The 115,343-nt window shown below is 55.2% G+C and carries 98 protein-coding genes, 4 tRNA genes, 3 rRNA genes and 2 riboswitches (1 of these 107 running past the window's edge); of the genes, 63 read left to right on the top strand and 42 right to left on the bottom strand.

Annotation, left to right across the window (positions count from 1 at the left end; genetic code table 11):
• From tpiA to fpr, 3 genes are all read right to left on the bottom strand, one after another.
• On the bottom strand, positions 1–485 hold the 5' portion of the coding sequence (gene tpiA, locus ACXI0A_RS00790) for a triose-phosphate isomerase (RefSeq protein ID WP_224934986.1). Its footprint begins 283 nt before the window's first position; only the first 485 of its 768 coding nucleotides appear in the window; it begins with the start codon at positions 483–485; the stop codon falls past the left edge of the window.
• Between the two features lie 120 nt (positions 486–605).
• On the bottom strand, positions 606–1,196 hold the full coding sequence (locus tag ACXI0A_RS00785; protein WP_224934984.1) for a YiiQ family protein: 591 nt from the start codon (positions 1,194–1,196) through the stop codon (positions 606–608).
• Positions 1,197–1,302: 106 nt separating this feature from the next.
• Positions 1,303–2,049, bottom strand: a complete 747-nt coding sequence (gene fpr, locus ACXI0A_RS00780; RefSeq protein WP_476150700.1) for a ferredoxin--NADP(+) reductase — start codon at positions 2,047–2,049, stop codon at positions 1,303–1,305.
• Positions 2,050–2,339: 290 nt separating this feature from the next.
• Between fpr and emrD the strand changes: the two genes are divergently transcribed.
• The gene (gene emrD, locus ACXI0A_RS00775) at positions 2,340–3,536 is read left to right on the top strand and encodes a multidrug efflux MFS transporter EmrD (protein WP_476150701.1); all 1,197 of its coding nucleotides are present in this window, start codon (positions 2,340–2,342) and stop codon (positions 3,534–3,536) included.
• Here emrD and glpX read toward each other — a convergent pair.
• The 3 genes from glpX to ACXI0A_RS00760 form a co-directional block, all read right to left on the bottom strand.
• Complete coding sequence (gene glpX / locus ACXI0A_RS00770; RefSeq protein ID WP_200577738.1) at positions 3,526–4,536, bottom strand: class II fructose-bisphosphatase; 1,011 nt, start codon at positions 4,534–4,536, stop codon at positions 3,526–3,528. The genes emrD and glpX overlap by 11 nt on opposite strands.
• A gap of 97 nt (positions 4,537–4,633) precedes the next feature.
• Positions 4,634–6,145: a glycerol kinase GlpK gene (gene glpK, locus ACXI0A_RS00765; protein WP_224934976.1), complete on the bottom strand. Its 1,512-nt coding sequence runs from the start codon at positions 6,143–6,145 to the stop codon at positions 4,634–4,636.
• Positions 6,146–6,174: 29 nt separating this feature from the next.
• A complete protein-coding gene (locus tag ACXI0A_RS00760) occupies positions 6,175–7,023 on the bottom strand; it encodes an MIP/aquaporin family protein (protein WP_224934974.1) in 849 nt (282 codons plus the stop codon).
• A gap of 421 nt (positions 7,024–7,444) precedes the next feature.
• Here ACXI0A_RS00760 and zapB point away from each other — a divergent pair, with 421 nt between their 5' ends.
• Complete coding sequence (gene zapB, locus ACXI0A_RS00755) at positions 7,445–7,684, top strand: cell division protein ZapB (RefSeq protein ID WP_034823745.1); 240 nt, start codon at positions 7,445–7,447, stop codon at positions 7,682–7,684.
• A gap of 53 nt (positions 7,685–7,737) precedes the next feature.
• Here zapB and rraA read toward each other — a convergent pair whose 3' ends face one another.
• The 6 genes from rraA to priA all read right to left on the bottom strand — a co-directional run bounded on the left by rraA (position 7,738) and on the right by priA (position 14,927).
• Positions 7,738–8,223, bottom strand: a complete 486-nt coding sequence (gene rraA, locus ACXI0A_RS00750) for a ribonuclease E activity regulator RraA (protein WP_034823742.1) — start codon at positions 8,221–8,223, stop codon at positions 7,738–7,740.
• 151 nt (positions 8,224–8,374) lie between these two features.
• Positions 8,375–9,712 (bottom strand): HslU--HslV peptidase ATPase subunit, encoded by a 1,338-nt coding sequence (gene hslU, locus ACXI0A_RS00745; RefSeq protein WP_476150702.1) that lies wholly within the window; start codon positions 9,710–9,712, stop codon positions 8,375–8,377.
• Positions 9,713–9,717: 5 nt separating this feature from the next.
• The gene (gene hslV, locus ACXI0A_RS00740) at positions 9,718–10,254 is read right to left on the bottom strand and encodes an ATP-dependent protease subunit HslV (protein ID WP_100701986.1); all 537 of its coding nucleotides are present in this window, start codon (positions 10,252–10,254) and stop codon (positions 9,718–9,720) included.
• Between the two features lie 205 nt (positions 10,255–10,459).
• Positions 10,460–11,353 carry a cell division protein FtsN gene (gene ftsN / locus ACXI0A_RS00735; RefSeq protein WP_476150703.1) on the bottom strand — a complete coding sequence of 298 codons (894 nt, stop codon included), beginning with the start codon at positions 11,351–11,353 and terminating at the stop codon, positions 10,460–10,462.
• Positions 11,354–11,523: 170 nt separating this feature from the next.
• Positions 11,524–12,561, bottom strand: a complete 1,038-nt coding sequence (cytR, locus tag ACXI0A_RS00730; RefSeq protein ID WP_224934967.1) for a DNA-binding transcriptional regulator CytR — start codon at positions 12,559–12,561, stop codon at positions 11,524–11,526.
• A 167-nt stretch (positions 12,562–12,728) separates the two neighbouring features.
• Positions 12,729–14,927: a primosomal protein N' gene (gene priA, locus ACXI0A_RS00725; RefSeq protein ID WP_476150704.1), complete on the bottom strand. Its 2,199-nt coding sequence runs from the start codon at positions 14,925–14,927 to the stop codon at positions 12,729–12,731.
• A 221-nt stretch (positions 14,928–15,148) separates the two neighbouring features.
• Between priA and rpmE the strand changes: the two genes are divergently transcribed.
• Positions 15,149–15,364, top strand: coding sequence for a 50S ribosomal protein L31 (rpmE, locus tag ACXI0A_RS00720; RefSeq protein WP_084935629.1), 216 nt, complete (start codon positions 15,149–15,151; stop codon positions 15,362–15,364).
• Positions 15,365–15,440: 76 nt separating this feature from the next.
• Here the strand turns inward: rpmE and metJ are convergent, their stop codons facing one another.
• Positions 15,441–15,758 (bottom strand): met regulon transcriptional regulator MetJ, encoded by a 318-nt coding sequence (gene metJ, locus ACXI0A_RS00715; protein ID WP_007885403.1) that lies wholly within the window; start codon positions 15,756–15,758, stop codon positions 15,441–15,443.
• A gap of 277 nt (positions 15,759–16,035) precedes the next feature.
• Between metJ and metB the strand changes: the two genes are divergently transcribed.
• From metB to metF, 3 genes are all read left to right on the top strand, one after another.
• The gene (gene metB / locus ACXI0A_RS00710; protein WP_476150705.1) at positions 16,036–17,196 is read left to right on the top strand and encodes a cystathionine gamma-synthase; all 1,161 of its coding nucleotides are present in this window, start codon (positions 16,036–16,038) and stop codon (positions 17,194–17,196) included.
• Positions 17,197–17,198: 2 nt separating this feature from the next.
• Positions 17,199–19,631, top strand: coding sequence for a bifunctional aspartate kinase/homoserine dehydrogenase II (locus tag ACXI0A_RS00705; RefSeq protein ID WP_476150706.1), 2,433 nt, complete (start codon positions 17,199–17,201; stop codon positions 19,629–19,631).
• A 216-nt stretch (positions 19,632–19,847) separates the two neighbouring features.
• Complete coding sequence (gene metF / locus ACXI0A_RS00700; RefSeq protein WP_224934959.1) at positions 19,848–20,744, top strand: methylenetetrahydrofolate reductase; 897 nt, start codon at positions 19,848–19,850, stop codon at positions 20,742–20,744.
• Positions 20,745–20,980: 236 nt separating this feature from the next.
• Here the strand turns inward: metF and ppc are convergent, their stop codons facing one another.
• Together ppc and argE are read right to left on the bottom strand one after the other, a co-directional pair.
• Positions 20,981–23,632 carry a phosphoenolpyruvate carboxylase gene (ppc, locus tag ACXI0A_RS00695; protein ID WP_224934957.1) on the bottom strand — a complete coding sequence of 884 codons (2,652 nt, stop codon included), beginning with the start codon at positions 23,630–23,632 and terminating at the stop codon, positions 20,981–20,983.
• Positions 23,633–23,878: 246 nt separating this feature from the next.
• A complete protein-coding gene (argE, locus tag ACXI0A_RS00690) occupies positions 23,879–25,027 on the bottom strand; it encodes an acetylornithine deacetylase (protein WP_224934955.1) in 1,149 nt (382 codons plus the stop codon).
• A gap of 170 nt (positions 25,028–25,197) precedes the next feature.
• On the opposite strand from argE, the gene argC reads away from it, so the two are divergent.
• The 5 genes from argC to oxyR all read left to right on the top strand — a co-directional run bounded on the left by argC (position 25,198) and on the right by oxyR (position 30,857).
• A complete protein-coding gene (gene argC / locus ACXI0A_RS00685; RefSeq protein WP_200577840.1) occupies positions 25,198–26,202 on the top strand; it encodes an N-acetyl-gamma-glutamyl-phosphate reductase in 1,005 nt (334 codons plus the stop codon).
• A 15-nt stretch (positions 26,203–26,217) separates the two neighbouring features.
• On the top strand, positions 26,218–26,991 hold the full coding sequence (gene argB, locus ACXI0A_RS00680; protein WP_038644108.1) for an acetylglutamate kinase: 774 nt from the start codon (positions 26,218–26,220) through the stop codon (positions 26,989–26,991).
• 15 nt (positions 26,992–27,006) lie between these two features.
• Positions 27,007–28,224: an argininosuccinate synthase gene (locus tag ACXI0A_RS00675; protein WP_476150707.1), complete on the top strand. Its 1,218-nt coding sequence runs from the start codon at positions 27,007–27,009 to the stop codon at positions 28,222–28,224.
• A gap of 76 nt (positions 28,225–28,300) precedes the next feature.
• Positions 28,301–29,674 carry an argininosuccinate lyase gene (gene argH, locus ACXI0A_RS00670; RefSeq protein WP_224934949.1) on the top strand — a complete coding sequence of 458 codons (1,374 nt, stop codon included), beginning with the start codon at positions 28,301–28,303 and terminating at the stop codon, positions 29,672–29,674.
• Positions 29,675–29,939: 265 nt separating this feature from the next.
• Positions 29,940–30,857 carry a DNA-binding transcriptional regulator OxyR gene (gene oxyR / locus ACXI0A_RS00665; protein WP_224934947.1) on the top strand — a complete coding sequence of 306 codons (918 nt, stop codon included), beginning with the start codon at positions 29,940–29,942 and terminating at the stop codon, positions 30,855–30,857.
• Here the strand turns inward: oxyR and sthA are convergent.
• Complete coding sequence (sthA, locus tag ACXI0A_RS00660) at positions 30,840–32,240, bottom strand: Si-specific NAD(P)(+) transhydrogenase (RefSeq protein ID WP_021506825.1); 1,401 nt, start codon at positions 32,238–32,240, stop codon at positions 30,840–30,842. The genes oxyR and sthA overlap by 18 nt on opposite strands.
• Before the next feature lie 195 nt (positions 32,241–32,435).
• On the opposite strand from sthA, the gene fabR reads away from it, so the two are divergent.
• Together fabR and ACXI0A_RS00650 are read left to right on the top strand one after the other, a co-directional pair.
• Positions 32,436–33,080 carry an HTH-type transcriptional repressor FabR gene (fabR, locus tag ACXI0A_RS00655; protein WP_034823706.1) on the top strand — a complete coding sequence of 215 codons (645 nt, stop codon included), beginning with the start codon at positions 32,436–32,438 and terminating at the stop codon, positions 33,078–33,080.
• An 18-nt stretch (positions 33,081–33,098) separates the two neighbouring features.
• Positions 33,099–33,455, top strand: a complete 357-nt coding sequence (locus ACXI0A_RS00650) for a YijD family membrane protein (protein ID WP_034823705.1) — start codon at positions 33,099–33,101, stop codon at positions 33,453–33,455.
• Positions 33,456–33,491: 36 nt separating this feature from the next.
• On the opposite strand, the gene trmA is transcribed toward ACXI0A_RS00650, so the two are convergent.
• A complete protein-coding gene (gene trmA, locus ACXI0A_RS00645) occupies positions 33,492–34,595 on the bottom strand; it encodes a tRNA (uridine(54)-C5)-methyltransferase TrmA (protein ID WP_476150708.1) in 1,104 nt (367 codons plus the stop codon).
• Positions 34,596–34,694: 99 nt separating this feature from the next.
• Positions 34,695–34,877, top strand: a riboswitch (cobalamin riboswitch).
• Positions 34,878–34,946: 69 nt separating this feature from the next.
• On the opposite strand from trmA, the gene btuB reads away from it, so the two are divergent.
• From btuB to ACXI0A_RS00600, 9 genes are all read left to right on the top strand, one after another.
• On the top strand, positions 34,947–36,824 hold the full coding sequence (gene btuB, locus ACXI0A_RS00640; RefSeq protein WP_476150709.1) for a TonB-dependent vitamin B12 receptor BtuB: 1,878 nt from the start codon (positions 34,947–34,949) through the stop codon (positions 36,822–36,824).
• On the top strand, positions 36,769–37,620 hold the full coding sequence (gene murI / locus ACXI0A_RS00635; protein WP_476150710.1) for a glutamate racemase: 852 nt from the start codon (positions 36,769–36,771) through the stop codon (positions 37,618–37,620). The genes btuB and murI overlap by 56 nt, the downstream gene beginning before the upstream one ends.
• A 395-nt stretch (positions 37,621–38,015) precedes the next feature.
• A 16S ribosomal RNA gene (locus ACXI0A_RS00630) occupies positions 38,016–39,556 on the top strand.
• Positions 39,557–39,630: 74 nt separating this feature from the next.
• Positions 39,631–39,707, top strand: a tRNA-Ile gene (locus ACXI0A_RS00625).
• Positions 39,708–39,851: 144 nt separating this feature from the next.
• Positions 39,852–39,927: transfer RNA gene (locus ACXI0A_RS00620), tRNA-Ala, on the top strand.
• A 201-nt stretch (positions 39,928–40,128) separates the two neighbouring features.
• Positions 40,129–43,035 (top strand): 23S ribosomal RNA (locus ACXI0A_RS00615).
• A gap of 206 nt (positions 43,036–43,241) precedes the next feature.
• A 5S ribosomal RNA gene (rrf, locus tag ACXI0A_RS00610) occupies positions 43,242–43,357 on the top strand.
• Together the 16S, 23S and 5S rRNA genes with 4 tRNA genes alongside form the textbook arrangement of a ribosomal RNA operon.
• Positions 43,358–43,459: 102 nt before the next feature.
• A tRNA-Asp gene (locus tag ACXI0A_RS00605) sits at positions 43,460–43,536 on the top strand.
• A gap of 8 nt (positions 43,537–43,544) precedes the next feature.
• A tRNA-Trp gene (locus ACXI0A_RS00600) sits at positions 43,545–43,620 on the top strand.
• 127 nt (positions 43,621–43,747) lie between these two features.
• Here the strand turns inward: ACXI0A_RS00600 and hdfR are convergent.
• On the bottom strand, positions 43,748–44,569 hold the full coding sequence (hdfR, locus tag ACXI0A_RS00595) for an HTH-type transcriptional regulator HdfR (protein WP_034820037.1): 822 nt from the start codon (positions 44,567–44,569) through the stop codon (positions 43,748–43,750).
• 121 nt (positions 44,570–44,690) lie between these two features.
• Between hdfR and ACXI0A_RS00590 the strand changes: the two genes are divergently transcribed.
• The gene (locus tag ACXI0A_RS00590) at positions 44,691–45,029 is read left to right on the top strand and encodes a MaoP family protein (RefSeq protein WP_007888811.1); all 339 of its coding nucleotides are present in this window, start codon (positions 44,691–44,693) and stop codon (positions 45,027–45,029) included.
• A 31-nt stretch (positions 45,030–45,060) separates the two neighbouring features.
• On the opposite strand, the gene ACXI0A_RS00585 is transcribed toward ACXI0A_RS00590, so the two are convergent.
• Positions 45,061–46,581, bottom strand: coding sequence for a YifB family Mg chelatase-like AAA ATPase (locus tag ACXI0A_RS00585; RefSeq protein ID WP_224934257.1), 1,521 nt, complete (start codon positions 46,579–46,581; stop codon positions 45,061–45,063).
• A gap of 327 nt (positions 46,582–46,908) precedes the next feature.
• Here ACXI0A_RS00585 and ilvL point away from each other — a divergent pair, with 327 nt between their 5' ends.
• The 6 genes from ilvL (at position 46,909) to ilvA (ending at position 53,471) form a co-directional block, all read left to right on the top strand.
• Positions 46,909–47,007, top strand: coding sequence for an ilv operon leader peptide (gene ilvL, locus ACXI0A_RS00580; RefSeq protein ID WP_071531048.1), 99 nt, complete (start codon positions 46,909–46,911; stop codon positions 47,005–47,007).
• 149 nt (positions 47,008–47,156) lie between these two features.
• A complete protein-coding gene (gene ilvG / locus ACXI0A_RS00575) occupies positions 47,157–48,803 on the top strand; it encodes an acetolactate synthase 2 catalytic subunit (protein ID WP_476150711.1) in 1,647 nt (548 codons plus the stop codon).
• On the top strand, positions 48,800–49,057 hold the full coding sequence (ilvM, locus tag ACXI0A_RS00570) for an acetolactate synthase 2 small subunit (protein WP_224934259.1): 258 nt from the start codon (positions 48,800–48,802) through the stop codon (positions 49,055–49,057). Before ilvG ends, ilvM begins: the two co-directional genes overlap by 4 nt.
• A gap of 18 nt (positions 49,058–49,075) precedes the next feature.
• On the top strand, positions 49,076–50,005 hold the full coding sequence (locus ACXI0A_RS00565) for a branched-chain amino acid transaminase (RefSeq protein ID WP_084938265.1): 930 nt from the start codon (positions 49,076–49,078) through the stop codon (positions 50,003–50,005).
• 61 nt (positions 50,006–50,066) lie between these two features.
• Entirely contained in the window at positions 50,067–51,917 is a 1,851-nt protein-coding gene (gene ilvD, locus ACXI0A_RS00560) for a dihydroxy-acid dehydratase (RefSeq protein ID WP_224934261.1), read from the top strand.
• 6 nt (positions 51,918–51,923) lie between these two features.
• A complete protein-coding gene (gene ilvA, locus ACXI0A_RS00555) occupies positions 51,924–53,471 on the top strand; it encodes a threonine ammonia-lyase, biosynthetic (RefSeq protein WP_224934262.1) in 1,548 nt (515 codons plus the stop codon).
• Here ilvA and ilvY read toward each other — a convergent pair whose 3' ends face one another.
• Positions 53,472–54,353, bottom strand: coding sequence for an HTH-type transcriptional activator IlvY (gene ilvY, locus ACXI0A_RS00550; RefSeq protein WP_160869936.1), 882 nt, complete (start codon positions 54,351–54,353; stop codon positions 53,472–53,474).
• 161 nt (positions 54,354–54,514) lie between these two features.
• Here ilvY and ilvC point away from each other — a divergent pair, with 161 nt between their 5' ends.
• Positions 54,515–55,990, top strand: coding sequence for a ketol-acid reductoisomerase (gene ilvC, locus ACXI0A_RS00545; protein ID WP_100701946.1), 1,476 nt, complete (start codon positions 54,515–54,517; stop codon positions 55,988–55,990).
• 263 nt (positions 55,991–56,253) lie between these two features.
• Here the strand turns inward: ilvC and ACXI0A_RS00540 are convergent, their stop codons facing one another.
• From ACXI0A_RS00540 to ACXI0A_RS00530, 3 genes are all read right to left on the bottom strand, one after another.
• The gene (locus ACXI0A_RS00540) at positions 56,254–57,588 is read right to left on the bottom strand and encodes an MFS transporter (protein ID WP_224934263.1); all 1,335 of its coding nucleotides are present in this window, start codon (positions 57,586–57,588) and stop codon (positions 56,254–56,256) included.
• Positions 57,589–57,877: 289 nt separating this feature from the next.
• The gene (gene yhjD / locus ACXI0A_RS00535) at positions 57,878–58,879 is read right to left on the bottom strand and encodes an inner membrane protein YhjD (RefSeq protein ID WP_476150712.1); all 1,002 of its coding nucleotides are present in this window, start codon (positions 58,877–58,879) and stop codon (positions 57,878–57,880) included.
• A 45-nt stretch (positions 58,880–58,924) separates the two neighbouring features.
• Complete coding sequence (locus tag ACXI0A_RS00530) at positions 58,925–59,824, bottom strand: LysR family transcriptional regulator (RefSeq protein ID WP_034820092.1); 900 nt, start codon at positions 59,822–59,824, stop codon at positions 58,925–58,927.
• Between the two features lie 115 nt (positions 59,825–59,939).
• Here ACXI0A_RS00530 and ACXI0A_RS00525 point away from each other — a divergent pair, with 115 nt between their 5' ends.
• A complete protein-coding gene (locus ACXI0A_RS00525) occupies positions 59,940–60,698 on the top strand; it encodes an SDR family oxidoreductase (protein WP_476150713.1) in 759 nt (252 codons plus the stop codon).
• 179 nt (positions 60,699–60,877) lie between these two features.
• Here ACXI0A_RS00525 and ACXI0A_RS00520 read toward each other — a convergent pair whose 3' ends face one another.
• Complete coding sequence (locus tag ACXI0A_RS00520; RefSeq protein WP_476150714.1) at positions 60,878–61,726, bottom strand: PhzF family phenazine biosynthesis isomerase; 849 nt, start codon at positions 61,724–61,726, stop codon at positions 60,878–60,880.
• Positions 61,727–61,839: 113 nt separating this feature from the next.
• Here ACXI0A_RS00520 and ACXI0A_RS00515 point away from each other — a divergent pair, with 113 nt between their 5' ends.
• Complete coding sequence (locus ACXI0A_RS00515) at positions 61,840–62,463, top strand: glutathione S-transferase family protein (RefSeq protein WP_224934267.1); 624 nt, start codon at positions 61,840–61,842, stop codon at positions 62,461–62,463.
• Here ACXI0A_RS00515 and ACXI0A_RS00510 read toward each other — a convergent pair.
• Positions 62,430–63,920 (bottom strand): aminotransferase-like domain-containing protein, encoded by a 1,491-nt coding sequence (locus ACXI0A_RS00510; protein ID WP_034819992.1) that lies wholly within the window; start codon positions 63,918–63,920, stop codon positions 62,430–62,432. The two genes, ACXI0A_RS00515 and ACXI0A_RS00510, sit on opposite strands and share 34 nt — an antisense overlap.
• Before the next feature lie 136 nt (positions 63,921–64,056).
• On the opposite strand from ACXI0A_RS00510, the gene ACXI0A_RS00505 reads away from it, so the two are divergent.
• Positions 64,057–64,644, top strand: a complete 588-nt coding sequence (locus ACXI0A_RS00505) for a LysE family translocator (protein WP_224934268.1) — start codon at positions 64,057–64,059, stop codon at positions 64,642–64,644.
• 72 nt (positions 64,645–64,716) lie between these two features.
• Here the strand turns inward: ACXI0A_RS00505 and mqo are convergent, their stop codons facing one another.
• Complete coding sequence (mqo, locus tag ACXI0A_RS00500; RefSeq protein ID WP_476150715.1) at positions 64,717–66,327, bottom strand: malate dehydrogenase (quinone); 1,611 nt, start codon at positions 66,325–66,327, stop codon at positions 64,717–64,719.
• A gap of 532 nt (positions 66,328–66,859) precedes the next feature.
• Positions 66,860–67,102 (bottom strand): DUF1158 family protein, encoded by a 243-nt coding sequence (locus ACXI0A_RS00495; RefSeq protein WP_200576115.1) that lies wholly within the window; start codon positions 67,100–67,102, stop codon positions 66,860–66,862.
• A 283-nt stretch (positions 67,103–67,385) separates the two neighbouring features.
• Between ACXI0A_RS00495 and mntP the strand changes: the two genes are divergently transcribed.
• From mntP to ACXI0A_RS00445, 10 genes are all read left to right on the top strand, one after another.
• The gene (gene mntP, locus ACXI0A_RS00490) at positions 67,386–67,958 is read left to right on the top strand and encodes a manganese efflux pump MntP (protein ID WP_436360401.1); all 573 of its coding nucleotides are present in this window, start codon (positions 67,386–67,388) and stop codon (positions 67,956–67,958) included.
• Between the two features lie 444 nt (positions 67,959–68,402).
• Positions 68,403–69,410 carry an N-acetyltransferase DgcN gene (gene dgcN / locus ACXI0A_RS00485; RefSeq protein ID WP_476150716.1) on the top strand — a complete coding sequence of 336 codons (1,008 nt, stop codon included), beginning with the start codon at positions 68,403–68,405 and terminating at the stop codon, positions 69,408–69,410.
• 1 nt (position 69,411) lies between these two features.
• Entirely contained in the window at positions 69,412–70,377 is a 966-nt protein-coding gene (gene dgcA / locus ACXI0A_RS00480) for an N-acetyl-D-Glu racemase DgcA (RefSeq protein WP_476150717.1), read from the top strand.
• 15 nt (positions 70,378–70,392) lie between these two features.
• The gene (locus ACXI0A_RS00475; RefSeq protein ID WP_476150718.1) at positions 70,393–72,258 is read left to right on the top strand and encodes a dipeptide ABC transporter ATP-binding protein; all 1,866 of its coding nucleotides are present in this window, start codon (positions 70,393–70,395) and stop codon (positions 72,256–72,258) included.
• A 21-nt stretch (positions 72,259–72,279) separates the two neighbouring features.
• Positions 72,280–73,821: an ABC transporter substrate-binding protein gene (locus ACXI0A_RS00470; RefSeq protein WP_476150719.1), complete on the top strand. Its 1,542-nt coding sequence runs from the start codon at positions 72,280–72,282 to the stop codon at positions 73,819–73,821.
• Positions 73,822–73,910: 89 nt separating this feature from the next.
• Complete coding sequence (locus tag ACXI0A_RS00465) at positions 73,911–74,840, top strand: ABC transporter permease subunit (protein ID WP_476150720.1); 930 nt, start codon at positions 73,911–73,913, stop codon at positions 74,838–74,840.
• Complete coding sequence (locus ACXI0A_RS00460) at positions 74,840–75,724, top strand: ABC transporter permease subunit (RefSeq protein ID WP_224934276.1); 885 nt, start codon at positions 74,840–74,842, stop codon at positions 75,722–75,724. Before ACXI0A_RS00465 ends, ACXI0A_RS00460 begins: the two co-directional genes overlap by 1 nt.
• Positions 75,725–75,726: 2 nt before the next feature.
• Positions 75,727–76,773 (top strand): P1 family peptidase, encoded by a 1,047-nt coding sequence (locus ACXI0A_RS00455; RefSeq protein ID WP_476150721.1) that lies wholly within the window; start codon positions 75,727–75,729, stop codon positions 76,771–76,773.
• 238 nt (positions 76,774–77,011) lie between these two features.
• Complete coding sequence (locus ACXI0A_RS00450; protein WP_476150722.1) at positions 77,012–77,833, top strand: M55 family metallopeptidase; 822 nt, start codon at positions 77,012–77,014, stop codon at positions 77,831–77,833.
• 245 nt (positions 77,834–78,078) lie between these two features.
• Positions 78,079–78,915, top strand: coding sequence for a fumarylacetoacetate hydrolase family protein (locus tag ACXI0A_RS00445; protein WP_476150723.1), 837 nt, complete (start codon positions 78,079–78,081; stop codon positions 78,913–78,915).
• Positions 78,916–79,052: 137 nt separating this feature from the next.
• On the opposite strand, the gene ACXI0A_RS00440 is transcribed toward ACXI0A_RS00445, so the two are convergent.
• Genes ACXI0A_RS00440 through ACXI0A_RS00415 form a run of 6 tightly spaced genes read right to left on the bottom strand, consistent with a single transcriptional unit; the run spans position 79,053 to position 85,634 of the window.
• Positions 79,053–80,564 carry a serine hydrolase gene (locus tag ACXI0A_RS00440; RefSeq protein ID WP_476150724.1) on the bottom strand — a complete coding sequence of 504 codons (1,512 nt, stop codon included), beginning with the start codon at positions 80,562–80,564 and terminating at the stop codon, positions 79,053–79,055.
• Positions 80,561–81,301 (bottom strand): ATP-binding cassette domain-containing protein, encoded by a 741-nt coding sequence (locus ACXI0A_RS00435; RefSeq protein WP_476150725.1) that lies wholly within the window; start codon positions 81,299–81,301, stop codon positions 80,561–80,563. Before ACXI0A_RS00435 ends, ACXI0A_RS00440 begins: the two co-directional genes overlap by 4 nt.
• 3 nt (positions 81,302–81,304) lie before the next feature.
• Positions 81,305–82,132, bottom strand: coding sequence for an ABC transporter ATP-binding protein (locus ACXI0A_RS00430; protein WP_100701922.1), 828 nt, complete (start codon positions 82,130–82,132; stop codon positions 81,305–81,307).
• Positions 82,133–83,032 carry an ABC transporter permease gene (locus ACXI0A_RS00425; RefSeq protein ID WP_224934282.1) on the bottom strand — a complete coding sequence of 300 codons (900 nt, stop codon included), beginning with the start codon at positions 83,030–83,032 and terminating at the stop codon, positions 82,133–82,135.
• Entirely contained in the window at positions 83,029–84,039 is a 1,011-nt protein-coding gene (locus ACXI0A_RS00420) for an ABC transporter permease (protein WP_224934283.1), read from the bottom strand. The genes ACXI0A_RS00425 and ACXI0A_RS00420 overlap by 4 nt, the downstream gene beginning before the upstream one ends.
• Positions 84,039–85,634, bottom strand: coding sequence for an ABC transporter substrate-binding protein (locus ACXI0A_RS00415; protein ID WP_476150726.1), 1,596 nt, complete (start codon positions 85,632–85,634; stop codon positions 84,039–84,041). The genes ACXI0A_RS00420 and ACXI0A_RS00415 overlap by 1 nt, the downstream gene beginning before the upstream one ends.
• A gap of 199 nt (positions 85,635–85,833) precedes the next feature.
• Between ACXI0A_RS00415 and ACXI0A_RS00410 the strand changes: the two genes are divergently transcribed.
• Entirely contained in the window at positions 85,834–86,883 is a 1,050-nt protein-coding gene (locus tag ACXI0A_RS00410) for a membrane dipeptidase (RefSeq protein ID WP_476150727.1), read from the top strand.
• 2 nt (positions 86,884–86,885) lie between these two features.
• The gene (locus ACXI0A_RS00405) at positions 86,886–87,800 is read left to right on the top strand and encodes a LysR family transcriptional regulator (RefSeq protein ID WP_224934286.1); all 915 of its coding nucleotides are present in this window, start codon (positions 86,886–86,888) and stop codon (positions 87,798–87,800) included.
• Positions 87,801–87,910: 110 nt separating this feature from the next.
• On the opposite strand, the gene ACXI0A_RS00400 is transcribed toward ACXI0A_RS00405, so the two are convergent.
• Complete coding sequence (locus ACXI0A_RS00400; protein ID WP_476150728.1) at positions 87,911–89,263, bottom strand: MFS transporter; 1,353 nt, start codon at positions 89,261–89,263, stop codon at positions 87,911–87,913.
• Positions 89,264–89,435: 172 nt separating this feature from the next.
• Positions 89,436–90,338, bottom strand: coding sequence for a GntR family transcriptional regulator (locus ACXI0A_RS00395; protein WP_224934288.1), 903 nt, complete (start codon positions 90,336–90,338; stop codon positions 89,436–89,438).
• Positions 90,339–90,473: 135 nt separating this feature from the next.
• On the opposite strand from ACXI0A_RS00395, the gene ACXI0A_RS00390 reads away from it, so the two are divergent.
• Positions 90,474–91,502, top strand: a complete 1,029-nt coding sequence (locus ACXI0A_RS00390) for an alcohol dehydrogenase catalytic domain-containing protein (RefSeq protein WP_476150729.1) — start codon at positions 90,474–90,476, stop codon at positions 91,500–91,502.
• A gap of 401 nt (positions 91,503–91,903) precedes the next feature.
• Positions 91,904–92,218 (top strand): hypothetical protein, encoded by a 315-nt coding sequence (locus tag ACXI0A_RS00385; protein ID WP_476150730.1) that lies wholly within the window; start codon positions 91,904–91,906, stop codon positions 92,216–92,218.
• Here the strand turns inward: ACXI0A_RS00385 and ACXI0A_RS00380 are convergent.
• Together ACXI0A_RS00380 and ACXI0A_RS00375 are read right to left on the bottom strand one after the other, a co-directional pair.
• On the bottom strand, positions 92,215–93,036 hold the full coding sequence (locus ACXI0A_RS00380; protein WP_476150731.1) for a DUF4225 domain-containing protein: 822 nt from the start codon (positions 93,034–93,036) through the stop codon (positions 92,215–92,217). The two genes, ACXI0A_RS00385 and ACXI0A_RS00380, sit on opposite strands and share 4 nt — an antisense overlap.
• Positions 93,037–93,232: 196 nt before the next feature.
• Positions 93,233–94,150: a nucleoside hydrolase gene (locus ACXI0A_RS00375; RefSeq protein WP_476150732.1), complete on the bottom strand. Its 918-nt coding sequence runs from the start codon at positions 94,148–94,150 to the stop codon at positions 93,233–93,235.
• Positions 94,151–94,257: 107 nt separating this feature from the next.
• A riboswitch (Fluoride riboswitch) is annotated at positions 94,258–94,333 on the top strand.
• Between the two features lie 90 nt (positions 94,334–94,423).
• Here ACXI0A_RS00375 and crcB point away from each other — a divergent pair.
• Together crcB and ACXI0A_RS00365 are read left to right on the top strand one after the other, a co-directional pair.
• Positions 94,424–94,801: a fluoride efflux transporter CrcB gene (crcB, locus tag ACXI0A_RS00370; protein ID WP_100701912.1), complete on the top strand. Its 378-nt coding sequence runs from the start codon at positions 94,424–94,426 to the stop codon at positions 94,799–94,801.
• Between the two features lie 119 nt (positions 94,802–94,920).
• Complete coding sequence (locus ACXI0A_RS00365; protein ID WP_476150733.1) at positions 94,921–95,718, top strand: TIM barrel protein; 798 nt, start codon at positions 94,921–94,923, stop codon at positions 95,716–95,718.
• Here ACXI0A_RS00365 and ACXI0A_RS00360 read toward each other — a convergent pair.
• From ACXI0A_RS00360 to ACXI0A_RS00350, 3 genes are all read right to left on the bottom strand, one after another.
• Positions 95,715–96,320: a prolyl oligopeptidase family serine peptidase gene (locus tag ACXI0A_RS00360; RefSeq protein ID WP_476151194.1), complete on the bottom strand. Its 606-nt coding sequence runs from the start codon at positions 96,318–96,320 to the stop codon at positions 95,715–95,717. The genes ACXI0A_RS00365 and ACXI0A_RS00360 overlap by 4 nt on opposite strands.
• Positions 96,321–96,331: 11 nt before the next feature.
• Positions 96,332–97,273, bottom strand: coding sequence for a glutathione S-transferase C-terminal domain-containing protein (locus tag ACXI0A_RS00355; RefSeq protein ID WP_476150734.1), 942 nt, complete (start codon positions 97,271–97,273; stop codon positions 96,332–96,334).
• A gap of 99 nt (positions 97,274–97,372) precedes the next feature.
• Positions 97,373–98,272, bottom strand: a complete 900-nt coding sequence (locus tag ACXI0A_RS00350) for a LysR substrate-binding domain-containing protein (RefSeq protein ID WP_476150735.1) — start codon at positions 98,270–98,272, stop codon at positions 97,373–97,375.
• Positions 98,273–98,464: 192 nt separating this feature from the next.
• On the opposite strand from ACXI0A_RS00350, the gene ACXI0A_RS00345 reads away from it, so the two are divergent.
• From ACXI0A_RS00345 to ACXI0A_RS00335, 3 genes are all read left to right on the top strand, one after another.
• The gene (locus ACXI0A_RS00345; protein ID WP_034819879.1) at positions 98,465–98,701 is read left to right on the top strand and encodes a ParD-like family protein; all 237 of its coding nucleotides are present in this window, start codon (positions 98,465–98,467) and stop codon (positions 98,699–98,701) included.
• Positions 98,670–98,999: a type II toxin-antitoxin system RelE/ParE family toxin gene (locus tag ACXI0A_RS00340; RefSeq protein WP_476150736.1), complete on the top strand. Its 330-nt coding sequence runs from the start codon at positions 98,670–98,672 to the stop codon at positions 98,997–98,999. Before ACXI0A_RS00345 ends, ACXI0A_RS00340 begins: the two co-directional genes overlap by 32 nt.
• A gap of 165 nt (positions 99,000–99,164) precedes the next feature.
• Positions 99,165–100,289 carry a GNAT family N-acetyltransferase gene (locus ACXI0A_RS00335; protein WP_476150737.1) on the top strand — a complete coding sequence of 375 codons (1,125 nt, stop codon included), beginning with the start codon at positions 99,165–99,167 and terminating at the stop codon, positions 100,287–100,289.
• Here ACXI0A_RS00335 and ACXI0A_RS00330 read toward each other — a convergent pair.
• On the bottom strand, positions 100,286–102,118 hold the full coding sequence (locus tag ACXI0A_RS00330) for an ATP-binding cassette domain-containing protein (RefSeq protein ID WP_476150738.1): 1,833 nt from the start codon (positions 102,116–102,118) through the stop codon (positions 100,286–100,288). The genes ACXI0A_RS00335 and ACXI0A_RS00330 overlap by 4 nt on opposite strands.
• A 62-nt stretch (positions 102,119–102,180) precedes the next feature.
• Here ACXI0A_RS00330 and ACXI0A_RS00325 point away from each other — a divergent pair, with 62 nt between their 5' ends.
• The gene (locus tag ACXI0A_RS00325; protein WP_224934299.1) at positions 102,181–102,675 is read left to right on the top strand and encodes a GNAT family N-acetyltransferase; all 495 of its coding nucleotides are present in this window, start codon (positions 102,181–102,183) and stop codon (positions 102,673–102,675) included.
• Positions 102,676–102,800: 125 nt separating this feature from the next.
• Here ACXI0A_RS00325 and ACXI0A_RS00320 read toward each other — a convergent pair whose 3' ends face one another.
• Positions 102,801–103,715: a substrate-binding domain-containing protein gene (locus tag ACXI0A_RS00320; protein WP_476150739.1), complete on the bottom strand. Its 915-nt coding sequence runs from the start codon at positions 103,713–103,715 to the stop codon at positions 102,801–102,803.
• Between the two features lie 504 nt (positions 103,716–104,219).
• On the opposite strand from ACXI0A_RS00320, the gene ACXI0A_RS00315 reads away from it, so the two are divergent.
• From ACXI0A_RS00315 to kdpD, 10 genes are all read left to right on the top strand, one after another.
• The gene (locus tag ACXI0A_RS00315) at positions 104,220–105,614 is read left to right on the top strand and encodes an MFS transporter (RefSeq protein ID WP_476150740.1); all 1,395 of its coding nucleotides are present in this window, start codon (positions 104,220–104,222) and stop codon (positions 105,612–105,614) included.
• The gene (locus ACXI0A_RS00310) at positions 105,595–106,554 is read left to right on the top strand and encodes an NAD(P)-dependent oxidoreductase (RefSeq protein ID WP_476151196.1); all 960 of its coding nucleotides are present in this window, start codon (positions 105,595–105,597) and stop codon (positions 106,552–106,554) included. The genes ACXI0A_RS00315 and ACXI0A_RS00310 overlap by 20 nt, the downstream gene beginning before the upstream one ends.
• 189 nt (positions 106,555–106,743) lie before the next feature.
• On the top strand, positions 106,744–107,052 hold the full coding sequence (locus ACXI0A_RS00305; protein WP_182056595.1) for a type II toxin-antitoxin system RelE/ParE family toxin: 309 nt from the start codon (positions 106,744–106,746) through the stop codon (positions 107,050–107,052).
• Between the two features lie 42 nt (positions 107,053–107,094).
• Positions 107,095–107,427: a HigA family addiction module antitoxin gene (locus tag ACXI0A_RS00300; RefSeq protein WP_224934437.1), complete on the top strand. Its 333-nt coding sequence runs from the start codon at positions 107,095–107,097 to the stop codon at positions 107,425–107,427.
• Between the two features lie 187 nt (positions 107,428–107,614).
• Positions 107,615–108,778, top strand: coding sequence for an HD domain-containing phosphohydrolase (locus tag ACXI0A_RS00295; protein WP_476150741.1), 1,164 nt, complete (start codon positions 107,615–107,617; stop codon positions 108,776–108,778).
• A 108-nt stretch (positions 108,779–108,886) separates the two neighbouring features.
• Positions 108,887–108,976, top strand: a complete 90-nt coding sequence (gene kdpF, locus ACXI0A_RS00290) for a K(+)-transporting ATPase subunit F (RefSeq protein WP_100701897.1) — start codon at positions 108,887–108,889, stop codon at positions 108,974–108,976.
• Positions 108,976–110,655, top strand: a complete 1,680-nt coding sequence (gene kdpA / locus ACXI0A_RS00285; RefSeq protein WP_224934304.1) for a potassium-transporting ATPase subunit KdpA — start codon at positions 108,976–108,978, stop codon at positions 110,653–110,655. Before kdpF ends, kdpA begins: the two co-directional genes overlap by 1 nt.
• A 7-nt stretch (positions 110,656–110,662) precedes the next feature.
• A complete protein-coding gene (gene kdpB / locus ACXI0A_RS00280) occupies positions 110,663–112,711 on the top strand; it encodes a potassium-transporting ATPase subunit KdpB (RefSeq protein ID WP_476150742.1) in 2,049 nt (682 codons plus the stop codon).
• 11 nt (positions 112,712–112,722) lie between these two features.
• The gene (gene kdpC / locus ACXI0A_RS00275; protein ID WP_476150743.1) at positions 112,723–113,295 is read left to right on the top strand and encodes a potassium-transporting ATPase subunit KdpC; all 573 of its coding nucleotides are present in this window, start codon (positions 112,723–112,725) and stop codon (positions 113,293–113,295) included.
• Between the two features lie 45 nt (positions 113,296–113,340).
• The coding region (kdpD, locus tag ACXI0A_RS00270; protein WP_479485182.1) for a two-component system sensor histidine kinase KdpD at positions 113,341–115,343 on the top strand (2,003 nt) is incomplete at its 3' end.

Below are 115,343 nucleotides of genomic sequence, written 5' to 3'. Positions count from 1 at the left end.
ACGCCTTCGAACGCGGCAGCACCCTGAGTTTCCAGCACGGCGTCGATCTGGCGTGCGCACACTTCTTCAGTTTTGCCCGCTTCGTTCTCTGCATCGGTTTCACCGATGCAGAGCACTGGTACCAGGCCAGCGGCTTTCAGCACAGCAAATTTCTTAGCGATGAACTCGTCGCTTTCGTTGTGGTAGGTACGACGCTCAGAATGGCCGATGATGATGTATTTCGCGCCAACGTCTTTCAGCATTTCTGCGGAGGTTTCACCGGTGAACGCACCAGACAGGTTAACGTCTACGTTCTGCGCGCCCAGGGCAATGTGGCTGCCGGAGACGGCGTGTTTTGCCAGGTCAAGATAGATAGTTGGTGGAGCGATTGCTACGCCACAACCTTCAACACCAGACAGCTCTTTGCGCAGACCTTCAATCAGCTCGCCTGCCATGTGCTTGCTGCCATTCAGTTTCCAGTTACCCATAACCAGTGGATGTCGCATTCTTTCCTCCGCATAACGCGATTCATGAAATAGCGCTGCCATCGGGCAGCGATGTCTGCCAAACAGTATAGAGATCAAACGAGTCGCTGGCTTTGCTTTTCGTCATTTTTGCCGCTGTGATCAAGGGGTCGCGAGCGCTAGTTTTATCGGCTCGACCGCGAAGGTTAACCCCTTGTCACCGTTGTCCGCGACCACGAAACGCAAAGCGCCTTCGGTACTGGCAAAATAGCGTGCGCCTTTGCCCGCGCTGAGCAGCGCATCAAGCTTTTTCCGCCCATCTGCAGGCGACAAGCCGGGGACGAAAAATCGCAGTAATGCTGTCATATAATCCATCGCGCGTGCTTGTGCGGTTTTCATATCCGGGCCGGGAACCGGCAGCCAGGTAATTTGCAGCGTCTTGATTTTCCCGGTGCCCTGTTCCAGCGCAGTAGAGGCATAAAGCGTTTCGTTGATCTTGCTGGCAGCGCGCGTCAGGTTGCTTTTATCGTCTCGATTATCTATCGCGCGATACTCAAGCAACGGCAGGTCTGGATTCGTCGCGTTGTACTTCTCGCGGAATTGCGCGATGGTCATATCAAAGGTGGGCGCACCCGCCAGCAAATAGGGTGCAGCAGGCAGATGATCGCTGCGATCCTGCGAAGGTGCATCCTCCGCCCAGGCGGGAAATGTCAGTGCGAGGCTAAACAGCAGCGCGACTGGCAGGTTCTTCATTGCTTCGGCCCTAAATCATTCACTTAGCCCACGATTAGAACGGTTTTTACCGATCAATGTCAAAACCCGCACTGGGAAAAGTCTGACATTCTTCACAGCATACGTATTACCAGTAATGCTCGCTGGTCATATGCCCGGGTTTGCGTTTGAAATGTTTACGCATCTCACGCGTATCTTTCAGCAATTGCTGGGTATCACGCACCATTTGCGGGTTGCCACACAGCATCACGTGGCTGGTGTCAGCGGTCATCGGCAAACCCACTGCACGTTCAAGCTCACCGCTCTCTATCAGCTGCGGAACACGACCGTGTAGTGAACCGGCGATCTGTTCGCGACTCACCACCGTCTGGATATGTAATTTGCCCTTATAACGCTGTTGCAGCTGCTGCATTAACGGCAGGAAGCTCAGGTCATCGGCGAAACGTGCCGCATGCACCAGCACAATGTTATCGAACCTATCTAAATCTTCGCCCTGTTGCAGAATCGATAAATAAGGACCGATTGCCGTGCCGGTAGCCAGCATCCACAGCGTGCTGCAGTCGGGAATTTCATCAAGTACAAAGAAACCGGCGGCTTCTTTGGTTACCATCACCTGATCGCCGGGCTGCAATGCCTGCAAACGTGGACTGAGTTTACCCTCAGGCACCGTGACCAGATAGAACTCCAGTAAGGGATCGCGCGGTGCATTCACATACGAATAGGCGCGTTGCACGCGCTCACCATCAATTTCCAGCGCCAGTTTGGCAAACTGCCCGGCGGTAAAGGTATCAATCGGCGCGGTAACGCGCAGGCTGAACAGTGCATCGGTCCAGTTTTTCACTTCTTTCACTTCCGCATTGATCCACTCTGCCATGGTCGCTCCTTATTGTTGATTATTCAGGCATGTGATTATCATCGCCAGCCATCCAACAGATTTCCAGTCCTGCGATGGGTAAAGGGCTCTCAGCGACAAATGGTGCGCACTCCCTATCAACTGTAGCGGTCGGGTTACGACCCGGTACGTAATCTTGACACCCCCGACGCACTCGCTTTGCGCTCGCCTCTCGATTTGTCACTGAATCCTGATATTTTTGCCGCCATAAATCCCCGGCAGCCTTTTTTAGTGCTGCTTTTATTTTGTTTCTCAGGCAGACATTTTGTTCCATGTTGACGAATAAAACGCAAAACCGCTTCCTGTTATTCATGCTGATCGTGCTGGTGGCGGTCGGGCAGATGGCGCAAACCATTTATGTGCCGGCGATGACAGACATGGCGGAAGCACTCAATGTGCGCAGTGGCTCCATCCAGCAGGTGATGGCCGCTTATCTGATGACCTATGGCGGATCGCAGCTGATCTACGGTCCGCTGTCGGACAGTTTTGGTCGCCGTCCGGTGATCCTTATCGGTATGTCGATCTTTGCCGTGGGGGCAGTGATCGCTATGTTCGCGCCATCACTGCATATTTTGGTACTGGGCACTGCGGTACAGGGTTTGGGTACTGGCGTCGCGGGGGTTATGGCTCGCACTATGCCGCGCGATCTCTATTCCGGTATCGCCTTGCGTCAGGCCAATAGCCTGCTGAATATGGGGATTCTGGTGAGCCCGCTGCTGGCACCGGTGATTGGTGCACTGCTGACCCATCTGTTTGGCTGGCACGCCTGTTTTGCTTTTCTGCTACTGCTGTGTGTGGGCGTGACCGCTTCGATGGCGCGCTGGCTGCCGGAAACACGCCCGGTGGATACGCCCGTTACGCCGTTCCTGCGTCGTTATACCACCTTGCTGAGCGACGGCAATTTTGTGCGTTATCTCTTCCTGCTGATAGGCGCACTGGCGGGTATTGCGGTATTTGAAGCCAGCTGTGGCGTGCTGATGGGCGGCGTGCTTGGTCTGGATGGTTTGACCGTCAGCATCCTGTTTATCTTGCCGATTCCTGCAGCGTTCTTTGGTGCGTGGTTTGCCGGGCGCGAGCAGAAATCCTGGCAGACGCTGATGTGGTACGGCGTGAACAGCTGCTTGCTGGCGGGTCTGCTGATGTGGATTCCGGCATGGTTCGGCGTGATGAATATCTGGACGTTGCTGGTGCCTGCCGCGCTATTCTTCTTTGGTGCTGGCATGCTGTTCCCACTGGCGACGTCCGGTGCGATGGAGCCGTATGCATGGTTAGCGGGAAGTGCGGGTGCGCTGATTGGTGGCATACAGAATTTGGGTTCTGGCGTGATTGCCTGGCTGTCGGCGCTGATGCCGCAGCACGATCAGTCGAGCCTTGGCATGCTGATGTTTGTCACGTCACTGGTGATGCTGCTGTGCTGGTGGCCGCTCTCACGTCATCCCGAGAGCGGCAAGCAGGCGATTACAGGATAAACTGATGCAGCGCCGCGTCTTTACGATCCAGATAGTGGATCGACTGGATGCGGCGAATGGTGCGTGATTTACCGCGTACCAGCAGGGTTTCGCTGGTGGCGATGTTGCCTTTGCGCGTAATGCCTTTCAGCAGGTCACCGGTAGTGATGCCAGTGGCGGCGAAAATCACATTATCGTTACGCGCCATCTCTTCCAGCTTCAGGATTTCCCCGGCCTTGATGCCCATCTCAGCACAGCGTTGCAACTCCTGCTCGCCCAGACGACGGTTCTCTTCGCTGTCACCTTTGACGTGGTGACGTGCCAATAGGCGCGCCTGCATGTCGCCATCCATCGCGCGGATCACTGCTGCTGACACCACGCCTTCTGGCGCACCGCCGATGCCGTAAAGCACATCCACTTCGCTGTCAGGCATGCAGGTCAAAATCGAGGCGGCCACGTCACCATCCGGGAAGGAAAATACGCGCACGCCGAGCTGCTGAAGCTGAGCAATCACCGCATCGTGACGCGGCTTGGCCAGTATCGACACGGTCAACTGGCTGAGCGGTTTATCCAGGGCGATGGCGATGTTTTTCAGGTTGGCTTCAAGCGGCAGGTTGAGATCGATGGCACCGCGTGCGCCCGGCCCGACAATCAGTTTTTCCATGTACATATCAGGTGCGTGCAGGAAACTGCCTTTATCGCCCACGGCTAATACTGCCAGTGCGTTGGCCTGGCCCATCGCCGTCATGCGCGTGCCTTCAATAGGATCCACGGCAATATCCACCGCATCACCACGGCCGGTACCGACTTTTTCACCGATATAGAGCATCGGCGCTTCGTCGATCTCACCTTCGCCAATCACAATCTGACCGTCGATATCGATGGTATTGAGCATAATGCGCATAGCGTGGACGGCTGCGCCGTCGGCGGCATTTTTATCGCCGCGTCCTAACCAGTGATAGCCCGCTAACGCAGCGGCTTCGGTCACACGGGAAAATTCAATCGCGAGTTCTCGTTTCATGGTTGCACCTGATAAAAAACAGGCAGGCAGTGTAGCACGGAGGGGGAAAGTAGGGCGGGGAGAAAAACCCGCGGCAGGGCGCCGCGGGTCTAAAGTATTACTCTGCGTCTTCCCATGCCTGAGCACGCGCCACCGCTTTTTTCCAGCCGGCGTAACGCACGTTACGCTCGGTGGTTTCAATGCTTGGACGGAATTCACGCTCAATCACGGCTTTAGCACGCACCTCTTCCAGATCGCTCCAGAAGCCCACGGCTAAACCAGCAAGGTAAGCTGCACCCAGCGCCGTGACTTCACGCACTTCCGGACGCTCAACGCGCGTACCGAGAATGTCTGACTGGAACTGCATCAGGAAGTTGTTGGCGACGGCACCGCCATCCACGCGCAGGGATTGCAGACGGGTGCCCGCATCGTTCTGCATCGCTTCCAGTACGTCACGCGTCTGGTAAGCAATCGACTCCAGGGTGGCGCGGATGATGTGGTTGGCGTTAGCACCACGGGTCAGGCCGAAAATAGCACCACGCGCATACGGATCCCAGTAAGGCGCACCCAGACCGGTAAACGCAGGCACCATGTAGACGCCATTGGAGTCTTTCACTTTCAGCGCAAAGTATTCAGAGTCGGTTGAATCATTGATCAACTTCATCTCGTCACGCAGCCACTGAATGGATGCACCGCCAATGAACACCGCGCCTTCCAGTGCGTAGTTCACTTCGCCACGTGGGCCGCAAGCGATGGTGGTCAGCAGGCCGTGCGTTGAGGTCACAGCTTCGGTGCCGGTGTTCATCAACATGAAGCAGCCGGTGCCGTAAGTGTTTTTCGCCATACCCGGTTGTACGCACAGCTGGCCATACAGCGCCGCCTGCTGATCACCCGCAATACCGGCGATCGGAATACGCGTCCCGCCTTTACCACCGATGTTGGTCTGGCCGTAAATTTCAGAAGAGCCTTTCACTTCCGGCAGCATTTCGCGCGGAATATCAAGGATCTCCAGCATGCGCTGATCCCACTCCAGTTTGTGGATGTTATACATCATGGTGCGAGAGGCGTTGGTGTGGTCGGTGATGTGCACACGCCCTTGCGTCATTTTCCACACCAGCCAGGTATCAACGGTACCGAACAGCAGCTCGCCACGTTTTGCACGCTCACGCGCGCCTTCAACGTTGTCGAGGATCCACTTCACTTTGGTGCCTGAGAAGTACGGGTTAATTACCAGACCGGTGGTGTGCTGGATGTACTCTTCCAGACCCTCTTTCTTCAACTTGTTACAGTAGTCCGCAGTACGTGGATCCTGCCAGACGATGGCGTTGTAGATCGGCTTACCGGTCTCTTTATCCCATACGATGGCGGTTTCACGCTGGTTGGTGATACCAATCGCGGCAATCTCATCAGAACGGATGTCAGCATGGGCCAGTACTTCGACCAGCGTTGAGCTTTGTGACGCCCAGATATCCATTGGGTCATGTTCTACCCAGCCCGCTTTCGGGTAGATCTGGGTGAATTCGCGCTGCGAGACGGCGACGATGTTCGCGTCATGATCGAGTACCACAGCACGTGAGCTGGTCGTGCCCTGATCGAGCGCGAGAATGTATTTTTTATCAGTCGTAGTCATTTTATTTTCCTGATGATTAACGATGAAACTTACGCTTTACGCTGCTCAGCGCGTGCGACCGGTTTTTCTGTTTTGCTGGCTTCCGCCACGTTGGCCGGCAGATTACGGCCAATCAGTGAACGGTAACCAAAGGCTCCGAGGCAAGCACCCACCAGTGGGCCAAAAATCGGAACCAGGAAATAAGGAATATCTTTGCCACCGGTAAACGCCACCTCACCCCAACCTGCGATGAAGGCAAACAGTTTAGGACCAAAGTCACGCGCCGGGTTGAGTGCGAAGCCGGTGAGCGGGCCCATCGAACCACCGATCACGGCAACCAGCAGACCAATCAACAGCGGAGCCAGTGGACCACGTGGTACACCGTTGCCGTCATCGGTCAGCGCCATGATCACCGCCATCAATACCGCCGTAATCACCATCTCAACCAGGAATGCCTGACCGACACTGATGTGTGGGTTTGGATAGGTAGAGAAGATGCCGGCCAAATCGAGGCTCTGAACGCTGCCACGCACCATCTGATGGCTTGCTTCGAAATCAAAGAACAAATTGTAGTAGAGACCATAAACCAGCGCCGCCGCACAGAAGGCACCGGCAACCTGCGCCAGGATGTACGGCAGAACTTTGCGACCTTCAAAGTTAGCAAACAGGCACAGCGCGACTGTTACCGCTGGATTCAGATGCGCGCCGGATACGCCAGCACTGAGATACACCGCCATGGAGACGGCGAGACCCCAGATAATACAGATTTCCCACTGTCCGAATGCAGCACCGGCCAGTTTAAGCGCAGCCACACAGCCTGCACCAAAAAAGATGATCAAACCGGTGCCGAGAAACTCGGCGATGCACTGACCTTTTAGTGTGTTCGTTGTCTGACTCATAATGGTATTCCTGAAGCGAGGTTAAATTTTATCAGTTTTTGTTCTCAATCCATGAGTCACCCAGCTCTTATGTAGGGCTGATGTGAATTTATCGTTAACGAGCATAAACGAGAAATAGCGAAATCGAAATATGTGTACTCCGTCATAAAAATGCGCGTTTTCGCGTCTTTTACCTTTCTTTAAGGCCCATTAACCCTGCTTTACCTAAGTCCAATACCGTGACCGCGCGCAAAAATGCGCGATCGTGAGCGTTTTTTTAAGCATTAACTGAAAAGTGTTACAGACTGCCCTTGCAGGCCTTGTGCCGCTGGACTTGCGGGGTGTGGCTACATACAATCGGGACATCGTGGCTGGACGCACCATAACAAGGCAGTCCCAGCACCATCAACGCCTTGCAAGAGATTTAGGAGAGGTCATAAAGATGTCATTTGAAGTGTTCGAGAAACTGGAAGCGAAAGTACAGCAGGCGATTGATACCATCACCCTGCTGCAGATGGAAATCGAAGAGCTGAAAGATCAGAATAATACGCTGCGCAATGAAGCCAGCCAGGCTTCCGGCAACCAGGATGCACTGGTGCGTGAAAACCAGCATCTGAAAGAAGAACAGCACGTGTGGCAGGAGCGTCTGCGTGCACTGTTGGGAAAAATGGAAGAGGTTTAAGCGTCTTTGCTTAAACCCATGACGGGTGCTGCGGCACCCGTTTTTGTTATGGTTTACTCGATATCGAGGGCGTCTTCCGACAGAATGATGCCGGTGTTATCCGCATAAAGGTGGTCTCCCGAGAAGAAGGTCACACCGCCAAAGTTTACGCGCACGTCACTTTCGCCAATACCTTCACCCGCAGCACCTACTGGAATTGCCGCAATCGCCTGAATACCAATTTCCAGCTCTTCCAGATCGTCAACCTGACGAACGGAGCCGTAAATCACCAGGCCTTCCCACTCGTTTTGCGCCGCCAGCCGTGCCAGTTGCGCATCGACCAGTGCACGACGCACTGAGCCACCGCCATCAATCACTAACACGCGACCCCGGCCATTCTCTTCCAGCAGATCGTAAAGCAGGCCGTTGTCTTCGAAACATTTCACTGTGGTGATTTGCCCACCGAATGAGGTGCGTCCGCCAAAATTGGAAAAAAGCGGTTCAACCACGTTCACTTCTTCATGGTAGATGTCACAGAGTTCGGAAGTATCGTATTTCATGAGGGTATCGTCTGTTTGCCACAGGAGCGGTAAGTATATCGCTATCTGACGATTGTTGGCAAAATCATCACCCGCTAAAAAAAGCGCTGCATCAATATCCTGCGTAAAAAAATGCCCGGCAGTGGCCGGGCAGCGGATAACGATGGAACCTTTACAGAATAAAGCGGCTGAGATCTTCGTCGGCCACCAATTCATCCAGATGCTTGCCAACGTATTCAGCATCAATGGTGATGGAATCGCCGTTGCGATCGCTGGCGTCATAAGAGATATCTTCCATCAGACGCTCAAGCACGGTGTGCAGACGACGTGCGCCGATGTTCTCGGTAGTTTCGTTCACCTGCCATGCGGCTTCAGCAATGCGACGGATAGCGTCTTCAGTGAAATCAATATTCACCCCTTCGGTGCCCATCAGCGCTTTGTACTGTACGGTCACAGACGCGTTTGGCTCAGTCAGGATACGTTCAAAGTCATTCACGGTCAGCGCCTGCAGCTCAACACGAATCGGCAAACGGCCCTGCAGTTCTGGAATCAGATCTGACGGGCTCGCCACCTGGAACGCGCCAGAAGCGATAAACAGAATGTGGTCGGTTTTCACCATGCCGTGCTTGGTGGACACGGTGCAGCCTTCCACCAGTGGCAGCAGGTCACGCTGTACACCTTCGCGTGACACATCCGGGCCGCCGGCATTCTGGCCGCCGCGCTTACAGATTTTGTCGATTTCATCGATAAACACGATACCGTGCTGCTCAACGGCTTCGATGGCGTCTTGCTTCAGCTCTTCCGGATTCACCAGTTTTGCCGCTTCCTCTTCGATAAGCAGCTTCATGGCTTCTTTGATCTTCAGCTTGCGCGCTTTCTGCTTCTGACCGCCGAGGTTCTGGAACATCGACTGCAGCTGGCTGGTCATTTCTTCCATGCCTGGAGGGGCCATAATTTCAACACCGGCCGATGATGCCGCCAGATCGATCTCAATCTCTTTATCGTCCAGCTGGCCTTCACGCAGTTTCTTGCGGAATGACTGACGGGCAGCAGAGGGTTCTGCATTCTGTTCAGCCTGACCCCAGTTGTTTTTGGCTGGTGGGATCAGCACATCAAGAATGCGCTCTTCCGCCATCTCTTCGGCGCGGTATTTATTCTTCTCGATAGCCTGGCTGCGCACCATCTTGATGGCGGAGTCGGTCAGGTCACGAATAATCGAGTCGACTTCTTTACCGACGTAACCCACTTCGGTGAATTTCGTGGCTTCAACTTTAATGAACGGTGCGTTGGCCAGCTTTGCCAGACGGCGAGCGATTTCGGTTTTACCGACACCGGTCGGACCAATCATCAAAATGTTTTTTGGCGTGACTTCATGGCGCAGCTCTTCATCGAGCTGCATGCGACGCCAGCGGTTACGCAGGGCAATCGCCACGGCCTTCTTAGCGCCGTCCTGGCCAATGATAAAGCGGTTAAGCTCGCTGACAATCTCGCGGGGAGTCATCTCAGACATGATGTTTAGTCCTTAGCCTTAGACGGTAATTCTTCGAAGTTGATGTTGTGGTTGGTGTAGATGCAGATATCGCCGGCGATGTTCAGCGCCTTCTCAACGATATCGCGGGCACCAATGTCGGTGTTCTCGAGCAGGGCGCGCGCCGCTGCCTGGGCGTAAGGACCGCCAGAACCAATAGCAATCAGGTCATTTTCAGGCTGGATAACGTCACCATTACCGCTGATGATCAGCGAGGAGTTTTCATCAGCAACGGCCAGCAATGCCTCAAGACGACGCAGCATGCGATCGGTGCGCCAGTCTTTAGCCAGCTCGACCGCTGCTTTCACCAGGTGGCCCTGGTGCATCTCTAACTTGCGCTCGAACAATTCAAACAGGGTGAAGGCATCTGCGGTGCCGCCGGCAAAACCAGCGATCACTTTATCGTTGTAGAGACGACGCACTTTCTTCACGTTGCCTTTCATCACGGTATTGCCGAGCGTAGCCTGGCCATCACCGCCAATCACGACACGGCCGTTGCGTCGTACACTTACTATTGTTGTCACGGGCAGACCCCTTGTTGCAGTGGAAAAGGAACTTCGTGCACAGAGCACGAAGTATCATGCAACCAGATATGGGGTAGGTTTGGAGGGTTTCAACCCCGAGATTTGTCTTACTTGATATTGCAGATTCGTTAGCGAGGTGCGCTCACCCCTGTCACTTACTGATGTAAGCTCAGGGGATTCACGCACTTGCCGCGAGGCGAATGACTTAAGGTAAAGCGAGAGGAATGCAGCTTCCGTGTCCGGAGCTGTGTAAGCGTTTGACAGTGCTGTCAGCGCTGCTGCGGTCTTTGAACGGCCCGATAACTACGCGATTCCAGCCACCGCCGGTGGTAATGCGACTCTCAAAACCTTCAAAGGCCAGGCCAGCACGCACAGACTCTGCCTGATCGGTTCCTTTGAACGATCCGCACTGCACCATCCAGCGCTGCGAAGCGGCTTTCTCTTCCGGTTTCGCTTTTGCCGTTTCCTGCGGTTTCGGCTGTTGCACCGGTTCACGCGTTATTGGTGCAGGCTGCTGCTGACGCGTTGCCTGCTGTTGCTGCAACTGCTGTTGGCGCTGCTGCTGTTGTAACTGTTGTTGCTGGCGCTGTTGCTGTTGTTGCTGTACCTGCACCTGCACCTGCTGCTGACGTTGCAGAGTTTGCTGGCGCTGCGCCGGAGTTTGCTCGTTCCACGGCACTTCGTTCAGCTGCGTCGGTTGCTGGCGCATATCCGCCTGCATCTGCTCAAGCAGTTGGCGCTGCTCATCCGTCAGCTGTGCTTGTGATTGCACGCCACCACCTGCAGAAGGCTCCGTCGGCGTCGGCACGGTTATCTGGCGATTTTCCAGCTCTTTGATGTACTTCCAGCGCTCTTCCGGCTTAGGCGGAAGGCCGTTGCCGTTGGCTTTATGATTCGGAATGACCTCAGTCTCTTCTTTTTTATGATGAGAGATGAACCATAAACCACCGGCAAAGGTGACCAGCACGGCCACGGCCAGTACTATCATCAACTTTGAAGTGCCGGAGCCGCCTTTGCTTTTCTTGCTGCGGCCCGCTGCGGGTTTTTTGCGACGCGTCCCTGTTGAACGCCCGCGGCCTACATAATCTCTCTGTGCCACTTTCGTTCTGATACCCTTCAAAAAAATGCCAATGGGCGAAACCCTAATTGAGACGGGTGTAAATGTTCTGTTAATTGCCCGGCAATGAATGCGTCATGTTACTCAAGGGCTGGAACTTTGACCAGCACAGTCTGCCTTCAGAATCCGCTGAAAATGCACTGAAGCCTAGACTATTTTTCCCGTTTTGTGGCGGGAGCGGTGCTTCCACGCACGCGTAATTCCGCGTCGAGTAAACGTGAGCCGTTGTTGACACGTTTGCCCTGCAGTTCATCCAGCAACAGCAACATCGCCTCGCGACCAATGGCAAATCGCGGCTGTGCCACGGTGGTGAGTGGAGGATCGTAATACTGCGCCAGTTCGATATCGTCAAACCCCACCACGGAAAGATCCTGTGGAATGCGCATGCCCAGTTTTCGTGCCTGATTCATCGCACCCAATGCCATCAAATCGCTGTGACAGAAAATGGCTTTCGGTGGCTGCGGTAAGCTCATCAGCTGTTTCAGCGCATTGGCACCAGCTTCAAAGGTGAAATCACCGTGCACAATCATCGTGGGATCAATGGCGATACTGCTGCGGCGCAGAGCCTGAATGTAGCCTTGTAAACGATACTGGCTGAGCGGGATATGTTCTGGCCCGGTAATGCAGGCAATCTGGCGATGACCGAGTTGCAGCAGATGATTGACCGCTTCAAATGCCGCTGTCAGGTTATCAATGTGAACGGTAGGCAGGGCCATTTCCGGGGCGAATTCGTTGCCCATCACCATTGGCGGCAGGTTACGCTGATCTTCAATTCCCGCATCGAAAGGCAGTTGTGAACCCAGAAGCACCATGCCATCGATTTGGCGCGTCAGCATCAGGTTGAGAAAGGTTTTTTCCTGCTGATCCTGATGTGCGCAGTCGCCAATCAGCACCAGATAGCCCTCCTGCGCCGCTGTGACTTCGACGCCACGGATGATTTCGCTAAAGAAGGGATCGCAGATGTCCGGCACTATCACCAATATGGTTTGCGTTTCGCCGCGTTTGGCATTGCGCGCCAGCCCGTGTGGCGCATAGCCGACATCAATAACCGCTTGTTCTACTTTCTGCCGGGTGGCAGCCGAGACTTTTTCCGGGTTCATCAGCGCGCGAGAAACCGTGGCGGTAGACACGCCAGCTTTCTCGGCCACATCTTTCATAGTGGCAGCGGATGAAGGTTGCTTCTGGTCCAACGTATAACTCCTGACGCGGTACAGCGCATTGATTTTCAGACATTGCCGGGCTTCAGCCGGGATGGGCACTATTGATAACCCAACGTCGGGTGAGGTTGTTACTTAATTTGCATAAAAATTGTGACTTGTGCGACTTTTTTCGATCTGGCTCGCAGATGTCATGCGGCCTAACTCTCGGTGGGATCGATATCCAGCGTCCATTTGATTTTGCGCGCGGCGGGCAGGGTGGAGATCAGCGGGAGAGAACTGCTCAGCAGCTGTTGCAGGCGTTTGCGCGAGGGATGCTGGAGCAGCAGTTGCCAGCGCCAGCGTCCACTGCGTTTCGGTGCCAGCGCCGGAACCGGGCCCATCAACCACATGGCCTCATCTTTGAGCGGGCTGGCTTCCAGTAAATTGCGCAGCTGCGTGAGGAATTCGGCTGCCTGCGTATTATCCATGTCCTCCGCACGGAACAGCGCATGGCTGGTCCACGGCGGCAGCTGCACCGATTGGCGTTCCAGCAAGGTTTCTTCAGCAAAGGCGAAATAGCCGCGATGCAGCAGCGTCTGCAATAGCGGATGCTCGGGATGGTGCGTCTGCAATAGCACTTCACCCTGTTTGCCGGCTCGCCCGGCGCGGCCCGCTACCTGGGTATAGAGTTGAGCAAAGCGTTCGGCGGCGCGGAAATCGGCAGAGAATAAGGCACCATCGACATCCAGCAGAGAAACCAGCGTCACGTCGGGGAAATGGTGTCCTTTGGCCAGCATCTGTGTACCTACCAGAATGCGCGCACCGCCGCGATGTACATCCGCCAGATGCTGTTCCAGTGCGCCTTTGCGGCTGGTGGTATCGCGGTCAATGCGCGACACCGGCACGCCGGGAAAGAGCGTGCTGAGCTGTTGCTCCAGCTGTTCTGTGCCGACACCGACCGGCATCAGGTGCGTGGAACCACAACCTGGGCACTGGTTAGGCAGCGGGCGCTGGCTATCACAGTGGTGACAGCGCAGCTGGCGATGATGTTGATGCAGCGTGTAATAGCTGTCGCAGCGTTGACACTCCGCTAGCCAGCCGCAGTCATGGCACATCAATGCAGGCGAGAATCCGCGGCGGTTGAGGAATAGCAATACCTGATTATCGGCCTGCAGGTGCTGGCGCATTTTGCCCAGCAATGCGGGTGCAAGTCCGCCTTTAAGCTGCTGGCCTTTAAGGTCGATCAGCTGCTGTAACGCCGGTTTAGCATTGCCAGCGCGTTTAGTGAGATTGAGCTGTCTATACTTGCCGACGCGTACGTTGTGCAGGGTTTCCAGCGCCGGTGTCGCTGAACCCATCACAATCGGAATATCTTCTTCGTGGGCGCGGAACACCGCCAGATCGCGTGCCTGATAGCGCCAGCCTTCCTGCTGTTTGTAGGAGCTGTCGTGTTCTTCATCAATAATGATCACGCCTGGGCGAGCCAGCGGTGTGAACAGCGCAGAACGTGTACCGATGATAATCGCGGTTTCGCCACTGCGCGCCCGCAGCCACACCGCAAGACGTTCGCTGTCGTTGAGTGCCGAGTGCAGCACATCAATCGGCGCATCGAAGCGTTCACGGAAGCGAGCAATGGTTTGCGGTGTCAGACCGATTTCCGGCACCAGCACCAGCGCCTGTTTGCCGCGTGCCAGTACATTCTCTAACACGCTGAGATAGACTTCGGTTTTGCCCGAACCGGTAATGCCCGCCAGCAACCACGCTGCATAATGATCGTCTTCGCTGCGCATCGCGCCTACCGCCATCGCCTGATCGGTATTAAGACGCAGGCGATCGCCTTTGACGGCAAAGGTGGTGCGCCAGTCGTGCATCTGCGGCGCGTTTTCGCGCAGATCGCACAGCCCTTTGGCGCGCAGTGATTGCAGCGCTGCATCAGTGAGATCCTGTTCGCTGACCTGATGGCGATACAGAGGCTGCTGGCGCAGTGCCGCCAGCGCCTGCTGCTGTTTCGGTGCACGTTTCAGGCTCTCCATCGCCACTTCACGGCCAGCGTCGTTGACCACCCATTGCCAAAGCGGTGCTTCCTGAGCGGGTTTGCCCTGGCGCAGCAGTACGGGTAACGCATGACTGAGCACTTCGCCCAGTGGAGAGTGGTAGTAGCTTGCCGCCCAATGGAGGATGCGCCACAGCGCCGGAGAGAACAGGCTCTGATCGTCCAGCACGCTTTCCAGCGGTTTGAGCTGAGTCAGAGGCAGATCGCTGCTCTCTTTTATTGCCACCACAATGCCGATCATTTTGCGATTGCCAAACGGCACGCTGACGCGCACGCCCACCACCGGCTGCGGCGCATCGGCGGGCAGCAGGTAGTCAAACAGGCGAGGCAGCGGAACGGGCAGGGCAACCTGAACAACGGGCATGTCGATCTCTATCCGGTTCTGTAATAAGGAGAAGTAGTGTACACGCTGATACAACCAGCGGGTATCTGTCGTGACGATTTGCCTGATTCGGTTATTTTCTGTATACTATGCCGCCTTTGATGAGATCGCTCGTCAAAGATACACTTAATTATTAACCGCGTGTGGTGCTGTGCAGGTTCGCCTGGCATAGAGAGCGACACGGCCTTTTATGAGGTTCTCCCATGAAACAAGGTATTCACCCGAAATACGAAGCAGTGACCATCAACTGCTCTTGCGGTAACGTGATCAACACCCGTTCAACCATGACCGGCAGCCTGAACCTGGACGTGTGCGGCAAATGCCACCCGTTCTACACTGGCAAGCAGCGTGTTGTTGATTCTGGTGGCCGTGTAGATCGCTTCAACAAGCGTTTCAGCGTTCCAACCAGCAAGAAATAAGATTATTTGCCGTCGAATCTCCGGATTCGGAAGCAAGAAAAAACCCAGCCTTGGCTGGGTTTTTTTATTTCTGGACTCAATATTCCCAGCTATCGGGATCAATGCCCATCTCACGCATAATCTGTTTGGCTTCTTCTGGAATCTCATCGCTGCGTTCTTTGCGCAAATCGACATCATTCGGCAGAGGCTGCCCGGTGAAAGCATGCAAAAAGGCTTCGCACAGCAATTCGCTATTCGTGGCATGACGCAGGTTGTTCACCTGACGGCGCGTGCGTTCATCCGTTAAAATTTTCAGCACTTTCAGCGGGATAGAAACTGTAATCTTCTTAACCTGCTCGCTCTTCTTACCGTGTTCAGCGTAAGGGCTGATATATTCGCCGTTCCACTCAGCCATGGGTTACCTTAATCAATAAAAGTTGAATATGGGGAAATCCGTTGATTATGCCCGATTTTTCTGTGCCTGACCGCTTAAACTGCCGGTTTTATGCTTACGCATCGCTTTTCACAGGAAAGCGCGCTGAACACCAGGCGATGACGCGTAATTTTAGCGGGTATTGATGATTTGCTCAATCTATACGCAAAGACATTTAGATGTCCAGATGTATTGACGTCTATGCGCTGAATGTTATCCTGTTGCCACTTCTTATTACTCTTCAGGAACAGTAAGCACCATGACGCGTAAACAGGCAACCATCGCAGTACGCAGCGGTTTGAATGATGACGAGCAATATGGCTGCGTTGTCCCACCAATTCATCTCTCCAGCACCTACAACTTCCTCGACTTCAATGAGCCGCGTGCGCATGACTACTCACGTCGCGGTAACCCGACGCGTGATGTAGTACAACGCGCGCTGGCAGAACTGGAAGGCGGTGCGGGCGCGGTATTAACCAATACCGGGATGTCAGCGATTCATCTGGTGACAACCGTGTTCCTGAAGCCGGGCGATCTGCTGGTTGCCCCACATGACTGCTATGGCGGCAGCTATCGCCTGTTCGATAGCCTGAGCAAACGCGGTGCCTATCGCGTGAAGTTTGTCGATCAGGGTGACAAGGCTGCTTTGGCCGCCGCGCTGGCCGAGAAACCAAAACTGGTGCTGGTGGAAAGCCCAAGCAATCCGCTGCTACGCGTGGTGGATATCGCCGGCATTTGTCAGGCGGCGCGTGAAGCGGGGGCGATCAGCGTAGTTGATAACACCTTCCTTAGCCCGGCATTGCAGAACCCGCTGGCGCTGGGCGCCGATCTGGTGATCCACTCCTGTACCAAGTATTTGAATGGTCACTCCGATGTGGTCGCCGGTGCGGTGATTTCCAAAGATCCAGCCATGGCCACTGACCTTGCCTGGTGGGCGAATAATATTGGTGTAACCGGCGCAGCGTTTGATAGCTACCTGTTGCTGCGCGGACTGCGCACGCTGGCGCCGCGTATGGCCGCAGCACAACGTAATGCACTGGCGATTGTTGATTACCTGAAGCAACAACCGCTGGTGAAAAAATTGTATCATCCGTCTCTGCCGGAAAATGCCGGCCATGAGTATGCGGTACGTCAACAGCGTGGCTTTGGCGCGATGTTAAGTTTTGAAATTGACGCCGACGAAACGCGTCTGCGCCGTTTCCTCAAGGCGTTGGAACTGTTCACGCTGGCGGAGTCGCTCGGTGGTGTAGAGAGTTTGATTTCGCACACCGCGACCATGACGCATGCAGGGATGTCTGCGGAAGCGCGCGCGGCAGCGGGTATTTCGGAAACGCTGTTACGTATTTCTGTCGGAATTGAAGATCACGAAGATTTAATCGCCGATCTGGATAATGCATTCAGGATCGCAGCCGAGGGGTAAGCATGACGAGTTCAGCAGGCGCGGGAACGCCGACCAGGCAGTTGCACAAATTTGGTGGCAGTAGCCTGGCCGACGCGCGTTGTTATCAGCGTGTCGCCAGTATCATGGCGGATTACAGTCAATCAGGCGACTTAATGGTGGTCTCTGCCGCGGGCAGTACCACCAATCAGCTGATTAGCTGGCTTAAATTGAGCCAAAGCGATCGCTTATCCGCCCACCAGGTGCAACAGGCATTACGGCGTTATCACAGTGAGCTGATTGCTGCGCTGTTGCCTGCTGAATATGCTGAAACCCTGACCGCTGCGTTTATTCGCGATTTGGAACGTCTGGCGGCACTACTTGACGGCTCTATCACCGATGCGGTGTATGCCGAAGTGGTGGGGCACGGTGAAATCTGGTCGGCGCGGCTGATGGCCGCCGTGCTGAGCCAGCGCGATATTGAAGCTGCGTGGTTAGATGCGCGTGACTTCCTTCGTGCGGAGCGTGCGGCGCAGCCACAGGTCGATGAAGGCAAATCCTGGCCATTGCTGCAGGCGTTGCTGGCTCAACATCCGCACAAACGCCTGGTGGTGACCGGCTTTATCAGCCGCAGTGATGCGGGTGAAACGGTGCTGCTGGGCCGTAATGGTTCGGATTACTCGGCGACGCAGATTGGGGCGCTGGCGGGTGCCAGTCGCGTGACCATCTGGAGTGATGTGGCGGGGGTTTACAGCGCGGATCCGCGCAAAGTCTCGGACGCCTGTTTACTGCCACTGCTGCGCTTAGACGAAGCCAGCGAACTGGCGCGTCTGGCGGCACCGGTGCTGCATACGCGTACCTTGCAGCCGGTTTCTAACAGCGATATCGATTTGCAACTGCGCTGCAGTTATCAACCGGAGCAAGGCTCAACGCGTATTGAGCGCGTACTGGCTTCCGGCACCGGCGCACGTATCGTCACCAGCCACGACGATGTGTGCCTGGTGGAGATTCACATTCCCGAAAACCATGATTTTAAAACGCAGCAGAAAGAGATCGATCTGCTGCTTAAGCGCGCGCAGCTGCGTCCGCTGGCAATGGGTGTCCATCCCGATCGCCGTCTGCTGCAACTCTGCTATACCTCGGAAGTGGTCAATAGCGCTTTTAATCTGCTGCAGGATGCTGCACTGCCGGGCCATCTGCAGTTGCGCGATGGTTTAGCGCTGGTGGCATTAGTGGGTGCAGGCGTAACGCGGAACCCGCTGCACAGCCATCGCTTCTGGCAGCAAATCAAAGACCAGCCGGTCGAATTCGTCTGGCAGTCGGAAGATCACATCAGTATTGTCGCCGTATTGCGTGTGGGGCCGACGCAGCACTTGATCCAGGGTCTGCATCAGTCACTGTTCCGTGCGGAAAAACGCATCGGTCTGATGCTGTTTGGCAAAGGCAACATTGGTTCACGCTGGCTGGAACTGTTTGCGCGTGAGCAGGAAGGCTTATCGGCGCGCACTGGCTTTGAATATGTGCTGGCGGGTGTGGCGGATAGCAGCCGCAGTCTGTTGAGCTACGAAGGTTTGGAAGCCAGCCGTGCGCTCGCCTTTTTTGATGACGAAGCGGAAGAGCGTGATGAAGAGTCGCTGTTCCTGTGGATGCGCGCCCATCCGTTCGATGATTTGGTGGTACTGGATGTCACCGCCAGCGCGCCACTGGCACAGCAGTATCTCGATTTCGCCAGCCACGGTTTCCACGTCATTAGCGCGAATAAAGTCGCGGGCGCATCAAGCAGCCAAACCTGGCGGCAGATTCGTGATGCGTTCGCCAAAACCGGTCGTCACTGGTTGTATAACGCCACCGTCGGCGCTGGTTTACCGGTGAACCACACAGTGCGCGACCTGCGTGAAAGCGGCGACAGCATACTGTCTATCAGCGGTATCTTCTCCGGCACGCTATCCTGGCTGTTCCTGCAGTTTGATGGCACGGTGCCGTTCAGTGAGCTAGTGGATCAGGCGTGGCAGCAAGGCCTCACTGAGCCCGATCCACGTGTGGATTTGTCGGGTCAGGATGTGATGCGCAAGCTGGTGATTCTGGCGCGTGAAGCCGGTTATGACATCGAACCTGATCAGGTGCGTGTTGAATCGCTGGTGCCAGCGGATTGCGAAGACGAATCCATCGACCATTTCTTCGAGAATGCCGATGAGCTGAACGACCAAATGCTGCAACGTTTCGAAGCGGCACAGGAGATGGGTCTGGTGCTGCGCTATGTGGCGCGTTTTGATGCCAACGGTAAAGCCCGCGTCGGTGTGGAAGCAGTCCGTCCGGAACATCCGCTGGCCGCACTGCTGCCGTGCGATAACGTGTTTGCCATTGAGAGCCGCTGGTATCGCGACAACCCGCTGGTGATCCGCGGGCCGGGTGCCGGTCGTGATGTCACGGCCGGCGCACTGCAATCGGATATTAATCGCCTCGCACAGCTGCTGTAACCTGCCTTGTAACGCAGACGGTGCCCGCCGTCTGCGTTTTTTATCCCTTCGATTTACATGAAACTCTTTCAACCTGGTTGAATATTTGTCACGCCTGTACATTAATTTTAAGTTGACGCATACGCGTGAATAGTTCATTTTGAGCATCTGGACGTCTAAACGTATGGATGTTCGAAGGCCGCAAGTTAATCAATATGTGACGACGAGGTAATCTGGATGAGTTTCTTTCACGCCAATCAGCGCGAAGCGTTGAACCAAAGCCTGGCTGAGCTGAACGGGCAAATTAATGTCTCTTTTGAATTTTTCCCGCCTCGCACCAGTGAAATGGAAGAAACCCTGTGGAGCTCAATCGATCGACTGAGCATCCTGAAACCGAAATTCCTCTCCGTGACATACGGTGCTAACTCCGGCGAACGCGACCGTACGCACAGCATCATCAAAGGCATCAAAGAGCGCACCGGTCTGGAAGCGGCTCCGCATCTGACCTGCATCGATGCCACGCGCGATGAACTGCGCGGCATTGCCCGTGACTACTGGGAAAACGGCATTCGCCACATTGTGGCGCTGCGCGGTGATTTGCCACCAGGCAGCGGCAAGCCTGAGATGTACGGCGCTGATTTGGTGGAATTGCTGAAAGAGGTAGGCGATTTTGATATCTCGGTAGCCGCTTATCCGGAAGTGCATCCTGAAGCGAAAAGCGCCCAGGCGGATTTGATCAACCTGAAGCGTAAGGTTGATGCCGGTGCTAACCGCGCTATCACGCAGTTCTTCTTTGATGTCGAAAGTTATCTGCGATTCCGCGATCGCTGCGTCTCGACCGGCATCGACGTGGAAATTGTGCCGGGCATTTTGCCGGTATCAAACTTCAAACAGTTACAGCGCTTTGCCACCATGACCAATGTGCGTGTGCCGGGTTGGATGAATGCGATGTTTGCCGGACTGGATGACGATCCAGAAACCCGCAAAATGGTCGGCGCTAACATCGCCATGGACATGGTGAAAATCCTGTCGCGTGAAGGGGTGAAAGATTTCCATTTCTATACGCTGAACCGAGCAGAGCTAAGCTACGCCATCTGTCACACTCTGGGTGTGCGTCCGGCTGCCTCGGCCTGATTATCTAAGATGGAATCACGATGAAGAGGGCCATGCGCCCTCTTTTATGTTGGGCAGTGCGTGTCGCGGAAAGAAGCGGCAATTACGTAAAGTCGCTGTCTCGTCCCTGATCGCTCGGCGTGCGCCATCCATGGCGCCCAACGCTTTACTCCATTTGCCGCTTCTTCCCGCTTTGCAATATTGTGCCCATAAAAAAAGGGCCAGATTGGCCCCTTCATGATTAGCGCATACCGCAACTAGCCGGTATTACGCATACCCGCTGCCACACCCGCAATCGTCACCATCAGCGCTTGTTCAACACGCGCATCCGGCTCGTCACCACGCTCTTCCTGCGCACGTGCACGATGCAGCAGTTCAGCCTGCAGCACGTTGAGGGGATCGGTGTAGACATTACGCAGCGCAATAGACTCGGCAATCCACGGCTGGTCGGCCATCAAATGCGCATCGTTGGCGATGGTCAACACGGCTTTGATGTCCGCAGCCAGCTGATCGCGCAGCTGCTGGCCCAGTGGCCACAGTGATTTATCCACCAGACGCTGATCGTAGTATTCCGCCAGCCACAGGTCGGCTTTCGAGAACACCATCTCCAGCATGCCCAGACGGGTGGCGAAGAACGGCCACTCGCTGCACATCGCTTCCAGCTGATCCTGATGACCTTCATCCATTGCTTTCTGCAACGCCGCGCCAGCACCCAGCCAGGCGGGCAGCATCAAGCGGTTCTGCGTCCAGGCGAAGATCCATGGGATGGCACGCAGCGATTCCACGCCGCCGGTAGGACGACGCTTAGCCGGACGTGAACCGAGCGGCAATTTACCCAACTCCTGCTCTGGCGTGGCCGAGCGGAAGTACGGCACGAAGTCCGGATTTTCACGCACATAACCGCGGTACATGGCGCAGGAGTGGGCTGACAAACCGTTCATGATCTCTTTCCACTCGCGCTTAGGCTCTGGTGGTGGCATCAGGTTGGCTTCCAGAATCGCACCGGTATACAGCGACAGGCTGGCGATGGTGACTTCTGGCAGACCGTATTTAAAGCGAATCATCTCGCCCTGTTCGGTGACACGCAGGCCGCCTTTCAGGCTGCCCGGCGGTTGCGACAGCAGTGCTGCGTGCGCAGGTGCGCCGCCACGGCCGATGGAACCGCCGCGTCCGTGGAACAGCGTCAGCGTGATGCCGGCTTTCTCACAGGTTTTAATCAACGCATCCTGTGCTTCGTACTGCGCCCAGCTGGCGGCCATCACGCCGGCATCTTTCGCCGAGTCGGAATAACCAATCATCACCATCTGTTTGCCGTTGATGAAGCCGCGATACCAATCGATGCTCAGCAATTGCGTCATCACGTCATTGGCGTTGTTCAAATCGTCGAGGGTTTCGAACAGTGGCGCCACCGGCATCGCGTAAGGAATGCCGGCTTCCTTCAGCAGCAAATGCACCGCCAGCACGTCCGACGGCGTTTTCGCCATGGAAATCACGTAAGAGGCGATGGAGCCTTGCGGTGCTTCGGCCACCACTTTACAGGTATCCAGCACTTCGCGGGTGTTGTCACCTGGCTCCCATTGATGCGGCAGCAGCGGACGTTTGGAATTCAGTTCGCGGATCAGGAACGCCTGTTTGTCGGCTTCTGACCAGCTTTCATAATCGCCCAGACCCAGATAGCGGGTGACTTCGGCAATGGCTTCGGTATGACGGGTGCTCTCCTGGCGGATATCGATGCGCACCAGCGGCACGCCAAAGCACTTCACGCGACGCAGCGTATCCAGCAACTGCCCGTTGGCGATGATGCCCATGCCACACTGCTGCAGTGATTGATAAATCGCGTACAGCGGTTGCCACAGCTGATCGTTGGACACCAGCAGGTCGGCAGGGCGCGGCAGGCGTTCGCCTTTCAAGCGACGGCCTAAATACGCTTGCGTGGTCATCAGCTGGCCACGAATACGCTTCAGGATCATGCGGTACGGTTCCAGCGCTTCTGGATCGCCGCACAGTTCGCGCACTTCATCGCTGCATTCTGACATCGACAGCTCTGAGATCAGCACGCCCACGTCGCGCAGGAACAGGTCGGCGGCTTTCCAGCGGCTCAGCTGCATCGCATGGCGCGTGATAGGCGCAGTGACGTTCGGGTTGCCGTCGCGATCGCCGCCCATCCACGAAGTGAATTTAATCGGCACGAAATCCACCGGCAGTTTAATGCCGAAGGTCTCTTCAACCTGCTCGTTCAGCTCGCGCAGGAAAGCTGGCACGCCTTGCCACAGGCTGTTTTCGACGACCGCAAAGCCCCATTTGGCTTCATCGATCGGCGTTGGGCGATACTTACGGATTTCATCGGTATGCCAGGCTTGCGCGACTAATTGGCGCAAACGACGCATCACCTGCGTGCGTTCGTAATCAGAGATGTCGCTGTGGTCGAGTTGCTGCAGGCAGCTGTTCACTTCGCCCAGCATGTGGATCAGCGTGCGGCGGGTGATTTCGGTTGGGTGAGCGGTCAGCACCAGCTCCAGCGACAGTTCTTCGATCGCCTGGCGAATCGAACTTTCGCTGATGTCGTTCTGCTGCTTCAGACGTTCAAAGGTCTTCTTCAGGATTTCAGGATTGTTCGCGCCATCGCCGCTGCGGGAAATGGTCTGATACTGCTCTGCCACGTTGGTCAGGTTGAGGAACTGACTAAACGCACGTGCGACGGGCAGCAGCTCGTCATTAGAGAGATTTTGCAGCGTGTTCAGCAGTTCCTTACGATCGGTGTCATTGCCTGCGCGGGAGGACTTAGAGAGTTTGCGGATGGTTTCCACCCGATCGAGGATGTTCTCTCCCAGTGCATCCTTTATCGTATCCCCGAGCAGTTTGCCGAGCATACTGACATTACTTCGCATTGCGGAATATTGTTCGTTCATTTGACCCTGACACCCTTATCGTCTTGAAAGTACCCTTACACCCAACGGGCATAACATCGTCTTTTATCTAGCCACGGTTCTTCCTGTTCGTCAATTGACTTAAATTGACGATAATTCGCTGCTAACTACCGGAAATTCATAGAATTAAAGTGAGGGGAAGCGAGATAAGTTATTCTTATTATTAAATCCCGAACAATGACCGGGCAATTTACTGTTTTAACAGTGAATTGCCCCATCTATTGTTAATCAGTGACAAAAATGCTGCACAACCTGCGTGATAAGCGCATGAGTTGGCTTAATAAATGCGGTATCGATAAACTCATCCGGTTGATGCGCCTGATTGATCGATCCTGGGCCTAAAACCAGCGTTGGACACAATTGCTGGATAAAAGGCGCTTCGGTGCAATAGTTCACCACTTCGGTCGGCACGCCCAGCAATTTCTCTACCACTTTCACCAGCTCATGATCGGCTGGACATTCGTAGCCAGGGATCGGCGGATGCAGTTCGCCCACGGTTAAACGGCCCGGCCAACGTTCGCTCACCGGCGCCAGTGCTTCATTCAGCAAACCATCCAGATCGCTCAGGGTTAAGCCCGGCAGTGGACGAATATCCATGTGTAATTCACAGCAAGCGCAGATACGGTTTGCGGCATCACCACCGTTAATGTGACCCAGGTTCATGGTTGGATAAGGGATAGCGAAACCGTCGTGGTTATAACGATTTTTCAGGGTATTGCGCAGTTGCATCAGTTGGGTGATGGACTCATGCATCAGCTCAATGGCATTCACGCCGCGTGAGGGATCGCTGGAGTGACCTGACTGGCCCTGAATACGAATCACGTTCGACAGATGACCTTTGTGCGCACGCACCGGCTTCAGCGAGGTCGGCTCACCGATGATGGCGCAATCCGGACGCAGCTGAGTGGTTTCAGAGAAATACTTCGCCCCGGCCATGGTGGTTTCTTCATCGGCGGTGGCAAGGATGTACAGCGGCTTACTCAGTTTGGTCACGTCAACGTCACGCAGCGCATCCAGAATAAAGGCAAAGAAGCCTTTCATATCTGCCGTACCCAAACCGTACAGCTTGTTGTCGTGCTCGGTCAGCGTGAAGGGATCGCGTGTCCAGCGGCCATCATCATAGGGAACGGTGTCAGTATGGCCCGCCAGCAGCAGGCCGCCAGCACCCAATCCGCTTCGTGCCAGCATATTGAATTTATGGCGTGTGCCCGGCACTGGCTGAACTTCAACACTGAAGCCTAAATCGCGGAACCAGCCCGCCAGCAAATTGATTAAAGTTTCATTGCTCTGATCCAGCGCGCTGTCGGTGGCGCTGATTGATGGTGTGGCAATCAACTGGCGGTAGAGTTCGATAAAAGGTGGTAATTTTGTCTTCACTGTTGACGGTCCTTGGGTTAGGATGTATCAATATTCATGCATTAATAGTGAATAAAAATACAATAACGTCGCTTGCATGTGAAGGGTAAAATCATCTGCAAACGGCATCGTGGGCAACGGGGCAAAGCCGCGACCCGGAATGAGTGACTGTAAATAAGGGTTACAGCCTGATGTTGAATACGCTGATCGTTGGTGCCAGTGGTTATGCTGGCGTAGAGCTTGCCACTTACCTGAATCGCCATCCGCATATGAACATAACCGCTTTGGCGGTTTCAGCGCAAAGCCCGGATGCCGGAAAATTACTGTCTGATCTGCATCCGCAGCTGAAAGGCATTGTCGATTTGCCACTGCAGCCGCTGAGTGATGCCGCAGAATGGGCCGATAAAGTCGATGTGGTGTTCCTCGCGACTGCGCACGAAGTCAGCCACGATCTGGCGCCCGAATTCCTCAAAGCAGGCTGCGTGGTGTTCGACCTTTCCGGTGCATTCCGTGTCAACGACGATGCTTTCTATACCCAATATTATGGTTTCAGCCATCAGCATCAGGATTGGCTGGATAAAGCTGTCTACGGCCTGGCCGAATGGCAGCATGATAAAATTAAAGATGCGCAGCTGGTGGCAGTACCCGGTTGCTATCCCACGGCGGCGCAGCTGTCATTGAAACCGCTGGTCGAAGCGGGATTGCTTAACGATGCACAATGGCCGGTGATCAATGCCACCAGTGGTGTGAGCGGAGCAGGGCGTAAAGCCAACGTCGGCACCAGCTTCTGTGAAGTCAGCCTGCAGCCATATGGCCTGTTCAATCATCGTCATCATCCTGAAATCGTGGCGCATCTCGGTACGCCTGTGATTTTCACCCCGCATCTGGGCAGCTTCCCGCGCGGAATTCTTTCTACTACCACCTGCCGCCTGAAAGCGGGCGTGACGCAGCAAGACGTGGCGGATGCCTTCCACAAGGCTTACCACGACAAACCGCTGGTGCGTGTGTATGACAAAGGTGTGCCGGCGCTGAAAGCGGTCGTCGGTTTGCCGTTCTGCGATATCGGTTTTGCCATGCAGGGTGAACACCTGATCGTGGTCGCTGCCGAAGATAACCTGTTGAAAGGTGCCTCTTCGCAGGCGGTTCAATGCTTAAACATTCGTTTCGGCTTCCCCGAAACGCTGTCACTGATTTAACGGACGGAAACTGCCATGAATCCATTAATCATTAAACTGGGTGGCGTGCTGCTGGATAGCGAAGAAGCGCTGGCCCGCTTGTTTGATGCGCTGCTGGCCTACCGCAATGAACATCAGCGCCCGCTGATCATTGTGCACGGCGGCGGCTGCCTGGTTGACGAGCTAATGAAGAAGCTCGCGCTGCCGGTGAAAAAGAAGAACGGTTTGCGCGTGACGCCAGCCGATCAGATTGACATTATTACCGGTGCTTTAGCGGGTACAGCGAATAAGACCTTGCTGGCCTGGGCGAAGAAGTACGGCATTGGTGCTGTGGGCTTGTGCCTCGGCGATGCGGGCCTGGTAAACGTGGCGCAGTTCGATGAAGAACTCGGCCATGTAGGCAACGCCACGCCGGGTAATCCGGCGCTGGTCAACACCTTGCTGAGTGCGGGCTATATGCCGGTGATCAGCTCAATCGGTATTACCGATGGCGGCGACCTGATGAACGTCAACGCTGACCAGGCGGCGACCGCGCTGGCGGCGACCATCGGTGCAGATTTAGTGCTGCTGTCAGATGTCAGCGGTATTCTCGATGGCAAAGGTCAGCGCATCGAAGAGATGACGGCCGAGAAAGCCCAGCAGCTGATTGACCAGGGCATTATCACTGATGGCATGATCGTTAAAGTTAACGCGGCACTCGATGCTGCGCGCACGTTAGGTCGCCCGGTCGATATCGCCAGCTGGCGCCATGCTGAACAGCTGCCAACCCTTTTCAACGGCGTGTCGATTGGCACCCGGATTCTCGCATAATCAAGGATTTAAGATATGAGCACGCAAAACATCAAAAAAATCGTTCTGGCCTACTCCGGCGGTCTTGATACTTCAGCCATCATTCCATGGTTGAAAGAGAACTACGGTGGCTGTGAAGTAGTGGCATTCGTGGCCAACATTGGTCAGGACCCAGCCGATCTGGAAGGCGTTGAGAAGAAGGCACTGCAGTCTGGTGCTTCTGAGTGCCACGTTGCGGATCTGCGTGAAGAGTTCATCAGCGAATACGTTTATCCGGTGCTGCAAACCGGTGCGCTGTACGAAGGCACCTACCTGCTGGGTACCTCAATGGCACGTCCAATCATCGCGAAAGCGCAGGTTGAGCTGGCGCTGAAAGTGGGTGCGGATGCACTGTGCCACGGTGCGACCGGTAAGGGTAACGATCAGGTGCGTTTCGAAACCACCTATACCGCACTGGCTCCACAGCTGAAAGTCGTTGCGCCATGGCGTGAGTGGGATCTGCGTTCACGTGAAGCACTGCTGGATTACCTGAAAGAGCGCAACATTCCGACCACCGCATCGCTGGAAAAAATCTACAGCCGTGATGAGAACGCATGGCACATCTCGACTGAAGGTGGCGTACTGGAAAGCCCAGCGAACGCACCGAACAAAGATTGCTGGGTGTGGACCGTTGATCCACTGGAAGCGCCAGATCAGCCTGAAAACGTCACCGTGACCGTTGAGAAAGGTCGCGTGGTGGCGGTCAATGGCGAGAAGCTGAGCCCGTTCAAGTGTCTGGAAAAGCTGAACGTGCTGGGCGCAAAACACGGTGTGGGTCGTATCGACATCGTGGAAAACCGTCTGGTCGGTATCAAATCTCGCGGCTGCTATGAAACCCCCGGCGGCACCATCATGGTCAACGCGCTGCGTGCGGTTGAGCAGTTAGTACTGGATCGTGATAGCTTCAAATGGCGTGAGCAGCTGGGCCATGAAATGTCTTACGTGGTTTATGACGGTCGCTGGTTCGCGCCGCTGCGTAAATCCATCCAGGCCGCTGCCGAATCACTGGCAGAAGAGGTAAACGGCGAAGTGGTACTGCAGCTGTACAAAGGCCACGCCACTGCAACGCAGAAAACCTCGGCCAACAGCCTGTACTCTGAAGAGTTCGCGACCTTCGGCGAAGACGAAGTTTACGACCACAGCCACGCGGGCGGCTTTATCCGTCTGTTCTCTCTCTCTTCACGCATTCGTGCACTGAACGAGCAGAAGAAGTAACACCGCAGCAGATAACACATTTTGCAAGGGCGGCTTCGGGCCGCCCTTTCTATAACAGCATTCAGGAGTAAAGCAGATGGCACTTTGGGGCGGACGTTTTTCGCAGGCAGCAGACCAACGGTTCAAACAGTTCAACGACTCACTGCGTTTTGACTATCGTCTGGCAGAGCAGGACATCACCGGTTCGATAGCCTGGTCTAAAGCGCTGGTTACCGTGAACGTGCTGAGCAGCGATGAGCAGCAGCAACTGGAAGCCGCATTGAATGAACTGCTGGCAGAAGTGCGCGCCAATCCCGAGCAGATTCTGCAAAGCGATGCCGAAGATATCCATAGCTGGGTCGAGGGCAAGCTGATCGACAAAGTGGGTGCCCTGGGCAAAAAACTGCACACTGGCCGTAGCCGTAACGACCAGGTCGCTACCGATCTAAAACTGTGGTGCAAAGAGCAGGTCGCGGTGCTGCTGGACGCCACGCGCGAACTGCAATCAGCCCTCGTTGCTACTGCAGAAGCTAATCAGGATGCAGTGATGCCGGGTTACACGCACCTGCAACGCGCGCAGCCGGTGACCTTCGCGCACTGGTGTCTGGCGTACGTAGAAATGCTGGCGCGTGATGAAAGCCGTCTGCAGGATACGCTGAAGCGTCTGGATGTCAGTCCGCTGGGCTGTGGCGCACTGGCTGGCACCGCGTATGAAATAGATCGTCAGCAGCTGGCGGGCTGGTTAGGCTTCGCGTCTGCCACGCGCAACAGCCTCGATACCGTGTCTGATCGTGACCACGTGCTGGAGCTGCTGTCCGATGCCTCTATCGGCATGATTCATCTCTCACGCTTCGCCGAAGATCTGATCTTCTTCAACACCGGCGAAGCAGGCTTCCTTGAGCTGTCTGACAAAGTGACGTCAGGTTCTTCATTAATGCCACAGAAGAAAAACCCGGATGCGTTAGAACTGATTCGCGGCAAATGTGGCCGTGTACAGGGCGCGCTGACCGGCATGATGATGACGCTGAAAGGTTTGCCGCTGGCCTACAACAAAGACATGCAGGAAGACAAAGAAGGCCTGTTCGATGCGCTTGATACCTGGGTGGATTGTCTGCACATGTCGGTACTGGTACTGGACGGCATTCAGGTAAAACGCCCACGCTGTCAGGAAGCGGCCGAGCAGGGTTACGCCAACTCCACCGAACTGGCGGATTATCTGGTGGCCAAAGGTGTACCGTTCCGTGAAGCGCACCACATTGTCGGTGAAACCGTAGTTGAAGCGATCAAGCAGGGCGTGGCGCTGGAAGCGTTAAGCCTGGCGCAGTTGAAGCAGTTCAGTGCGGTGATTGAGGATGACGTTTATCCGATTCTGTCGCTGCAATCCTGCCTCGACAAGCGTAATGCGCAAGGTGGCGTGTCACCACAGCAGGTGGCGTTTGCCATCGCTGAAGCGAAAAAGCGTCTGGCGTAAAAAAAAGAGCGGGCTCCTTTTCGGTAGCCCGCCAACCTCTAGCTTCAGAAATACATATTGTTATAGGCACATCATCAAGGGCTGCCACTCCCGGCCAACACTATGATTTTTCGAGCTCATTGCAGGTGATGCTCGATGTCATCTCTACTTCGTTTTCAACATTGCTTGCTATGGCCGGTATTATTCCTGTTCATCGCTTGATAGGGCTAATCGTTCATTGCTATTCTATCTATCGCCACGGGCTATCGTGGTTTGGAGGAAATCAATGAACATTCGTGATCTGGAGTATCTGGTTTCGCTTGCGGAGCATCGCCATTTCCGGCGTGCAGCTGATGCGTGTCATGTCAGCCAACCTACCTTAAGCGGGCAGATTCGTAAGCTGGAAGATGAGCTCGGTGTGATGCTGCTGGAGCGTACCAGCCGTAAGGTGTTATTTACCCAGGCTGGACTGTTGCTGGTGGATCAGGCGCGAACTGTGCTGCGTGAAGTCAAAGTGCTGAAGGAGATGGCGAGCCAACAGGGCGAAGCGATGTCCGGACCGCTGCATATTGGTCTGATTCCAACCACTGGCCCGTATTTGCTGCCGCAGATCATTCCCATGCTGCATCAAACTTTCCCTAAACTCGAAATGTACCTGCACGAAGCGCAAACGCAGCAACTGCTGGCACAGCTCGACAGCGGTAAACTGGATTGTGCGATTCTGGCGCTGGTCAAAGAGAGCGAGGCCTTTATTGAGGTGCCGCTGTTTGATGAACCAATGAAGCTGGCGATCTACAAGGATCACCCATGGCACGATCGTGATCGTGTGCCAATGTCGGATCTGGCCGGTGAAAAGCTGTTGATGCTGGAAGATGGCCACTGCTTGCGCGATCAGGCCATGGGATTCTGCTTCGAAGCGGGCGCAGATGAAGACACGCATTTCCGTGCAACCAGCCTTGAAACGCTGCGCAACATGGTCGCGGCAGGAAGCGGTATTACCTTGCTGCCATCACTGGCGGTACCGAAGGAACGTGTGCGTGATGGCGTGTGTTATCTGCCATGTTATAAGCCGGTTCCACAGCGCACGATTGCTCTGGTGTATCGCCCAGGATCACCTCTGCGCAGCCGCTATGAGCAGCTGGCAGAAGCAATCAAAACCCACATGCAGGGTTATCTGGACACGTCGTTAAAACAGGCGGTTTAAGCCATTTAGCGCCGCGACGCGATAGGCCTCGGCCATGGTCGGATAGTTGAAGGTGGTATTCACGAAGTACTCAATCGTGTTGCCGCCGTTCTTCTGCTCCATGATGGCCTGGCCAATGTGAATAATCTCCGCCGCACGTTCGCCAAAGCAGTGAATCCCCAAAATCTCTTTGGTTTCGCGATGGAACAGGATTTTCAGACTGCCCACGTGCATCCCCACAATCTGCGCACGCGCCAGATGTTTGAACTGCGCACGACCCACTTCGTAAGGCACTTTCATCGCGGTCAGCTGCTGCTCGGTTTTACCCACTGAGCTGATCTCCGGAATAGTGTAAATCCCGGTTGGAATATCTTCGATCAGATGGGCAGTGGCTTCACCTTTAATGATCGCCTGTGCGGCAATACGGCCCTGATCGTAGGCCGCTGAAGCCAGACTCGGATAACCAATCACATCGCCAACCGCATAGATGTGCGGCTGCGCAGTCTGGTACATGCTGTTCACTTTCAACAAGCCACGACCATCGGCTTCCAGCCCAACATTTTCCAGCGCCAGTGAATCGGTGTTACCGGTACGGCCGTTGGCGTACAGCAGGCAATCCGCTTTCACTTTTTTGCCCGACTTCAGGTGCATAATCACACCATCACTCACACCTTCAATCTTCTCAAACTCTTCGTTGTGACGAATCACCACGCCGCTGTTCCAGAAGTGATAAGAGAGCGAATCTGACATTTCCTGATCGAGGAAGGCCAGCAAACGATCGCGGGTGTTAATTAAATCCACCTTGACGTTCAGGCCACGGAAAATCGACGCGTATTCGCAACCAATCACACCGGCGCCGTAGATGATCACATGGCCAGGTTCATGATGCAGGTTAAGGATAGAGTCGGAGTCATAAATGCGTGGGTGCGTAAAGTCGACGTCTGCAGGATGGTAAGGACGTGAACCGCACGCAATCACGAATTTTTCTGCGGTTAAGCGTTCGCGGGTGCCATCGGGCTGTTCAACTTCGATGGTGTTGGCATCAACAAAATGGGCATCGCCCTGATAAAGCTCACAACGGTTGCGCTCGTAAAATCCCTGACGCATTGCCGTTTGCTGACTGATAACGTTTTCGGTGTGATTCAGAATGTCAGCAAATGAGGAGCGCAGGAGTCGGGTGTGATCGCTATAAAGGGGGTTTTGATTGAACTCGATAATACGGCTGACAGCGTGACGTAAAGCTTTGGAGGGGATGGTCCCCCAGTGAGTACAACCGCCGCCGATATTATGGTAGCGTTCGATCACTGCAATGCGCGCTCCCTGCTTCACCAGGCCCATTGCCGCACCTTCGCCGCCTGGACCGGAGCCAATCACAATGGCATCGTAATCGTAAGACTTTTGCATACCAGTACGTCCTATTTTTTCTATCACATTTTTACAACGAGATTCTAACATCTCACCGCGCACTTCTGAATTCTAACAGCGAAAAATCCCCAGTTTTGACAAAGCGTGAGGTACACAGGCGGTCACAAACTTTGCGCCACTGTACGCTGAAAAGTTTGTTATAGTGCCTTCCAGATCACTCAAAAGGCCGGGAAAATGGGCGTCAGGGCGCAACAGAAAGAACGTACAAGACGTACGCTGATTGAAGCAGCCTTCAGTCAGTTAAGTGCAGAAAGGAGTTTTGCCAGCCTGAGTTTGCGTGAAGTTGCGCGTGAAGCCGGGATTGCACCTACCTCGTTTTATCGTCACTTTAAAGATGTGGATGAACTGGGTCTGACCATGGTTGACGAAAGTGGACTGATGTTACGCCAGCTGATGCGTCAAGCACGCCAGCGCATTGCCAAGGGCGGCAGCATCATCAAGACCTCCGTTTCCACATTTATGGAATTTATCGGGAACAATCCCAACGCTTTTCGCCTCTTACTACGCGAGCGCTCCGGAACATCGGCCGCGTTCCGTGCCGCAGTCGCGCGTGAAATTCAGCACTTTATCGCTGAGCTTGCGGATTACCTTGAGCTGGAAAATCGTATGCCGCGCAGTTTTACCGAAGCGCAGGCCGAAGCCATGGTGACCATCGTGTTCAGCGCCGGTGCGGAAGCACTGGATGTGGATATCGAACAGCGTCGCAAGCTGGAAGATCGCCTGGTGCTGCAATTGCGCATGATCGCCAAAGGCGCTTATTACTGGTATCGCCGGGAGCAGGAACGTCTGGCGGTTACCCTGGAAAAACCCGAAGAGTAATGTGATAAGGATAATGAAATGATTGAGCAAAACCCTCGCGATAAAGGAACCCTGTTACTGGCTTTTATCACCGGTTTAGCGATCAACGGCTCCTTTTCGGTGCTGTTCAGTACGTTTGTGCCATTTTCGATATTCCCGCTGATCGCCCTTGGCCTCGCGGCCTGGTGTCTTCATCAGCGTTATCTCAACCGCAATATGCCCGATGGCATGCCTTCACTGGCCGCGGCGTTTTTCCTTTTGGGTATTCTGGTGTATAGCGCGCTGGTACGTGCTGAATATCCGGATATCGGTTCCAACTTCATCCCCACCATTTTGATGGTGGCGCTGGTGTTCTGGATTGCTACTCGCTTCCGCCGCGCCAGGAACAAGAGCTAAATACAATAACGGGAACCGCAGGGTTCCCGTTTTGTTTTACGCTTTGCGTGTCAGCCAGACGCCGCATTCCATGTGATGGGTATACGGGAACTGGTCGAACAGTGCCAGCCGCGACACCTCATGGGTTTCACCTAGTGTGGCAAGGTTATCGCACAGGGTTTGCGGGTTGCAGGAGATATACAGGATGCGCGGATACGCCTGCACCATCTTCACGGTTTCCTCATCCAACCCGCTACGTGGTGGATCGACAAAGATGGTTTCGCATTGATAGCTCTTCAGGTCGATGCCTTCCAAACGATTAAAGCTGCGTACACCATTCATCGCTTGCGTAAACTCTTCCGCCGCCATGCGTATAATCTGCACGTTATCAATTTGGTTGGCTGCAATGTTGTACTGCGCTGATGCTACTGAAGGTTTCGCAATTTCCGTCGCCAGTACGCGATGGAAGTTACGTGCCAGCGCCAGCGAGAAATTGCCGTTGCCGCAGTACAGCTCCAGCAAATCGCCACGCGAACCTTGGGTGACATCCAGCGCCCATTCCAGCATCTGAATATTCATCGCCGCATTAGGCTGTGTGAAGCTGTTCTCTACCTGACGGTAAATCATCTCTTTGCCCGCGACCGGCAGGCGCTCATCGACGTAATCGCGATCGAGGCAGATTTTGGTTTTGGTCGCACGGCCAATCAACTGTACATCGACGCCTTCAGCGCGCAGTGTGTCGCGCAGTGCAGTGGCCGCTTCGGTCCAATCGGCTTCCAACTTGCGATGATACAACAGCGAAATCACAATCTGATTGCTCATCGTCGACAGGTAGTCGATCTGGAACAGTTTGAAACGCAGCGCTTTGTTATCACGGATCGCATCGATCAATTTTGGCATCAACTGGTTGATCAATTCACTGGCGGCGGGGAATTGATCCACACGGATACGCTGCTTGGTCTCTTGATCAAAGATGATGTGATACAGATCGTCGCCATCGTGCCAGATGCGAAATTCTGCGCGCATACGATAGTGGCTGACCGGTGAGCGGAACACCTCCACGTCAGGCGCGGCAAAGGGCACCATCATCGCCTGTAAGCGGCTGACTTTTTCCGCCAGTTGCGCGTCGTATTGTTCAATCGGGAGCTGTTCGGGTGTCATCTTTAATCCTGGTAATAAGCTAGCTTGCCGGGCGATTGTAGGCATTCACCTGCTGATGTCCAGTACTGTGAAGGTAAGATGGCTTTCCAGCCTTCCTGGCCTTAGACTGCGACAGCCGGCCTCTTTGAGTTAAAAGGGAATCCAGTGTGAATCTGGAGCTGACGCGCAGCGGTAAAAGAATGTCGTGGTGAGTGCATCTACAAACACTGTCCTGCGGGATGGGAAGTTTTTCACCATTTATGATTCTCAGCCCGAAGACCTGCCGGTGTGACGTCGCAATTACTACGACCATCGCGTGCTATCGGTCGCAGGCCTGCGGCATCCTGCTTCGTCTTTTGGATGCTTACAACAATGAATAAAAGCAACACTACGCTGTGTGCCTTCAGTGCAACGGCGCTTTCACTCTGGGCTGCGTATGGCTACGCTCAGGATGATGATACGCAAATCGTTACCGCTAACCGTTTCGCTCAGCCGGTTTCATCGGTGCTGGCCTCAACTTCAGTTGTCACACGTGAAGATATTGATCAGTGGCAGTCAAAGAATCTGCTGGAAGTTCTTCGCCGTTTGCCGGGCGTAGATATTGCTCAGACTGGCGGTATTGGCCAAAGCGCTTCTATGTACGTGCGAGGATCTGAAGCACGGCATACATTGATTTTGGTCGATGGTGTGCCTTTCGCTAAACCAGGTATCACGGGAGTCGCCGATTTTAACCAAATCCCAGTATCCATTATTCAGCGTGTAGAGTTTATACGTGGGCCTCGCTCAGCTGTTTATGGTGCCGATGCCATTGGTGGTGTCGTTAACGTAATTACGCAAAACCCAAATAATCAGAACACGCTTGCCGCAGGTTTCGGTTCTAAGGGATATCAGGAGTATAGCGGCAGCATAAATCAAAATGTTACCGATCAGACGCGCCTTACTGTGGCAGGTTCATATCAAGCTACCAACGGCTACAACGTCCAGCCTGACTCTACTTCTCCAGTTGATCGCGACCGTGATGGTTGGCGTAACAAAGCGTTCTGGGCAGGTGTGGATCACAAGTTTAATGAAGAATTTTCCGGCTTCTTCCGTGGCTACGGATATGCCGCTAACTCTGATTATGATGCAGGGTATGAAGGTGGTCAGGATGAACAGCAGATTTATAATCATTCTTTTGATACGGGTCTGCGTTTCAACAAAGATGATTATTCATCGCAGCTAATCGCGAGCTATCAGAAGTACAAAATCTACAATTATGTCAGTACTGATGGACGATATGAGGATTCCAACAGTCTTGACGATATGGAACAGCGTAATCTGCAGTGGGGGAATACTTTCGCGGTTGGTCATGGCATGGTCAGCGCAGGTCTGGACTGGCAGCAGCAGAAACTGACTTCCGTTGGGCAATACCTTACTCCACGTGATCGGGATAGCTATAAGCAGGACAACACGGGGGCGTATCTTACAGCGCAACAGCAATTTGGTACGGTGACCCTCGAAGGTTCTGCCCGTGGTGATGACAATGAAGATTTTGGCCGCCACGGTACATGGCAAACGGCTGCTGGCTGGGAGTTCATCCCGGGTTATAAAGCTTCTCTGTCATATGGCACAGGTTTCCAGGCTCCTACATTGGGGCAGTTGTATGGCTTAAAACGTTACGGCATCAGTTCTAACCCCGATTTATCACCGGAAAAATCCAAACAATGGGAAGCGGCGTTAGAGGGATTAACGGGGTCAGTCAATTGGCGTGTTGCTGCTTATCACAATAAAGTTAGTAATCTGATCACTTATGCTTCTGACCCAGTTACGTTTGAGGGCGGCTATTACAATGAAAAAGCCGTTACGCTTAAAGGTATTGAAGCCACAGCTGATTTTGATACTAGTTTTATCCATCATCAGATCACACTTGGTTATCTTGATGCCCGTCGTGACTCCGATGGTGAAACATTAGCGCGTCGTGCGCGTGAGCAAGCTAAATATCAGCTTGGATTGACGGTATACGATTTCGACATTGATGTTATCTACCAATATTACGGGAAGCGTTACGATAACAACACCAGTGAATATTCAAGTGTCCAGCGTCGTTTGCCTGGCTATAGCACGGTAGATCTCGCTGTCTCGTATCCGGTCACATCACAGCTCACCGTTCGTGGTAGAATTGCCAACCTGTTCGATAAAGATTATGAGACAGCGTATGGCTATCCAACTCCAGGAACGGAGTATTACCTCAGCGCCAGCTACAGCTTCTGATCTGCGTCCCACCGTGCTGGTATTTGACTCTGGCGTCGGTGGGCTCTCGGTCCATGATGAGGTCCGGCAGTTATTGCCGGATCTCCACTATCTTTATGCCTTCGATAATGAAGGTTTTCCATATGGCGAAAAATCCGAAGACTATATTGTCGAGCGAGTGGTTGCCGTCGTTGAAGCAATTACCCAACGCTATCCACTGGCATTAGTGATTATCGCCTGTAACTCTGCCAGCACCGTTTCTTTACCTGCACTGCGTGAGCGCTTTGAGTTTCCTGTTGTCGGTGTTGTGCCGGCGATCAAACCTGCTGCGCGCCTCACGCGTAATGGTGTCGTGGGATTGTTAGCAACACGTGGCACGGTAAAACGTCCTTATACTCATGAGCTGGTGGCGCAATTCGCGCGCGAATGCAAAATCGAAATGCTGGGTTCTGCTGAACTGGTAGAGCTGGCGGAAGCGAAGCTGCATGGCGAGGAAGTTGAGCTGGCTGACGTGCGCCGTGCTGTGCAACCCTGGCTGCGCATGAAAGAGCCACCAGACACAGTGGTATTAGGATGCACGCATTTCCCGCTATTGCGTGACGAGCTTCAAATGGTGTTGCCCGAAGGAACAAGGCTAGTCGATTCAGGTGCGGCCATTGCACGCCGAACGGTATGGCTATTAGAGCATGAAGCACCCCATGCAGTTTCTTCAGATCAAAATGTGGCTTTTTGCACCCGCATGGATGATGAGGTGATGCAATTATCATCGGTTCTTCAGCGTTATGGCTTCCCGTTGCTGGAAAAACTGGCGATTTAGTGGGGTTTCGACGAAAAAAACAACACTCAGAATTTAATTTGTAATTAGCACTTGTCAGCCCAAAAGAAATCCCTATACTGCGCCTCCACTGACACGGAACAACGGCTTACGAAGCGAAGTGTTCAGGAGGTGGTCTTCAAGGCAACCTTCAGAAAAGCAAAAATAAATGCTTGACTGAGAATGCGGAAAGCGTAATATACGCATCCCGCGCCGCTTGAGAAATCGCGGCACTGCTCTTTAACAATTTATCAGACAATCTGTGTGGGCACTCGCAGGATTGATATCAACGTCTCCGGACGTAAAAAATATCAAGTCTCACGAGTGAACACATAATGAAATTCATTATGACGTTTTACAGATGAGCATCGCTGAACTTGTTTCAGCAAATCAAACTTAAATTGAAGAGTTTGATCATGGCTCAGATTGAACGCTGGCGGCAGGCCTAACACATGCAAGTCGAACGGTAGCACAGAGAGCTTGCTCTTGGGTGACGAGTGGCGGACGGGTGAGTAATGTCTGGGAAACTGCCCGATGGAGGGGGATAACTACTGGAAACGGTAGCTAATACCGCATAACGTCTTCGGACCAAAGTGGGGGACCTTCGGGCCTCACACCATCGGATGTGCCCAGATGGGATTAGCTAGTAGGTGGGGTAATGGCTCACCTAGGCGACGATCCCTAGCTGGTCTGAGAGGATGACCAGCCACACTGGAACTGAGACACGGTCCAGACTCCTACGGGAGGCAGCAGTGGGGAATATTGCACAATGGGCGCAAGCCTGATGCAGCCATGCCGCGTGTATGAAGAAGGCCTTCGGGTTGTAAAGTACTTTCAGTGGGGAGGAAGGCGTTAAGGTTAATAACCTTGGCGATTGACGTTACCCGCAGAAGAAGCACCGGCTAACTCCGTGCCAGCAGCCGCGGTAATACGGAGGGTGCAAGCGTTAATCGGAATTACTGGGCGTAAAGCGCACGCAGGCGGTCTGTCAAGTCGGATGTGAAATCCCCGGGCTCAACCTGGGAACTGCATTCGAAACTGGCAGGCTAGAGTCTTGTAGAGGGGGGTAGAATTCCAGGTGTAGCGGTGAAATGCGTAGAGATCTGGAGGAATACCGGTGGCGAAGGCGGCCCCCTGGACAAAGACTGACGCTCAGGTGCGAAAGCGTGGGGAGCAAACAGGATTAGATACCCTGGTAGTCCACGCCGTAAACGATGTCGACTTGGAGGTTGTTCCCTTGAGGAGTGGCTTCCGGAGCTAACGCGTTAAGTCGACCGCCTGGGGAGTACGGCCGCAAGGTTAAAACTCAAATGAATTGACGGGGGCCCGCACAAGCGGTGGAGCATGTGGTTTAATTCGATGCAACGCGAAGAACCTTACCTACTCTTGACATCCAGAGAACTTAGCAGAGATGCTTTGGTGCCTTCGGGAACTCTGAGACAGGTGCTGCATGGCTGTCGTCAGCTCGTGTTGTGAAATGTTGGGTTAAGTCCCGCAACGAGCGCAACCCTTATCCTTTGTTGCCAGCGGGTTATGCCGGGAACTCAAAGGAGACTGCCAGTGATAAACTGGAGGAAGGTGGGGATGACGTCAAGTCATCATGGCCCTTACGAGTAGGGCTACACACGTGCTACAATGGCGCATACAAAGAGAAGCGACCTCGCGAGAGCAAGCGGACCTCATAAAGTGCGTCGTAGTCCGGATCGGAGTCTGCAACTCGACTCCGTGAAGTCGGAATCGCTAGTAATCGTAGATCAGAATGCTACGGTGAATACGTTCCCGGGCCTTGTACACACCGCCCGTCACACCATGGGAGTGGGTTGCAAAAGAAGTAGGTAGCTTAACCTTCGGGAGGGCGCTTACCACTTTGTGATTCATGACTGGGGTGAAGTCGTAACAAGGTAACCGTAGGGGAACCTGCGGTTGGATCACCTCCTTACCTGAAGATACTTTCCCGCGTAGTGCTCACACAGATTGTCTGATAGAAAAGTAACGAGCAGAAAAAACCTCTACAGGCTTGTAGCTCAGGTGGTTAGAGCGCACCCCTGATAAGGGTGAGGTCGGTGGTTCAAGTCCACTCAGGCCTACCAAATTTCTTCTCATGCTGCGTTAAAGCGCCGCTCGTATAGTGAACTATACGTCGCGACCCTTTGCCCTGCCTGAAAAGAAATGACCGTTTGTCAAAAAACGGGACTCCTGGTGAGTGGTAGTAGTGGTCTCTGCAGTAACTGTATGGGGCTATAGCTCAGCTGGGAGAGCGCCTGCCTTGCACGCAGGAGGTCAGCGGTTCGATCCCGCTTAGCTCCACCATTACAGTGACTCAAAACAATACTTCAGAGCAGACCGGCAACGGTAGGCTGCGAAGTATTATGCTCTTTAACAATCCGGAACAAGCTGAAAATTGAAACGACGTGTCGGTTCATTTCTCCGTAATAAGAAATGAATGATGACATGTTCGAGTCTCTCAAATGCTTGCAGTCTGCAGCGTTGTAAAACGCCTGTGGGTTGTGAGGTTAAGCGACTAAGCGTACACGGTGGATGCCCTGGCAGTCAGAGGCGATGAAGGACGTGCTAATCTGCGTAAAGCGTCGGTAAGGTGATATGAACCGCTACAGCCGACGATGTCCGAATGGGGAAACCCGGTGCACTCTGTGCATCATCGCAACATGAATACATAGTGTTGCGAGGCGAACCTGGGGAACTGAAACATCTAAGTACCCAGAGGAAAAGAAATCAACCGAGATTCCCCCAGTAGCGGCGAGCGAACGGGGAACAGCCCAGAACCTGAATCAGTTTGTGCATTAGTGGAAGCGTCTGGAAAGTCGCAGGGTACAGGGTGATACTCCCGTACACAAAAATGCACTTACTGTGAGTTCGAAGAGTAGGGCGGGACACGTGGTATCCTGTCTGAATATGGGGGGACCATCCTCCAAGGCTAAATACTCCTGACTGACCGATAGTGAACCAGTACCGTGAGGGAAAGGCGAAAAGAACCCCGGCGAGGGGAGTGAAACAGAACCTGAAACCGTGTACGTACAAGCAGTGGGAGCCTCTTTTATGGGGTGACTGCGTACCTTTTGTATAATGGGTCAGCGACTTATATTCTGTAGCAAGGTTAACCGTATAGGGGAGCCGCAGGGAAACCGAGTCTTAACTGGGCGTTAAGTTGCAGGGTATAGACCCGAAACCCGGTGATCTAGCCATGGGCAGGTTGAAGGTTGGGTAACACTAACTGGAGGACCGAACCGACTAATGTTGAAAAATTAGCGGATGACTTGTGGCTGGGGGTGAAAGGCCAATCAAACCGGGAGATAGCTGGTTCTCCCCGAAAGCTATTTAGGTAGCGCCTCGTGAACTCATCTTCGGGGGTAGAGCACTGTTTCGGCTAGGGGGCCATCCCGGCTTACCAACCCGATGCAAACTGCGAATACCGAAGAATGTTATCACGGGAGACACACGGCGGGTGCTAACGTCCGTCGTGAAGAGGGAAACAACCCAGACCGCCAGCTAAGGTCCCAAAGTCATGGTTAAGTGGGAAACGATGTGGGAAGGCACAGACAGCCAGGATGTTGGCTTAGAAGCAGCCATCATTTAAAGAAAGCGTAATAGCTCACTGGTCGAGTCGGCCTGCGCGGAAGATGTAACGGGGCTAAACCATGCACCGAAGCTGCGGCAGCGACACTATGTGTTGTTGGGTAGGGGAGCGTTCTGTAAGCCGTTGAAGGTGTGCTGTGAGGCATGCTGGAGGTATCAGAAGTGCGAATGCTGACATAAGTAACGATAAAGCGGGTGAAAAGCCCGCTCGCCGGAAGACCAAGGGTTCCTGTTCAACGTTAATCGGAGCAGGGTGAGTCGACCCCTAAGGCGAGGCTGAAAAGCGTAGTCGATGGGAAGCAGGTTAATATTCCTGCACTTGGTGTTACTGCGAAGGGGGGACGGAGAAGGCTAGGTTATCCGGGCGACGGTTGTCCCGGTTTAAGCATGTAGGCGGAGAGTTTAGGTAAATCCGGACTCTTATTAACGCTGAGGTGTGATGACGAGCCACTACGGTGGTGAAGTAACTGATGCCCTGCTTCCAGGAAAAGCCTCTAAGCTCCAGGTAACACGAAATCGTACCCCAAACCGACACAGGTGGTCAGGTAGAGAATACCAAGGCGCTTGAGAGAACTCGGGTGAAGGAACTAGGCAAAATGGTGCCGTAACTTCGGGAGAAGGCACGCTGGCGCGTAGGTGAAGGGACTTGCTCCCCGAGCTGAAGCCAGTCGAAGATACCAGCTGGCTGCAACTGTTTATTAAAAACACAGCACTGTGCAAACACGAAAGTGGACGTATACGGTGTGACGCCTGCCCGGTGCCGGAAGGTTAATTGATGGGGTTATCCGCAAGGAGAAGCTCTTGATCGAAGCCCCGGTAAACGGCGGCCGTAACTATAACGGTCCTAAGGTAGCGAAATTCCTTGTCGGGTAAGTTCCGACCTGCACGAATGGCGTAATGATGGCCAGGCTGTCTCCACCCGAGACTCAGTGAAATTGAAATCGCTGTGAAGATGCAGTGTACCCGCGGCAAGACGGAAAGACCCCGTGAACCTTTACTATAGCTTGACACTGAACATTGAGCCTTGATGTGTAGGATAGGTGGGAGGCTTTGAAGCGTGGACGCCAGTCTGCGTGGAGCCAACCTTGAAATACCACCCTTTAATGTTTGATGTTCTAACGTAGGCCCGTGATCCGGGCTGCGGACAGTGTCTGGTGGGTAGTTTGACTGGGGCGGTCTCCTCCTAAAGAGTAACGGAGGAGCACGAAGGTTGGCTAATCCTGGTCGGACATCAGGAGGTTAGTGCAATGGCATAAGCCAGCTTGACTGCGAGAGTGACGGCTCGAGCAGGTGCGAAAGCAGGTCATAGTGATCCGGTGGTTCTGAATGGAAGGGCCATCGCTCAACGGATAAAAGGTACTCCGGGGATAACAGGCTGATACCGCCCAAGAGTTCATATCGACGGCGGTGTTTGGCACCTCGATGTCGGCTCATCACATCCTGGGGCTGAAGTAGGTCCCAAGGGTACGGCTGTTCGCCGTTTAAAGTGGTACGCGAGCTGGGTTTAGAACGTCGTGAGACAGTTCGGTCCCTATCTGCCGTGGGCGCTGGAGAATTGAGGGGGGTTGCTCCTAGTACGAGAGGACCGGAGTGAACGCACCACTGGTGTTCGGGTTGTCATGCCAATGGCATTGCCCGGTAGCTAAGTGCGGAAAAGATAAGTGCTGAAAGCATCTAAGCACGAAACTTGCCCCGAGATGAGTTCTCCCTGACTCCTTGAGAGTCCTGAAGGGACGTTGAAGACTACGACGTTGATAGGCCGGATGTGTAAGTGCAGCGATGCATTGAGCTAACCGGTACTAATGACCCGTGAGGCTTAACCTTACAACGCCAGAGGCGTTTTTGAGAGACGCAGTAGATTTTCAGCTTGATTCATCCGGATAAGATTTAGCGGAAACGAAAGATTTTGCGCAGGGGCAAGGCGCCGACCGAGACGATGAGAGGGAGCATACTGAAGTATGTGACCGAACAGCGCGAGGGAGAGCAACGCAGCCACGGCGTAAAAGATTCGTTTCGTGCACCAAGATTTGCCTGGCGGCTTTAGCGCGGTGGTCCCACCTGACCCCATGCCGAACTCAGAAGTGAAACGCCGTAGCGCCGATGGTAGTGTGGGGTCTCCCCATGCGAGAGTAGGGAACTGCCAGGCATCAATTTAAGACTCATTCGTGAGTCGTGACCTTTCAAGTGACGCTGAAAGGGCGAAACACCCGAATTCAGAACGATTTTCTGATTTTGGTACAGTATCGGTGGAGCGGTAGTTCAGTTGGTTAGAATACCTGCCTGTCACGCAGGGGGTCGCGGGTTCGAGCCCCGTCCGTTCCGCCACCCTATTTAGGGGCGTAGTTCAATTGGTAGAGCACCGGTCTCCAAAACCGGGTGTTGGGGGTTCGAGTCCCTCCGCCCCTGCCAGAAAACAATCCTTTGCTTCGGCAAAGGATTTTTTTTGTCCAAAATTTGGCATTTACCTCATAAATTCGTCAGTGAAAAGGGTTTGAGTTTCACTGCGCGACACTCAAACCCCTCTCAATTTTCTGCTTTATTGCGTCAACACTGGAAATTTAAGCAGCTGACGAATATGTGCTTGTTGATCGCTATTCTGCAGCCACACCGCATAGAGTGGCCGAACGGCAACGGGTGTATCTGGAATAACCATCAAATCACTATAAATGCTGTGCCATGAATCGGGTAAAAACGCACAAGCACCGGTAGTGTGGAGTAATTCACGCGTCACATGCGCTGAAGTTGTGGTCAATACTGGCACGTCATCACTGGACAAATAACTTTCGTGTTGATGAAAATCCGCACCCCATTCCAGTTTAATGTAATCATATTTTTCACGCTTCTCGGTCTTACGTGCACGGAAGAGTGCGAGTGAAATATGACCAATCTGTTGGCTGGTTAATTCATCCATTTTTGGCGCTTCGGTGGTGATCAAAAGATCCAACTGACGCTCATGTAACTGCTTTACCAACAAATGCCGTTGTGCGATACGTGCTTCAAGGTGAAGGCTTTCACGATTCTCATAAAGCGTTTTTAACCAAGGGGTTAGATAAGCTTCCCACAACGATGCGCTCGCGCCTATCGATAGCTCATGATGCTGTTGTGTATGCGAAACTTCCTTTTTAGCCATCAGCCAGGTACTCATCAAACTCTCTGCATAGGGTAATAAACGCTCACCCGCAGAAGTCAGACGAATATTATTACGATGGCGAGTAAAAAGGTTAACGCCCAGCTGATTTTCCAGCTGGCGAATGCGAAAACTAACGGCAGATTGCGTGAGGTAAAGCGCTTCAGCAGCACGCCCGAAATGGCGTGTTCTGCTCACTTCGAGGAAAGTTTTCAGTAATTCCGTATCCACAGCATTCTCCCAAAATTTGTTTGTCGTACTGATTTAAATGTTTTGTTTTACACTCTGTCAAGCCTATCTAATACTCCGCGCCATAAATAGCACGGCCATAAGAGAGTCGGGAGCGTGTAAAATGGCGGATAGCTTCGCAACAACAAATCGTTTCTTTGATAACAAACATTACCCTCGTGGTTTTTCACGTCATGGTGACTTCACCATTAAAGAAGCTCAGCTTCTGGAACGCCACGGTTATGCCTTCAATGAACTGGACCTCGCCAAGCGTGAACCCACGACAGAAGAAGAGCGTTCGTTTTTAGAAGTATGTCGTGGTCTGCGTGAGCCGCAAACGGAAGCAGAACGTGTCTGGTCGAAATACACCGCACGTATTAAGCGTCCTAAGCGTTTCCACACATTGTCTGGCGGTAAGCCGCAGATGGACACTGTGGAAGACTTTAGCGACAGCGATGATTAAAAAATAGCGGGGCTTCTAAAGCCCCGTTTTTTTATTCAAGATTTTTATGCAGATAGATTAGCAATCGGTCAATGCTGCGATACCCCACCGCCTCCTGCAAATGCTGTCGCGAAATCCTCTGTTCCTCCGCCAAATCGGCAATTGTCCTGGCCACTTTCAAGATACGTTGCCACGCGCGCACGGAAAGACCCAAAGAGTTCAATACCGCTTCCAGCCATACAGCATCCTCCTGCTTCAACTCACAGCACTGGGCAATCTCCAGATTGGATAAATGAGCGTTTACTTTGCCAGATCGCTGGATCTGCCGCTGACGCGCGGCAAGGACGCGCTTAAGTACGCTCTCGCTACTCTCACTGGCTTCCTGTTTATGGCTTAAGGTTCCACTGGGTAGCAGCGGGATTTCCAATGACAAATCAAAGCGATCAAGAAACGGGCCTGAGAGCCGGCTCAAATAGCGCAGCACCTGTTGCGGTGTGCATCGGTTGTGACTGCCTTGATAATGCCCCGTAGGGCTAGGGTTCATGGCGCCAATTAACTGAAAGCGGGCAGGATAAGTGACTTTGGCGCGTGTACGGGAAATCGCGATCTCTCCGGATTCAATGGGCTCTCGTAATGCATCCAGTACTTTGCGGTCAAACTCCGGGAGTTCATCCAGAAACAGGACGCCATTATGCGCCAGTGATATCTCACCAGGCCGCGGGAGTGCTCCACCCCCAACTAATGCATAGAGCGACGCACTGTGATGAGGTGCTCTGAATGGCCTTCTGCGCCACTGATGATGGAGATTTCGGCTGCTGACCAGGCTATTAATCGCTGCGCACTCCAGCGCTTCCTGGTCGTCTAATGGAGGCATAATGCCAGGCAGGCGAGTCGCCAGCATGGTTTTGCCCGTGCCGGGCGGTCCGAGCAGTAACAGGTTATGTCCGCCAGCGGCGGTGATCTCCAGTGCACGTCTTCCTTGTTCCTGCCCAATAATCTCAGAGAGATCCTGCTTTTCCTGCTGCAGCGGCTCAGGTTGATAATGCGCAACGGTGAGAGGTGATTGATTGTGGAGAAAGGCGCAAATCTCGAGCAAATGTTTACCGACAAGGGTCTCACCTTGTTGAATCAATCCTACATCCTGTTGATTCTCTTCAGCTAACACCATCTGTCTGCCGGCCTGCAAGGCAGCCATCGCTGCAGGAATAGAGGCCTGAACGCCACAGAGCGCGCCGTTAAGTGCTAACTCCCCCAGGAACTCATAGTGCGCCAGTTTCGCGTCAGGAAGCTGCTCTGAGGCCGCGAGAATCGCAATGGCGATGGGAAGGTCGTAGCGGCCTCCCTCTTTTGGCAGGTCAGCAGGGGCCAAATTGATGGTGACGCGTTTCGCCGGGAAGGTAAACCCACTATTGATAATGGCACTGCGCACCCGTTCCCGGGCCTCCTTCACCGTGGTTTCAGGCAGGCCAACCAGCGTTAAAGCGGGCAAGCCCTTACTAATATGAACTTCTACTGTCACCAATGGCGCCTGCACACCGAGCGCCGCGCGTGTTAAAACCTTTGATAAAGACATAACGACTCCTTGTTGTCTTCATCATGCGGGGGGCAAATTCAGAATACGAATGCGATTAAAAAATATCTGTGCCTGATTCCAGCGAATCAGCGGTTTTTACAGGATGTTCACTGCAATTGAGGGCAATATCGCAAAATTAACAGGGCGATTACGCCGCGTACGTAATGAAAAATTTTCACAACTAAAAATAACCTTTAACTTACAACGCGATAACCCACGCCGATTGCTTGCGTCATAAAAAAACATTATGAAAATAATTGTCAATACGTGGATAACTATGGTAACTCTGTAGGTATTACTTCGAACAATCGAAAAAACAGACAACACATGAAAGCCCTTCTACAAGTGATTAGCCTAGTCGTGATTAGCGTGGTGGTGATTATTATCCCACCGTGCGGGGCATCGCTTGGAGAAAGAAAGGCTTAAAAATCAAGCCCGGAATTCCAAAAACCCCCGCACCGAAAGGTCCGGGGGTTTTTTTTCGACCTGGCTAAATATCAGCGAATCAGCGAGGAACAGATTATGAGCAGTAGCATAAAATTCTGTTGTTCCCCCAGGAATACAGGAGAATAACGATGACAGGTGCACAGTGGGTAGTTCAGGCTTTACGCGCGCAGAGTGTCGACACAGTGTTTGGCTATCCTGGCGGCGCAATCATGCCAGTGTACGATGCGCTCTACGATGGCGGCGTGGAACACCTACTGTGTCGTCATGAGCAAGGTGCAGTGATGGCGGCAATCGGTTATGCCCGTGCCACCGGTAAAACCGGCGTATGTATCGCCACTTCCGGTCCCGGCGCCACTAACCTGATCACCGGGTTAGCGGATGCCTTTATGGATTCCATCCCGGTTGTCGCGATTACTGGTCAGGTTTCATCTGCCTTTATCGGCACTGACGCCTTCCAGGAAATCGACGTTCTCGGCCTGTCGTTAGCCTGCACTAAGCACAGCTTCCTGGTTGAATCCCTCGAAGATTTACCTTCCGTGATGGCCGAAGCGTTTGCCATCGCCCAGTCTGGTCGTCCCGGCCCGGTGCTGGTTGATATCCCGAAAGACATCCAAATTGCCAGTGCCGATTTAACGCCACATTTGTTGCCGGTTGAAGAAGCGATCAGCCACTCGCCGGAGCATATTGCGGAAGCCCGCGCATTGATGGCGCAGTCGCACAAGCCGATGCTGTATATCGGCGGCGGAGTTGGCATGGCGCAAGCGGTGCCTGCATTACGTGCCATGGCAGAAGAAACTGGTATTCCGATGGTTGCCACGCTGAAAGGTTTGGGCAGCGCCGATGCCAGCAGCGATGTCTACCTGGGTATGCTAGGCATGCACGGCACCAAAGCCGCCAACCTGGCCGTGCAATCCTGTGATTTACTGATTGCAGTGGGTGCGCGCTTTGACGACCGCGTCACCGGCAAATTAGACACCTTCGCCCCGCACGCGAACGTTATTCATATTGATATCGATCCGGCCGAGCTGAACAAACTGCGTCGAGCCCATGTTTCACTGCAGGGCGATCTCAATCAAGTGCTGCCCGCGTTGAGCATGCCCATGCAGATTGAGGGCTGGCGCACTGAAGTCAAAGCGATGAAAGCCGAGTTTGATTGGCGTTACGATCATCCAGGCGAGGCGATTTACGCGCCGCTGCTGCTGAAGCAGCTCTCCGACCGCAAAGCAGACAGCGCCGTGGTGACCACCGATGTAGGCCAGCACCAGATGTGGGCTGCACAGCACATGAGCTTCACTCAGCCAGAGAACTTCATCACCTCCAGCGGCTTGGGCACCATGGGCTTCGGTTTGCCGGCTGCCATTGGCGCGCAGGTTGCCCGCCCGCAAGACACCGTGATCTGCGTGTCAGGCGATGGTTCGATCATGATGAACATCCAGGAGTTGGGCACCATCAAGCGCGGTAAGCTGCCGGTGAAAATCCTGCTGCTGGATAACCAACGTTTAGGCATGGTGCGTCAGTGGCAGCAGCTCTTCTTTGATGGCCGCTACAGTGAAACCATCCTCACCGATAACCCCGATTTCCTCACGCTGGCCAGCGCGTTTGAAATACCAGGCCAGCGTATTACCCGTAAAGATCAGGTCGACGCCGCGATAGATGCTCTGCTGAACAGTGAAGGTCCTTACTTCCTGCATGTTTCGATTGATGAGCATGAGAACGTCTGGCCATTGGTACCGCCGGGTGCCAGCAACGCAAACATGATGGAGAAAACCGCATGAACCAGCATCAATTGTCTATCGAAGCCCGCTTCCGCCCTGAAATATTGGAGCGCATTTTGCGTGTTGTCCGTCACCGTGGCTTCCAGGTGTGCGCGATGAACATGGCATCTGCGACCAACGCCGAGAACATTAACATTGAGATGACCGTTGCCAGCCAGCGCTCGGTCGATTTACTGTCTTCGCAGTTAAGCAAACTTTTGGATGTCGCCTGTGTCGAGATCCAGCAACAGACATCACAACAAATCCGCGCTTAGTCGCCAAAGGAAATAGCAATGAGTACGAAGAAAGCAGACTTTATTTGGTTCAACGGGGAGATGGTTAAGTGGGAAGACGCCAAGGTTAGCGTCATGTCCCACGCACTGCATTACGGTACTTCCGTGTTTGAAGGCGTACGTTGCTACGACTCACACAAAGGCCCAGTGGTGTTCCGTCACCGTGAACACATGCAGCGTCTGCACGACTCCGCCAAAATTTATCGTTTCCCAATCGCCGCCAGCGTTGATGAGCTGATGGATGCGTGCCGCGAAGTGATTCGCGTGAACAAACTGAAAAGCGCTTACATCCGTCCGCTGGCCTTCGTGGGCGATGTGGGTCTGGGTGTGAACCCGCCAGATGGCTACACCACCGACGTGATCATCGCTGCTTTCCCATGGGGTGCTTACCTGGGTGCTGAAGCACTGGAAAATGGTATCGATGCGATGGTGTCTTCATGGAACCGTGTCGCACCGAATACCCTGCCAACCGCCGCCAAAGCCGGTGGTAACTACCTTTCTTCTCTGCTGGTGGGTAGCGAAGCACGCCGCCACGGTTATCAGGAAGGTATCGCTCTCGACACCAACGGCTATATTTCAGAAGGTGCTGGCGAAAACTTGTTCGAAGTGAAAGATGGCATTCTGTTCACGCCGCCATTCACTTCTTCAGCCCTGCCAGGCATCACCCGTGACGCCATCATCAAGCTGGCGATCGACCTGGGTATCGAAGTGCGTGAGCAAACCCTGTCGCGTGAATCCCTGTATCTGGCTGACGAAGTGTTCATGTCCGGTACGGCAGCAGAAATCACCCCGGTACGCAGCGTTGATGGTATCCAGGTGGGTGCAGGTAAACGTGGTCCAGTCACCACCAAAATTCAGAGCGCATTCTTCGGCCTGTTCACAGGTGAAACCGAAGACAAGTACGGCTGGTTGGATCAAGTTAATCCATAACAAGACAGTTACGCGGGTGCAGCTGCGCCCGCGTCATATTTCAGACTGGAGTAAATAGAGCATGCCTAAGTACCGTTCTGCCACTACCACCCATGGCCGTAATATGGCGGGTGCCCGCGCCCTGTGGCGCGCCACAGGGATGACCGATGACGATTTCGGCAAGCCGATTATCGCCGTAGTTAACTCATTCACCCAGTTCGTACCGGGCCACGTGCACCTGCGCGATATGGGCAAGCTGGTGGCTGAGCAAATCGAAGCTGTCGGTGGGGTTGCTAAAGAGTTCAACACCATCGCGGTGGATGACGGTATCGCCATGGGTCATGGCGGCATGCTGTATTCACTGCCTTCGCGCGAGCTGATCGCTGATTCCGTGGAGTACATGGTCAACGCACACTGCGCGGATGCCATGGTGTGTATCTCCAACTGCGACAAAATCACCCCCGGCATGTTGATGGCAGCACTGCGCCTCAATATCCCGGTGATCTTTGTCTCCGGCGGCCCAATGGAAGCCGGTAAGACCAAGCTGTCCGACAAAATCATCAAGCTGGATCTGGTTGATGCAATGATTCAGGGTGCCAACCCGAACGTCAGCGATGAAGACAGCGATAAAATTGAACGTTCTGCCTGTCCAACCTGCGGTTCTTGCTCAGGGATGTTCACCGCCAACTCCATGAACTGTCTGGCCGAAGCGCTGGGTCTGGCACAGCCGGGCAACGGTTCACTGCTGGCGACTCACGCCGATCGTAAAGAGCTGTTCCTCAATGCCGGTAAGCGCATTGTTAGCCTGACCAAACGCTACTACGAGCAGGATGACGTCAACATGCTGCCGCGTAACATCGCGACCAAAGCGGCGTTCGAGAATGCGATGACGCTGGATATCGCCATGGGCGGTTCCACCAACACCGTTCTGCACTTGCTGGCGGCGGCGCAGGAAGGCGAGATCGAATTCAACATGTCGGATATCGATCGCCTGTCACGCAAAGTGCCGCACCTGTGCAAAGTGGCACCGAGTACGCCGAAATATCATATGGAAGACGTGCACCGTGCAGGTGGTGTTATCGCGATTCTGGGCGAGCTGGATCGTGCCGGATTGATAGACACCTCCACCCGCAACGTTCTGCAGCAGACGATGCGTGAAACACTGGATCAGTACGACATCATGCTGACCAAAGACGAAGCGGTGAAGAAGATGTTCCGTGCAGGCCCAGCCGGTATTCGTACCACCCAGGCATTCTCACAAGATTGCCGCTGGGACACGCTGGATGATGACCGTGTAGAAGGTTGTATCCGCACCCGCGAACACGCTTTCTCGCAGGATGGTGGTCTGGCTGTACTGTACGGCAACATCTCTGAAGATGGCTGTATCGTGAAAACCGCCAGTGTGGACGCTGAGCTGCTGACCTTCAAAGGTCCCGCGAAAGTCTACGAGAGCCAGGATGATGCGGTTGCCGCGATCCTCGGTGGCAAAGTTGTTGCCGGCGATTGCGTGGTGATCCGCTACGAAGGCCCGAAAGGTGGTCCGGGCATGCAGGAAATGCTCTATCCAACCACTTATCTGAAATCGATGGGTCTGGGTAAAGCCTGCGCACTGATCACTGATGGTCGTTTCTCCGGTGGATCTTCCGGCCTCTCTGTCGGTCACATCTCGCCAGAAGCGGGCAGCGGCGGCACCATCGCGCTGATCCAGGATGGCGACATGATCGAACTGGATATCCCGAACCGTCGTATCCATCTGGATCTGCCAGACAACGAAATCCATGCTCGTCGTGAAAAAGAGCAGGCGCGTGGCGAAGCGGCTTATACGCCACACAACCGCGAACGTGCCGTCTCCTTCGCGTTGCGTGCCTATGCATCACTCGCGACCAGCGCTGACAAAGGCGCGGTGCGCGATAAGTCCAAGCTGGGAGGCTAACAACTGATGGCTGAGTCTCAACCGCTACCCGCGTCGCCCAACGGCGCGGAGTATTTGCGCGCAGTGTTGCGTTCGCCTGTGTACGAAATTGCTCAGGTGACACCGCTGCAGAAAATGGAAAAAATTTCATCGCGTCTCGGCAACACCATTCTGGTGAAGCGTGAGGATCGCCAACCGGTGCACAGCTTTAAGCTGCGCGGGGCGTACGCGATGATTGCCGGGCTGACTGAAGAGCAAAAAGCACGCGGCGTGATTACGGCTTCGGCCGGTAACCACGCGCAGGGTGTGGCGCTTTCGGCCAGCACGCTTGGCATCAAATCACTGATTGTGATGCCGCTGGCCACGGCAGACATCAAGGTTGATGCAGTGCGCGCATTTGGCGGTGAGGTTTATCTGTTTGGTGCTAACTTCGACGAGGCGAAAGCCAAAGCGATTGAACTGTCCGAGCAGCAGGGTTACACCTTTGTACACCCGTTTGACCACCCGGCAGTGATTGCTGGGCAGGGCACGCTGGCGATGGAACTGCTGCAGCAGGATGCGCATCTCGATCGCGTGTTTGTGCCGGTCGGTGGTGGCGGGCTGGCAGCGGGCGTGGCGGTGCTGATCAAACAGCTGATGCCGCAGATCAAAGTGATCGCAGTGGAGTCGGAAGATTCGGCCTGCCTGAAAGCGGCACTGGATGCTGGCGAGCCGGTGGATCTGGCACGTGTCGGTTTGTTTGCTGAAGGTGTGGCGGTGAAGCGCATCGGCAGCGAAACCTTCCGTCTGTGCAAAGAGTACCTCGACGACATCATCACCGTGGATAGCGATGCCATCTGCGCGGCAGTGAAAGACCTGTTTGAAGATGTGCGTGCGGTGGCGGAGCCTTCTGGCGCGCTGGCGCTGGCAGGGATGAAGAAGTACATCCAGCAGCACGACATCAAAGGTGAGCGCCTCGCGCACGTCTTGTCGGGCGCCAACGTCAACTTCCACGGTCTGCGCTATGTGTCAGAACGGTGTGAAATTGGTGAACAGCGCGAGGCGTTGCTGGCGGTAACGATTCCAGAACAGCAGGGCAGTTTCCTGCGTTTCTGTCAGACGCTGGGTGGTCGTTCCATCACTGAGTTCAACTATCGTTATGCGGATGCTGACAACGCCTGCATCTTTGTCGGCGTGCGCTTAACGCGTGGTCTGGAAGAGCGCAGTGAGATCATCAGCCAGCTCAGCGAAGGCGGCTATCAGGTGGTGGATCTGTCAGATGATGAGATGGCGAAACTGCACGTGCGCTACATGGTGGGCGGTCGACCATCGAAGCCGCTGCGCGAGCGTTTGTTCAGCTTTGAATTCCCGGAAGCACCGGGCGCGCTGCTGAAATTCCTGCAGACGCTGGGTGCGCACTGGAATATCTCGCTGTTCCACTATCGCAGCCACGGCACCGATTTTGGTCGCGTGCTGGCAGCCTTCGAAGCCAACGATCAAGAGCCGGATTTCGAAACCCATCTCACGGCGTTGGGCTACGAATGGCACGATGAAGCGAATAACCCGGCGTTCCGCTTCTTCCTCGCCGGGCAGTAATTAAAGCAGGTTCCAGAAAGCACTGATAAGCGGCTCCCCGAGCCGCTTTTTTTGTACGCACACGCCGAGTTCCAGCGGCGCGACCGACTCGACATTCTCTAGTGTCAGCACGCGATTACGCACCGGCTCCGGGCTGTTCTCCAGCACCACATCCGGCAGCAGCGCAATGCCACATCCCAGCGCCACCATCGACACAATCGCCTCATGCCCGGAAACCGTAGCGTAAATTTGCGGATTGGGAATGCGATGGCGGCGGAACCACAAATCAATACCACGTCGTGCAGGCCCTTGTTCCGGCACGATAAACGGAATCTGTGACCAGTCAGGATTGTCCTGCGTCGCCTGGCCTCGCACCGGGCAAGGCAGCGCCGGGGCGATCAGCACCAGCGGAATGATGCCTAATGGCGTAAAATCTATGCTGGCAGGCAGCGATTCAGGACGACCGGCAATCGCTAAATCCGCTTCACCCGACTGCACCATCTCAATCGCGTCGGCGGCGTCACCGGTGGTGAGTTTGATTTCAACCTGTGGATGCTCTGCACGGAAGCGATCGAGAATCGGTGGCAGATGGCTGTAAGCGGCGGTCACCGAGCAGAACAGACGCAGCTCGCCGCTCAGTGATGGGCCGTTCAGATCCATCACGTGGCGCAACTGTTGATATTGCAACAAGGTTTGCTGAGCAAATTGCTTGAGGCGCTCGCCCGCTTCAGTGAGGGTCACGGTGCGGTTATCACGCAGGAACAGCGCGTGACCGACATCCTCTTCAAGACGCTGAATCTGGCGAGATAGCGTGGAAGGGCTGACGTGCATAGCACGCGCGGTGCGACCAAAGTGGCAGCTTTCGGCCAGATGAAGAAAGAGTTTCAGGTCTCGTAAATCCATGCGTATTTCACCTCAACGGGTTGTTGCAAATTCTGCAATGTAACCTTGCTAATATATCAATTTAAGCAATGGATTTCCTGTCATATGATGGGGTCATTCGCGGCACTGAACACGGTGTCGTTACCGAACAAAAGCAAACACAACATCTAACCGGAGTACCCATGTCTAACTACTTCAACACATTGAACTTGCGCAACCAGTTAGCGCAGCTGGGCAAATGTCGTTTCATGTCACGCGAAGAGTTCGCAGACGGCGCAAGCTTCCTGAAAGGTAAGAAAGTCGTTATTGTTGGCTGTGGCGCACAGGGTCTGAACCAGGGCCTGAACATGCGTGACTCCGGTCTGGATATTGCTTATGCACTGCGTGCTGAAGCGATTGCTGAGAAGCGTGCTTCTTTCCGTAAAGCGACCGATAACGGTTTCAAAGTGGGCACTTACGAAGAGCTGATCCCGCAGGCAGATTTGGTGGTTAACCTGACGCCAGACAAGCAGCACTCAGCGGTGGTTAAAGCGGTACAGCCTCTGATGAAAGATGGCGCGGCGCTGGGCTACTCACACGGTTTCAACATCGTTGAATCTGGTGAAACCATCCGTAAAGACATCACCGTGGTGATGGTTGCGCCGAAGTGCCCAGGTACTGAAGTGCGTGAAGAGTACAAGCGTGGTTTCGGTGTGCCAACGCTGATCGCGGTTCACCCGGAAAACGATCCAAAAGGCGAAGGCCTGGCGATTGCCAAGGCATGGGCTGCAGCCACCGGTGGTGACCGTGCGGGCGTACTGGAATCTTCCTTCGTTGCCGAAGTGAAATCTGACCTGATGGGCGAGCAGACTATCCTGTGCGGTATGCTGCAGGCCGGTTCTCTGCTGTGCTTCGATAAGCTGGTGGCTGAAGGTCACGATGTGGCTTACACCGAAAAACTGATTCAGTTCGGCTGGGAAACCATCACCGAATCACTGAAGTTCGGCGGCATCACTCTGATGATGGATCGCCTGTCTAACCCGGCGAAAGTTCGTGCTTACGCGTTGTCTGAGCAGCTGAAAACCATCATGGCTCCGCTGTTCCAGAAGCACATGGATGACATCATCTCGGGTGAATTCTCTTCCGGTATGATGGCTGACTGGGCGAACGACGACAAAAACCTGCTGACCTGGCGTGAAGAGACCGGTGCTACCGCATTTGAAAACGCACCACAGTTCGACGGTAAAATCGAAGAGCAGGAATACTACGATAAAGGCGTTGTGATGGTTGCGATGGTGAAAGCGGGCGTTGAGCTGGCCTTTGAAACCATGATCGATGCAGGCATCATCGAAGAATCTGCTTATTACGAATCTCTGCATGAGCTGCCGTTGATCGCCAACACCATCGCGCGTAAGCGTCTGTATGAAATGAACGTGGTGATCTCCGATACCGCAGAATACGGTAACTACCTGTTCTCCTTCGCCGCAGTTCCACTGCTGAAAGAGTTCATGACCACCCTGCAGCCGGGCGATCTGGGCAAAGCGATTGAAGGCACTCAGGTTGATAACGCGCAGCTGCGTGATGTTAACGAAGCCGTTCGTCAGCACCCAATCGAAGCCGTTGGCCGCAAACTGCGTGGCTACATGACCGACATGAAACGTATCGCGGTTGCTGGCTAAGCCACACGCAACACCGTTTTCAGCACAAGAAAAACCCCGGCTTGCCGGGGTTTTTTTATGCCTGAACAAATAGCTTCCCGCCCCCAGTAACTAAAACACGCGACTAAGCTGTAATGCCATGGCGCTAACGCAGCCCGGGACCGCTTAGGGTCTGGCGTCCTCGCGCCGCTAACGCGGTGCCCTCACGTCATTCGCCCGTATCTCAACTCTCACCCAATAAAAAACCCGGCCTGAGCCGGGTTCATCACATCAATCCGTAACCATCAAACTGCGTCGTACAGTGTCTGATCACGCGTCTCTTTACAGGCAATCAACGCAATCAGTGTCAGTACCGCCATTGAAGCCAGATAGAAACCGACCGCCTGCAAACCGTAGTGAGCATTCAGCCAGGTGGCAATATAAGGCGCAACAGACGCACCCAAAATCGACGACAGATTGTAAGAGAAGGATGCGCCGGTATAACGCACTTCGGTTGGGAACAGCTCTGGCAGCAGCGCGCCCATCGGACCAAACGTCAGGCCCATAATGCTCAGACCCAGCAACAGGAAGCCCATCACCAGAATCTGTGAGCCTGAACCCAGCAGCACCGGGAACATCAGCGCGAAAGCGATGATCATCAAGGTAATGGTGATCATGGTGCGACGACGGCCATAACGATCCGCCAACAGGCCCGCAATCGGCACCATCACACCAAAACCAATCACCGCCACCATCAGCATCCACAGGAAGCTGTTACGCGAATAACCCAGGCCCGCTGGCGCAGGTGCCGTGCCGTAGCTCATGGAGTACACGGTCATGATGTAGAACAGCGTGTAAGTGGCCAGCATGATGAAGGTGCCAAGAATAGTGGCGGTCATATGCTTGCTCAGCAGTGTGCCGATAGGCATTTTGACCTGCTTATTCTCTTTCTGCACTTTGGCAAATACCGGGCTCTCATGCAGCGAAACGCGCACATACAGGCCAATCAGTACCAGTACTGCAGAAAGGATAAACGGCACGCGCCAGCCCCAGTTCATGAACTGCTCATCGGTCAGCAGCCAGGAGAGCAGCAGGAAGGTGCCGTTGGCGAAGAAGAAGCCAATCGGTGCGCCAAGCTGCGGGAATGAACCATAAAGCGCACGTTTTTTCGCTGGCGCATTTTCAGTGGCCAACAGAGCGGCACCGCCCCATTCGCCGCCCAAGCCGAGACCCTGACCAAAACGAGCCAGCGCCAGCAGCAGCGGAGCAGCAACGCCAATGGTTTGATAGCTCGGCAGCAGGCCGATCAATACGGTGGAAACACCCATGGTCAGCAGTGAGGCCACCAGTGTGGCTTTACGGCCTACGCGGTCGCCAAAGTGACCGAACAGCGCAGAACCAATCGGGCGCGCAACGAAGGCGATAGCGAAGGTCGCGAGCGACTGTAGCGTGGCAACCGTCGGGTCACCTTGCGGAAAGAAGATATGCGGGAAGATGATTACGGCCGCAGTGGCATAAATATAGAAATCGAAGAATTCGATCGCGGTGCCGACAAGCGATGCCACGACCACTTTTCCGCGTGAATTTACGGGCGTGTCGTCGTGTTTTTTGTCGAGTGTTTCTGTGATGGAGGCTTGCATGACTGTTTCTTAATTGTAAATGTAGACAGAGAATCTTACGCACCTGTTTTGCGGCATTCAATGGCGAAAACCCGCGTCAGAACAGGCATTTTCGGCGAAAAAGTGGATAATCTCTGAGTTGCGGCAATCGGCGGGTGATGGGAACGGGAAGTGTCACTTTTTTGGCGGGAATCTCTGCAAAAGGGCCAAATTAAAGTGACCCTTTAGCGTTTCCTGCTGGTTTTTGCTGAAATAGTAGCCAGCAGGAAACATTTTTAGCTGTTGCGGCAAATGTAACATTTTTGCGATGTTATTTGCTCTGGTGCGGCTGCGGCATCTCCACATCGTCTTTGTATTTTGCCGTTGCAATCCACGCGGCGCAGAACAGCGTCAGACGGGCAAAGAAGTAGAAGAATGCCATCAATCCCAGCACTGAACCAAAGGCTGCGCCTGACGGTGAGGTCGCCAGCTTCGGTAACGTCAATGTCATCACAAACTTAATTACTTCAAAGCCAATCGCCGCCAGCAGCGTACCGCGGAACAACGCCTTCTTACGCGGCTTGTGGCGCGGCAGAATCCAGAAAATCCACAGGAACAACAGATAGTTAGCAAAGATGGAGATCGACAGCGCAATGATGGTCATCGCCGGGCGCAGCCACTCAATATCTTCCAATCCTAACGCGTTGACGATGGCATTCTGGGCGGCACCGGCAATGGAGGTCAGCGACAGCGTAATCACCAGCGCCAGCATCAGGCCCAGCAGCGACAGCAAATCACGCGCGTATTTCTTCCACAACTTCTCCTGGTCGTCCGGTGTACGCTCCCACACATCGCGCGACTGCGCACGCACCGCCTCGCGCAGATTGCCCATCCAGTTGATCCCGGAGTAGAGCGCCAGCAGTAACCCGGTTAATCCGACCGTTGCACGCTGCTGAATTGCGGTGTTCACGGTGTTCTTCAGCGTGGTGGCCAGCGTCGGGTCACTGATACTGTTGACGATTTTGTTGATCAACTCGGTGAGTAAATCCTGATTCGACGCCAGCACAAAACCGACTGCCGCAAAGGAGACCATCAAAATCGGTATCAGAGAGAGGAAAGAGAAGTAAGTGATCGCCGCACCAAACTGGCTGCCGAGGCGATCGTTAAACCGATCCAGCGCCCGCATAAAATGCGCCACCGCCGGGATGGCCTGGAACCAGGCCGCAAAGCGCGACACGTTCTGGATCGAGCCATCCACGGTTTTATTGCCGGTCTTAATATCAATCAGCGGTTTCTTTTCAGCCGCGGGTTCTTTATTAGGTTTGTCTGTCATAGACGATAAGCATCCTGTTCACTGCGAAATTAAAATTATAGCTCGTCAGGTGACATACTCCTGTAGTACCTGGCTTAACCACTCCATAAACACCCGCACACGGCGTGCCACATTGCGGCGATGCGGATAAAGCAACGAAATCGGCATCGGCTTGGCCGGGAAATGATGCAGCACTTCCACTAACTGCCCCGATTCCAGTAATGGCTGCACGCCAATCGCCGGCACCTGGATAATGCCCAGCCCGGCAATGCAGGCGGCACGATAGGTTTCAGTGCTGTTCACCGTCACCACGCCGCCGGTCTGAACGTAATGACACTGCTTACCATCAAAATATTCAAAACCCAAAGAGGGCTGCCCCAACTGCTGGGTGTAATGCACCATCGCATGTTGTGCGAGGTCTTCCAGCCGCACCGGCATGCCGAAGCGGGAAAGGTAGTCGGGACTGGCGCAGTTAATCAAGGCATGTGATCCGATTTTTCGCGCAATCAGACCCGAATCTTTCAGCTCGCCAACGCGAATTACGCAGTCAAAGCCTTCACGAATCACATCCACCTGGCGATCGCTGCTGCTAAGCTCAATTTCGATGCCGGGATAGTGCTGCAGGAATTCCGGTAAACGCGGCAGGATAAATCCGGTGGCCATGGCGACCGACATATCGACACGCAGTTTGCCGCTTAGCGTGCCGGGATCGTGCTGGAACAGGCTGTCCATATCATCGAGCATCGACAGCAGATCGAGACAGCGATCGTAATACACCAGCCCATCCTGGGTGAGATGGACACGTCGCGTGGTGCGATGCAGCAGACGTGTGCCCATTTGATTTTCCAGCGCCTGTAGCTGGCGCGATACGCTGCCTTTCGGTAGTCCAAGACTTTCAGCCGCACGGGTAAAACTGCCCATTTCTGCCACCCGCACAAAAACCTGCATTGCGTGAATTTTATCCATGTTGTTCACCGATTGTTGTTGTTAGTGAAACAGTGCTGCGTATTCCTCTGCGTTTATAGATCAATTTATAGCGAATATCCTTATCCCGTGTTCAATTTTCCATCTGGAGCAAAACATGAGTCATAAAATTGCATTGATTACCGGCGGTAACCGCGGTTTGGGCAAGAATGGTGCGCTGAAATTGGCGGCTAAAGGCGTGGATATCCTTTTTACCTATCGTGGTCATGCGGATGAAGCACAGGCTGTGGTGAAAGAGATTGAGGCCCTGGGCGCACGTGCGGTGGCGCTGCAGCTGGATGTGGGCGACAGCAGCACCTTCGACAGCTTCGTGGCGCTGGTGAAAGAGACACTGCAAAAAACCTGGCAGCGCGACAACTTTGATTATTTAGTGAACAACGCCGGTCACGGTCATTACAAGTTGTTTGCAGAAACCACGGAAGAAGAATTTGATGCGCTGATCAATGTGCACTTTAAAGGGCCTTACTTCCTGACGCAGAAGCTGCTGCCACTGATTATCGATGGTGGCCGCATTCTAAACGTCTCCAGCGGATTAACGCGCATGACGCTGCCGGGCTCTGGCACCTATGCTTCGGTGAAAGGGGCGATGGAAGTGCTGACGCGTTATCAGGCCAAAGAGCTGGGCGAGCGTCGTATTCGCGTCAATATTCTGGCACCGGGTGCGATCGAAACTGATTTTGGCGGTGGGCGTGTGCGCGACACCAAAGATCTCAACGATCACATTGCTTCGGTGACCTCCCTGGGTCGCGTTGGCCAACCAGATGATATCGGTGACGCCATCAGCGCCATCCTGAGTGAAGAAACCGGCTGGATCACCGCGCAGCGTATTGAAGCTTCAGGTGGGCAGGCGCTGTAATTGATTTGATTTTTTTCAGGTGCGCATGAATGCGCACCCTACAAATGATGATGGGGCTCTGTGCGGATGACTGCATAGCGTGACAAACTTTGTAGGGTCAGCATTTATGCTGACCTGGTCCAGTACGCGCACAGGTTAGCTACAACTGGATCGTCCTATCAAGCACGCGCATAGATCAGCTACAACTGGATCGTCCCATCAATCACGGTCACCGTTTGGCCGCCAATCCAGATGGTCTCACCACTAAAACTCACCTGAATCCGTCCTTCACGCTGAATGGCGCTGCCCTGACGTGCGCGATAATCCTCGGTTTTCCCCTGCGCCGCAAAGTAGCGGGCCAGACAGGCGTTGGCGCTGCCCGTCACCGGATCTTCGGTCAGGCTGCCGTTCTCAACCAGCAGCGCGCGCACTTCGTACTGTTCGCCGCAATCCTCGGGCAGCGGGCCAAAAATCGCGGTGCCATTCACATCGGCGTGCTTTTGCAAACGCAACAAATCCGCTGCGCTGGCCTGCACATCCAGTACTGCCTGCGCGCTGCTCATCGGAATCAGCAGCCAGCGAATACCCATATCGACAATGGTCGGCGTCTGGCTGACGTCAAAGGCCTCGCTGTTCAGTGCGCTGCTCATCAACGCATCATCAAATGGCGTTAACGTCACGTTGGGTGCCGCAAAGGCCAGCGAGCCATCCTCGCTGATGCGCACATCCACCAGGCCAACGCCGCACTCCTGCACGATCTTGCCGGGCGTTTTTACGGTCCATCCCGCTTCCAGCAAGGCATGAGCCGTACCCAGTGTTGGATGACCGGCAAACGGCAGTTCCCCTTCGGTAGTGAAAATGCGCACGCGGTAATCGGCTGCGGCATCTTGTGGCGGCAGGACAAAGGTGGTTTCCGATAAATTGGTCCAACGGGCGATGGCGGCCAGCTGGGCGTCACTTAATCCCTGTGCATCCATGATCACTGCCAGCGGATTACCTTTAAACGCTGATGAGGTAAAAACATCCACCTGCTTAAACGCGACTTTCATTTTCACTCCTTGTTTGTTGAGGCACTATGAAATCCGGATTTACACCCTACTGATTGCTAATAGCAGCCAACAGGACTATGAATAGGTTAAGAATTCTGGAATCGGAGTCCGCTATGTTAAAAGTTCTTGGTCGTACTTCTTCAATCAACGTGCGCAAAGTTCTGTGGCTATGCTCAGAACTGGATATCGCCTATGAGCTCGAACCCTGGGGTGAAGACCCACAATCGCTGCACTCGGCGGAGTTTATGGCGCTGAACCCCAATGCCATGGTGCCGGTGATCATCGAAGATGACTTCGTGATGTGGGAATCCAACGCGATTCTGCGCTACCTTGCCAACAGCAACGGCGGTGACTGGCTCTATCCCGAAAACCCACGTGCGCGTGCACCGGTGGATCAGTGGATGGACTGGCAAGCCACCGAGCTCAACACCTCATGGCGCTATGCGTTTATGTCACTGGTGCGTAACTCGCCAGCTCATCAGGATCCGCGTTTACTGGCCGCCGCGGTTAAAGGCTGGACGCACACCATGAACATTCTCGACCAGCATCTGCAAAAAACCGGGCGCTATGTCGCAGGACGTAATTTCTCGCTGGCAGACATCCCGGTCGGTCTCGCCGTTAACCGCTGGTTTGAAACCCCACTTGAGCACCCTGAATTTCCCGCCGTGCAACTCTATTACGAACGCCTGACCGAGCGTGAGGGTTACACCACCTGGGGCCGCAACGGCAAACCCTGATCCTGTCCCGGCGCCAGCCCTGTGATTTCACAGGCCAGCGCGCCGGTGCGTTTTAATGCCCACGTGTAACGTTCATCAAACGGGTAACAGCAAGAGAGACGCAATGCGTGCTTGTAGCGATCGCTCAGCGTGTAGAGCGCGCCTGGTGTGACACATATCTGCTCCTGCAATAACCGATGGAACATCTCTACGGTATCCACCTTGCCCGGCAACTCCACCCAAAACACAAAGCCGCCTTTTGGAAGGGTCGCGCGTGTTCCCTGTGGAAAATGGCGCGCCATGATGCCGCGCGCCGCATCAAGATTGGCGGCATAGCGGCGGCGCAGCGAGCGCAGATGATGATCGTACCCACCGCTGGCAAGAAATTCGGCGAGCGTCTCACACAACAGCCGCGATTCAGACATAGAAGAGACTGCTTTCAGACGAGCGATGGTCTGATGGAAGCGACCGGCAGCGGTCCAGCCCACGCGGAAATCCGGCGCCACGGTTTTGGTAAAGCTGGTGCAGTAAATCACCCAGCCATCGCTATCAAAGGCCTTTACCGGCGGCGAGAGCGGCCAGTCGAACTGCAGCTCGTCATACAGCCCATCTTCCAGCATTGGAACGTGGTAAGTATTCACTAACTTTGCCAGCCGCTTCTTATTTTCCAGGGGCATCACATAGCCCAGCGGATTCTGCGCGCCGGGCATAGCGATCAGCGCCTGAATACGTTTCTCCTGCAACAACATCTCCAGCGCATCCAGCGACAGCCCTTGCTGTGGATCAGTGGGAATCTCCAGCGCTTTCAGGCCCAGAGACGCCAGCAGCGGGAACAGGAAGAAGTAGGTGGGAGATTCCAGCCCAATGCAGTCGCCAGGCTTCGTCACCGCCCGCAGCGCGAGTTGCAGCGCTTCCATACAGCCGTGGGTGAGGGTGATCTCTTGCGCGGTCAGATTGATGCCGGTGTGCAGACTGCGACGTGCAATCTCCTCCCGTAAGCGCTCACTACCCGGCGGAAGCGCATAGCGCCCAATGATATCGGGATTGTGCCGTAAAATGCCTGAGGTAATTCGGCCCAGGCGTGCTGCCGGATAAAAGGTGCCATCCTGTGGGCAGGCCAAAGAGATATTGGTGTAATCGGCATTGTTCTGCGCTGCAAACACCTGCTCAATCAGCTCCAGTTTCTGCGTGCTCGGATCATTGATTTTCGCGGGCAGCGGTTTAACCGGACGCGTCACGGCGGGCATCACGCCGCGCACGTAATAGCCCGATTGCGGACGCGCTTCGATTAAGCCGCGATCTTCGAGAATTTGCCAGGCATTAAGCACCGTATTGACGCTAACCTGGTGCGATTGCGCCACGCGGCGGATGGCGGGAAGCCGCTTCCCTGGCTTCAGCGTGCCTTGATGAATCGACTCGGCAAAGCTATCTGCCAGCTGCTGATACAGCGTTTGACCGGATGAAAGTGGAAGGGACACAAAAGCCTCCGCGTGCGATGAGTACAATCTAAATTAACGGCAACTGTATCCATCACAATAGTCGTTTTGTGTCTCTGTTTCCATTGGCGTGTACGCATTAGCATGATGTTAACTTTGGACCATCAGGAAGCGCATCATGCTCGACCCTTCATTCTTCAGCTACGTCACGGTAATGTCGATTACCCCCGGCCCGAACAATCTGCTGCTTGCGACATCGGGCGTTAATTTTGGCTTTAAGCGCACGCTGCCAATGCTGTTTGGCATTCTGCTCGGCTGCGCGATACAGATGCTGCTGGCGAGTGTGGCCTTAGACATCTTGCTGCATTGGATGGGCGCCATTCGCCTGCCGCTCACGGTGGTGGGGTGCAGTTACTTGCTGTGGCTATCATGGAAAATCTTTCGTGCCGGTGCGCCAGAAGCGCGTGAACGTCCGCGGCCAATGACGCTGGTGGGCGGCATCTGCTTCCAGGCGGTCAACCCGAAAGCCTGGCTGATGGTCACCAACGTTGCCTTGATGTATGCCAACAGCAACGGAGTCATCACCGTGTTGCTGGGGTTTGCCGCGCTGAACTTGCCTTGCATCCTGATTTGGGCCGCCCTGGGCGATCGTCTGCGCAGTCACCTGCAGGTGGCGTGGAAACGTCAGGCGTTTAACAGCCTGATGGCGCTGTCGCTGGTGGCCACAACGGGATGGATGTTGTACGACGCGGTGCTGCTGAGCTGAATTGCAGTGCACCCATAAAAAAGGCCGCTTGCGCGGCCTCATCATTATTCACGGGCAATCAGGATTGCCTGGTTACTTCCCCACCACGTGCGCCGTCTCGCGGGCTTCGTCGTTCGCCGCGTCAGGCGTAACGATCGGTGCGTAGTCGAGCTGCAGTATGCGACTGGTTTCCGCCAGGATCTTCTCGGTCAGCGCCACATCACCGTTCATCTTACGGCCCCAGGTCGGGATTACCGCGCGGATTTTGGTTTGCCATTCCGGTGAGCGCATCTGCTCTGGGAAGGCTTTCGCCATCAATTCCAGCATGATTGGCGCAGCCGTTGAGGCACCCGGTGAAGCGCCGAGCAATGCAGAAATCGTACCGTCTTCAGAGGTGACCACTTCAGTGCCCAAGCGCAGCACGCCGCCCTCTTTTTCATCGTTCTTGATGATCTGCACACGCTGGCCGGCAGTGACTAAACGCCAGTCTTCCTGCTTCGCCTGTGGCACATAGGCACGCAGCGCCTCCATGCGATCATCTTCACTCTGCAGCACCTGATCGACCAGGTATTTCACCAGATCAAAACTCTTCAGGCCAACCTGCATCATCGGCAACAGGTTACTGCTGTTCATCGCGCCGAACATATCCAGCAGCGAACCCTGTTTCAGGAATTTGGTCGAGAAGGTGGCGAACGGGCCAAACAGCAGCACCTGCTTGCCATCCAGCACGCGAGTATCGACGTGCGGTACCGACATCGGCGGCGCGCCAACGCTGGCTTTACCGTACACCTTCGCCATGTGCTGCTGCACCACTTCTGGATTCTCGGTCACGAGGAAGGAGCCGCCCACCGGGAAACCGGCGTAGCCTTTCACTTCCGGAATGCCGGATTTTTGCAGCAGTGGCAACGCCGCACCGCCCGCACCGATAAACAGCTGGCGCGTGGTCAGCAGGCGATTTTCACCGCTGGCCAGATTGTGCAGCGTCACCTGCCAGCGGCCATCGCTCAGGCGTTTGATATCACGCACTTCCTGACGCAGACGCAGGCGGAAATTGGTTTTCTTCTGTAAAGAAGCAATCAGCTGACGCGTCACTTCACCGAAGTTAACGTCGGTACCCATTTCGGTCCAGGTGGCGGCCACTTTCTGTTTGCTGTCACGGCCGTTCATCACCAGCGGAATCCACTGGGTGATCTGGTCGCGATCTTCTGAATAGTTCATGCCACGGAACAGGGTGCTTTTTTGCAGCGCCTGGAAACGTTTGCGCAGGAACTCAACGTTATCGTCGCCCCAGACGAAGCTCATGTGCGGCGTACTGTGGATAAAGCTTTTTGGATTGCGCAGGTTGCCTTTCTGAACGTGGTACGCCCAGAACTGACGAGAGATCTGGAACGATTCGTTGATCGCTACCGCTTTCGTAATGTCGATGCTGCCATCCGCCTTCTGCGGCGTATAGTTCAGCTCGGCCAACGCAGCGTGACCGGTCCCGGCATTATTCCAGCCATTGGAGGATTCCACCGCGACATCGTCGAGGCGTTCCACCATCTCAATAGACCAGTCCGGCTCCAGATCCTGCAGCCATGCACCTAAGGTGGCACTCATCACGCCTGCGCCGATCAGCAGTACGTCGACATCCTTTCGTTCCTGAAGGTTTGCGCTATCCATACCAGCGGCGGCGAGCGCCAGGTTTACCGCAGTAGTGCTCATGAGGCGACATCTCCTCTCTCTGTTGACCTGAAGTTCAACAGGTTCGCAGGCGAAACAGCCACGCTTCTTTCGAGCGCGTCGCGCTATTTCTCAAAGGTTAAGACTCAGGTTTAAGTCAGGGGACGATAACGATTAACTGCACGTTATGCATATGCATTTGAATATAACATTCTCGTATCGGAATTAAACGTTTGTTTATTTTTTAAAGGCCGAAATGATTCAGCATAAGAATTAATCAGTTCGACCCCGCTGTCATAAGGGATTTTTATCTCTTAATCAGAGAGTTATGGTAATGCAGTTGTTGCGATATTGTGAGGGGAATGAGCAGGGTAATGTTCAGAGAGTGAGCGGCGTCACATATTAACTGCATGATAATATTGAGTTTGTGATGAATTGATTATTTATGCGGTTTTTATGTTGCGTGATATTTCGCCAGATCGTGTAAAACTAATGTTACATTTTTGTGGGTGTTAATTTCTCCGCCGCGACAGACAGAGGTCAGAGGAAAAATGCATTACGCGGCGGTGGGGGATCACTTCTTAGCGAGCAGGCGCCATGCAAAGCGGATGACAAAAAACTCAATCGCGCCCAGCAGCAGGAACCACAGGCAAAACACGATAGTGTAAAGCTGATTGAGGTCCTGCAAATGCAGCATCTCCTGAATCCGTCTGGACAGATCCAGGCCGAACTGCGGCGCGGGCAGCAATAGCGCGGAGAGAAAGCCCAGCAGCAGGATTCCGCCAGGGATGATCAGCGTTTCAAACGGGTTTTTCATCACAATATTCCTATCAATGAGCGCGGGCATTAGCGCACAAAACGGCGGCGTGGTGCAATCCCTGTGCCGGATAACCCTAAGAAAATTCTTCTATTCCATCCACTTAGCGTAATAAATAGCGTCAGTTAAGAGTTATAGCCTTTGCTATACTTAAATCCATGATTTTACTGTCTTTTTTTTGGTGATTTTGCGTGCTAGACTGCGCGCACTTTTTCATTACTGAACAATAGATGCGGAAAATCGCTGGTTTGAACGCTTTTTCCGCGGCATTGATTGAAAACCCATGACATTTATCGCAACTCTGATTCTGGCCTTTGGTATGTCGATGGACGCCTTCGCCGCAGCACTGGGCAAAGGCGCATCCTTGCATCGCCCGAATTTCAAAGAAGCGCTGCGCACCGGTCTGATCTTTGGTGTCATTGAAATGCTGACGCCGCTGATTGGCTGGGCAATTGGCCTGGCTGCCAGCCGCTATATCATGGCATGGGATCACTGGGTGGCTTTTGGCCTGTTAACCGTACTGGGCGGCCGCATGATGATGGAAGGTTTCCGTCAAACGGCAGATGAACCCTGCGAAGCGCCACAGCGTCATGGCTTCATGGTTTTAGCGCTGACCGCGGTGGCAACCAGTCTTGATGCGCTGGCCGTGGGCGTGGGCCTGGCATTCCTGCAGGTGAATATCGTGCTTACTGCGCTGACCATCGGCGCGGCCACCACGATTATGGCCACCACCGGAGTGATGGTGGGACGCTTTATCGGTCCGGTGATGGGTAAATGGGCTGAAGTGCTGGGCGGACTGGTACTGATCAGCATCGGCTGCACCATTCTGAATCAACATCTCAACCTCTTCGGCTAAACTCAGGTATCCGCATTAACCCTCTTTTTTGTGATCTGGCTCAAATTTATTTGCGTGAAAAACGCGCGTTAGTTATAATTTTCGCGTAATTCTTCAACAAATTTTGAGCCAGGTAGCTAATGAAACGCTTTTTCCATTACGTGTTCCGTACCTATGTTGAGACCTTTAAACACGTCCCACCCGGTGCGCTTCACTAAGTACGACGAATACCCTCGATAATCGCGGTCAGGGAACGACCTGTGGTTATCAATGATTTTCTTATCTCTCCCGTCTATTTATTCCTCGAATCTAACTCCTATCAATGACTTAGTGCCACTAACCATCAGTTTTCGATCTGGCTATAGCCTGATGTTATACCCCGCTACCAAACAAGCATTCGTCACCTTTTGACCCGCATGGAATAGTCGATTCAGGCCCTCTAACCCGTCTGAAACGAGAAACATCATGCTGATCCCACAACCCTACTTACTTTTCCTTGGTGATGTCACCGATCCCCTGGCTGCTAAAACCGCACGCGGCATTCACGTCTGGCGACCAGAGCAGTGCGTGGGCGAAATCAAACTGCCAGGCTGCACCGTCAGCTTAGGTCTGGACGTGCTCGACATCGCTACAGCGAAACAACGTGGCGCGAAAACCCTGGTACTCGGCACCGCCAATGCCGGTGGTTATCTGCCGGAGCACTGGCTCGACACTGTTAAAGGCGCGATCAAAGCGGGCATGAACGTGGCGAGCGGCTTGCACCATCGCCTGGTGGATGAACCCGAGCTGGTAGCGTTAGCCCAGGAGTTTGGCGTTGAGCTGTTTGACCTGCGCCATATGCGTCCAAAACTGAACGTCGGTAGCGGTAAAAAGCGTACAGGTAAGCGTGTACTTACTGTCGGTACAGACTGCTCAGTCGGCAAGATGTACACCTCGCTGGCACTGGAAGCGGCGATGCGTGAGCGCGGCATGAAAGCGGATTTCCGCGCCACTGGCCAAACTGGCATTCTGGTGGCGGGTGAAGGTATTGCTATCGATGCGGTGATTGCCGATTTCATCGCCGGTGCGGTCGAAGCCCTGTCGCCAGCCAATGATGCCGACCACTGGGATATCGTCGAAGGTCAGGGTTCGTTGTTCCATCCTTCTTACGCGGGCGTCAGCATGGGCCTGATTCACGGTGCTCAGCCGCACTGGCTGGTGATGTGCCACGAAATGGGCCGTCCTCATATGCGCCACTTGCCGCATCAACCGATGGTCAGCCTGAAAGATTGCGTAGAAGCCAACCTGCGCGCGGCACACGTCACCAGCGACAACGTGCAACTGGCCGGTTTTGCTATTAACACCTCCAACTACGGCGAAGAAGAAGCTCGTGCCTTCTGTGCGGAAGTCAGTGCGAAATTCGGCGTGCCTGCCACCGACCCGGTGCGTTTCGGAATTGCTGATATCGCCGCGTTGCTGCAGGAGCGTGGCTAAGATGCGGCGCATGCAGATTGAAGTGATCGAGCTGCCGCTGGCGCGTCCTTTCGCTATCTCGCGTGGCACGCGTACGGCCGTCACCGTCATCCGTGTGACGCTGGAGCAAAATGGCTTTATTGGCCGTGGCGAGTGTACGCCGACGCCGCGTTACGATGAGACGCCAGACAGTGTGCAAGCGCAGCTGGAAGCGATACGTGAGGATGTCGAAGCGGGCTTAAGTCGACTCGATCTGCAACGCCGTTTATCAGCCGGTTCAGCGCGTAATGCGCTGGACTGTGCGCTGTGGCGTCTTGATGCCGCGCTGGCAAAACAGACGCTGTGGCAGCAGTGCGACCGCGCTGCACCGCCTTCGGTGATCACCGCCGAAACCTTAAGTCTCGACTCCATCGAAAACATGTCTTCTGCCGCCGCTGATGCGGTATCGCGTGGCGCCATCCTGCTGAAAATCAAACTCAACCGTGACGAGATTTTAGAGAAGGTGGCAGCCATCAGAAAAGCGGCACCGCGCGCCACCCTGATCATTGATGCCAACGAAGCCTGGTCCGGCGTGGATCTGCAGAGTCTGCTCACCGCATTGCAAGCCTTCAACATCGCCATGGTCGAACAGCCGTTGCCTGCCGGACAGGATCAGGACCTGCAGCGCTTTGCCCATCCCATTCCGATTTGTGCGGACGAGAGCTGCCACACGCGTGAAGACATCGCCGGGCTGCGTAATCGCTACGAGATGATCAACATCAAGCTGGATAAGTGCGGCGGCCTGACCGAAGCGCTGGCAATGGTGGAAGAGGCACAAAAGCTGGATATGCGTCTGATGGTGGGCTGCATGCTGGGCTCTTCACTGGCGATGGAAGCGGCGTTACCCGTGGCGATTGCCGCAGAACATATCGATCTGGATGGCCCGATTTGGCTGGCAGCCGACAGCTCCCCCTTCCTTTCTTACTCTCAGGGCCGAATCTGGCTGTAACCGCAAGAGGCAACGATGACGGACACTTTACTCACTCCCAACGCCGCCAGCGTTGCCGGTTCCGCGCCGGTACTCGCGATTCAGGATCTCAGCGTCTCGTTTCGCGGTCGTAGCGGCGAAAACCAGGCGCTTAAAGGCGTCAGCTTTGCCATTCACCCCGGTGAAATTGTCGCGGTGGTCGGTGAAAGCGGCTCAGGAAAATCGGTCACTTCTCTGGCGGTGATGGGCTTACTGCCGGCGTCAGGCCGTATCGAACGCGGCAATATGCAGTTCCGCGATCGTCAGGGCAAAACACACGCGCTGGAGAAGCTGGATGAAAACCAGCGCCGCACCTTGCGCGGTCGTGAAATGGCGATGATTTTTCAGGAGCCGATGACCTCGCTCAATCCGGTGCTGCGCGTGGGCGATCAGCTCACCGAAGCCCTGCGTGATCAGCAGCTGTGTGACAAACCTACTGCGATGGCGCGGGCGCGTGAGCTGCTGCGCCAGGTGCGTATTGCCGATGTCGATCGCGTGATGAAAAGCTATCCGCACTCGCTGTCAGGCGGCATGCGCCAGCGCGTGATGATTGCCCAGGCGCTGGTGTGCGATCCGCAACTGCTGATTGCCGATGAGCCGACCACCGCACTGGATGTCACGGTGCAGGCGCGCATTCTGCACATCCTGCGCGATCTGCAACGCGAGAAGCAGATGGCGGTGCTGTTTATCACCCATGACATGGGCGTGGTGGCGGAAATTGCCGACCGTGTAGTAGTGATGCTGCGCGGTGAAGTGGTAGAACAGGGCACGGTCGCGGAGATCTTCAACGCGCCGCAGCATCCCTATACTCAAGCGTTACTCGCCGCCGTACCCAAACTGGGCGATATGCGTGAACACGCGTGGCCACAGCGTTTTCCACTGGTCGGCGCGCAGCCTACCGATAGCGGTGAACAGCGCACCGCGCGTTATGACGAAACGCCACTGCTGGATGTGCGAGGTCTAAAAGTTTACTACCCGATTCGCAGCGGCATCTTTTCGGCGCTCACCCATCAGGTGCACGCGGTAGAGCAGATCGATTTCAGCCTGTGGCCGGGCGAAACTCTGGCGATTGTTGGCGAAAGCGGCTGTGGCAAATCCACCACTGGCCGTGCGCTGATGCGCCTGATTAAGAGTCATGCCGATAGCATTCATTTCCAGGGCAGTGAAATTGCCAACCTGAAAGAAGCCGAGTTCCAGCCGCTGCGCCGCGAAATTCAGATGGTATTTCAGGATCCGTACGCCTCACTCAATCCGCGTTTGACCGTCGGCTTCACCATTGCCGAGCCGTTAATGCTGCATGGCCTGGTGAAATCGCTGGAGGAAGCCACGCCACAAGTTGAAGCCTTACTGAAAAGCGTTGGCCTGCTGCCAGAACATGCGCAGCGCTATCCCCATGAGTTTTCCGGCGGTCAGCGCCAGCGTATTGCGATTGCCCGCGCCATGGCGCTGAAACCGAAAGTCATTATCGCCGATGAAGCTGTCTCGGCGCTGGATGTGTCGATTCAGGCGCAGGTGGTCAATCTGATGATGGACCTGCAAAAGCAGACCGGCGTAGCGTGGATTTTCATCTCGCATGACATGGCGGTGGTGGAGCGTATCGCCAATCGCGTGGCGGTGATGTATCTCGGCCAGATTGTCGAACTCGGGCCGCGCCAGTCGGTGTTCAATCAACCGCAACACCCTTATACCCAACGTCTGCTGGCCTCGGTGCCGGTAGCCGATCCCCAGAACCGTCAACCCCGCACTTTCGAAGACAGCGAAATTCCATCGCCGCTGCGCAAGGTGGGTGAAACGGTCATTAAACCCCGTTACCGCCAGGTTGCGCCGCAACACTGGGTCGCTGACGACATTGCATCGCGCTAACGCTCAATACCAGGAGATTTCATGAAATCGATTTTTCGCCGCTCGTCACTGGCTTTTGGCTTAACCCTCGCGCTGGCTGCTGCCGCGCAGGCGCAGGATCTGCGCATTTCGATGTATGCCGATATCACCGGACTCGATCCACACGATACCTCGGATAACGTCAGTTACTCGGTGCAGAGCGGTATCTTTGAACGCCTGTTCCAGTTCGACGCGCAGATGAAGCTGCAACCCTGGCTGGCGACCGGCTACACCAGCAATGACAGCGCCACCGAATTTACCCTGACGCTGCGCAAAGGCGTCACTTTCCAGGACGGCACGCCGTTTGATGCCGAGGCGGTGAAAGCCAACCTCGATCGCCTTGCCGATCAGACCAAAGGCCTGAAGCGCAACAGCCTGTACAAGATGATTGGCAAGGTCACCGTGCTGGCGCCGGATCAGGTCAAAATCGATCTCAACCAATCCTTTGGTGCCTTCATCAACACCCTGGCGCACCCGTCGGCGGTGATGTGGAGCCCGACCACGCTCAAACAGTATCCGGAGGAGGCCCAGCTGCGCCTGCATCCGGTCGGCACCGGTCCGTTCAAGTTTGTGGAGTGGCAGCCGGGCAAAGCCGTTTCGCTGGTGAAGTACGACGGTTACTGGCAGAAAGGCTGGCCGAAGGTGGATAAAGTGACCTTCTCGCCAAGCCCGGAAGATGCCACCCGCGTCGCTGCACTGAAATCAGGACAGGTTGATGCGATCTGGCCGTTGCCATCGGATCTAATCGCCACCGTTCAGAGCGACAGTAAGTTAGCGATCCAGCGCGATCCGAGCATTTATCTCTATTACATGGCGATCAACACCCAACATAAGCCATTGGCGGATGTGCGCGTGCGTCAGGCGATCAACTACGCCATCGACCGCAATCTGTGGTTGAAAGTGGCGTTTGCCGGCATGGGTAAACCCGCCACGTCCGCGATTCCGGAAGGCGTACAGTTCTATCAGAAGCAGAGCGAGCCGAATTATCGCTATGCGCCGGATGAAGCCAAAGCGTTGCTGAAAGCGGCAGGTTACCCGAACGGTCTGGATCTGAAACTGTGGACCACCAATGCTACCGCCAGCGTGCGTGCGGCACAGGTGCTGAAAGCCCAGCTGGCTACCGTCGGTATTCGCGCCACGGTGACGCCAATGGATTCCGGTACGCGCAACGCCAAACTGTGGGGTGTGAAGGATCCTAAAGCAGCCGAATTCGACCTCTACTACGGCGGCTGGTCAACCTCGACCGGCGATGCAGATTGGGCGCTGCGTCCACTCTATGCCACCGAATCCTGGGTACCGACCTCGTACAACGTTTCGTACTTCAGCAATCCGGACGTCGATAAGGCGATTGCCGGTGGGTTAGCCACAGCGGATCCGGCCAGGCGCGGTGAGTCTTATGCCGAAGCACAGAAGCTGCTGTGGAAAGAGGCGCCCGTTGCGTTCCTTGGCACGCCGGACAACCTGGTCGGCAAGCGCAGCAACCTGAGCGGTGTGTCGATGCTGGCAGATGGCAATTTCATTTATACCCAGGCTTCATTTAAGTAGAGATGCGGTAATGGTCGTCATCAATGGCGGCCTTAAATTGAAGGGTGCGCATTGTTGGCGCACCTGGACACCCATCCAAAAGGAACCGCATGTTCGCATACATCATTCGTCGGCTGCTGGAGATGATCCCCGTCCTGCTGGTGGTCTCGCTCCTGGTGTTCGGCTTTATCAAGCTGCTACCCGGCGATCCGGCGCGCATTTACGCCGGGCTAGATGCCCCAATCGAGGCGGTGGAAGCCGCACGCCAGCATCTGGGCCTCAACGATCCGCTGCCACAACAGTACGTTAACTGGATTGGCGGACTGTTACGTGGCGATCTCGGCGTCACCTACCGCACCCAGCAACCGGTGCTGGAGGTGATCAAACAAGGCTTTATGCCAACGATGTGGCTGGCGCTGGCGGGCTTCGCCTGGTCGGTGATCCTCGGTCTGTTTCTCGGTGTGCTGGCGGCGCTGAAGCGGGGTAAATGGCAGGACTGGACACTGATGAGCGTGGCCGTCGGCGGCATCTCGATGCCGACCTTCTGGCTCGGTTTGCTGCTGATCCAGTTCGTCGCCATGCCCTTTGGCCTGTTCTCAGTGAGTGGCTTCAATAAAGCCAGCGACATCATTCTGCCCGCGATTACGCTCGGCTCTTCTGTGGCCGCCGTCATGGCGCGTTTCACCCGCTCGGCTTTCCTTGAAGTGGCGCAGGAAGATTACGTGCGCACCGCCAAGGCCAAAGGGCTGCGTAATCGGCTGGTGACGTGGAAACACGTGATGCGCAACGCGTTGATCCCGGTGATCACCATGCTCGGTTTGCAGTTCGGTTTTCTGCTCGGCGGATCGATCGTGGTGGAGAGCGTCTTCAACTGGCCGGGCCTGGGCTGGCTATTGATCGAGTCGATCAAAGCGCAGGATCAGCCGGTGATCCAGGCGCTGGTGATGCTGTTCGTGTTTGAATTTATTGTGATTAACCTGCTGGTGGATCTGCTGTACGCCGTGGTCAACCCAGCCATTCGCCTGCGACAGGAGTCGTGATGAGTACACAATCTCTCTCTGCCGCAACGCCACAGACCATTCGTTCGCCGTGGCGCGATTTCCTGCATGCCTTTGTGCGTAACCCACTGGCACTGGTCTCAGGCGGTTTTGTCTTGCTGCTGGTGCTGGTGGCGATTTTCGCTCCGTGGCTGGCGCCGTGGGATCCGATGGCCCCAGACTGGATGGCTTTGTCTTCACCGCCGTCAGCCGCACACTGGATGGGCACTGACGATCTGGGGCGAGATCTGCTGAGCCGTATCATCTACGGCGCGCGCATTTCACTGTATGTCGGCGTGCTATCCGTGACGCTGGGCATGGTGGTGGGCGTCCTGCTCGGCTTGCTGGCGGGCTATTACGGTCGCTGGGTCGATATGCTGATCATGCGTGGCTCCGACGTGCTGTTTGCCTTTCCCGGCATGCTGCTGGCGATTGCGGTGGTAGCGATTCTTGGTCCAGGGCTGAATAACGTGATTATCGCGGTCGCAGTCTTCAGCGTGCCGGTGTTTGCGCGCATCGTGCGGGCTTCTACGCTATCACTCAAGCAGGCTGCGTATGTGGAAGCCGTGCGCTGTGCTGGCGCGCCTGACCGCGTGATTATGCTGCGCCATATTTTGCCGGGCACGCTCTCAAATGTGATTGTCTATTTTACCATGCGTATCGGCACCAGTATTCTCACTGCGGCAGGCTTGAGCTTTATCGGCCTTGGTCCAGAACCGGATGTGCCGGAGTGGGGCAATATCCTGGCGATGAGTCGTAGCATGATGATGGCGGGCTTATGGCACGTCAGCGTGTTCCCCGGCCTGGCCATTTTTATCACCGTGCTGGCGTTTAACCTGTTGGGTGATGCGCTGCGCGATACGCTCGATCCCAAACTGAAGAGCTAAACATGGATTTCCAACAACTGCAGCGCGATCTGCTGCTGCAACGCTGGCGCACCGATCGCCAGCTCGGGCAACCGCGCAGTGCCTGCGGCGCCACCAATCTCATCAGCGATGTGCCCGGCGTGCGCGTCGGCCATCACACGCTGGCAGACGGTGAGAGACAAACTGGTGTGACGGCGATTGTTCCGCCGGGCGATAACCTGTTTCTGAGCCCATTGCCTTGCGGCGCGGCGGTATTCAATGGCTTTGCCAAGCCGGTCGGGTTGGTGCAAATAGAAGAGTTGGGCGTGCTGCAAACGCCGATTTTACTTAGCAACACGCTGGCGGTCGGCACGCTGTTTACCACGCTGGTGCGCGATGCGATCAGCCGTAACCCTGAGCTGGGCCGCAGCCTACCGACGGTGAATCCACTGGCGCTGGAGTGCAACGATGGCTGGCTGAATGACATTCAGGCGCTGGCGGTGACCGAAGCCATGGCGCAGGATGCATTGAATTCCGCACAGGCCAATTTTGCGCGAGGCAGCGTCGGAGCGGGACGCGGCATGAGCTGTTTCAGCTTGAAAGGTGGGATTGGCAGTGCATCGCGACTGGTTCCGTCACTGGATGCCACCCTGGGCGTGCTGGTGCTGGCCAACTTTGGTGCGCTGACCGCATTGACGCTGGATGGCGTGCGCCTCGGCGAGATGATTGGGCCGCTGCTGCCAGAACTGACACCCCAGCGCGATGCCGGCTCCATCATCATTATCATGGCCACCGATGCACCACTGGATGCGCGCCAGCTCAAGCGTATCGCCAAACGCGCCGGTGCCGGATTAGGTCGTTTAGGCAGTTATTGGGGACATGGATCAGGCGATATTGCCGTGGCGTTCTCTACGCAAACGCAGCCAAACCTGCCGGACGATGCGGCGCTGGAACCGCTGCTTGCCGCCGCTGCCGATGCCACGGAACACGCGGTGCTGGATGCGCTATTAAGCGCCGAAGCGGTTACGGGTTTTCGCGGCCATCATCGCCCGTCATTGACGCAGGTGCTGGATGAATTGGCCAAACCGTAGGGCCGCCATCGGCTTTACTGCTAATGACGCGATCGCCACTTATGGCACCTCTTTCAGCAGCGCCTGTGATCGGCTTGAAAGCCGCCTGTGACGCTAAATTAACCGTAGTGTCGCCATTTATGGCGACTCTTTTATCAGCATCTGCGGTCAGCTTCAATGCTGCCTCTGACGCACAGTTCCCCGTAGGGTCGCCATTTATGGCGACCGTGTTTCAACCCGCACGGAATTTGCCTGACTTATGAAAATATTCATCTCTGCTGACATTGAAGGTATTGCGGGCGTGATGCGTCCGGAACAGTGCTCACCCGGCCATGCGGAACACCAACTGGCGCGTGGACTGATGGAACAGGAAGTGAACGCCGCCATCGACGGCGCGTTTGCGGGCGGAGCCACCGAAGTGGTGGTGGCCGACAGCCATGCGCAAATGACCAACCTGCGCGCGGAAAACATCGATCCGCGTGCGCGCATGGTGCAAGGCAAACCGCGTGGGTTATCGATGGTAGAAGGCATTGAGCAGCAGCCCTTTGATGGCCTGTTCTTTATTGGCTATCACAGTGCGGCCGGTGAGCCGGGCGTGCTGGCGCATACCATCAACGGCCGTGCGTTTTGGCGCATCCATATCAACGGTAAAGTGATGGGCGAAAGCGACATCTACGCTGCCGCCGCCGCCGAACAGGGCACGCCGCTGTGGTTAGTGAGCGGTGACGATCAGCTGCAAGGCTGGATCGGCGAACACTATCCGTCGGTGGATTACGTCTGTGTGAAACGCGCGATTTCCCACACCTGCGCCGAATCCATCAGCCCGCAAGCCGCGCAAAACGCCATTCGCGCTGCTGCCACCGCTGCGGTACAACGTGCACGGCAGGTCAGCACCACGCGTTTGACCGCACCTTATGATATGCAGTTACAAGCCAGCAAACCCGTGCTCGCGGATCTGTTCTGTCTGATTCCCGGCGTCACCCGCATTGATGGCGTGACAGTGGGCTATCGCGCCGAGCAGATGGGCACGCTGATCAGCCTGCTGAGTGCGTTCTCCTATCTGGCGAGTACGCAGTCGTAGTTTTGGTGCGCATGAATGCGCACCCTACAGATGCTCGCAGGGTTGCCATGACAGCGCACCAAACTGATGCTCGCAAGGTTGCCATGACTGCGCACTCAACTGATGTTTGCAGGGTTGCCATGGATGGCAATCAATAGATCAGCAATCACGCATCAACGCTTAGGCATAATATTGGCAGGTCGTACCGCATTTCCTGCTGGCTTTTGGTAACCTGCGCGCAATTTATATATAACAACGAGGCAGTCATGCAGCTCTGCAGTTTTTATCTTATTGACCAGGAAAGAAAAAGTTACGGAATCGTGTTGGAAGAGGGCGTGATTGATGTCGGTTCGCGATTCGGTGCGGAATGCCCGGACCTGAAATCTTTGTTACAACGCGACGCGGTCAGCGACCTGGAAGCCTTTCGTTCTCAACCAGTAGATCACCCATTCAGCGCTATCCGTTTCCTTCCGGTAGTGGAAAATCCTGGCAAAGTGTTCTGTGTTGGCATGAACTACGCGGACAAGCGCAAAGAGTTTGCTGAGACCATTGAAGCACCAACGCTGTTTGTCCGTTTTGCTGATTCCCTGGCGGGGCATGAGCAGCCACTGTTGAAACCGGCCACCACCCAGGAGTTTGATTACGAAGGTGAACTGGCGGTGATTATCGGTAAAGCGGCCTACCAGGTTAAAGCGGCCGATGCGCTGCAACACGTTGCGGGTTACAGCTGCTTTATGGATGCCACGGTGCGCGACATGCAGTTTACCTGGTTCACCGCCGGTAAAAACTGGCAGCAAACCGGTGGCTTTGGCCCGTGGATGACCACCTCAGATGAGATCCCCGATCCGCAGCAGCTGGCGATCAAAACCTGGTTGAATCAGCGTGAAGTGCAGAACGATACCACCGCCAGCATGGTGCATCCGGTGGCGAAGATTATTGAATACATTTCGGCATTTAGCCCGCTGTCCGCAGGCGATGTGATCATCACCGGTTCACCGGGCGGCGTCGGTAAAAAACGCACGCCACCGCTGTTTATGTTCCCCGGTGATGTGATTGAAGTGGAAATTGAGAAGATCGGCCGTCTGCGCCACCACATTGTTTAACCCATTGCGCATAAATGCGTCGTGGAGACCGTGCGGGTTTTAACTCGGTGCGCATAAATGCGCACCTTACGTGAAATGTGCAGATCACCTGTAGGGTCGCCATTTATGGCGACCATCTACCGCGTCATGGCGGCCGCTTATCGCGTAAAGGTCACCACGCGGCTTCGATTGAGCAGCAGCCGCACCTTGTCACCATCCCGCGCCATCACAAAACGCTTTTCCCAAGGCCCATCCTGTGCGGTGGCGAGCACGCGATCCCCACCCAGCGATTGCAAACTGGCATGAATCGCCGCCGGACCGATGCCCATCACCAGGCGGTCGCCCTCAATCACCATTTCGCTGCGCCACGGCTGCGCAAACCAGCGGCCTTGCAGATGCTCAAGGCTGGCGCTGTCCGCCTGCACCGGCACAAAACGGCGTGGAGCATGACCAATCTCACCGACAATCGCTTCACCTTCATGACGCAGTTTGATCGGGAAAGTGCTGGAGAGCGATACCGCATCACCGTGAGGATCGGCGCGCCACAGCGTTTCACCGGCCCCCAGCCAGGTGGCGGTCACACCCTGAATCTCCAGCCAGTCGGCGGCGTTTTCCGCCACGTACAAGCCCGGCGTCAGATCGTGACCTTTCTCTGGCAGCGTGCGATTCAGCAGCGCCGCCATTACCCGCAGTGCACTTTCTGAGGTCGCCACATCTTCGCGGTTAGCGACAATTGCCACGCCCAGCTTCAGCTCCGGATGCAGCAGGAAATAGCTCTTATAACCCGCATGCGAACCGCCGTGGCCGAACAGTGTCTGGCTGCCCAGCGTGGAACTGGTAATGCCCAGCCCGTAGCCGCTGGTGCGACCGTCATTGAGATTACGCGGGGCGCTCAGGCGTTGCAGTACGCCCGCGCCAGGGCCGTTGTCCGCCAGCAGGCTTTGCAGCCAGCGCGTCAGATGATTGATGCTGCCGGTGACGCTGCCCGAAGCGGAAAGGTGTAAACCGGCGCTGGAGAGCTGCCACTGTTCATCGTTTTGCCAGTAACCCGGCACCAGTCCCGGCACGATATCGAACCAGGTTTCCGGGGCGATCAAACTGATATCCAGCGGCTCGCAGACATATTGCTGCAACAGATCGTTGAACAGCACGCCTTTGGCTTTCAGCGCCTCTTCCACCAGGCGGTAACCGGTGTTGGTGTAAGAGATCTCGCTGCCCGGCGGATAACTGAGTTCGCCTTCCTGTGCGACAAAATCCAGCAGGTCGGCGGCGCGGGTGGCGTTGTACACTGACAAGCCCAGCAGCGACAGGGTTTCACGCACATCGGGCAAGCCGCTGCTCATATCCAGCGCCTGGCCGACGGTGATCTGGCCGTTAGCACCTGTAAGCTGCGGCAGATGCTGCACCAGCTTATCGTCCAGTTGCAGGTAACGGCGCCCCGGTCCGGTGACCAGTGCGGCAAACAGATGCTTGGTAATCGAGGCAAAACGCACCACGCTGTCGGCGCTGAACGGCGTCTGTTGCGCCAAATCGGCCAGACCGGCGCAGTGTGTCGAGTGAATCTGATGGGCATCAAACAGGACTATCGCACCACCCGGTGCGCCGGGCTGCTGCCAGCCTTGTGTTATCTGCTGTGCCACCTCGGCGGCCTGTTGCCAGTTCGCGGTCATGCCGGTTCCTCCAGCGTCATGCTGAGATCAAACAGTTGAGCGGTATGCGGATGCTGGATGCGCCGCGCACGTAAATCCTCCGCGCTCAACTGCTCCACCATCTCACCGTGCTGCATCACCCCGATGCGCTGGCACAGATGCGTCACCACCGCGAGGTTATGCGTCACCATAATGTAGGTGAGTTTGCGTTCAGTACGTAGATCGCTGAGTAAATTCAGGATTTCCGCCTGCACCGAGACATCCAGCGCTGAGGTGGGTTCATCCAACAGCAGCACTTCTGGCTCGGCGATCAAGGCACGGGCAATCGCTACGCGCTGACGCTGACCGCCAGAAAGCTGATGCGGATAACGAAAACGCACGGCGGCCGTTAAGCCGACTTCGCTCAGCCCCTGGCTGATGCGCTGTTCGGCCCGATCAAGCTGATGCACCAGCAGTGGCTCATGCAGGATGCGGTCGATGGTCTGACGGGGATGCAGCGAACCAAACGGGTCCTGAAACACCATCTGCACCTGGCGATAGAAAGCGCGGCTGCGCTTGGCACCCAGTTCCATACCGCCAAATTTCATGCTGCCTTGCCAGTCGGCATTGAGCCCGGCGAGGGCGCGCAGAATGGTGGATTTGCCTGAGCCACTTTCGCCGACCATGCCAAAGCTTTCGCCGTTGGCCACGGCAAAGCTGACGTCTTTCACCACCGTGTGCGCACCGAAGGCGATGCGCAGATTATCGATTTCAATCATAAATTATTCCCGCCACGCGGCATCGCGCTGGAGTACCGGTAAACGTTCGCGTGGATGTTTTAACGATGGCAAACAGGCCAGCAGTCCGCGCGTATACGGATGCTGCGCCTGCTGCAACTGCCCGGCGTCCAGCAGCTCAACGATGCGCCCGGCATACATCACCGCCACGCGATCGCAAAAGTGCGAGACCAGCGGCAGATCGTGACTGATCAGGATCAACCCCATGCCGCGCGCGGAAACCAGATCGTCAATCAGCTTGAGGATCTCTGCCTGTACCGTGGCATCCAGCGCGCTGGTAGGCTCATCGGCGATCAGCAGTTCTGGATCCGGCGCCAGCATCATGGCAATCATCACGCGTTGGCCCATCCCGCCGGAAACTTCATGCGGATAGCGTTTCGCCACCGCGGCGGCATCACGAATTTTCACCTGCTCCAGCAGATCAATAGCCGCCAGCATCGCGGCTTTCCAGCTGCCACCTTTGTGCTCGCGCCAGGCTTCGGCAATCTGCTGACCAATGGTCATCACCGGATTGAGTGAATATTTCGGGTCCTGCAGGATAAATCCGACGCGTTTACCGCGGATTTTACGCAGCACTTTTTCGCTGGCACCGCGCAGATCGATGCCGTCAAAACGCAACACGTCGGCAGTCACTTCGGCATTGCCCGGCAGTAATTGCATCAAACAGCGTGCGGTAAGCGACTTACCCGATCCGCTCTCGCCAACAATGGCAAACTTCTCGCGTCCGACGCTGAAACTCACGCCGCGTACCGCTTCAAAGGTTTCCGTGCGACTGCGAAAAGCAATGCGCAGGTTTTCGATTTCCACCAGCATTTAGCGCTCCTTAGGATCCAGCACGTCGCGCAGACCGTCGCCGAGAAAGTTAAACGCCAATGAGGTCAGGAAGATGGCGATACACGGCATCAGCGGCACCCACCATTCGCTGAACAGGAAACGGCGCGCGGTGGCAATCATGGTGCCCCATTCGGGTGACGGCGGTTGTGCGCCCATGCCGAGGAAACCGAGGCTGGCGGCGGTGATAATGATGGAGCTCATATCCAGCGTGACGCGCACAATCAGGCTCGGTACGCACAGTGGCATGATGTGGCGCAGGATAATACGTAACGGCGATGCGCCGGTGAGTCGGCTGGCGGCGATAAAATCGCTGTGGCGGAACTGCATGGTTTCGGCACGCGCCAGACGCGCATACGGCGGCCAGGCGGTTAAGGCAATCGCCAGAATCGCGCTCTCCACGCCGGGTTTTAGTGCGGCCACAAACGCCAGCGCCAGAATCAAACGTGGAAAAGCGAGAAAGATGTCGGTAATACGCATCAGCGTCTTATCCACAATCCCACCCGCGTAGCCCGCGATACAGCCAATCAGCAGGCCGAGCGGGGCGGTGAGCAGCACCACGGCGATCACCATGCCGAGCGTGGTACGCCCGCCATAAATGATGCGCGTCCAGACATCGCGGCCGAGTTCATCGGTGCCGAGCCAGTGTGCGACAGAAGGCAGCGCCAGACGGTTTTCCAGATGCTGTGTGCCAGGGTCAAACGGCGTCAGCCACGGGGCAAACAGCGCCAGTAATAGCATGACGGCGATGACCGCCAATCCTGCCATCGCCAGCGGGTTGCTGCGCAGGCTCAGCCACAAACGATAGCGTCGGCCCCACACCGCCTGACGGCGGTTAGCTGGCGTATCGTCGAGCAGCCAGTCACGAGAGAAGAAGATCATTTTACGCGTGGATCCCAAAGTCGATAAAGAAGGTCAGCCAGCAGATTGAGCAGCACATACAGGGTGCCGACCAGCAGCGTGGCACCGACCACCGGGTTCATGTCGGCGTTCATCAGCGAGGTGGTGAGATACTGTCCGAGGCCAGGCCAGGAGAAGACGTTTTCGGTCACGACCGCGCCCTCCAGCAATCCGGCATAGGTCAGTGCCAGCACCGTCACCAGCTGCACCGCCACGGTCGGAAAGGCATGCCGCCAGATGACCCGGCGCGATGACAGCCCTTTCGCACGCGCGGTGATCACGAACTCGCCGCTCAAGGCATTGAGCATAAAGGTGCGCGTCATACGCGTGATGTAAGCCATGCTGAAGTAGGCGAGGATCAGTACCGGCTGCGCCATGTGTGCCAGCGCATCCCAGAAGGCATCCGTTTCTCCGGCAAGCAATGAGTCGATGGTGAGAAAGCCGGTGACCTGCGGCACCATATCCTGCCAGATGATGTCTTGACGCCCTGGGCCGGGAGCAATCCCCAGCACTGCGTAGAACACCAGCAGGCTCAGCAGCGCCAGCACAAACACCGGCAATGAATGTCCCGCCAGACACACCACGCGAATCGTCTGATCGACCCAGGAATTTTGGCGCACTGCGGCCCAGACGCCCAAAGGAATGCCGACCAGCGCCGCGATAATAATCGCCGCGGTCGCCAACTCCATGGTGGCCGGGAAGAAGCGGGCAATATCGGTGGTTACCGGATTCGAGGTGAGAATCGATTTACCGAGATCGCCGTGCAGTAGTTGATTGAGATAGTGGCCGAACTGGATGTAGAGGGGCTGATCCAGCCCCATTTCGATACGCACGCGATCCACCACGGACTGCGGTGCGTTATCACCCACCGCCGCCAGCACTGGATCGGTGGGCATCACTCGACCAATAAAAAAGGTCAGTACAGACAGACCAAACAGCGTCAGCACCAGGCTTCCCAAGGTGCTGACGATTTTCTTCAGTAAAGGCATCAGGCTTTTTTCACCTGATCGTATGGCCACTGCTCCAGTACCGTCATGTGCACATCCGCGATGTTTTTACCGCAGGCGACATTCTTAGTTTTCTGCATCATGTAGATGAACGGACTCTTCTCGCGGCCCAGCTGCTGAATCTGCTGATAGAGCGCAATACGCTTCGCCGGATCCGGCTCGTGCAGCGCCTGCTCGGTCAGCTTGTTGAACTCTTCATCTGACCAGCTGCAGCGCCAGGCCAGTGTGCGGCTGCGGGCATTTTCGCTGTTGTCGGTATTCACACAGAAGGCTTCGGTGTTGGAGTTCGGATCGAAATAGTCCGCGCCCCACACGGTCAGGGCCAGCTGATGCTGACGCGCACGCATTTTGGTCAACACCTGGCGGTTTTCGGCCGCGATCAGCGACACCTTGATGCCAATGGCGCCCAGCTGAGTCTGGATCGCCTGAGCGATATCGGGATACGGCTGCATCGAGTAGTGGTCGAGGGTGATTTCAAATCCATCGGGATAACCCGCTTCCGCCAGCAGTGACTTGGCTTTCGCCACATCTTTGTGGAATGGCGTGTCATCCAGCGCTGCCGGGAAGCCGCTTGGCAGGAAGCTTTGATGCGTAATAAAGCTCATCGACAGGATATTTTTCTGGATGCTGTCGTAATCCAGCGCCCACTTCAGGGCTTGCCATACCTGCGGCTTTTTCAGGTATTCGTTATTGGTGTTGCAGGACATCAGCATGATGGCTGACAGCGACTGATTCACCAGCGACACGTTGCTGTCGTTCTTTACCTGCAACAACTGCTCGGTGGTGAGATCGTAAGCGGCATCCACATCCCCTTTCTTCACCATCAACGCCTGAGCGGCCGGGTCGGTGATGTGCTTCAGGATCACGCGCTTAATCTTGCTCTTATCGGCATACAGCGGGCTCAGTTCCAGGATCACCGTTTCACTGGCTTTCCAGGTGCGCAGGGTGAAGGCTCCTGAACCGGCGCTGTGCTGCTTCAGCCACGCATTGCCGAAATCGTTGTTCTGCTGATTGGCTTCACAGGCTTTCTTCGACACGATGCTGCCGACGGTGGCGGACAGGCAATACAGCAGGAAAGTTTCGGCTGCTGGCGCGCCCAGTTTCATCTCCACGGTATGCGCATCTTTCGCGGTCACCAGTTGGGTGACATTGTCTTTGGTAAAGCCAAACTGGTTGATGATAAAGGCCGGGCTTTTATCCAGTTTGACGATGCGCTCAATTGAGTAGGCGACATCTTCCGCGGTGAGCGGTGTGCCGTCGGCGAATTTTGCCGCCGGATCGAGATGGAAGGTGTAGGTGCTGTTATCGCTGCTCACATCCCAGCTTGTTGCCAGCTGACCCATCACCTTGTCGGCTTTCTGCGGGTCCGGCGTGACTAAGCGCTGGTACATATTGCCGCAGATCTGGCCGCCGGTGGCTTCAAAGCTTTCATGGGGATCGAGGCTGGTGATGTTGTCCAGCTGCATCGCCATCACAAACATACTCGGTGGCGTATCAGCGAAGGCGGTATTGAGACTCAGATAGGAAAAAGCAGGGACGGCGGCGCATCCTGCGAGAAAACGTCTTCTGGTTACCATGACAACTCCAAGTTATTGATTATTAAAATTAAAATTATTTATTTTGCTGTTTTTTGTCTTGACTTTCCCGCTGTGCGAGAGGATTAATAATGGGATTAAGTCATTTGTTTCATGCGTGAAGTCTTGCCTCTTTTTGGTGCAATTTGCTCCGCCAGCAGGCAGCGCTTGCGCTTTCTCCCGAACATGGAATCGATACAACATGTCTGACATCTTCAATATTCCGGTCTTTGACGGTCACAACGATGTGCTCAATAAACTCTGGCAGCACCATCAACCCAACGCGGTGCAGGCTTTTCTGCAAGGCACTGGACGCGGTCAGATGGATCTTCCGCGTATCCGTCAGGGAAATATGGTAGGTGGGATATTTGCCACCTGGGTGCCGTCTCACCCTCTGATTGCAAGAAGTGCGCCAGACCTCGCAAATTTTCCTCAGGAAATTATTGGCGCTGCGCGTGATGCCACTTTTTCGATGCTGGCGCTGCTGTTGCGGATTGAGCAGGCCTCTGAGGGACAAGTGAAAATTTGCCGCAGCGTGCGCGATATTCGTGACTGCATGGCAAAGGGCGTGCTGGCGGTGGTGATGCACGTGGAAGGGGCCGAAGCGCTGGATACCCATGGTGAATTGCTGGATATCCTGTATGCCAGTGGCCTGCGGACATTGGGGCCACTGTGGAGTCGCCCGAATCAGTTTGGTGAGGGCGTACCGTTCCTGTATCCGTCATCGCCGGATGTCGGCAACGGCTTAACGGCGGCGGGCAAGCAACTGGTGCGCGACTGTAATCAACGCCGCATCATGGTTGACCTGTCGCACATGGATGAGAAGGGCTTCTGGCATACCGCAGAGATCAGCGATGCGCCGCTGGTGGCCAGCCACTCCAATGCCCATGTCATCAGTGCGCAGTCGCGCAACCTTACCGATCGACAGCTGGCGGCCATTAAAGAAACCCACGGCTTTGTCGGCGTGAACTTCGCCGTGCCGTTCCTGCGTGAAGATGGCGATCGTCATGCGCCGACCACCGTGGATGCCATCGTGCAGCATGTGGAATACCTGCTGGAAAAAGTCGGTGAAGATGGCGTCGGCTTTGGCTCGGATCTGGATGGCGCCACCATGCCGGGCGATATGAAAGATGTGGCCGGTTTCCCGCTGGTGGTTAATGCGCTGGCGGCACGCGGCTATTCGCGCGAACTGCTGGAAAAAATTTGCCACGGCAACTGGCTGCGCGTGCTCGAAGCGACCTGGGGCGAGTAACGATGCGATTGCGACACATTGAAGTTTTTCAGGCGATTGTGCAGACCGGCAGCATCAGTGCGGCGGCGCGATTGCTCAATGTGTCGCAGCCGAATGTCAGCCGTGTATTGACGCACGCCGAGCAGCAGCTGGGTTTTGCCCTGTTTGAACGGCGGGCACAAGGGATGGTGGTCACGGCCGAAGGACGACGTTTGCTGCCGGAAGTGGAAGATCTCTACCAGCGTTTGCAGACCATTACGCAGCTCACCGAGCAGTTACGACGCGGTGAAGGGCAAACGGTGCGCGTTGGGGCAGCCCATGCATTTGGTCAGATGGTATTAGCGCCCGCACTGGTGCAGTGGCGGCAACAAGCGGCATCGGTGAGCGTGGAGTTAGTCACCGAGCACTTCAGCACGCTGTGCCAGATGATCATGGATAATCAGCTCGATTTCGCGCTGGTGTTTGGTCAGCAGGTGGATGCCGATCTGCTGGCCGAGCCGCTATTTCAATCGTCGATGGTGGCATTACTGCCTCAGCATCACACTCATAACGAACCCGCCACGCTGGAGTGGCTGTGCGCCAATAATCTTCTGATGATGCAGAATCAGGATCCGCTCGGGCGCGTCTTGCATCGCGCCTTGCGGGATAAAGGGTTGGATCCAGCGGTGTCGCTGTCGATCAAAACCTATTCTGTGATTGCCGATATGGTGCTGGCGGGCGGCGGCGTGGGGGTGGTAGATCTGTTTACAGCTTGCCGGTATGCCGATCAGTTAAAACTGCTGCCAGTGGCACAACCGCTGCCGTTTGAAGTGATGCTAATTAGCCGCCGCGACCAGCCACAATCGCAATCCACCTTGCAGTTAAAACAGGTGATTCGCAATAAGCTGTGGGAGATCGCGCGGCAGTGTGAAACGCGTTTTTTTACCCGGTCGGCATAAATGCCGACCCTACGAACCCCATTGAACCAGTGCAGGGTGCAGTTCATCAATGCCGACCCTACGAAACCACGTTGAACATGTGTAGGGTGCGCATTAATGCGCACCAGGAATTACACCCCATCCGTAATCGGTTTACGCACCAGCAGCAGATACGCCAGCGCACCCACCACGGTAACGCCTGCACAGATCATCAGCGCGAGGCTGAATGATTTAGTGGTATCCAGCACCCAACCGGTGATCACCGGCGCGAACGAAGCAAACACAAAGCTGGCGAAGTTCTGGATACTGCCCACCGATGCTGTCATGCGTGCCGTCACGTTGGCGTGAATCAGACCCCAGCAGGATGTGCCGGCAAAGTGGATACAGAACAGCGCCATGCCGATCAGCGTCACTGCGCTGGTAGTCTCAGTGGCACGCGTGACCAGGGTGGTGAAGGCCGCAGACAGCAGCATGCCGCTGACAATCGAGACTTTACGCACTTTCACCGCATCCATTCCGCGACGCACTAGCGCATCCACCACGTAGCCGTTCAGCAGCATGCCCGCCGCACCAAACAGGAACGGAATCGCCGCCAGTAAACCGGTGCTTTTCAGATCCAGATGGTAGGTTGATTGCAGATAGCCTGGCAGCCACGCGATATAGAGCCACGCGGTGTAGTTGATGCCGCTGAAGCCAATCATCATGCCCCACATGGTGCGCTGCTTGAACAGACCGCGCCACTCGGCAAAGCTCAGCGGCTCTTTGCGTGATGCCACGCTGCCCGCCTGCAGGTAGTGAATCTCTTCGCCGCTCAGTTTGCTGTTGTCGCGGTTGCGGTACATCAGATACCAGCCAATGGCGAGGAACATGCCCAGCACGCCGATGGTGACGAACATGCCACGCCAGCCCATCACCAACATCATCGCCGCCAGAATCGGTGGCGCAATCGACAGGCCTATCATCGACGCGGCATTGAACATCCCCATCGGCATGCCGCGATCTTTGATGTTGAACCAGTCATTGATGACTTTGACGCCGCACGGGTTCATCGGCGCTTCACCAATCCCCAACCCGATACGCACCAGCACAAACTGCGTGAAGTTATGCACCAGACCGGCAGCGGCCTGGAACAGTGACCAGACAAACATGCCGAGCGCCAGCATGATGCGTGGCCCTTTGCGATCCAGCAGCGCACCACAAGGCAATTGTGCTAAACCGTAGGCCAGCGAAAATGCCGACAGCAGCACGCCGATCTCCGTGGCCGATAAGCCCAGCTCACCGCGAATGGTCATATTGGCCACCGATAGCGAGCTACGGTCGAGATAGTTGATAATGGCCGCAAACAGCAGCAGCAACATGGCAGTAACCTGAATCTTTTTAATGCGCGGTGAGCGCACCACGTCGCCGCGTGCCGGGACAAAGTCTTGCCCGTCTACTGCGGATGTTGGCGCGGCGTCACGGCCACGTGCAGATGTATTTTCCATTGCAACCTCCCAGGTATGGGGTCTTATCGTTATCGAGGGTTGGGGTCCTGCGGCAGCGAAACGGTGCTGCCACAACAGATTGCTTTGGAGACTAGAAGTAAACCGGTCGCGATGTTGCGAGGATGTTTCAGATTCGTGCGGGCGCTTAAGAATTGTGGTTTTTAATCGGTTTTTAATTGTACTGACGAATACAGCGGATCATCGATGATTTGGCTGTTCCGAGATGGTTATGCAAGGCGCACAGGGCTTCAACATCCCGTCGGCTGATCAGCGCGGTGAGAATGGCCATATGCTCCTCCAGCGCCACGATATTGCGCTGCTTTAAGTCCGTTTCATCCCATTGATAATGCGAATGAAAAATCACGGAGATGATTTCCAGTGACTGATTGAAAAACGGGTTGTTCGCCGCCGACAGAATCAGCGTGTGCATCTCTTTATCCAACGCGGCAAAGTGGCGATAGTTGCTGGCAATGGTGTCACGCATGGAACGGTGGCGATCCAGCAGGTCACGCGCCTGTATCCAGCGTTCATCCTGGGAAGGAAGATTCAGAAAGCGAGTAAGTGCATGTGTTTCCAGCATTTCGCGCAGTTCAAACAGGTTCTCGGCGTAGGGTTGATCAAACTTTTTCATGCGCCAGTGACCCCGCTTCACCGGTTCCAGCAGGTCGTAACGCATAAACCGCAGCAGGAACTCGCGCACCACTACCGGACTGGCCTTGACCTGTTGTGCCAGCTGCAACTCACTAAAACTGTCGCCGGGCATCAGCTGACGCTGATTAATCAGATTAAAAAACGCCTGTTCAAACAGACGCGCTTGTTGATCGATCGGCGGCGTTAACGCGCTAAAACCATCCTCTTCGCTGGGATCGCGCACGATAACGTAAGTTTCTTCAACTTTATCCAGTACGCCGCGCTCATGCAGATGCTGCAGGGTATGGCGCACGGTGGTGCGGCTGATATTGAACATTTCCGCCAGCGCGGCTTGCGGCGGCAGCGGAGAGCGGATGTGGCGTTTTGCGATGCCTTCCAGCATTTGATTGATCACGTTCTGGCGTAAATTCAGGCTTCGGCTCATGCGGTTCTCCGGTTTTTTATTTATTAAAAACCACACAAAGCCCAAAAAAAGGGCGCTGCCTCACAGTTCGGAATGAGCAAACGGCGCGGGTGGCTGATTTTCGCCAAAACTGCGACATCAGCACAGGAGAAGCCCATGACAACAATGAAAACCCTGGTGGTTGCCGAGCCGCGCAATATGGTGTGGCAGCAGCGTGAGAAACCGACCCCGGCCGCCCAGGAGGTTCTGATTAAACCGATTGCCGCCGGGATTTGCGGCACTGATATCCATGCATGGGCGGGCAATCAACCGTTCTTTAGCTATCCACGCGTGCTGGGCCATGAGCTGTGTGGCGAAGTGGTGGAGCTGGGCAACCGGGTCACGGATTTTAAAGTGGGCCAGCGTGTGGCGCTGATTCCCTATGTGGCTTGTCAGCAGTGCGACGCTTGCCTGAGCGGTAAAACCAACTGCTGCGAGAATATCTCGGTGATTGGTGTGCACCAGGACGGCGGATTCTGCGAGTTCCTGAGCGTACCCGCCAGCAACCTGCTGGCGGTGGATGATGTGGCGCCAGAAGCGGCGGCGCTGATCGAGCCTTTTGCTATTAGCGCACATGCGGTGCGTCGGGCGGCGCTGAAGGCGGATGAACAGGTTCTGGTGGTTGGCGCAGGGCCGATTGGATTAGGCGTAGCCGCGATTGCGGCGGCAGCGGGTGCACAGGTGGTGGTAGCCGATACCAGCGAACCGCGACGTGCGCATGTCGCCGAAAAGCTCGGGCTCGCGACCATCAACCCGCTGGCCGAGGATTTCGAAGCCGCGTTGCGTGCTGAATTTGGCGGGCGTCTGGCCGCGAAGGTGATTGATGCCACCGGCAGCCCGGCGGCGATGAACGGTGCGGTGAAGCTGATTCGTCATGGTGGCTCCATCGTGTTTGTCGGCCTGCACAAAGGGGATTTGGTGATCCCGGATATCGAGTTCCACAAACGCGAAACCACCTTGATGGGCAGCCGCAATGCCACGCACGAAGATTTCGCGAAAGTGGGCGAACTGATGGCTTCGGGTCAGCTTCGTGCCGACATTATGCTCAATCGGCATTATGACTTTTCTACTTTAGCGGAGACCTTTGAGCCTGAAGTGATTAATAATCGTGAGCTGATCAAAGGTGTGATTCATTTTTCGAGGTAGTCGGTGCGCTCACTCTGCGCGAATGCGGGCCTGAGCACCTCTGCTGCTGCCGGGCCGTCCTCGCGCTGCGGATAGCCCTTGCAGTAGCAGAGGCACTCTGGCCTCCACTATCGTGCCCATTTTCACCACCCGCACTAATTCTTCCGAGCAGGCTGGTGTCGTTCCGGGGCAAGCAATCCGCAGCGCTGAACAGAATCTATTACACCACAACAGGATATAAGCGCGCCAAGTCGACGGGGTTCTTTACCGTACATTCTATTAAGAGTGGCCTTCAGTCATCTAAGTCATGTTAACAGGCAGAATTACGTGAAATAACGGTATAAATTGCTAAGGTCGATTGATAGCAAAAATTCTGCTATATCTGGCCGCTATCTGATTCAAACAATTTACGGATGAAGGCTATGTTAGTCAGCGAAGAGGGGCTGTTACGTTCTGGGTTCAGTTCTTCGGAATTGCAGATAGTTAAAAATAATGTCGAAAGCTATGGCGGGACGCTTGATGATGCAATCCTTGACCTTGCAAGGCGATTCCGTACGCTCACTTGGATCATCGCCGCGTGCACAATCATTTTTTTATTGCTGGTGATGTTTAGTACCGGAATAAAAATTATTGCAGGTGGAGTGGCTTTCCTGTTTGGCATTGCGATTATGATGATTGGCCAGCCCCCAGTGCTTTGCTACAAGTCATGGCGCTACTGGCGGGCAAATCGGCCTTAATGTGACGAATGGTCTAAAGTCAGTAGGTCAAACACGACTTTTGCTTTTAGGCCATAGCCTACGATGTTCATTGTGAGCTTTGGCCTGCTCATACTGTCAACTTTTCGGAAAAAATCGGTCGGCATCGATCTGAACAGACGCCACGCCCCGGCTTTTCTCGCTACTCCGAAAACACTGTATACACTGGCTGTAAGTGTGACTGCATTATAAAAAGCGAGTCCCGTCTCAGGCTTAAAACCCAAGAATTCAGCCCCTTCCATAGCGGCGTCACCAAAAATACCTTCTGAATGAGCACTACCAGCAGGCGAGAAATTATTGATAACTTCCTGTGATATACCATTAAATCCATCAGTAACGAGCACAGCCCCGGCCAGCATTCCAATCGGCGTCATCGTTGATATCATCATGAAGCCGGTAAAGAGAGCAATGCCCGATATGGCAATATGGACAGCCGATAGGGTGTAACCAACAATTTTGTTGTTCTGCCTGACAAATTCGACCTTAGCGTACAGTTGCGCAGTCTTCATTCTTAATAACCTGTCTTGCTCAACAAGGTTATCTGCTTCTTCGCGAAGATTCTTTATGCAGGCAATGCATTCCTCATCGGTCTTTGCCCGCCTGGCAATCATAAACTGAGCTTCAATAACATCCCTTATTTCCTGCACGAACTGGAGTCGGGTCAGTCCATCTTTGATGTGGAAGCCGCCTAGACGGTTGGCTGTATCAATCAGCTTGCGGGCTTCAAGATTTACCATCGTTTCTGCCCAAGCCTTATTACGCCCATTTGAGCGCATCATAGCGAGTAATACTTCATCCATTTCACAAATCCTTTGTTTGGTAGACGACTTGATAATACTTATTCAGGCCCATCAGTAAAATGAGAAATTAACGTGGTGTTGGGTTTACGCATATCCAGAATAACTTAGCGTGATTTTTCTTTTTATTGAGCTTCAGATACCCTAATACCCGTCGCTTAATTTACAGGTATTTGGCTGTTGATAGCGACCACCCATCTCATGCCTGCAATGCGGCAAAAAAGTGTTCCCGCACCGCTTCGGCATCCACGCCGAGGCACAAACGCTGTGGGCGCAATCCAGCAAACGGATCTTCACGTGAGGCGAGGGCGCTGAGACGTCGTACTGTCTGACCACGGCTGATGCCTTCTGTTATCACGCGCACTGGCGCTTCGATGACTTCAAACGCCTGTGGTAACGCCAGCCAGGAGAGCGTCAACGTGTCATGCAGCGCCATGCCATCAAACCCTTCCTTTTGCAGACTGTACGCCAGATACGGACGGCATATCGCGCTCAATACCGGCTGATTTAACTGCCGCACTTCATCGCCCGTTATCAGCACTTTATGCGTGACATCCAGCGGCAATACGACAACCGGCAGCGCCGAGGCCAGCACCTGATCGGCAGCGTGCGGATCTTTCCATATATTGAACTCGGCAAACGGCGAGACGTTGCCGGAATGGCCGTCAGTGCCAAATGCCCCGCCCATGATCACCAGCTCTTTCACCAGTGGAATGATATCCGGAGCCTGATTGATGGCGCTGGCGATATTGGTCAGCGGCCCAATGGCAACGATGGTGATGGCATGCGGCTGTGCACGCACACTATCAATCATAAACTGCACCGCGCTGGGCGCTTCTTCACTGTGTGAGTTCTCGAACGCATCACCCAATCCATCCAGGCCGTGCAGCGTGGCGGGCGCAGAAGGGGCTAATGCCAGCGGCCGCGAGCAACCGCGATAAACCGGAGCCTCAATCCCCATCTTCTCGCAAAACAGCCGGGCATTTTTCACCGCCTGCCCGACCGCCACATTGCCAAACACCGTGGTAATCCCCAGCAACCGCTGCGTCCGCGCCGCATACGCCAGCGCAAAAGCATCATCTACGCCAATATCAGTATCAAAAATCAGGGTACGCATCGGGATCTCCTCTCTTAAGTGGTTCTCCACGTTAAAACATAATCGTTTGCAAAGGTAAGCCAATCGTTGACCGATATTGTCACCCTCGCTGCGCCAGCGTATTATCGTGCCGCTAAGGTGATGGCGTGCCACCTTCCCCAACCGCCGTTCTGGAAACAGACGGCTGATGACGCCTGACAACACTCGTATCCCTGCGCGGGAGACGGCGGTGTGTCAGGCGTTTTTCTGTCCTGCCGCGGCCCTGCGCGTAACTCATTTCAGGAGCTCCAAATTATGGTGAAGTCGTTATTGGCTGTTGTGCTCGGTGGTGCTGTGGGCTGCTCGCTGCGCTGGCTAATTTCCCTTCGTTTCAATGCCTTATTCCCAAATCTGCCTCCGGGCACACTTATGGTGAATCTGGTTGGCGGGTTTATCATCGGTGCCGCATTGGCGTTCTTTGTCCGTAATCCGCATATCGACCCCTTCTGGAAATTGCTGATCGTCACCGGTTTATGCGGCGGCTTAACCACCTTTTCTACCTTCTCAGCGGAAATTGTCGGCTTGCTGCAAACCGGTAAATACCTGTGGGCGATGTCGAGCGTGATGGTGCATGTGATTGGCTCACTCCTAATGACCTTCGCTGGCTTTGCGGTGGTGAATCTGCTGGGTTAAAAACCCCGGCGCATCACGGGCTTGAAATAACTCCTAAGAGGTAGATACTGGTCGGTGTTCTGTTTGCGTGACAAGCAGAACCTGTCACCGATTTATCCGGACGATTAGGGAGCCCGTTGATGCGAAGTAACCCCAAATTCCTTAACCTGGTGTTGTTAAACGGTGAACCCGAGCAGAAGTTGCGTGCCGCACAGGCGGCCGGTTTTGAGCAGGTTGAAATCTGGCGGGAAGATGTCGAGGCCTGCACACCACAGCTGGCCAAACAGTTAAATCTTGGCTTTACCAATTTGCAGGTGCTGCGCGACTTTACCGGTACGCCGGATCGCGAGCGTCTGCAGAAGCGCGAAGAACTGCGACAGTTTATTCAGATAGCGCAATCCCTTGGCTGCAACACCATTCAGGCACCCGCTACCACACGTGAAGATTGTGTGCCTGAGCGTATCGATGAAGACCTGCGCTGGATGGCTTCGGAAGCCGCGCGCTATAACATGCGCATCATGTACGAGCCGATGGCGTGGTGCAGCGTCGACAATACCTTGCCGCTGGCGTGGGAACGCTTGCAGCGGCTGGACCAACCCAATATCGGACTGGTGGTCGATCTGTTCCACATCTGTGCTTTGGGCGGCGATGCCTCGCAGTTGGATGGCATTCCAGCCGATCGTATTTATGAAGTGCAACTGTGCGATATGGCGGAGATGCCACCGCAGGAGAAGGGCGCGTTAAGCGATTTTGCGCGTCACCAGCGTTTATTGCCCGGCGACGGCATTATTGAAGTGGAACGCTTTGTCGATAAGCTGAAAAGTGCCAGCTATCGTGGTCCGGTCGGTATTGAAGTGTTTAACGATGGGTTAAAAGCGCAGCCGCCGGAAGTGGCCGCGCAAAAAGCCTGGCGCGCATTGAATCGCTACTGGCCTTAATCCTGCAGACATTGAGCGATAAACGTTACCGCCTGCATCGCACCTTGTGAGGAGATGGTGTGTCCGGTGGCGGCCTCAAAGCGCGCTTCCACCGTCACGCCCGCCGCTTGCAGACGCTCTACCGCAGATTCGCTCTCGCTGAACGGAATCACATCATCCACTTTGCCGTGAATCAGCAGCGCAGGCGTGTGTGATGAAGGGGTTAATGCACCTTCAAAAGACAATCGTCCGGAAAACGCCACAACGCCTGCCAGCGGATAACGGCCAGATGCCAGCGCATCCAGCGCCATGATCGAGCCCTGAGAAAAGCCCACCAGAATCACTTTATCCCACGCGCCCGCCATGTCGTGCTGCGCCATCAGTTGCTGCACGGTTTCATCAAACGCTGCCCGCGCTTCACGCACCCGCACCGGACGGTTTTGTGGAGTAATTCCCGTCAGGCTAAACCACTGATAACCCATCGCATGTTCAAAGGGATAGGGCGCGTTCGGCGAGGCAAAAACCACATCCGGCAACAGGCTGGCCCAATGCTGGCCGAGTCCCGCCAGATCGTCGCCATTACTGCCCACTCCATGTAAAAAAATCACCAACGCTTTTGCCATCATCCCGCTCCTTAAAGTCCGTAATCCGCCATATCCGGGCCCGCCGGCACAATCCCGTTCGGGTTCAGCGCCTTAATCGAATAGTAGCCCTGTTTGATATGGTCGATGTTCACTGTCTGACGCACACCTGAAACTGCCAGCATACTCTTCAGATAGCGATCGAGCAGCGGATAGTCGCGCAGACGGCGCAGGTTGCATTTGAACAGGCCATGATAGGCGACGTCAAAACGCACCAGCGTCACGAACAAACGGATATCGGCTTCAGTCAGGCGCTCGCCCAGCAGGAAGGTACGGCCATCTTTCAGACGCTGTTCAAGTTCGTCTAACTGGCTGAACACATCATTAAACGCCTGCTGATAGCTCACTTGGGTGGTGGCAAAGCCAGTACGGTAGACGCCGTTGTTGAGACGTGGATAGATCGATTCGTTGATCGCGTCGATCTCAGCACGCAGATCCTCCGGATAAAGATCGAGGCTGTTGTCCGCCAGATCGCCAAAACCGCTGTTCAGCATACGCAGGATGTCAGCTGACTCATTGTTCACAATGGTCTGCGTTTTCTTATCCCACAGCACCGGTACGGTCGCGCGGCCGGTAAAATCGGCATCGGCGCGGGTATAAATCTCGTGGATGTACTCGGCTTTGTTGAGCCAGTCACGGTCGGAGCCCGGATAATCACCGAAGTGCCAGCCCTGCGCACCCAGTTGCGGCTCTACCACTGATACGCTGATCACTTTCTCCAGTCCTTTCAGACTGCGTGCGACCAGCGTGCGTGAAGCCCACGGGCAGATCAGCGCGACATACAGATGATAGCGATCCGGCTCGGCGGCAAACTCGCTGGAGCCGTCTGCGGTGATCCAGTGGCGAAAACTGGACGTTTGACGGACAAATCCGCCCTGTTTATCGGTGGCTTGAACCGGGTGCCACTCTGCGCTCCACTTACCGTTGACCAACATATGCTCGACTCCTCTCTGGTGATGGAGTGAGCATACCGCGCTGCTGGTTAGGTGATAATCCGGGCAAAATGGCTTTCATTGCTTCCAAATTGGAAGGAATCAGCCGGGAGGATGCTGCTGGAAATGATCGGCGAGGAAATCGATCAGTAAGCGGGTCTTCTGCGCCAGATGGCGAGCGGGCGGATAGAGTGCAAACAAGCCCATCGGCGGCGTGGCGAAATTATCGAGCAACGAGACGATATCCCCGCGCTGCAACGCGGGTGCGGCGATAAAACCGGGCAGACGTGCGATGCCCAATCCGGCGATGGCGGCTTGTAAACAGGCTTCTGTGTTGGAGAAACACAGGCGACCGCGAATCGGCATGGAAACGCTGTCTCCGCACGGCGTGACAAACGGCCAGTGCCACGGATCGCGGAAATTGGTGTCGCTAATACATTGATGCGTCGCCAGGTCGCGCCAGTGTTGCGGCGTGTTGTGCTGCAGAAGATAGCCCGGCGAAGCGGCTACGCGAATCGGTACGTCGCCCAGACGACGTGCGATCAGGCTGCTGTCATCCAGTTTGCCGATGCGAATTGCCATATCGAAGCCTTCATCAACGATGTTAACCGCGCGATCCGAGAAGTTAACGTCCAGTTCGATCAACGGATAGTGGCGGGCGAACGCCACTAAGACGCTGGCGAGTATCGCCGTGCCAAAGGTGCCGGGTGCGCTGATTTTTAAGCGACCCGTCGGCGTGGTGGCATTTTCGCGTACCGTGGCATCGAGCGTGTCGAAGGCATCCAGCAGGGTTTTTACCCGCTCGTAATAGGCGCGGCCTACTTCAGTGGCTGACAATGCTCGCGTGCTGCGCTTAAACAACTGCACGCCAAGTTCCTGCTCCAGCCGTGAAACCAGCTTGGACGCCTGACCGCTGCTGGTGCCCAGTCGCTCCGCCGCCCCGGCAAAACTGCCCACTTCCAGCACCGCGACAAACATGCGGTCACAATCAAGACGATCCATGGCGGTTCCTGCGCAGCGAAAAAGGTGAGTATACACATTCGTTATCAAGGCACGGTAAATCGTACCGCTATCACTGATTGCTAAATGCGACAATATGTCGCACAATCTCATCTATTGCACGTCTGGCAATGACGTATCAATGGAACCACCCTCACAACAACGTATCGGGTGACGACAACAAGAGGTTTAAATATGGCAACCAGCGTCCGCTTAGACGATGATTTTGTTGAAGATGTGAAAACACATGCAGAAGCTATGAGCCGCAGCGTGCCTAAACAGATCGAACATTGGGCGAAGATTGGTCGCATCGCAGAGGATAATCCCGATCTGACCTTCTCATTCATCAACGAAATCTTACTGGCTAAAGCAGAAATGGATAACGGCAAGGTCAAAAAATATGTGCGCAGAAAAGACCGGACAGGAAGTTGAGATTTATCAGACCCGCCGTTTTGAGAAGGCTTTTAACCGCCTGACGGAACAGGATCAGGATGGCGTTGATCAAGAGATTGACCGCATTATTGCCAACCCAGAGATCGGTGAACGCAAAAAGGGCGACCTGAGCTATCTCTGGGTGCACAAGTTTTACCTGAGCAAGCAGCAATATCTATTGGGTTACAGTTGGGTCGATCAGAGACTGGAAATCTATCTTCTGAGCCTCGGTACGCACGAAAATTACTATGACGACCAGAAGCAACATCGTAAAAACGACCTGAAACTCATCGGCTAACAGAGTCGCTTCCCTAAGCAGTGGAAGCGTACTTTCCAATCCAAACTCCCCTCGGCGGGATTCATGCCAATAGATGGCCGATGCACATTCAGTGCGCCCCCTCTTTTCCCCCGCAACAAAACCTGTTGAACTAGCTGTTCGCCTTAAGCTGGCCGGGAGCCATGCATGTCTTTGCTTCACCTGTCATCGCTGGCGGAGATTTCCGCCCTCGAATGGGATGCGCTGTTACCTGACGATCAACCGTTTTTACGCCATGCCTTTCTGCTCACGCTGGAAGAGAGTGGCAGCGTGCGGCCGGAAAACGGCTGGCAGCCGGATCACCTGCTGTGGCGCGAAAATGGCGTGCTGAGCGCCGCGCTGCCGGGCTATCGCAAACGCAATTCGCAAGGTGAATACGTCTTTGATCACGCGTGGGCTGATGCCTGTCACCGCGCCGGCATTCCATACTATCCAAAATGGCTGGGGGCGATTCCGTTCAGCCCGGTTACTGGTGCGCGTTTATTGGGTGAGCAAGCCGCCATCAACCAGCTGCTCGCAGCGTTGCCCGATGAACTGCTGCAACACGGCCTGAGCGGCGCGCACATCAATTTCACCACGCCATTCGCCAACGATGTGATGGAGCAGCAACCTGACTGGCTGGCGCGTCTCGGCATCCAGTATCACTGGCACAACAAAGGCTACCGCGATTTTCAGGATTTCCTCGACACGCTGATGTCGCGCAAGCGTAAACAGCTGCGCAAAGAGCGCGAGCAGGTGGCGAGCAGCGGCTTTGAGTTCAACTGGTATCGCGGTGATGAACTGCAAGAAGATCAGTGGGATTTTGTCTATACCTGTTACGCCAACACTTATGCGGTGCGCGGGCAGCGGCCCTATCTCACGCGGCAGTTCTTCAGCCTGCTGGCCGAACGCATGCCGCGATCCATTCGCGTGGTGATCGCCACGCTGCAGGGGCATCCGGCGGCCATGGCGTTCTATTTGGTGGATGGCAATTCGCTGTATGGGCGTTACTGGGGCTGTCTGGCGGAGTTCGATCGCCTGCACTTTGAAACCTGTTTCTATCAGGGCATGGATTTTGCCATTGCGGAAGGATTGCAGCGTTTTGATGCCGGTGCGCAGGGCGAGCATAAATTGGTGCGCGGCTTCGAACCGCAGATCACTCACTCGTGGCACTACTTGTGCCATCCGGGATTGCGCGAAGCCGTAGAAGAATATTTAGTGCAGGAGCGGGCAGGGATCCGCGCCTATGCCATTGAAGCGCGCGAAGCCCTGCCATATCGACGCGGCGATTAATCTTCGCCGACAAAACCACCGGTCTGATGCAGCCACAGGCGCGCGTAGAGTCCATTGTGCGCCAGCAGTTCGCGGTGGTTACCCATCTCAACAATCTCACCTTTATCCAGCACCACCAGTCGATCCATTTTGGCGATAGTAGAGAGACGGTGCGCGATGGCTATTACCGTTTTGCCCTGCATCAAGGTCTCCAGACTCTCCTGAATCGCCGCTTCGACTTCGGAATCCAGCGCGGAAGTCGCCTCATCCATGATCAGAATCGGGGCATCTTTCAGTAGCACGCGGGCGATGGCGATACGTTGACGCTGACCGCCTGACAATTTCACCCCGCGCTCGCCGACATGCGCATCCAGCCCGGTGCGCCCTTGTGGATCGGAAAGCAGCGGAATGAACTCGTCGGCACGGGCGCGGATAATCGCCGCCTGCAGCTCGTCTTCGGTGGCGTTCGGGCGTCCGTACAGCAGGTTTTCACGAATCGAACGGTGCAGCAGCGACGTATCCTGAGTGATCATGCCAATCTGGCTGCGCAGGCTCTCCTGCGTCACTTCGGCGATGTTGTGATCGTCAATCAGGATGCGCCCGCCGTTGATGTCGTAAAGACGCAGCAGCAGATTCACCATTGTCGATTTACCCGCGCCGGATGGCCCAATCAGACCGATTTTCTCGCCCGGTTTGATATTCAGGTTGAGACGGTTGATTACCTGGCGGCTGCCGCCGTAATCAAAGCGCACATCTTCGAAGCGGATCTGACCCTGCGTCACCTTCAGGTTTTTCGCCTGCGGCTCATCCTGCACGCTGAGCGGCTGCGCGATGGTGTTCAATCCATCCTGCACCATGCCGATGTTTTCAAAGATGCCGTTCACCACCCACATGATCCAGCCGGACATGTTCACTAAACGGATCACCAAACCGGTGGCTAAGGCAATCGCACCGACGCTGATCAGCGACTGGCTCCACAGCCACAGTGCCAGTCCGGAGGTGCTGACAATCAGCAGACCATTCAGCGTCGACAGCGTGATGTCCATGGTGGTGACCATGCGGCTGGCGTGCTGGGTTTTGTCGGTCTGTTCCTGAATCGCTTCACGCGCGTAGCGTTTTTCCAGATCGTTGTGCGCGAACAGTTTGATGGTGGCGATATTGGTGTAGCCATCGACGATGGTGCCCATCAGCTTGGAGCGCGCCTCGGAAGAGACCACCGAACGCTGCTTCACACGCGGCACAAAGAAACTCAGCGACACGCTGTAGGCGACAATCCAGATGATCAACGGAATCATCAAACGCCAGTCGGCTTCGGCGAACAGTACCAGTGAGGTGACGGCGTAGATCACCACATGCCAGATGGCGTCCACCAGCTGAACCGCAGAATCGCGCAGGGAGTTGCCGGTCTGCATAATGCGCTGAGCGATGCGCCCGGCGAAATCGTTCTGGAAGAAGTTCAGGCTCTGGCGCAGAACATAGTTGTGGTGCTGCCAACGGATCATGCTGGTCATGCTCGGGTTAATGCTTTGATGCACCAGCATATCGTGCGCGGCGATGACAATTGGCCGCAGAATCAGCGCAACAAATCCCATCCACAGCAGCACCTGCCAGTTGTCGGTAAACAGCGTGGCGGGCGTTGAGTGATTGACCAGATCGATGATGCGACTGAGATAGCTGAACAGCGCCACCTCAATCAGTGCCTGGGCCAGTCCGACGATCAAAAGCGCGACAAAACTCGGCCACACCTGACGCAGATAGTAGAGGTAAAACGGCCAGACGCTGGAGGGTGGAGAATCGGTTGGTGCATCCTGGAAAATATTGATAAAACGTTCAAAACGACGATACAACATAAAGTCACTCTTTCCGTTTGGTGAGAGTTAACAGCTTAGTGCAAGTGAAAGGGATTACCGACATGGATCTGATCATTCGCGGTCGCGAACCAACCGATGCTGCCGCTTATCAACGCCTTTACAGCCACCCCGAGGTCTATCGCTGGACCACGCAACTGCCGTTTCCCAGCGTACAAACCTGGCAGAAAAAATTCGAAAACATGGACGCGGCGGGCTATATCGGTTTTGTGGCGGAGATTGATGGCCAGATGGTGGGTGAGTTGACGCTGTTTGTTGAGCAGCGCCCGCGTACGCGCCACAGCATCAGCTTTGGTATCAGCGTCGATCCGGCGTTTGGCGGGCGTGGCATCGGTGAGAAACTGATTCGCAACGCTATCGACTATGCGTTTAATTGGCTGGGCGTGGTGCGCATTGAGCTGGAAGCGTTCCATGACAATGCGCGTGCGTTGCGTTTGTATCAGCGCCTCGGTTTTGAGCAAGAGGGCATCAAGCGTAAAGCCTGTCTGCGTGAAGGCGAGTATCACGACATCGTGGTGATGGCGAAACTGCGGGAGTGAGTTTTGTGCCGTTTATGGGCAGGTGCGCATAAATGCGTCATTACGTCTTGTGCGGTGTTTTGCCAGGTGCGCATAAATGTGCACCCTACGGTGTAGGGTCGCCATTTATGGCGACCGTGAACACCTTACTGACTCTTCTCCACATACTTCTGCATATTCTCTTTGGTCACCAGCTCAAACGGGATCCACACATGTGAATCCACTTTCTCGCCTTTGATCAGCTTCTGCGCCACATCCACCGATGTTTTGCCCTGACCGATCGCGTCCTGGAACACGGTGACCTGCATCTTGTCCTGCGCCATGGCTTTCAGGCCATCCGGCGTGGCATCAATACCACCCACCAGAATCTTCTTGTTGCTCTTAGCCAGTGCCATCGCGGCACCAATCGCCATTTCATCATTGTTGGCCGCGACGATATCAATCGCTTCGCCGTTGCCGATCCAGTTGAGCATCAGATCCATGCCTTCATTACGCGCATAATTCGCGGGCTGCTTCTGCACCACCTTCATGCCCGGATATTTCGCGACGACCTGCTCGACATCTTTGGTGCGTTGCAGTGCGCCCGCGTCGGTGAGGTTACCGATCATGATCGCCACATTGCCTTTGTAGTTGGCCATTTTCGCCAGCGCTTCCATCTGCAGCGTGCCAGATTCGCGTTCATCAGAACCGACAAACACCACACCCGCAGGCAGAGTCTTATCCCCCGGCGTGCGATTCACATACACCAGCGGAATTTTCGCCTGCTGTGCCAGTTTGGTCAGCTGTGGCGTGCTGGCAGAATCCACCGGATCGACAATGATGGCGTCAACGCCTGCTCCGATAAAACTCTGCACCTGATCGGTCTGACGGCCAACATCACCGCGTGCATCCTCAAACTGCGCATCAAGCCCACGCGCTTTGGCTTCTTTATCAATCGACTGGCGAATAATGGTTAAAAAGTTCTGATCGAAATACGCCATCGATACGCCGATTTTCTCAGCCAAAGCCGAGGCAGAACTGGACAGCAGGCTAAGCAACAGTATCGCTTTGAGGGTTTTCATCGCGGACTCCAGGGTAAGCTTGTTATTAGAATGAATGTTTCAATGAGACTTAAAATGGCTCAATGAAATCATTTTCAGACTACGAGGCGGCTTTCGCGCTGACAATCGGCATGATTGGATTTTGCAGTGAAGCGCACACTTTGCTCGCGGGTGCATGATGCTTTGCGACTTCCCGTTACGCGCAGGCGGAAGATGCTTTGCGACCTAATGTAACGTGCAGGCGGAAGATGATTTGCAGCCTCATAGTGATGTTGCGAAGCTTTTTCTCAGAGCTGGCGCACATTCCGGTGCAAAAGCATCGGCTTATTTAAGGTTCTGTGCAGCGCCGCACCCTGCTTTGTGGCAGATGCCAAAACCAGCGCAAATTAACCGCGCGGATTCCTCCATCCGCACAATGACCAGCATGTATCTGGCTCTCTATAGTGGCTAAACAGTGAAATTAAAGCGGTATTCCTGCACATCATCGCTTCGGGGCAGGATGCTCCTCCATCAAGGGGTTCAGCCATGTTACAAAGCAAAAACCGCAATCAGAACAGTCATGTGCGTATCTGGATCCTCTGTCTGATCCTGTTCCTGTCCGTCGTGGCCTATGCCGACCGTTCGATCCTGTCGATCTCAGGATCGGCGATCAAAGATGAGTTCGGCCTGTCGGCGATCCAGTTGGGTCTGATCCTTTCGGCGTTTAGCTGGGCCTATGTGATCGGCCAGATCCCCGGTGGGATTTTCCTCGACCGTTTCGGCACCAAAAAAGTCTATGGCGTGACGCTGGCGCTGTGGTCGGTTTCCACCATTTTGATGGGATTTATCGGCGAGTTTTCCAGCGGCATGACCATGGCGCTGACGCTGATGTTTGTGCTGCGCTTTGCACTTGGGCTGATTGAAGCGCCGAGTTTTCCGGCCAACGCCCGTACCGTGATCATGTGGTTTCCCGGCGCTGAACGTGGCCGGGCATCGTCACTGTTTGCCTCGGCGCAGTACTTTGCAGTCGCCATCTTCTCGCCGCTATCCGGCTGGCTGGTGTCGCGCTTCGGCTGGGAGTGGCCGTTTTTTGTGCTGGGTGGCATTGGCGTGCTGGCGGTGTTCGTATGGAGCTGGTATATGCGCAGTCCCAAACAACATCCGCATGTGTCAGCTGCAGAGTTGAAATACATTGAAGAGGGCGGCGCGCTGGTGGATATCGACTCGGCGCAAACCCTCAAAGCACGTCAACCGCTCAGCAAAGCGATGTTCAAAACCCTGCTCAGCAATCGCATGTTGTGGTGCGCCTATATCGGGCAATACTGCATCATCGCACTTAGCTACTTCTTCATCACCTGGTTCCCGATCTATCTGGTGCAGGCTCGCGGCATGAACGTCATGGAAGCGGGCTTTGCCACCATCGCCCCGGCGCTGTTTGGCTTTGTCGGCGGTATCAGCGGCGGTTACATCTCTGACAAGTTACTGGCCAGCGGCTGGAGCCTGTCGTGGGCGCGCAAAACGCCGTATATCGTCGGGATGTTGATGGCGGCCTCACTGATTCTGGCCGCGGTGATCCCGACCAATGCCGGCATTATCGCCATTATGTCGTTTGCCTTCTTTGGCAAAGGCGTGGCGGCGGGCGCAGGGACCTGGACCATTGTCAGCGATACCGCACCGAAAGAGGCCGTAGGTCTGGCGGGCGCGATCTTCAATGGTATTGGCAATATGGCCGGATTTATCACACCACTGCTGTTCGGCATCATCGTCGGTTTGACCGGCAGCTATAGCATTGGATTGGTGTTCGTTGGCGCGCACTGCATCGTCGCGGCGCTGCTGTTCCTGCTGGTAATGGGGCCGATTGAACGTGTCGGCAACGAGCAGGATTCGTCTGCAACATCCTACGAAGCTCAGGGGAAACATGATGGGATCAAAGCCGTTTAACGTATTGCTAAAAGGGCCGCTGTTGCCGCCGCGACTGCAGGATAATCTGGATGCGCACTTCACCACCTCGCGTTTGTGGCAGCAGGAGGATCAGGCCGCGTGGTTGGCCGAGCACGGTGCCAGCATTGATGCGCTGGTGACCAGCGGCAATGCGTTGATGGGGGCGAATGCGGAGCTACTGGCGCAGTTGCCCAACCTGAAAGTGATTTGCAGTAACGGTGTGGGCTATGACGCGATAGACATTGCCGCCGCCGAAGCGCGTGGCATCGTGGTGACCAATACGCCGGGGGTGCTGAACAGCTGCGTAGCCGATACCGGCATGGCGCTGCTGCTGGACGTGGCGCGCCGTATCAGCGCATCGGATCGTTATGTGCGCGCTGGTGAGTGGCAAGCGAAAGGCCGCTACCCGCTGACCACCAAAGTGGGCGGTAAAGTGTGCGGGATTGTCGGGCTTGGCGGCATCGGGAAAGAGCTGGCGAAACGCGCACAGGCATTTGATATGGATGTGCATTTCTTTAATCCACGTTCGCGCCCGGATGTGCCCTATACGCGCCACGATTCGCTGTTGTCACTGGTAAAGCAGGCTGATTTTCTGGTGCTGACCATACCGGGCGGAGCCGCCACGCATCATCTGGTGAATGCCGAGGTGCTGCGTGCGCTGGGGCCGAAGGGCTTTTTAATCAACATTGCGCGTGGCAGCGTGATCGATGAGCAAGCATTGATTGCGGCGCTCGAAGCGGGTGAGATTGCAGGTGCCGGTTTGGATGTGTTCGAACAAGAACCTTCCGTACCTGCCGCGCTGCTGCAGCGTGATGATGTGGTGATCACCCCGCATCTTGCCAGCAGCACCCATGAAACCATGGCGGCGATGGCGGATTTGGTGTTTGAAAACCTGCTGGCGTTTTCGCAGGGTGAAGCGGTGTTAACGCGGGTGGTGTAGCTTCTTTACGGGCAATCGTAGCGGCTGCTTAATGCTAAGACGCTCACAGTTCTCATGATGTTTTCCTTAATTTCAAAATAATTTTGTAATCCAGCTGGAACATTCTTTATAATGTTAAATATTGCACTTGGTTGCTGTGCGTTTTGGAAGTAACTTGCCTGCCTGATTTATTTTCAGGCAGGGAAGCAGATGAAGGGTGCAATTAGACATTTTCGGGATGATTGGCTTGAGCAGTTTTTTATTTATGCCTTACCGCACAGGTGTCTCCCCAAAACCATTGAATCCGCGCTCGCGCGTAAACTCGATATCATCAATGCCGCTAAAACGCATCATGATCTGCGATCGCCGCCTGGAAATTGTTTTGAAGCCCTGAAGCCCCCTTTGCTGGGTTATTACTCCATCCGCGTTAATGAGCAATATCGACTCATATTTCGCTGGATGAATGGCGAGGCTAGCGATCTTTATCTCGATCCGCACCGTTACAAAAATCACCGATAACCACTGCACGTGGACGAAAATTACCAGCAAAGAGAACCAAAAATGAATCAGGCAAAACGTAAACCCACCAGTGTTGGTGATGTGCTGCAATACGAGTTCCTCGAACCCCTTCACCTCAAAGTGAATGACCTGGCTGAAATGCTGAATGTGCACAGAAACACCGCCAGCGCGATGGTCAATAACAATCGCAAACTGACGACCGAGATGGCATACCGTTTAGCGGCCGTTTTTGATACTTCCGTTGATTTTTGGCTCAACCTGCAGCGTTATCAGGACCAATGGGAGGTTGAAAACGATGCCCGCATGCAAGAAGAATTAAGTCGTGTCACGCCTTTGAGCACTTTTATGGCACAGCGCGGTATTCAGGTTGCCTAATTAGTTCCAGCCATTATGTGATGCATCGTTCCGCTACAAATGTGCACAGATAGGCGTAGCGCTACGAATTTATTGCACTCATCCAAATCACTTCCCCCTTCACAGATCGCACAAATCACTCCTGAAGATTATTTGCTCAGCTGCCGATACCTCTCCTTACCATCCACTGATATTAAGGAGAGATATCGTGATAAAGCTGATTACCGTTGACGAACTGCGTCAGGGAATGTTCATCCACAAACTGGAGGTTTGGTGGCTTAAGGACAAACGCATTCGCAACCAGATGCTGATCACTGATAAACGCCAGATCGCCATGATCCGCAACGAAGGGATCCAGCAGATCTGGATCGACATTGATAAGTCGGTGCAGGCGCCTGCCAAACCTGCGCCGAAAAAAGCCATTCCGCAAACGTCGTTTTTCAAAGAGCTGGATCAGGCGCAAACCATCTTCAATCAGGGCAAGCCGCAGGTGCTGGCGATGTTCAACGAAGCCCGTATGGGGCAGGGGCTGGACCTCGACTATACGATGGACCTGGTGGACGAAATTGCCGGGTCGATTACCCGTGAACCCACTGCACTGCTTAGCGTGGCGCGGCTGAAAAATCACGACGATTACACTTATCTGCACTCGATGGCGGTGTGCGGCTTGATGATCTCGCTGGGCAAAAAAATGGGGCTCGATGAGCACCAGCAGCGTCGCGTGGGCATGGGTGGATTGCTGCATGATGTGGGTAAATCGGCGGTGCCGCTGGAAATCCTCAACAAACCCGGCAAGCTCACCGACGAGGAGTTCACCATCATGCGCGAGCACCCGATTGTTGGTGCGCAGATGTTGATGGAGGCCGATGCAGGAGAAGACCTGCTGGATATTGCACTGCATCACCACGAAAAAGTCGACGGCAGCGGTTATCCCCACAAGTTAAAAGGGGAGGAAATCTCATTGTTTGCGCGCATGGCCGCGGTGTGCGATGTCTATGATGCCGTGACCTCTAATCGCCCCTATCGCAAAGGCTGGACGCCCGCCGAAGCCATGCACAACATGCTGAGCTGGCGCGGTCACTTCGACAACACGCTGTTGCACGCCTTCGTGCGCACCATCGGCATTTATCCGGTGGGATCGCTGGTAAGACTGGCATCCGGGCGCGTGGCGCTGGTGGTGCAGGCCGGTGAAAAATCATTGCTGAAACCCAAAGTGCATGTGTTTTGGTCGCTACACGCCCAGCGTGAACTGAAGCCGGAAGAGCTGGATCTGGGTGATTCATTCTGCACTGACAGCATTACCGGTGCCGAGGACTGTGGCCTGTGGCAGAACGTCGATCTTAATCGCATCTGGGCACTGGAAACCGCCTAATTCGACAGCATTTTTATACTTTCTTTACGCCGGATTCCCGCCTTTTTACCCCTTCTTTATACCGCGCCGCGCATGCTTGCAGCACTACCAAATCCTCTGGAGGTTGCTGTGAGCGTGGGCGTGATTGCCGGCATCGTGCTGGTCTTTATACTGTTGGGCTACCTGATTTATGCCCTGCTTAATGCGGAGGCATTCTGATGGCTGCGAATGCGTTTTTACTGATTGCGGGTTATCTGCTGGTGTTGATGGTGCTGGCACAACCGCTGGGGCGTTTTCTTGCGGTGCTGGTGGCCGACAAACCACTGCTGCCGCGCACGGAGCGGGTGCTGTGGCGGCTGGCCGGTGCTGATGGCGAGGCAATGCGCTGGCCGCACTACTTGCTGGCGATTCTGCTGTTCAACGCGCTCGGTTTTATCTTGCTGCTGTCGATTTTAATGCTGCAGGGATCGCTGCCGCTCAACCCACAACACTTGCCAAATCTGAGCTGGGATCTGGCGCTCAACACTGCCGTCAGCTTTGTTACCAACACCAACTGGCAGGCGTATGCGGGCGAAAGCACGGTGAGCTATTTCAGCCAGATGGCCGGTCTCACGGTGCAGAACTTCCTGTCGGCGGCGACCGGTATTGCGGTGGCCTTTGCGCTGATCCGCGGTTTTGCCAATCGCTCGCTGGCGACGCTCGGCAACGCCTGGCGCGACCTGACGCGCATCACGGTGTATGTCCTGTTACCAATCAGCCTGCTGATCGCGCTGTTCTTTGTTTATCAGGGCAGCATCCAGACCTTTGAGCCTTATCACGCACTCACCACGCTGGAGGGGGCGCGACAGACGCTGCCGCTCGGTCCGGTGGCTTCGCAGGAAGCGATAAAAATGCTCGGCACCAACGGTGGGGGCTTCTTTAACGTTAACTCCGCCCACCCGTTTGAGAACCCGACTGCGCTGACCAACTTTGTGCAGATGCTGAGTATCTTCCTGATCCCGGCCGCGCTGTGCTTCACCTTTGGTCAGCATCTGGGCGACCGTCGTCAGGGCCACATGCTGCTGTGGGCTATGACCATCATGTTTGTGCTGGCGGTCGTCACCGTCATGTGGGCAGAACTGCGCGGTAATCCGCACTTCCTGACGCTCGGTGCAGACAGCGCCATCAATATGGAAGGCAAAGAGACGCGCTTTGGCATTCTCAACTCCAGCCTGTTTGCTGTGATCACCACGGCGGCCTCCTGCGGTGCAGTGAATGCCATGCATGACTCCTTTACTGCACTGGGCGGCATGGTGCCGATGTGGCTGATGCAGCTGGGTGAAGTGGTGTTCGGCGGCGTCGGTGCTGGGTTGTACGGCATGCTGCTGTTCGTGCTGCTCGGGGTGTTTATCGCTGGCCTGATGATTGGTCGCACACCAGAGTACATGGGTAAAAAAATCGACGTGTGGGAGATGAAAATGACCGCACTGGCGATTCTGGTGACGCCCACCCTGGTGTTGCTGGGCACCGCGCTGGCGATGATGACCGATGCAGGGCGCGCCGGTATGGCTAATCCTGGCATCCACGGCTTTAGCGAAGTGCTGTATGCCGTCTCGTCGGCAGCCAATAACAACGGCAGTGCTTTTGCCGGTTTGAGCGCCAACACCCCGTTCTGGAACCTGTTGCTGGCCTTCTGCATGTTGGTGGGACGCTTCGGCATCATCATTCCGGTGATGGCGATTGCCGGTTCGCTGGCGGCGAAGAAGATCCAGCCGGTGGGCAACGGTACGTTACCGACCCACGGTCCACTGTTTATCGCGCTGCTGATTGGCACTGTATTGCTGGTGGGGGCACTGACCTTTATCCCCGCGCTGGCACTCGGCCCGGTGGCGGAACATCTGCAATTAATTCAGGGATAACGGAATCATGAGTCGTCAACAACTGGCGCTGTTTGATGCAGCGCTGACGAAAACCGCCGTGCTGGATGCGGTGAAGAAACTCGATCCGCGCGTGCAGTTTCGCAACCCGGTGATGTTCCTGGTGTGGCTGGGTAGCGTGCTGACCTCGCTGCTGGCCATCGGTATGCTCACCGGTCATCTGAGCGGCAACGCCGGATTTACGGCGGGTGTCGCGATCTGGCTGTGGTTCACGGTGTTGTTTGCCAACTTCGCTGAAGCGCTGGCGGAAGGACGCAGCAAGGCGCAGGCCAACAGCCTAAAAGGCATCAGCAAAACCAGCGATGCGAAAAAGCTGGCTGAACCGCGCTACGGCGCGCAGTGGAAACCGGTAGCGGCGGACACCTTGCGTAAAGGCGACGTGGTGCTGGTGGAAGCGGGTGACATCATCCCCTGTGACGGCGAAGTGCTGGAAGGCGGCGCTTCAGTGGATGAGAGTGCGATTACCGGCGAATCGGCTCCGGTGATCCGCGAGTCCGGCGGCGATTTTTCGTCGGTGACGGGCGGTACGCGCATTCTCTCTGACTGGCTGGTGATCCAGTGCAGCGTCAATCCGGGCGAAACCTTCCTCGATCGCATGATCGCCATGGTCGAGGGCGCTAAACGTCGCAAAACACCGAACGAAATCGCGCTGACCATTCTGCTGGTGTCGCTGACTATCGTGTTCCTGCTGGCGACGGCAACCCTGTGGCCGTTCTCTGCTTACGGCGGGACGCCAGTGAGCGTGACGGTGCTGGTGGCGCTGCTGGTATGTCTGATTCCGACCACCATCGGCGGCTTGTTGTCGGCGATTGGCGTGGCGGGGATGAGCCGCATGCTCGGGGCGAACGTCATCGCCACTAGCGGTCGTGCGGTGGAAGCGGCGGGTGATGTTGATGTGCTGATGCTGGATAAGACCGGCACCATCACGCTGGGTAACCGTCAGGCGACGCAGTTTATGCCTGCGCCTGGCGTCACCGAGCAGCAGTTGGCGGATGCGGCACAGCTGGCCTCGCTGGCGGATGAAACCCCGGAAGGGCGCAGCATCGTGGTGCTGGCAAAGCAGAAATTTAACCTGCGCGAACGCGATCTCAGCAGCATGGGCGCGAGTTTTATTCCGTTCTCGGCGCAAACGCGCATGAGCGGCGTCAACGTGCAGGATCGTCTGATTCGTAAAGGGGCAGTTGACGCGGTTCGCCGCCATATCGAAGCCAACAACGGTCGTTTCCCGGCGGAAGTCAACGCCAGCGTCGAAGAAGTGGCGCGTGCCGGGGGTACGCCGCTGGTGGTGGCCGAAGGTGCACAGGTACTCGGCGTGGTGGCGCTGAAAGATATCGTCAAAGGCGGCATCAAAGAGCGTTTTGCCGAGCTGCGCAAAATGGGTATCAAGACGGTGATGATCACCGGCGACAACCCGTTGACGGCAGCCGCGATTGCCGCTGAAGCGGGCGTGGATGATTTCCTTTCGGAAGCGACACCGGAAGCCAAGCTGGCATTGATTCGTCAGTATCAGGCGGAAGGGCGATTGGTGGCAATGACCGGCGACGGCACCAACGACGCCCCTGCACTGGCGCAAGCGGATGTGGCAGTGGCGATGAACTCGGGCACGCAGGCGGCGAAAGAAGCCGGGAACATGGTCGATCTCGACTCCAACCCGACCAAACTGCTGGAAGTGGTGCACATCGGTAAACAGATGCTGATGACGCGCGGTTCGCTGACCACCTTCAGTATCGCCAACGACGTGGCGAAGTATTTCGCCATCATCCCGGCGGCGTTTGCGGCTACCTATCCGCAGCTCAATATGCTGAACGTGATGCATCTGCATTCGCCGAACTCAGCGATTTTGTCGGCGGTGATATTCAACGCGCTGGTGATTGTGTTCCTGATCCCGCTGGCGCTGAAAGGAGTGAGCTACCGCCCAATGAGTGCCGCCGCGCTGCTGCGTCGCAACCTGTGGATTTACGGTGTCGGCGGATTAGTGGTGCCGTTTATTGGTATTAAAGCCATCGACCTGCTGCTGACGCTGTTTGGTCTGGTTTAAGGAGAAGAGAAATGAGTCAGTTACGTCCGGCTATTGTATTGTTAATACTGCTGACGCTGTTAACCGGCGCGGTCTATCCGCTGCTGACCACCGGTCTGGCGCAGTGGTGGTTCCCGTCGCAGGCTAATGGTTCGTTGCTTGAGCAGGATGGCGTGAAGCGCGGTTCTGATCTGATTGGCCAGGTGTTTACTCAGCCCGGTCATTTTTGGGGCCGTCCATCGGCAACCGGTGATACAGCTTACAACGCATTGGCCTCCAGCGGCAGCAACCTGGCGGCGAGCAATCCGGCACTGGATAAAGCGGTGGCCGAGCGCGTGGCTGCACTGCGCACCGCCAATCCACAGGCCCCAACTGCGGTGCCGGTTGAGCTGGTGACCGCATCGGCGAGCGGGCTTGATCCCAATATTTCGCCGGAAGCCGCACTGTGGCAGGCACCGCGTATTGCCGCGGCACGCAATATGGCGCTGAAAGATGTGGAAGCGCTGATAGCCCGCCACACCGAGCGTCCGCTGCTGCCGTTTATCGGTGAAGAGACCGTGAACGTGCTGCGACTGAATATGGCGCTGGATGCGCTGCAGGGATAATTGATCGATAGCGCGATTTATCGCGCTTTTCACGACGGATAACTGATGAACGACGAAATCACCCGCCCCGATCCCGATGCGCTGCTGCTGAATCACAGCGACAGCCATCGCGGTAAGCTGAAAATTTACTTCGGTGCCTGTGCGGGCGTGGGGAAAACCTTCGCCATGCTGCAGGAGGCACAACGCTTACGCGCGCAGGGCCTTGATGTGCTGGCGGGCGTGGTGGAAACCCACGGACGTGAAGAAACCGCGGCGCTGCTCAACGGCCTAGCGGTATTGCCGCGCCGCGCCACCGGGCGTTCACGTCACGCGGAATTCGATCTCGATGCAGCACTGGCACGCCATCCGGCGGTGATCCTGATGGACGAACTGGCACACACCAACGTGCAGGGTTCGCGCCATCCCAAACGCTGGCAGGACATCGAAGAGCTGCTGGAAGCGGGCATCGACGTGATCACCACCGTCAACGTGCAGCATCTGGAAAGCCTCAACGATGTGGTCGGCGGCGTGACCGGCATTCAGGTGCGCGAAACCGTGCCCGATCCATTCTTTGATAGCGCCGATGAGGTGGTGCTGGTGGATCTGCCGCCGGACGATCTGCGTCAGCGTTTGAAAGAGGGCAAAGTCTACGTCGGCGATCGCGCTGAGCGCGCGATTGAAAACTTCTTCCGTAAAGGCAACCTGTTTGCCCTGCGCGAACTGGCGCTGCGCCGCACCGCGGATCGCGTGGATGACCAGATGCGTGCCTGGCGCGATCAGCAAGGCCGCGACAAAGTCTGGCATACGCGTGACGCCATTTTACTCTGCATCGGCGACGACACCGGCAGTGAAAAACTGGTACGCACCGCGGCGCGTTTAGCCGCGCGCCTCGGCAGCGAATGGCACGCGGTGTACGTAGAAACGCCGCGTCTCAACCGCCTGCCGGAAGCGCGTCGTCGTGCCATTTTACGCACGCTGCAACTGGCGCAAGAGCTGGGTGCGGAAACCGCTACTTTGTCCGATCCCGATGAAGCCCGTGCCGTGCTGCGTTATGCGCGCGAGCACAATCTCGGCAAAATTGTCACCGGTCGTCAGCCGCAGCGGCGCTGGCGGCGCGACAGTTTTGCCCAGCGATTAGGGCAACTGGGTCCGGATCTCGATCTGCTGGTGGTGGCGCTGGATGAACCGGTACGCGATGCGCCGCATCCGCTGACCGGCCAGCGTGTCACCAGTGAGAAATGGCGGCTGCACTTGCGCGGCTGTCTGATGGCGATTGCGCTGTGCATTCTGGTCACCCTTGTCGGCCGCTGGCTGCTGGTGGAGTTTGACCCGGCCAACGGCGTGATGATCTATTTACTGGCGGTGGTACTGGTGGCGCTGCGTTACGGACGCTGGCCGTCGGTGTTCGCCACGGTGATCAACATCCTCGCCTTTGACCTGTTTTTCGTTGCCCCTACCGGCACGGTGGCGGTGTCAGATTTGCAGTATCTGGTGACCTTCGCGGTGATGCTGGCGGTGGGGGTGATCGTCGGGAATCTGACGGCGGGCGTGCGTTATCAGGCTAAAGTGGCGCGTTACCGCGAACAGCGCGCTCGGCATCTGTATGAGATGGCAAAATCCCTCGGCAGCGCGCTCACGCCGCAGGATATTGCCGCCACCAGCCAGCGAGTGATTGATGTCACCTTGCAGGCGCGCAGCCAACTGCTGCTGCCGGATGAGCAGGGCGAGTTACAGGCGGTGGGTGACAGCACGGTTGGCACGCCACCGGATCTTGGCATCGCCAAATGGAGTTATAGCAAAGCGCAACCGGCCGGTGCGGGCACGGATACGCTGCCTGCGGTGCCGTACCAAATTCTGCCCTTAAAGAGCGGCAATCACTGTCGTGGGCTATTGGTAGTGGAGCCGGAAAACCTGCGCCAGCTGATGATCCCTGAACAGCAGCGATTGGTCGAAACCTTCACGGTGCTGATCGCCAATGCGCTGGAACGCATGGCGTTGTCGCAAAGTGAAGCCGCTTCAAGATTAGCGGCGGAACGTGAGCAGTTGCGTAATGCGCTATTATCCGCGCT

It is taken from the genome of Pantoea sp. C1E2, from assembly GCF_056491465.1.
The sequence above is the reverse complement of the archived record's forward strand: the minus strand, read 5'-3'. Positions and strand labels throughout refer to the sequence as shown.

Coding starts and splice junctions, on each gene's coding strand:
- crcB (WP_100701912.1), top strand. CDS start 94,424: ATGGTGAAGTCGTTATTGGCTGTTGTGCTCGGTGGTGCTGTGGGCTGC.
- argC (WP_200577840.1), top strand. CDS start 25,198: ATGTTGAATACGCTGATCGTTGGTGCCAGTGGTTATGCTGGCGTAGAG.
- ACXI0A_RS00395 (WP_224934288.1), bottom strand. CDS start 90,338: ATGAGCCGAAGCCTGAATTTACGCCAGAACGTGATCAATCAAATGCTG.
- ACXI0A_RS00345 (WP_034819879.1), top strand. CDS start 98,465: ATGGCAACCAGCGTCCGCTTAGACGATGATTTTGTTGAAGATGTGAAA.
- ACXI0A_RS00515 (WP_224934267.1), top strand. CDS start 61,840: ATGTTAAAAGTTCTTGGTCGTACTTCTTCAATCAACGTGCGCAAAGTT.
- ACXI0A_RS00435 (WP_476150725.1), bottom strand. CDS start 81,301: ATGATTGAAATCGATAATCTGCGCATCGCCTTCGGTGCGCACACGGTG.
- murI (WP_476150710.1), top strand. CDS start 36,769: ATGGCTATCCAACTCCAGGAACGGAGTATTACCTCAGCGCCAGCTACA.
- ACXI0A_RS00320 (WP_476150739.1), bottom strand. CDS start 103,715: ATGAAAACCCTCAAAGCGATACTGTTGCTTAGCCTGCTGTCCAGTTCT.
- ACXI0A_RS00445 (WP_476150723.1), top strand. CDS start 78,079: ATGCAGCTCTGCAGTTTTTATCTTATTGACCAGGAAAGAAAAAGTTAC.
- ACXI0A_RS00390 (WP_476150729.1), top strand. CDS start 90,474: ATGACAACAATGAAAACCCTGGTGGTTGCCGAGCCGCGCAATATGGTG.
- ilvL (WP_071531048.1), top strand. CDS start 46,909: ATGAAAGCCCTTCTACAAGTGATTAGCCTAGTCGTGATTAGCGTGGTG.
- ACXI0A_RS00470 (WP_476150719.1), top strand. CDS start 72,280: ATGAAATCGATTTTTCGCCGCTCGTCACTGGCTTTTGGCTTAACCCTC.
- ACXI0A_RS00340 (WP_476150736.1), top strand. CDS start 98,670: ATGTGCGCAGAAAAGACCGGACAGGAAGTTGAGATTTATCAGACCCGC.
- ACXI0A_RS00405 (WP_224934286.1), top strand. CDS start 86,886: ATGCGATTGCGACACATTGAAGTTTTTCAGGCGATTGTGCAGACCGGC.
- ACXI0A_RS00590 (WP_007888811.1), top strand. CDS start 44,691: ATGGCGGATAGCTTCGCAACAACAAATCGTTTCTTTGATAACAAACAT.
- ilvG (WP_476150711.1), top strand. CDS start 47,157: ATGACAGGTGCACAGTGGGTAGTTCAGGCTTTACGCGCGCAGAGTGTC.
- ACXI0A_RS00420 (WP_224934283.1), bottom strand. CDS start 84,039: ATGCCTTTACTGAAGAAAATCGTCAGCACCTTGGGAAGCCTGGTGCTG.
- trmA (WP_476150708.1), bottom strand. CDS start 34,595: ATGACACCCGAACAGCTCCCGATTGAACAATACGACGCGCAACTGGCG.
- ACXI0A_RS00330 (WP_476150738.1), bottom strand. CDS start 102,118: ATGTTGTATCGTCGTTTTGAACGTTTTATCAATATTTTCCAGGATGCA.
- metB (WP_476150705.1), top strand. CDS start 16,036: ATGACGCGTAAACAGGCAACCATCGCAGTACGCAGCGGTTTGAATGAT.
- glpX (WP_200577738.1), bottom strand. CDS start 4,536: ATGAAACGAGAACTCGCGATTGAATTTTCCCGTGTGACCGAAGCCGCT.
- rraA (WP_034823742.1), bottom strand. CDS start 8,223: ATGAAATACGATACTTCCGAACTCTGTGACATCTACCATGAAGAAGTG.
- argH (WP_224934949.1), top strand. CDS start 28,301: ATGGCACTTTGGGGCGGACGTTTTTCGCAGGCAGCAGACCAACGGTTC.
- ACXI0A_RS00450 (WP_476150722.1), top strand. CDS start 77,012: ATGAAAATATTCATCTCTGCTGACATTGAAGGTATTGCGGGCGTGATG.
- dgcA (WP_476150717.1), top strand. CDS start 69,412: ATGCGGCGCATGCAGATTGAAGTGATCGAGCTGCCGCTGGCGCGTCCT.
- ACXI0A_RS00425 (WP_224934282.1), bottom strand. CDS start 83,032: ATGATCTTCTTCTCTCGTGACTGGCTGCTCGACGATACGCCAGCTAAC.
- hslU (WP_476150702.1), bottom strand. CDS start 9,712: ATGTCTGAGATGACTCCCCGCGAGATTGTCAGCGAGCTTAACCGCTTT.
- sthA (WP_021506825.1), bottom strand. CDS start 32,240: ATGCAAAAGTCTTACGATTACGATGCCATTGTGATTGGCTCCGGTCCA.
- ACXI0A_RS00430 (WP_100701922.1), bottom strand. CDS start 82,132: ATGCTGGTGGAAATCGAAAACCTGCGCATTGCTTTTCGCAGTCGCACG.
- ACXI0A_RS00540 (WP_224934263.1), bottom strand. CDS start 57,588: ATGCAAGCCTCCATCACAGAAACACTCGACAAAAAACACGACGACACG.
- ilvY (WP_160869936.1), bottom strand. CDS start 54,353: ATGGATTTACGAGACCTGAAACTCTTTCTTCATCTGGCCGAAAGCTGC.
- ACXI0A_RS00475 (WP_476150718.1), top strand. CDS start 70,393: ATGACGGACACTTTACTCACTCCCAACGCCGCCAGCGTTGCCGGTTCC.
- ilvD (WP_224934261.1), top strand. CDS start 50,067: ATGCCTAAGTACCGTTCTGCCACTACCACCCATGGCCGTAATATGGCG.
- ilvM (WP_224934259.1), top strand. CDS start 48,800: ATGAACCAGCATCAATTGTCTATCGAAGCCCGCTTCCGCCCTGAAATA.
- ACXI0A_RS00350 (WP_476150735.1), bottom strand. CDS start 98,272: ATGGATCGTCTTGATTGTGACCGCATGTTTGTCGCGGTGCTGGAAGTG.
- ACXI0A_RS00785 (WP_224934984.1), bottom strand. CDS start 1,196: ATGAAGAACCTGCCAGTCGCGCTGCTGTTTAGCCTCGCACTGACATTT.
- ACXI0A_RS00460 (WP_224934276.1), top strand. CDS start 74,840: ATGAGTACACAATCTCTCTCTGCCGCAACGCCACAGACCATTCGTTCG.
- dgcN (WP_476150716.1), top strand. CDS start 68,403: ATGCTGATCCCACAACCCTACTTACTTTTCCTTGGTGATGTCACCGAT.
- fabR (WP_034823706.1), top strand. CDS start 32,436: ATGGGCGTCAGGGCGCAACAGAAAGAACGTACAAGACGTACGCTGATT.
- ACXI0A_RS00465 (WP_476150720.1), top strand. CDS start 73,911: ATGTTCGCATACATCATTCGTCGGCTGCTGGAGATGATCCCCGTCCTG.
- ACXI0A_RS00455 (WP_476150721.1), top strand. CDS start 75,727: ATGGATTTCCAACAACTGCAGCGCGATCTGCTGCTGCAACGCTGGCGC.
- ACXI0A_RS00505 (WP_224934268.1), top strand. CDS start 64,057: ATGCTCGACCCTTCATTCTTCAGCTACGTCACGGTAATGTCGATTACC.
- rpmE (WP_084935629.1), top strand. CDS start 15,149: ATGAAACAAGGTATTCACCCGAAATACGAAGCAGTGACCATCAACTGC.
- kdpC (WP_476150743.1), top strand. CDS start 112,723: ATGAGTCAGTTACGTCCGGCTATTGTATTGTTAATACTGCTGACGCTG.
- ACXI0A_RS00365 (WP_476150733.1), top strand. CDS start 94,921: ATGCGAAGTAACCCCAAATTCCTTAACCTGGTGTTGTTAAACGGTGAA.
- zapB (WP_034823745.1), top strand. CDS start 7,445: ATGTCATTTGAAGTGTTCGAGAAACTGGAAGCGAAAGTACAGCAGGCG.
- mqo (WP_476150715.1), bottom strand. CDS start 66,327: ATGAGCACTACTGCGGTAAACCTGGCGCTCGCCGCCGCTGGTATGGAT.
- ACXI0A_RS00385 (WP_476150730.1), top strand. CDS start 91,904: ATGTTAGTCAGCGAAGAGGGGCTGTTACGTTCTGGGTTCAGTTCTTCG.
- ACXI0A_RS00760 (WP_224934974.1), bottom strand. CDS start 7,023: ATGAGTCAGACAACGAACACACTAAAAGGTCAGTGCATCGCCGAGTTT.
- ACXI0A_RS00650 (WP_034823705.1), top strand. CDS start 33,099: ATGATTGAGCAAAACCCTCGCGATAAAGGAACCCTGTTACTGGCTTTT.
- kdpB (WP_476150742.1), top strand. CDS start 110,663: ATGAGTCGTCAACAACTGGCGCTGTTTGATGCAGCGCTGACGAAAACC.
- metJ (WP_007885403.1), bottom strand. CDS start 15,758: ATGGCTGAGTGGAACGGCGAATATATCAGCCCTTACGCTGAACACGGT.
- metF (WP_224934959.1), top strand. CDS start 19,848: ATGAGTTTCTTTCACGCCAATCAGCGCGAAGCGTTGAACCAAAGCCTG.
- ilvA (WP_224934262.1), top strand. CDS start 51,924: ATGGCTGAGTCTCAACCGCTACCCGCGTCGCCCAACGGCGCGGAGTAT.
- btuB (WP_476150709.1), top strand. CDS start 34,947: ATGAATAAAAGCAACACTACGCTGTGTGCCTTCAGTGCAACGGCGCTT.
- ACXI0A_RS00360 (WP_476151194.1), bottom strand. CDS start 96,320: ATGGCAAAAGCGTTGGTGATTTTTTTACATGGAGTGGGCAGTAATGGC.
- ACXI0A_RS00585 (WP_224934257.1), bottom strand. CDS start 46,581: ATGTCTTTATCAAAGGTTTTAACACGCGCGGCGCTCGGTGTGCAGGCG.
- oxyR (WP_224934947.1), top strand. CDS start 29,940: ATGAACATTCGTGATCTGGAGTATCTGGTTTCGCTTGCGGAGCATCGC.
- kdpA (WP_224934304.1), top strand. CDS start 108,976: ATGGCTGCGAATGCGTTTTTACTGATTGCGGGTTATCTGCTGGTGTTG.
- fpr (WP_476150700.1), bottom strand. CDS start 2,049: ATGGCAGAGTGGATCAATGCGGAAGTGAAAGAAGTGAAAAACTGGACC.
- ACXI0A_RS00335 (WP_476150737.1), top strand. CDS start 99,165: ATGTCTTTGCTTCACCTGTCATCGCTGGCGGAGATTTCCGCCCTCGAA.
- yhjD (WP_476150712.1), bottom strand. CDS start 58,879: ATGACAGACAAACCTAATAAAGAACCCGCGGCTGAAAAGAAACCGCTG.
- ACXI0A_RS00300 (WP_224934437.1), top strand. CDS start 107,095: ATGAATCAGGCAAAACGTAAACCCACCAGTGTTGGTGATGTGCTGCAA.
- ACXI0A_RS00525 (WP_476150713.1), top strand. CDS start 59,940: ATGAGTCATAAAATTGCATTGATTACCGGCGGTAACCGCGGTTTGGGC.
- ACXI0A_RS00400 (WP_476150728.1), bottom strand. CDS start 89,263: ATGGAAAATACATCTGCACGTGGCCGTGACGCCGCGCCAACATCCGCA.
- ACXI0A_RS00675 (WP_476150707.1), top strand. CDS start 27,007: ATGAGCACGCAAAACATCAAAAAAATCGTTCTGGCCTACTCCGGCGGT.
- ACXI0A_RS00375 (WP_476150732.1), bottom strand. CDS start 94,150: ATGCGTACCCTGATTTTTGATACTGATATTGGCGTAGATGATGCTTTT.
- ACXI0A_RS00325 (WP_224934299.1), top strand. CDS start 102,181: ATGGATCTGATCATTCGCGGTCGCGAACCAACCGATGCTGCCGCTTAT.
- ACXI0A_RS00305 (WP_182056595.1), top strand. CDS start 106,744: ATGAAGGGTGCAATTAGACATTTTCGGGATGATTGGCTTGAGCAGTTT.
- ACXI0A_RS00705 (WP_476150706.1), top strand. CDS start 17,199: ATGACGAGTTCAGCAGGCGCGGGAACGCCGACCAGGCAGTTGCACAAA.
- ACXI0A_RS00440 (WP_476150724.1), bottom strand. CDS start 80,564: ATGACCGCGAACTGGCAACAGGCCGCCGAGGTGGCACAGCAGATAACA.
- ACXI0A_RS00410 (WP_476150727.1), top strand. CDS start 85,834: ATGTCTGACATCTTCAATATTCCGGTCTTTGACGGTCACAACGATGTG.
- glpK (WP_224934976.1), bottom strand. CDS start 6,145: ATGACTACGACTGATAAAAAATACATTCTCGCGCTCGATCAGGGCACG.
- ACXI0A_RS00530 (WP_034820092.1), bottom strand. CDS start 59,824: ATGGATAAAATTCACGCAATGCAGGTTTTTGTGCGGGTGGCAGAAATG.
- ACXI0A_RS00565 (WP_084938265.1), top strand. CDS start 49,076: ATGAGTACGAAGAAAGCAGACTTTATTTGGTTCAACGGGGAGATGGTT.
- ACXI0A_RS00315 (WP_476150740.1), top strand. CDS start 104,220: ATGTTACAAAGCAAAAACCGCAATCAGAACAGTCATGTGCGTATCTGG.
- ACXI0A_RS00355 (WP_476150734.1), bottom strand. CDS start 97,273: ATGTTGGTCAACGGTAAGTGGAGCGCAGAGTGGCACCCGGTTCAAGCC.
- ACXI0A_RS00520 (WP_476150714.1), bottom strand. CDS start 61,726: ATGAAAGTCGCGTTTAAGCAGGTGGATGTTTTTACCTCATCAGCGTTT.
- ppc (WP_224934957.1), bottom strand. CDS start 23,632: ATGAACGAACAATATTCCGCAATGCGAAGTAATGTCAGTATGCTCGGC.
- ilvC (WP_100701946.1), top strand. CDS start 54,515: ATGTCTAACTACTTCAACACATTGAACTTGCGCAACCAGTTAGCGCAG.
- ACXI0A_RS00380 (WP_476150731.1), bottom strand. CDS start 93,036: ATGGATGAAGTATTACTCGCTATGATGCGCTCAAATGGGCGTAATAAG.
- mntP (WP_436360401.1), top strand. CDS start 67,386: ATGACATTTATCGCAACTCTGATTCTGGCCTTTGGTATGTCGATGGAC.
- ACXI0A_RS00495 (WP_200576115.1), bottom strand. CDS start 67,102: ATGAAAAACCCGTTTGAAACGCTGATCATCCCTGGCGGAATCCTGCTG.
- priA (WP_476150704.1), bottom strand. CDS start 14,927: ATGCCCGTTGTTCAGGTTGCCCTGCCCGTTCCGCTGCCTCGCCTGTTT.
- ACXI0A_RS00310 (WP_476151196.1), top strand. CDS start 105,595: ATGGGATCAAAGCCGTTTAACGTATTGCTAAAAGGGCCGCTGTTGCCG.
- ACXI0A_RS00415 (WP_476150726.1), bottom strand. CDS start 85,634: ATGGTAACCAGAAGACGTTTTCTCGCAGGATGCGCCGCCGTCCCTGCT.
- argB (WP_038644108.1), top strand. CDS start 26,218: ATGAATCCATTAATCATTAAACTGGGTGGCGTGCTGCTGGATAGCGAA.
- emrD (WP_476150701.1), top strand. CDS start 2,340: ATGTTGACGAATAAAACGCAAAACCGCTTCCTGTTATTCATGCTGATC.